Raw genomic sequence first — 91,947 nt, 5'->3', positions numbered from 1 at the left:
ATTACCAAGAAATCGTATCAGCCGCAATTGCCGGCTCTCCGTCGCCGGATGTGCATATTGGCACAAGCGCATGCTGTCATATGCCCCTATGGGATGGGGCGTCCGGCAGAGAGACGCGCGGATTCGTCAGCGCCTGCACCGTGCGTGCCTGATCCAGCCGCGCTCTCGCGTCGCCGGTGAAGGACTGCCATGCCGGCGAGGCCTCGATCACCCCGGCCAAGGTCGAGGCCGTGTAAGTCGTGCCGAAGGCCTGCCTCGCCCCATGAGCCACATAGGCCACGGTTTCCGGCCATTTCAGCCAGCGCGGGCTGGTATCGGCGAGGCGATTGACCCAGCCAGCCAGGCCGCGCAGGAAACCGGAGAGCCCTCCGAGCAGTCCCGGCCCTGTCGGCGGTTGGCGCAAGGCTTCCAACCCGTCGCTGAGCACCGGCGCCAGCGCGAGGGACATCTCGCGGTTGCGATCCGCGTCGTGGTTCGTCCAGCTGCCCATCTGTCCGGGGGTCTCCAGCCGCTCCAGCAGCACCGGATCAGGATCGACCTGCCGGATCGCGGCAATCAGCCCGCCGGTGGCGATGGCATGCACCGCTTCGGCCTCCCGAAGCCGTCTGGCGACCGTGTCCCACGTGACCGCGCTGAGGCGGCGCTCCTCCTCGTCGGCGAGACGGCGGGCTTCTGCGGCTCGCTCAGTCGCGATCTCTGCCGCCTTCTGCGCCTTCAGCCGTTCCTGTTCGGCCTTCCACGCCGCCCGGTCCAGACGGCGGCGGCGCGGCCCCGTACGGGCCTGCCCATGCTTCGCGCCGACCGCGGCGTGATAGCGGTCCTGCCAGCCGCGCATCGCCTGCTTGTAGCTGCGCGACGGCGAGCCGGACCAGCCATGATCCTTGTGCCGGTCCTGCTCGCGATGGCCCTCATGGCAGCGCTTGGCGTCCATGCGCATATTGTCATCTGCACATATGGGCACGGCCAGAACATGCACATGCGGGTGGGCTTCATCGCGATGCTCGACGATGCTCAGCACTTCGGCCCCGTTCCACGCGGCATCGGCCTTGGCGAAGGCGATCACGTCCCTGCGCCAGCGCAGATACTCAGCCTGGTCCATGTCCTCGACCGGATCGGGAAAGCTGAAAACGCTGCCGAGCATCACATGCGTGTCGCTGCGAATGGTCCGCAGATCGCCCTTCCGGTCCGGCTGCTCCTTGCGCAATCGGCGCAGCAGCTTGTTTTGTTCGGCGATACGCTGCTCGATGACCTCGACCACCTCCGAGGGCCGGATACCTTCGAGGATGGTGGGCGGCTGCGAGTTCCCGACATGCGGGCAGGCCCCGTCCAGCCGCTCGGCCTCATCCGCGACGTCACGGACCGACCGGCTCTTGCTGTTGCCCTTGCGCGAATAGGTCTGCTTGTGCGCCTCCAAATTCCTCTACAGCTTGCGCGACCCTTCCGGTCCTCTGGCCCTGCCGCGGGGCAAGTGCCGACCGGGGCTGCGCAAATCGCCCACCCTTGCCCTTGCCGCGAATCGGACGCATGGCTGGCGGAATGGAAAGGAATCGCGCATGAGCGAATGGACCAAGGGCTTCTGGGCAATGATCGCGGTCTGCGTGACCTGGGGCCTCTCGCCGATCTTCTACCGCGCCCTGGCCGGCGTCCCGACCGTCGAGGTGCTGGCGCATCGCACCATCTGGTCGCTGGCGCTGTTCCTGGTCGTGCTGGGCGCGCAGGGCCGGCTGGGCCAGCTGCGCGCGGCGCTGACCGGCGCTGTCGTCAGGCGGATCGCCCTTGCCGCGCTGACGATCTCGGCGAACTGGGGGCTGTTCATCTGGGCCGTGCAGGCCGGCCATGTGGTGCAAAGCTCTCTGGGCTACTACATCTTCCCGCTGGCCGCGGTGATGACCGGGGTGCTGGTCTTCGGCGAAAGCCTGACCCGGGTGCAGGCCATGGCCATCCTGCTGGCGGTGCTGGCGGTCGTGCTGCTGACCTGGGGGCTGGGGGTCGCGCCCTGGATCAGCCTGGGGATCGCCCTGACCTTCGTGCTCTACGGCGCGCTCAAGAAATCGCTGCCGCTGGGCCCGGTGCTGTCCGTCGCGGCCGAGGTCGCGCTGCTGGCGCCGCTGGCGCTTGGCTGGCTGATCGCCCAGGCGCTTGGCCTGATGCCGGCGCCGCTGGCCCAGCCGCTGGGCTTCGGCGCGAATCTGCCGGTAACGCTGCTGCTGATCGCCTCGGGCGCGATCACGGCGGTGCCGCTGATCCTGTTCAGCTATGCCGCGCGGCGGATCGAAATGGCCACGGTCGGGCTGATGTTCTATCTGAACCCGACGCTGCAATTCCTCTGCGCCGTGCTGCTGTTCGGCGAGACCTTCACCACCTGGCACATGATCGCCTTTGCGATGATCTGGGCGGCGCTGGCGGTCTATTCCGCCTCGGCCCTGCGCCAGTCCCGCCGCGCCCCGCCATTGGCAAACGGGTGAAACCCCGTATAGAACAGCGCGAAAGAACATCCGGGGGCGACATGGCCAATCAGAACGACAGCTTCATCGACGAGGTCACCGAGGATCTGCGCCGCGACCGGCTGTTCGCGCTGTTCCGCCGCTATGGCTGGATCGCGCTCCTGGTGATCCTGGGCATCGTCGGCGGGGCCGCCTGGCGGGAATATTCCAGCAGCCAGGCCGAAACACGGGCCCGGGCCTGGGGCGACGCCATCATGGCCGCCCGGCAGGGAGACGATCCGATCACCGCGCTTTCCGCCGTCGATCCCGCCGGCTCGGCCGGTCGCAAGGTGCTGTCCGAAATGCTGGCAGCCGGCGCCGAGGCCCAGGCCGGCCTGCCGCAAAAGGCGGCCGAGCGACTCAAGGCCGCCGCGGCCGGCCTGCAAAACGATCCGGTGCTGCACGACCTGGCGCTGCTGAAGGCCGTGATGGTCGCCGGCCCGGCGATGGATGCGGCCGAACGCGACCGGCTGCTGGCCGATCTCTCCAAGCCCGGCGCCCCCTTCGAGCTGCTGGCGCTGGAGCAGAAGGCCGTGGCGCTGATCGGCGCCGGCCGCACCGAGGATGCCGTGATGCTGATCGGCCAGATCCAGCAAAAGGACGGGTTGTCCGAGCCCTTGCGCCGCCGCCTGTCCGAGATGATGATCACGCTGGGCGTGGAACCCGAGCCCAGCGAAGGATCCCTGCCGCAGACCATGCCGGCCCCCGCCGCAAACTGAAGGCCGGCCCCGCCGGCAAACCGAACCAAAGCGCCCGTGGCCGAACCCGACCCAATACCGGCCCGGATAGAGGAGAAAGCGATGACGAGGCTGTCCCTGATCGCCGCTCTGGCTGGCCTGACCGCCCTTTCGGCCTGCACCCAACGCGAGGCGCCGCTGCCCGGAGAGCGGCTGGACCCGCGTGCCGTGCTGTCGCCCGACGGTCCTGCCACCGAAGGCGCCCAGGCGCCCACCACCGCCGCCCTGTCCCTGCCGCCTGTGCGCGCCAATGCCGACTGGCCGCAGCGCGCCGGCAACGCCGCCCATGCGCCGGGCAACGTCGCGCTTGGCGCCGGCACGCGCCGGCTCTGGGCGGTGCCCATCGGCACGGCCTCGGACAAGCGCCACCGCATCACCGCCGAACCCATCGTCGCGGCGGGGCTGGTCTTTGCCATGGACAGCCAGTCCACCGTCACCGCCACCACGGCCGGCGGCGGCCGGGTCTGGAGCGTCGATCTGCGCCCGGCCGGCGAAAGCGGCCGCAGCGTCTCGGGCGGCGGGCTGGCCTTCGAGGGCAACCGTATCTTCGTCACCACCGGCTATGGCGAGCTGGTGGCGCTGGATGCCCGCACGGGCGCCGTCGCCTGGCGGCAAAAGGTCGGCTCGACGATCGGCGGCGCGCCCACGGTCGTCAATGGCGTGGTCTATGTGCTGGACCGCGAACAGACCGGCTGGGCGGTGCGCGCCAATGACGGCAAGGTGATGTGGCGCAGCTTCGGCAACAAGGACATGGCCGGGGTGATGGGCGCCTCGGCCCCGGCAGTCTCGGGCAGCACGGTGGTCTTTCCATCGAACACCGGCGCGCTGGCGGGCGTGGATGCCCGCGACGGCAGCCAGCTCTGGGTCGCCAATGTCGGCGGAACCCGGGTCGGCCGCGCGGTCAGCTATTTCCGCGACATGACCGGCGATCCGGTCATCCTGGGCAACACGCTTTATGCCGGCACCAGCGCCGGCGGCGTCGGCGCCTACGACATGAGCAACGGCATGATGAAATGGCATGCCCGCGAAGGCGCGGCAAGCCCGGTCCTGGCCGCCGGCAATTCGGTCTTCCTGGTGAACGACCAGGCGCAGCTGATCCGGCTGGACGCGGCGAACGGCGCCCGGGTCTGGGCGCAGAAGCTGCCCTATTTCACCGAGTCCGTCATCCGCAAGCAGGACCGGGTCTGGAACCATCACGGGCCGGTGCTGGCGGGATCCAAGCTTTACCTTGCCTCGTCGGACGGCTATCTGCGCGTCTTCGATCCCGCCTCGGGCGCGCTGATCGGCACCGCCCAGATCCCGGGCGGCGCCGCGGCAGCCCCGGCCGTCGCGGGCCAGACCCTTTACGTCGTCACCCATGACGGCCAGTTGATCGCATACAGATGAGCTTTACCCTCGCCATTGTCGGGCGCCCCAATGTCGGCAAGTCCACGCTGTTCAACCGCCTTGTCGGCAAGCGGCTTGCCCTGGTCGACGACCAGCCCGGCGTGACCCGCGACCTGCGCGAGGGCGCGGGGCGTCTGGGCGACCTGCGCTTTATCGTCGTCGATTCGGCGGGCCTGGAGATCGCCGAGGACGACAGCCTGCAAGGCCGCATGCGCCGCCTGACCGAGCGTGCGGTGGACGAGGCCGACGTTTGCCTGTTCGTGATCGACGCCCGCGTGGGCGTGACGGCGGCCGACGAATATTTCGCCGACATCCTGCGCCGGCGGGCCAGGCATGTGATCCTGGCCGCCAACAAGGCCGAGGGCCGCGCCGGCGAGGCGGGCGCGATGGAGGCCTATGCGCTCGGCCTGGGCGAGCCCCTGCGCATCTCGGCCGAGCATGGCGAGGGCATGGACGACCTCTACCGCGCCCTCGTGCCGCTGGCCGAGGCGTTCGAGGCGCAGAACGTCCAGCAGGCGCCCGAGACCGACGTCGCCGTCGAGGATGGCGACGATGAGACCGAGGACTGGCGCCCGTCGGAAAGCAAGCCCTTGCAGATCGCGGTGATCGGCCGGCCCAATGCCGGGAAGTCGACGCTCATCAACAAGATCCTGGGCGAGGACCGGCTGCTGACCGGACCCGAGGCCGGCATCACCCGCGATTCGATCAGCGTCAGCACGAATTTCATGGGCACGCCGGTCCGCATCTTCGACACCGCCGGGATGCGCAAGAAGGCGCGCGTGACCGACAAGGTCGAAAAGCTTTCCGTCGCCGACGGCTTGCGCGCCGTGCGCTTTGCCGAGGTGGTGGTGGTGCTTCTGGACGTGGGCATCCCCTTCGAGCAGCAGGACCTGCGCATCGCCGATTTCGCCGAAACCGAGGGCCGCGCCGTGGTCGTCGCCGCGAACAAATGGGATCTGGAAGAGGACAAGCCCGAAAAGCTCAAGGAACTGCGCGAGGCGTTCGAGCGGCTCTTGCCGCAGTTGAAGGGCGCGCCCCTGGTCACCGTCTCGGCCCGCACGGGCAAGGGGCTGGACCGGCTGCACAACGCGATCCTCAAGGCGCATGAGGTCTGGAACCGCCGCATCCCCACCGCCCGGCTGAACCAGTGGCTTTCCACCATGACCGAGGCGCATCCGCCGCCCGCGCCCGGCGGCCGCCGCATCCGGCTGCGCTATATCACCCAGGTCAAGACCCGGCCGCCGGCCTTCGTGGTCATGGCGACCCATACCGACAAGCTGCCTGACAGCTATCAGCGCTATCTCGTCAACGGGCTGCGGCAGGATTTCGACATGCCCGGCACGCCGATCCGGCTGACCTTCCGCGACCAGGGGACCAAGAACCCCTACAAGGACAAGGCCAGCAAGATCAACCAGTCCGGCGCGCTGTCCAAGCACAAGCACCGGCAAAAGCCCAAGGGCAGCTAGGCCGGGCGCCTAGGTCGTCACCCGCACCAGCGCCACGGCAATGATGGCGATGGCGATGACCGTCATGGTGGCGATGGCCGCGTCGGTGGTGACGGTGCTGGCGGCAATGCCGATCAGCCCCCAGATCACCGCCACGCTGAAGCCGATCCGGCGCCCCAGCCGCAACTGCACGCTGACCGCGGCGACCGAGCCGATCAGCAAGGCGATCACCGCCGCGGCCTCTTGCGGCACGCCCAGCCGGTCGCGCAGCAGCCCGGTAAAGACGGCAAAGCTGACCAGCAGTCCCCAGCCCGCGACAAAGCCCAGCGAGGAACTGTGCTGCACCAGGCTGCCGGCGCGGATGCCGCGCAACGCCGCCGCCAGGAACCCCGCCAGCATCGCCGCCGACAGCAGGAAGGCGATGACCGGATGGCCGCGCAGGAACCAGGGCCAGATCGCTCCCGCCAGCAATCCCAGGATCAGCGGCGCATGTTCGCCCAGGCTGTCGTCCCGTTCGTGCAGCCGCAGCAGATGGCCCGGCGTCGGCGGGCCGGCGTTCTGCGGCGGCAATTCGCGCTCTTCCTCCAGGGCGGCGGCGCGGGCCAGGCGCATCCGGCGCCTCTCGAACCAGCGGCGGCCGGCGTGATAGGCCAGCGCCGCCCAGGTCATGCCCAGAAGCCCGGCCATGCCCAGGCCCTCGGGCCGCAGGAACAGGCCGGGCAGATCGACCGGCGGCGGCCGGGCGCCGGGGTATCCCTGCCAGGGCGACAGCGCAAGGCCCGGCTCTGCCAGCGGCAGCGCAGCGGGCTCGGATCGCAGCGCGTAAAGCAGCGTGCTGGCCGTGAAGACCAGCACCGCAAGGATCAGCAAGGATGCGCCCGCGCGAGACATGGGCAGGAAACGCCGCCCGTTCCCGGCCGGTTTCGCGTGCTCTATCTTTTGTTAAGTCAGGCCAGGACGCCGTCGGCGCCCAGCCGCGTCCTGCCGCCCAGATAGGGATGCAGCACCTCGGGCAGCTTGACCGACCCGTCCGCCTGCTGGCCGTTTTCCAGCACCGCGATCAGCGTGCGCCCCACCGCCAGGCCCGAGCCGTTCAGCGTATGGACGAATTCCGGCTTGCCGCCGCCCGCCGGGCGATAGCGCGCGTTCATGCGCCGGGCCTGGAAATCGCCGCAATAGCTGACCGAGGAGATCTCGCGATACTTGCCCTGCCCGGGCAGCCAGACCTCGAGGTCATGGGTGATGCGGGCGCCGAAGCCCATGTCGCCGCCGCACAGCACGATGGTGCGGTAAGGCAGGCCCAGCCGCTCCAGCACCGCCTCGGCGCAGCGGGTCATGCGGGCATGTTCCTCGACCCCCGATTCCGCATCGGTGATCGAGACCATCTCGACCTTTTCGAACTGGTGCTGGCGCAGCATCCCCGAAGTGTCGCGGCCGGCGCTGCCGGCTTCCGAACGGAAGCACTGGCTATGCGCCACCATGCGGCGCGGCAGGCTGGCATGGTCGACCAGATCGCCGTTCACGGTGTTGGTCAGCGTGACCTCGGATGTCGGGATCAGCCACCAGCCCTCGCGGGTCTGATAGCTGTCCTCGCCGAATTTCGGCAGCTGCCCGGTGCCCTCCATCATCTCGGACAGCACCAGGACAGGCGCCCAGGTCTCGGCCAGCCCATGCTCTTCTGTATGCAGGTCCAGCATGAACTGCGCCAGCGCGCGATGGACGCGGGCGACGCCGCCCTTCAGCACCACGAAGCGCGAGCCAGAGAGTTTCGCGGCGGTCTCGAAATCCATGCCGGGACGGACGCCCTCGATCTCGAAATGCTCGCGCGGGGCGAAGTCGAAGGCGCGAGGTTCGCCCCAGCGCCGGATCTCGACATTGTCGTCCTCGTCCTTGCCCGGCGGCACGCCGTCCAGGGGCAGGTTGGGGACGGCCAGCAGCAGCTCGCGCAGCTTGGCGTCCAGCGCCGTGGCCTCGGCCTGCAGCCGCGCGGTTTCGTCCTTCTTGGCGGTGACCAGGGCGCGCAGACGCTGGAATTCGGCCTCGTCGCCGCGACCCTTGGCGGCGCCGGCCTCCTTGCTGGCCTTGTTCTGCTCGGCCTGCGCGGCCTCGGCGGCCGCGATGCGGGAACGGCGGTCGGCATCCAGCGACAGGATCTCGGGCGAAACCGGCGGCAGGTTGCGCAAAGCAAGCGCAGCGTCGAAAGCGGCAGGGTTTTCGCGGATGGCGCGGATGTCGTGCATGGCTGACCCGTGTTAAGTAAGTACTTACTGTAAGCCCGGATAACCCAAAGCGGCGCAGGGCGAAAGCCTCAGCCCGCCATCTCAGCCCGCCGCCTCGGCCAGCATGTCGCGCAGCACGCCGAAGAACCGCTCGCGTCCCGGATAGCCCTCGACGCGCACCATCTCGATCCCGCCCCGCAGCAGGATGAAGGTCGGCGTCAGCCAGGGCTGCCGCGCCAGCGCCAGCCCGTCGGGCCAGGGTCCATCCAGATCGACCATCAGCAGCGGCGCCGCGCGCCCTTCGGGGTGCCGACCATAGACCGGCGCGATCTCGCGATCCCACTGCGCGCAATAGACGCAGCCCCTGCGCCGCACCATCAGCAATTGCAGCCCGGACGCGGCCGTCCCCGGCCCCGCCGCCATGGCCGCCATCCCGGCCAGTATCGCCCGCCTTGTCAGCATTGCCCGCTCCGTTGCTGCCCCAGACCTATCCCCCGCGCCCATCCGCCACAACCGCCCGGCGTTTACATGTCTTCCTTGTGGAAATATCCACGGGGTGCGGGGGCAGTCGGCGCTCGCGTCGCAACAAGGCAGCGGGATGGGCATGGACGAACTGACCGAACCCTTGACGCAGGGCAACCGCCGCGCGCTGTCCCGCGCGATCACGCTGATCGAAAGCACGCGCCCCGACCATCGCGCCCGCGCCTTGGCGCTGCTGGCCGAACTGCCCCAGCGGCAGGCGCTGCGCATCGGCCTGTCGGGGACGCCGGGGGTCGGCAAGTCCACCTTCATCGAGGCTTTCGGCAAGATGCTGACCGCGCAGGGCCTGAAGGTCGCGGTGCTGGCCGTCGATCCCAGCTCGGCACGCTCGGGCGGCTCGATCCTGGGCGACAAGACCCGGATGGAAACGCTGAGCCGCGATCCCAACGCCTTCATCCGCCCCTCGCCCTCGCGCGCCGAACTCGGCGGCGTGGCGCGCCGCACGCGCGAGACGGTGCGGCTGTGCGAGGCGGCGGGCTTCGACGTGGTGCTGATCGAGACGGTGGGCGTCGGGCAAAGCGAAACCCTGGTGGCCGAGATGTCGGACCTGTTCATCCTGCTGCTGGCCCCGGCCGGCGGCGACGAGCTGCAAGGCGTCAAGCGCGGCATCATGGAGATCGCCGACATTATCCTTGTCAACAAGGCCGACGGCGATCTGCGCGAGACCGCGATGCGCACGGTCGCCGATTACGCCGGCGCGCTGCGGCTGCTGCGCAAGCGCCCCTACGACCCCGAGGGCTTTCCCAAGGCGCTGCCGGTCTCGGCCTATACCGGCGAGGGGCTGGACAAGGCCTGGTCCAACATGACCTGGCTTGCCGACTGGCGGCGCGAGCACGGGCATTTCGACGGCCGCCGGGCCGAACAGGCGCGGCACTGGTTCCTTGCGGAACTGCGCGCCGGGCTGCTGGCGCGGCTGGACCGACCCGAAGTGCGCGCCCGGCTGCGCGAGATGGGCGATGCCGTGGCGCGGGGCGAGAGCGATCCCGATTCGGCTGCGGCGCATATGCTCGACTGGCTGGGGGCGGCGGAATGCGATTCGCTGACCGCCGGACGGCAGGCCCATGAACGCCGGGCCTGACCCGCAGGCCGATCCCGGCGCCGCGCTGACCGCACTGCTGGGCCAGCCGCCGCAGGGGCCGGCCGCGCTTGCCGCCGCATGGTTCGACACGCCGCTGGGCGCCATGATTGCGGTGGCGGATTCCGACCGGCTGCACCTGCTGGAATTCGTCGAACGCGAGGCGCTGCCGGCCGAGTTGCGCCGCCTCGCCAAAGGCGCCGGGGGCCGCATCGGCCCCGGCCGCACCGCCGTCACCGACCGGGCCGAAGCGCAGATCACCGCCTATTTCGCCAGCGGCTTGACGGCTTTCGACCTGCCGCTGGCCCTGCACGGCACGGATTTCCAGCAGCAGGTCTGGCGGGAATTGCAGCGCCTGCCCGCAGGCGCAACCATCAGCTATGCCGAGCTGGCGCGGCGCATCGGCCGGCCCTCGGCGATCCGCGCCGTGGCGCGGGCCAATGGCGCAAACCAGATCGCGGTGGTGATTCCCTGCCACCGGGTGATCGGCTCGGATGGCGGGCTGACCGGCTATGGCGGCGGTCTGTGGCGCAAGCGGGCGCTGCTCGACCATGAAACCCGGCATTTCCCGGCATGAGGCAGCGCGGCGCGGCAAGAGAACCCGGCAAAAAGGCTTGACGTGCCGCCCATCTCGCTTTATCCCGCGCAAACGGATTTCCGGGCGCTGCCACGCGGCGCCCTTTCATATTGCGGGCAGACGCCCGCGCAGGATCGAATCGAAGGAACAAGATCATGTCGCGCGTTTGCGAACTGACCGGCAAGGGCCCGATGAGCGGCAACAACGTCTCCCACGCCAACAACAAGACCCGCCGCCGGTTTCTGCCGAACCTGAACGAAGTGTCGCTGCTGTCGGAAAAGCTGGGCCGCAGCTACCAGCTGCGCATCTCGGCCGCGGCGCTGCGCTCGGTCGACCACCGCGGTGGTCTGGACGCCTTCCTGGCGAAAGCCAAGGACGCGGAACTGTCGGATCGCGCGCTGAAGATCAAGCGCGAGCTGGCGAAAGCCTGATCCTTTCTTTCCGTCTTTCTGGCCACGCCTGTCGATTCCAGGTCCGGCCACATGCGATGCGCCCTGCCGTCCGCGGCGGGGCCTTTTCATATCTGGACGGGCGGTAATCGAAACCCGCGCCGCACCGGCTCGCATTTCATGACGCCCCGGCGGCAGTTCATGCCAAATCGTCCCTGACGGCCCAGCGCCCGGCCACAGGCACAGCCCGGAAATCCCGGTGAAGTCGCGCCGCCGTCGTGCTATCATTGCAAGAGCCGGGGCGGAGGGCTGGGCATGATCGGCGAGGATATTCGCGGCGGCGTGGTGATCGGCATGCTGCTTGGCCTTGACGAAGGCCGGCCGCTGGTGGTCTTTCCCGGCAATCCCTCGGCCCAGGCGGTTCCGGCGCGCAGCCTGGTGCGGTTCGAGCCCGGCGATATCGGCGCCGAGCTTGCCATCCTGTTCGAGGATGGCGATGCGTGCCGGCCGCTGGTGGTCGGCCGCATCGTCTCGGCCATGCCCGCCGGGCCAGTGGCCGTCGCCGACGGCGAGCCGCTGCGCATCACCGCCCGGCAACGGATCGAACTGCGCTGCGGCAAGGCCTCGATCGTGCTGGAGGCGGACGGCCATATCACCATTCGCGGCACCTATCTGGTCAGCCACGCCTCGGCGGCGAACCGCATCCGCGGCGGCTCGATCAACCTGAACTGATGTATCCCCCCGCCCCCGTCCTGCCCGAGATCCTGCGCCAGCACGCCGAGCAGGCGGCGTTCCTGTGGACGCTCTACGACCGGGCGATGCTGTTCCCCGAGGAAAACCCCGAGATGGACGCCCTGCGCATCGCCCGCCTGCTGGAGCGGCTGGAGGCGCATATGGACGGGTTGCGCGTGGCCGGCACCGAGGGGCTGCGCATCGCCGAGGCGCGCTTTGCCGAATACCCCGAACCGGGCGAACTGTTCGTTCTGCGCATGCTGCAACCCGGCGCCGAGGGGCTGCGCGTGGCGGCGCTGGATCTGGACCGCGTCAGGGCCTATCTGGCCGAACGGCTGGATCAGCCGCCGTAATCCGCCATGTCGAGCCGGCGCAGGAAGATATTGCCGTCATAGCCCATCTCGAACCCCTCCCAGTTCTCGCCGTCGAAGATGAAGACCTCCTTCCAGCCCGAGATCACCAGCTTCTCGTCCGAGGCGTGCATGTAGAAGGCTTGGCCCAGCTCGCGCAGCGGCTCGACGACATTGCCTTTCTGCACGCTGATTCCATAATTCGCATCGGTCCAGTAGCGCCGGCCCTTGAAGCTGAGCACGCCCATATAGTCCCAGGGCTGCGATTGCAGTTCCGTCAACTCGTCATCGACTATCGCATAGGCCGCGCCCCTTGCGCCGCAGACATGGATCGCGCCATCGGGCATGACCTCGATCGCGTGGAAATTGCGCTGCACGGGCAGATCGACCGGAACCCAGCGCCGGCCTTCCAGCCGCGCGAGAACGCCGCGGTTCCCGCAGGCATGGATCATATCCGCACGCGGCCCGTGGATGCATCGGAACACTGCGTTGCCGTAGCCCTCTATCCGCTCCCACGCGCCACCTTCGCGGGCATAGGCCGTGCTGCGATCGCCGTAGACATACTGATGGCCGGCATCGAGATGCCACAATCGCCGCAGGACGCCGTCCTGAAGGGTCGTTACCGAATCACCCCCCGGCGTAAGGTCGTGCACATGCCGGCCCAGTTGCAGCACGACATGATGGTCTGGTGAAAGGCTGGCATGGGACAGGATGGATTTGTCGATCCGCATCCGCACCGAGTATGTCAGGGTCGCGCCGAAATCGACCATCAGCAGGAACGAGCGAACCACCTCGCTGTCCTCGTCGCTGAGCTCGAAACTCGCCGCATAGCGCGTGCCGCCCAGATGAAAGGCGTCGATGGCTTCGATGTCCACCTCCTCCGGCGCCAGGTCGTCTATGGTCCTGCCGGGATCGTCATATGCATTAGCCACTTTGTGACCTCACTCTTGTGCTGAGAAGTTCTTCGTGCGTCTGCGGCCTAAGCTTTCCGTCGGCCCCCTTCTTCTTGGGCGCCACGCTCTGCAGATAGGCCAGCAGGATCAGTTTCAGGCATTCGAGCGCGTGCTCCCTGGTTTTCTCGTCCTCATCTTGCAGGCATTCGTGGTGAGCGTCATAGGCCTGTTGCGTCTCGGCGATCGCATCGCCGAGAGTCGGACGGGGATTGTCGGCCAGATACTCCCTGATCGCCGTCGTCTTGAGATTGTGCGGCGTCTCCTTCTTGCTGCCCTTGCCCCTTTTGGGGGTATTGTTGTCGCCCAGATGGCGGGACTGCATGCAGACGCAGGGGGCCTTGTCGACATCATAGCTCCCCCATGGCTTGTAGTTCGGACCGCCGCGGGCCTGCTGAAACATCTGGTTCTCGAATGGATGCTCGGATTCCTTGCCGGTCTGCTCGGAGTTGCAGGGGCTGTCACCATGCTCGTGAACCTGCATTCCCAGGTCGTTCAGCAGCGTCACGCAATTGGTATCGCTGAAATTGGCCGCACAGATCTCGGCCCAGGGCGGCGTCTGCCCGCCGGGCGAGGCGTGATTATGCGTGGCAAGGTCGGAAAAGCGGATCACCGGCTCGCCGTCGAACTTCACGTCGTTCGACCAAGAGTTGAAATATTTCTTGCCGGTGTTCTTCGAGGTGATAATGCCCTTTTTCGCCGCGCATCCCGCCTCGGTCCCCGAGGTGCGGCTGACGTCGGACTTGTTCTTGATGTTCACCGTCTTGCCGCCGATGAACACCGTCCCGGTGCCGTTTTCCGTGTCCGAGGCGACGCCGAAGCTGGGATAGGGCACCGGCACGCCCGGCGGGGTCGCCGGGTTCTCGGGCGGGGTGAAGCAGGTGTCGGGAAAGGCGGCGATGGTCTGGGCGTTGACCGCCTTGCCGCTGATCTCCAGCCCGTTGGCGAAAACCCCGCTCATCGCACCGCCCCCGTGGCAAGGCGGTCCTCGGCCGAGACGCGCCGGGCCGGGCCGCGCGCCTCGTGCAGCACCGCCGCCCCGCAGGCACCATCGTCGCCCGAGGCCTCGACCAGCACCGGCGAGCCGGGGGCATAGCCCTTGCGCACCGCCGCCAGCGCCATGCCCAGCATCGCCGGCACCGCCGCCGCGCCGATATTGCCCAGGCTCTCGGCCGGGCTCCACAGATCCTGAAAGGCGGTCCGGCCGCGTTCCAGCCGCAAGGTCATCAGCGCGGCTTGGCGGAAGAAATGCTGCTCGCCCGGCAGGTCCGAGATGCGGTATTCGACATGGGCGAGATCGGTCTCGGCCTCTGCCAGCGCGGCGCGATAGGCGGCCGCCATGCCGTCGCCGCGCAGGGGCAGGTCCGCGCCGTCCTCGCCACGCGCATTGCCCAGAAAGGCCGCCTCGCGCGCCAGCCCCAGCCCGGTCAGCCGCAAGGCGCCCCCCGGCCCCAGCAGCACCGCCGCCGCCGCCTCGCCGGGGATGAAGCCGTCGGCATTGCCGTTCTGAAGCAGTCGCTCAAGGCCGGCGTAATGCGCCAGCGCCGGCCCGGTCAGATAGCTGTCGAGCCCCAGCAGGATCACCCGCCCCGCCTGTCCCGCCGCGATCATGCGCCGCGCCCGTTCCAGCCCGACGAAGCCCGAGGGCCGGCCATGCGCCACCACATGCGCCCGCCGCTCGGGCAGGCCCAGGATCTGGGACAGCATGCGCAGCAAGGCCGAGGGGTCTTGCACCGGGCGACCGGGGCGGCCCTCTTCGGCCAGGCACAGGATCAGCGCAGCCTCGGTGGCGGCGGGCTCCTGGCGCAGGATGTCGGCCACCGCGCCGGCGGCCAGATGCGCCATGCGCCGCTGGCCGATCCAGTTGCGGGGCAAGGGCACCGGCGCACCGATGCGCCAGCCGCCCGGGGCGATGAAGCGCGTCTCGGCGAACCCATCCAGCCGCGCCCGCATCGCCGCCGCCGAGGCGACCCAATCGAGCCCCACCGCCGTCACCATGCCCGCCGCCAGCACGCCGATCATGGGCCATCCCCCTCGCCCTCGCCCGGAACGGCCGCCAGGCGGATATAGCCGCGCCCCTCGCGCTCGGCCCGCAGCATGGCGGCAGTCGGCGATCCGATCCATGCGCGCGAGAATTCGGCGATGGTGCGGCGGATCGGCACCTGCACGCGCCAGCTCAGCATGAAAACCCGCGCCTCGGCATCGATGGCCAGCGTGTCGGGCAGCGCCGCGGTGTCGAGGCAGCATTCGCGCCCGCGCCAGACCCGGAACGGCAGCCGGGTGTCGGGCAGACGGAACGCCTCGCGCCCGCGCGGGGTCAGATGCACCAGCACCACCGGGGTAAAGGGCGCGGGCGGCGCGATCTGCTGGTCGGGCGGCGCCATCTGGTAGTAGCGCTCATCGAAATCCCGCGGCAGGAAGGGCGCGGTCTCGGCCACCCAGCGCTCGTCATAGGTGCCGCCATAGGGCAGGCGCAGCGGCCAGCCGCGCCCATAAGGCCCCAGCGCCATCGGCTGCCAGTCGCCATAGGGCGAGGTGATCTCCTGCCCCGGCGCCTCGGTATTGGGCAGCGCGAGCCCGGCCGGACTGCCGCCCGAGGCGGTGGCCCAGCCCAGCCCGACCGGATTGGCGGCATGGACCGGCACGTCGGGACCGGGTGGACGGCTGCGGTCGGGACCGCCGAAGGCCGTGTCATAGGAAAACGGCATCCGCGTGAAGGGATAGGGCCGGGTCGCGGCGATGGCCGGCCCCAGCACGCGCCATTCGCGCTGGCCGACCACGTCGAGCTGCTTGGACCAGTTGCCCACCGCCAGCCCGACGCGCAGCCGCTCGACCGGGCGGCCGTCCGGTGCATGGGCGGCGCCGTTCAGCACCACATCGCAGAAGGGCTTGCGAAAGGCGAAATCGCTTTCCCAAAGCGGCGCGGAAAAGCCCGGCGCGCCGGTATATTCGTCGGCCATGACCAGCGGACGCTGGTCCTTCAGCGGCAGGGGCGGGTCGGTTTCACGGTCGGGAAAGGCGAAGCTGCCCTTGACCACCAGCAGCATGTAGCCTTGCCCGGCCACGTCCATGCCGGTCCCCATCTGATGGGGAAAGCCGGTCTGGTCGAAAATCTGCACGGCGCGCCTCAGTCCAGCGCATAGCCGAAGCCGTCCGGCCCGCCGGTCACCGTCACCCTGCCGATGCCGCGCCCTTCCAGCCTGGCATCCAGCACCCGGCGGCTGAGTTCGGGCAGGATCGCGCCGGTCAGGATGGCGTCGATCATGCGGCCGCCCGATTCGACCTCGGTGCAGCGGGCGCGGATCTGCTCCATGACTCCCGCGCCGATCACCAGTTCGGCGCCATGCGCGGCGGCCAGCCTGCGGCCGATGCCGGCCAGCTTCTGCCCGGCGATGGCCTCGATCATCGCATCCGAAAGCGGCAGGTAGGGAATCGTCACCAGCCGCCCCAGCAGCGCCGGGGGAAACACCTTCAGCAAGGGCGGGCGCAGCGCGGCCGACAGGCTGTCGATCTCGACCCGGGTGCGGCCGGCATCGGTCAGCGCCATGATCTCGTCGGTGCCGACATTCGAGGTCATCAGGATCAGCGTGTTGCGAAAGTCGATCCGCCGCCCCTCGCTGTCGTCCATCATCCCCTTGTCGAAGACCTGGAAAAAGATCTCGTGCACGTCGGGATGGGCCTTTTCCACCTCGTCGAGCAGGATCACCGAATAGGGCCGGCGCCGCACCGCCTCGGTCAGCACGCCGCCCTTGCCATAGCCGACATAGCCCGGCGGCGCGCCCTTGAGGGTCGAGACGGTATGCGCCTCCTGGAACTCGCTCATGTTGATGGAAATCAGGTTCTGCTCGCCGCCGTAAAGCGCGTCGGCCAGCGCCAGCGCGGTCTCGGTCTTGCCGACGCCCGAGGGACCGCAGAGCATGAAGACGCCCATCGGCTTTTCCGGCGCGCCCAGCCCGGCCATGCCGGTCTGGATGCGGCTGGCGATGGTGGCCATGGCATGGTCCTGACCGACGACGCGCTGCGCGAGCAGGCCCGCAAGGCCCAGCGCGCGCTCGGTCTGGCTGGCCAGCATCCGGCCCAGCGGGATGCCGGTCCAGTCCTGCACCACCGCCCCCACCGCCAGCCGGTCCACCGAGGGCAGGATCAAGGGCCGCTCACCCTGCCTTTCGGCCAGTTCGGCCATCTTGGTGCGCAAAAGTGCCAGCCGCGCGGCGGTGTCGGGGGGGTCGGCCGCCTCGGTTTCCGCAGAGGCTGGGGGCAACCTATCAGCGCCGTCCGTATCCGCCCCCGCCTCGTTCGCCCCCGTCTCGTCCAGTGCCATGCCCTCGCCGCGCAACTCGGCCCGCAAGGTCAGGATGTCCGAGACCAGCGCCTTTTCCGCCTCCCAGCGTTCCAGCGCGGCCGCGCGCTCGGCCTCCGTCGCGGTGCGGGCGGCGTCGTTGGCGGCCTGGCGCTCGGTCGTGTCGATCCCGATGGCGGCCTCGCGGGCGATGATGCCCGCCTCGATCTCCAGCGCCTGCAGGCGACGCTCCAGATCCTCCAACTCGGCGGGCGTGGCGTGCTGGCTGACGGCGACGCGGGCGCAGGCGGTGTCGAGAAGGCTGATCGCCTTGTCCGGCAATTGCCGCGCCGGGATATAGCGATGCGACAGCGAAACCGCGGCCCCGATCGCCTCGTCCAGGATCTCGACCCGGTGGTGCTTTTCCAGCACGCCCGCCACGCCGCGCAGCATCTCGACGGCGGCCGCCTCCGATGGCTCCTCGACCTTCACCACCTGAAAGCGCCGGGTCAGCGCCGGATCCTTTTCGATATGCTGCTTGTATTCGGCCCAGGTGGTGGCGGCGACGGTGCGCAACTCGCCCCGCGCCAGCGCGGGTTTCAGCAGGTTCGCGGCATCGCCCGTTCCCGCCGCGCCGCCGGCACCGATCAGCGTATGCGCCTCGTCGATGAACAGGATCACCGATTTCACCGAAGCCTGCACCTCGTCGATCACCGATTTCAGCCGCTTTTCGAACTCGCCCTTGACGCTGGCGCCGGCCTGCATCAGCCCGATGTCCAGCAGCCACAGATCGACCGCGGCCAGTTGCGGCGGCACGTCGCCGCGCGCCAGCCGCAGGGCAAAGCCCTCGACCACGGCGGTCTTGCCCACCCCTGCCTCGCCGGTCAGGATCGGGTTGTTCTGCCGCCGCCGCATCAGGATGTCGATGATCTGGCGGATTTCCGGGTCGCGGCCGACCACCGGGTCGATCTTGCCGGCCCGCGCCCGCTCGGTCAGGTTGGTGGCGTATTTCGCCAGCGCCCCCTCGGGCGGTTTCGGCACGTTGGCCGGCGCCATCTCGGGCGGGGCCGTCCCCTCCGCCTCGGCCGAGCCGGCCAGGATGCCGGGCAGGTCCGGCGCCATGCGGTCGGGGTCGATGCGGCCGAACTCCGGGCTGATGCGCAGCAGCAACCCCTCCAGCACCGGGGTCTTGAGGCAGGCGACCAGGATGTCGCCCGAACGCACCCGATCGGTGCCGCCCTCCAGCGCGGCCAGGGTCCAGCCCTCCTGGATGGCGTGAAAGATGTGGTCGGAAAACTCCTCGACCGCGCTGGCGCCACGCGGCAGGGCGTCCAGCGCCCGGGCCAGGTCGCCCTCCAGCCGGGCGGCGTCGACCCCGGCCGCCGCGGCGATCAGCGACAGGTCCGAATCCGGCATCCCGGCCAGCGCGGCAATGAAATGCACCAGCTCGACATAAGGATTGCCGCGCGCCTTGGCGTTGCGCGCGCCGTCGGAAAACGCCCGCAGGCACAGCGGGTCCAGCCGGCCGACCAGCTCCTTGCGCTTGACCGTCTCTCTGGAACCTCTGGCGGGGGCGCGGGGCGTCACGGTCGTCATCCTGGCCATCCTTGCGAAGCTGGCAAAAGAACCGGAGCGATAAATCGGGCTTGCCACGGGCAAGCTCGGGGGGAAAATGACCCTAGGGAAGTGTATTGCAAAACCGCGACTTTCGGAAATCCTTTCGCAAGGAGCCGGCGATGGGCAACCTGCCGCAAAAGGAACTGCCGCGATGATCCCGGCCCTGCCGGGGGACATCTTCCACGAGGGCCAGGTGCTCAACAACACCTGGACCGTCGAGGGTGTGTTGGGGCGCGGCGGCACCGGCGAGGTCTATCGCGCGAAAAGCCTGGTCACCGGCCGGGTGGTGGCGATCAAGGCGCTTTCGGCCGGATTCTCGGGCGACGAGGGCTATCTGGAGCTGATGCGCCGCGAAGAGGCGATGCGCGACATCCTGCACGATGCCGTGGTGCGCTACAGCGACTGCTCGCGCACGCCCGAGGGCCATGTCTTCCTGGTGATGGACTTCATCGACGGCCCGGCCCTGTCCGAGGCGATGGCCGAGCGGCGGCTGGGGATGCGCGAATTGCTGATCGTGGCGCATCGCGTGGCCGAGGGGCTGGTGGCCGCCCATGCCCGCGGCGTGGTGCATCGCGACCTGTCGCCGGACAACGTGATCCTGCGCGACGGCCGGGTCGAGGGCGCGACGGTGATCGACTTCGGCATCGCCAAGGACACCGCCGCCGGCGCGCATACGGTCGTCGGCAACCAGTTCGCCGGCAAATACGAATATGCCGCGCCCGAACAGTTCGACGGCAAGGCCGAGCCGGCCAGCGACCTCTATGCGCTTGGCGCGTTGCTGCTGGCGGCGGCGCGGGGCGAGGTGCCCTTTGCCGGCGCGACGCCCGGCGAGATGATCCGGCGCAAGGCCGAGACCTTGGACGTGACCGGCCTGCCCGAGCCCCTTGCGGGGCTGATCCTGTGGCTTTCGGCGCCGCGCATCGCCGAGCGCGCGCCCTCGGCCGCGGCGGTGGTGGCACGGCTGGATGCGCTGCTGAAGGGGGCCGAGGCCGCGCCGGCCCGCAAGGGCGCCACCCCGCGGCCGCAGCAGCGTCGGGCAGGGGGTGGGCGCGGTCGGATAGGGATTATCCTGCTGGTGCTGGCCGTGGTGCTGGCGGGCGGATTCTTCGCGGCAAGGTCGCTGCTGGTCCCCGACCTGCCGCTGGTCCAGCCTTGGCGGCTGGAGGCGGCGGGCGGCGAGGCGCCCCGGCTGGCCGGGCCGGCACCGGATACCGCCAGCGCCGGACGAATCGCGGCCGCCTTCGCCGCCGCAAACGGAGGCGATCCGCCGCCGGACGCGCTGTCCCCGGCGCGCGGCATGCCGACACCGGGCTGGGCCGAGGCGGTGGAGCGGCTTTTCCCGGCACTGCAAGGGCTGCAGGACTGGACGGTTCTGGTCACCGACATGCGCGCCGAGGTCACCGGCACCGCCGCCACCCCGGCCGAGCGCGACGCAGCCGCCGCCCGGCTGGCCGAATGGGCGCAGGCGACCGGCATGGAACTGGTGGCGCGGCTGGCCGCCGCCCCCGCCCTGCTGATGCCGGCCGATCTGGACGCGCTGCTGGCCCATGCCGCCAGCTGCGGCCCGCTGGCCAGCGACCTGCCGCAAGGGGGCGCCCCGCCCGGCGCCGGCGTGACGATCCGCGGCGCCTTGCCCGATGCAGCCGCCGCCACGGCGCTGGCCGAGACGCTGCGCCCGGCGCTTGGCGACCGCACCCTGCGACTGGAGGTCGAGACGCTCAGCCCCTCGCTCTGCAGGATCCTCGCCGCGGCCTCGGACCTGCCCGAGGGCGGCATCGGCATCCGCCTGGCCGAGGCGAAGCGGCCCGAGCCCTCGCTGACCGGGATCTATCGGCCCGGCGACAATCCGGTGGCCGATGTGCTGATCCCCGCCGAATTGGCGGCCACGCCCGAGGCAGAGCTTTGGGTCGCGGTCGAGGAAACCGGCCAGGTCTTCAACGTGCTGCCCAATGCCGGCGACCAGGAAACCCGGCTGGACCGCATCGGCCGGCCCGAGGGCACGCTGCGCCGCGTGCGCGTGCTGTGGCCTGCCGACGATCCCGGCCTGGGCCAGGGGCGCATCGCCTTTCGCGTCAACGACCGCGATTTCGGCAAGGCGGGGATCTTCGCCTTCGTGACCCGCGGCCCGCTTTTCGACGAACGCCGCCCGGGCGACGAATCCGCCGCCGCCTTTGCCGAGGCGCTGGCGGCACGCCGCGCGGCCCGGCCGGACCTGATTCTGGCCGCCACCCATCGCATCCTAGACCTGCGACCCTGACGGCTCGTCTGTTCCCACGGTCAGGGCATATCGGCCGATCCGCAGGATTTCATTGCGCAAAGCCTCGGTCCGTGAGATGATTTTCCCATTCCGAGAAGAACATAATGTGGCCTTTGAGAAGGTTTCTCCTATGTTTCTCGCCCCGCTTTCCGTGCCGGATTCCGCCGGATCGGATCTTCGCAACGACATGAGATTTCTGGCTCTCGCGCGGGCGCTGGACGGGGCCTCTCGGGCGACCCGGGCCGAGCAGCTGGCCAAGGGCAATACCGGCGACGTGGCGCTGGACTGGGCGCATCTGCTGGACGAGGCCGAGGCGCTGGCCCAGACCGGCCGCGACCTGCGCCTGCTGGTCATCGTGGCACGGATCATGACCAACATGCGCGGCCCCGAGGGACTGGCCGAGGGGCTGGACCTGCTGGCCGGCACGCTGGAGACTTGGTGGGACCACCTGCACCCCGCCTTGCGGGAAGGCCAGCTTGTGCGCGAAGCCGCGCTGCGCCGCATCAACGCGCTTTACCAGATCGAGAATGCCGATGCGGGGATCCTGGGCGATCTGGAGTTCAATACCATGCTTGCCCCGCGCGGCCTGCCGGTGGTCTCGGGCGGGGATCTGGCGGCGGGCACGGTCACGCCCTCGGTCCTGGCCGCCGAGGGGCCGACCGGCCTTTCCGCCGCCGAACAGGCCGAGCGCGCGGCGCTTCATGACGCAAGGGTGACGCGGGTGCTGACCGCCTGCCGCGCCTCGCGCGACATGGAGCCCGAGGCGGTGGCGGGGCTGGAGGCAGGGCTTGCCGCCTCGCTGGAGGCGCTCGCCCGGCTGGAAACGGCCCTGGCCGCCCGCATCGGGGACGACCCGCCGACCCGCTTTCCGGCGCTGCGGCGGCTGCTGGAGCGGATGGCGGCGACGCTGGCCAGCCCGCAGGCCCAGTTCAGCCATGCCGCGCAGCCGGCGGCGCAGGCGGAAACCGACGCACCCGCGGCGCCCCCCGCCCCGATGCCCGCACCTGCGGCCGTTCCCTTCGCGTCCGTATCAGCGGGCCTGCCGGCAAGGCTGGCCACACGCGCCGAGGTCGAGACCTGTCTCGACCTCATCATCGATTTCTACGACCGCAACGAACCTGCCTCGCCGCTGCCGCATCTGGCGCGGCGGATGAAGAAGATGGTGCCGATGAACTTCCTGCAACTGATGGAGGAACTGGCGCCTGGAGGAATGAAGGAATTCCGCAATGTCGCCGGAGTGGCCGAGGACAAGGGACGCTGACGGCAGGGCGCAATCGGGGCCGGCGCCGGATGGCGCCGCGACAGGGAGTAACCCGCGATGAGCGAGAGCAAGGCCAAGGTAATCGAACGCAATCGCGCCCCAAGGGTGCAGATCGCCTATGACGTCGAGCATTACGGCAGCCCGACCACCATCGAACTGCCCTTCGTCATGGGGGTGATGGCGGATCTGGCGGGCAAGTCCACCTCGCGCGAGGCGCAGAAACCGCCCGCCGAACGATCCTTCGTCGAGGTGGATGCCGGCCGCTTTCCCGCCTTCATGGAGGCGCTTTCGCCCCGCGTCACCGCCCGCATCCCGAACCGCCTGCCCCGCAAGGAGGGCGAGGAGGCCGGCGAGGAAGAGATGTTCGTGGACCTGACCTTTCGCAACATGGGCGATTTCGCCCCCGACCGCATCGCCGAGCAGGTCCCCGAACTGGCCGAACTGATGAAGATGCGCCGCAAGCTTGAGGAACTGCTGAGCTATATGGACGGCAAGGCCAGCGCCGAAAAGCGCATCGCCCAGCTTCTGAACGACGAACCGCTGCTGGCCCGCGTCGCCGAGCAGGCGGTGACCCCCGGCAGCGACGAGACGGAGGGCTGAGCCATGGCCGAACAGGAACTCAAGGGCGCCGGGGCCGCACCCGAAGCCGAAGCCGTCGATCTGGACGAATTCGGCACGCTTCTGGAAAAGGATTTCCGCGTCAAGGAACAGGACGACAGCGCCAAGCTGCGCGAACTGGTCGCGAACCTGGCCCTTGCCGCCCGCGAAAAGGCCGGCAGCGCCACGATCTCGGGCAATGCCGTGCGCTCGATCAAGTCGCTGATCGCCGGCATCGACGAACTTCTGACCGCGCAGATGAACGAGGTGCTGCACGCCCCCGAGATCCGCCGCATGGAGGGAAGCTGGCGCGGGCTGCACTATCTGGTGAACAACACCGAAACCGACACCATGCTCAAGATCCGGGTGCTGAACATCACCAAGGACGAGCTTGCCGACCAGCTCGAGGATTTCGAGGGGCAGATGTGGGACCAGTCGCCCATGTTCCGCAAGCTCTATACCGAGGAATATTCCAGCTTCGGCGGCGCCCCCTTCGGCAGCATCGTCGGCGATTACGAATTCAGCCACCATCCGCGCGACGTGGGGCTGCTGCGCAACCTGTCGGGGATCTGCGCCTCGGCCCATGCGCCCTTCATCGCGGCGGCCTCGCCCCGGCTGTTCCGCATGGAAAGCTGGCAGGAACTGCCCAATCCGCAGGACCTGAAGATGGTCACCTCCTCGCCCGATTACGCGGCCTGGCAAAGCCTGCGCGAAAGCGAGGATGCGCGCTATATCGGCCTGACCCTGCCGCGCGTGCTGGCGCGGCTGCCCTATGGGCCGGACACCATCCCGGTCAAGGGCTTCGACTTCCGCGAGGAAATCGACGGCAGGCACGACCATTACGTCTGGATGAACGCGGCCTTTCCCATGGGGGTGAACATCAACCGCAGCCACAAGCTGTACGGCTGGGGCAGCCAGATCCGCGGCGTGGAATCGGGCGGCGCGGTCACCAACCTGCCGGTGCATACCTTCCCCAGCGACGACGGTTCGGTGGTGATGAAATGCCCGACCGAGATCGCCATCGACGACCGGCGCGAGCACGAGTTGGCCAAGCTGGGGCTGATGCCGATCCTGCATCGCAAGAACACCGATGTCGCGGCATTCCTGGGCGCGCAGACCTTGCAGGATTGCGAGGCCCGCGCCGGGCGGCTGGTCGATCCCGACGCCCAGGCCAACGAGCGGCTGTCAGCCAACCTGCCCTATCTGCTGCCGGTCTGCCGCTTCGCGCATTACCTCAAGGCCATCGCCCGCGACAAGATCGGCACCTTCAAGGAACGCGCCGACATGGAGGTCTGGCTGTCGGAATGGATCAACCGCTATGTGCTGGCAAACACCGCCATGGCCGACGACAAGGCCAAGGCCAAGCGCCCGCTGGCCAAGGCCGAGGTCCAGGTGGACAGCGTCGAGGGCCGGCCCGGCTATTACGCCGCCCGCTTCTACCTGCGCCCGCATTACCAGCTGGAAGGGATCAACGCCTCGCTGCGGCTGGTCTCGGAACTGCCCTCGGTCAAGGGGCCGTGACGCGCTTTGCCCGGGGGCCGCGCCGGCCCCTGCGGCACCGGGCCGGCGGGCGCCCATGACGCGCGCGGCCCCTGACGCGGCCCCGAGGGGCCCCGCCATGTCTGAAACCCGGCTTGCCGAACAGGCCGAACAGGGAGATACGAGATGGCTTTCACCGGATACCTCAAGATCGACGGCATCGACGGCGAATCGCGTCGGGCCGATCACGAAGGCGAAATCGACATCTGGGGCGCCGACCTGAAGGCCGAGCAGAAAAGCTCGGCCGCGACCGGGTCGGGCCGCGTGCGCGGGCGCGCCACCGTCAGCGACCTGACGCTTTACAAATGGTATGACGCCGCCTCGCCCTATCTGGCGCTGGCCTGCATGCAGGGCAAGGCCTTCGAGACCATGGTCTTCACCGTCCGCAAGGATTCGGGCGAGGCGCATCTGGACTATCTGACGATCACCATGACGAACTGCCTCGTCTCGTCCTATTCGATGAGCCAGAGCCAGCCCGCCCCGGAAATCGACACGATCGCCGAGCAGATCAGCCTCTCGTTCGAAAAGATCGCCATCAAGTATGTCGTGCAGGCCGACGACCATTCGAAAGGCGACGAGCACGAGGTCGAATACGACCTGATGGCGGCCAAGTGACCGCCGGGATGCGCGCAGGATCGCCATGGCCAGCCCCGCCCCCGACCGCCCCCGCACCTCCGTGCCCCTCCAGGCGCGGCGCGACGAGGTGCAGCCCAGCCTGTGGGACCGGCTGATCGACGACCTGCCCGCACTGTCGGCCGAGATCGCCCGGCGCGAGGCGGCCCTGACCGCCCGCCACGGCGCCGCGCGCTTGCAGGCGCTGCTGTCGGGCGAGGGGCGCGACGGGCTGGACGCCGACCAGGCGCGCGAACTCGCGGCGCTGGCGCAATTGCAGGCCCGCCACGCCGCCTTGCAGGAACGCGGCATCCTCGTCACCCCGGACGTGCTGCGCGAGGCGGTGCGCCGCGACATCGAGGATCTGTTCGGCATCGAGCGGCTGGAGGTGCGCTATCTGCTGACCCCGGCCGAGCGCCGCGCCGCGCCCCCCGGCATCGCCGGCGGCGCCGAGGATCCGGCCGAGATGCTGGCCGATTTTCCCCATGTCCGTGCCTCGGTCCTGAATTACGGCGTGCCCGCCTTTGCCGGGCGGCGCGCGGGCGATTTCGACCACGAGGCGCTGGCGCGCGAATTGCGCGAGGTGCTGGCGGTGTTCGAGCCGCGCCTGCGCCGCGACACCATCCGCATCGCGGTCGAGCCCGGCACCCGTGTCGGCCTGCGCGTGCACATCGAGGGGCTTTTGCTGATGGCCCCGGCGCCCGAGCGGCTGCGGCTGCTGACCACCATCGACCTGGACACGGGTGCCGCCGCAACGGTGCTGGAGGAGGGCTGATGGACCGCGCCTTCCTTGCCGCCTACGAGGCCGAACTGGACCATATCCGGGTGCTGGCCGGCGAATTCGCCGCCCTGCATCCCAACGTGGCGCGCAACCTGTCGCTGGACGCCGTGCCCTGCCCCGACCCCTATGTCGAGCGGCTGCTGGAGGGCGTGGCCTTCCTGGCCGCCCGCACGCGGATGAAGGTCGAGGCCGAGGGCCAGCGTCTCACCGCCGGGGTGATGGACGCGCTTTGGCCCGACCTGGCCGCGCCGGGGCCGGCCATGGGCATCGGCGTGCTGCAACCCGGCCCGCAGGTGCAGGCCATGGCGGGCGGGCATCCGGTGCCGCGCGGCAGCCGCTTCACCGCCGCCGTGCGCGAAGGGCTGGCCACCCGCGCCACCTATGCCACCGCGCAGGCGGTGACGCTCTGGCCGCTGGCGCTGGGGACGGCGGACTACCTGCCCGACCTTGGCGCGCTGGCCGCCGCGGGCCTTGCCGCGCCGGGGGCCGAGGCGGGCATCCGCATCGGCCTGCACGCGACGGGACCGACCGCGCTGTCGGCGCTGGCGCTGGACCGGCTCGACCTGTGCTTTGCCGGCAGCGCGCGGGCGGGGGCGCTGTTCGACGCGATCTTCGGCGGCGGCCTCGGGGCGCTGGCGCGGCCCGCCCGGCCGGGGGCGGTCGCGCTTCCCCTCGCCCGGCCCGACCTGGTGGGCACCGGCGACGACGAGGGGCTGACCCCGCGCCTGCGCCGCAGCTTCGAGGGCTTCCGGCTGCTGCGCGACTATTTCCTGATGCCGGAACGCTTTCACTACCTGCGGCTGGACGGGCTCGCGCCCGCCGCCCGGCAATGCGGCGAAGGCGTGACGCTGGAGCTTGCCCTGCCGCTTGCCCGCCCCCAGCCGCTGCTGGAGGGGCTGGGCCGGGACGATTTCCGGCTGTTCGCCACGCCGCTGGTCAACCTGTTCGAGAAAGAGTGCAATTTCGTCGAACTCGATCCGCGGGCCACGGCGCATCCGGTCCATCCCGACCGCGCCCGCACCCGCGATTTCGAGGTCTATCGCCTGATCCGCGTCGCCGATGCCGACCGCGAGGGGCAGGACGGGCTGCTCTGTCCCGCCCATGCCCCCGAGGCGCCGCGCCATGCCGGCCCGGTCTGGTGGACCGAGCGCCGCCCCCGCCGCCCGGCCACCGACGAGATCCGGCGCGGCCAGATGCGCAGCTCCCATGCCGGGCACGACCTGTGGATCTCGGTCTCGCGCGCGGACGGGCGGATGCCGCACCGGCTGGACATCCGCGCGCTTTGCACCAATCGCGACCTGCCGATCCTGGACGACACGCCGCGGTTGACCCCCGAGGGCGGCGAGCCGGTGATGCGGGTCGATCTGTTGGGCCCGATGCGCCGACCCCAGCCAGCACTGGCAGGCGCGCCGCCGCAGGCGGGCCAGGGCGGCACCGCGGGCCTGGACGACCTGACCTGGCGGTTGGTGGCGCAGCTTGCCTCGGGCCATCTGTCGCTGGCCGAGGCCGGGCGCGACGGCGCACCGCTTTGCGCGCTGCTGGCGCTTTACGCCGATCGCGGCGATCCGCGGCTTGCCCGCCACGCCCGCGCCGTCGCCGCAGTATCGAGCCGCCCGGTGATCGAGCGGCTGGAGCTGCCCGGCCCGCTGGCCCTCGGCCGCGGCACCGAGATCACGCTGGAGATCGACGAGGCCCCGCTGGCCGGGGCCAGCCGGCTGCTCTTGCCGGCGCTGCTCGACCGGCTGTTCGCCCGGCACGCCTCGGTCAACGCCTTCGTGCGCACCCGCACCCGCCTTGTCCAGAAACAGGAGGAGATGTCATGGCCGATGCGGCCCGGCCTGCGCGCCCGGATCTGACGGGGAACCCGCCCCCACCCGCCGGCATCGAGGCCTTCGCCCTGATGCGGCGGCTGGAATCGCCCGGCCGCCGCTTCGGCCATGCCGGCGGCCCCGAGCAGGAGCCCGCGCGGCTGGGGCAGGAAATCCGCCTGGGCCCCGCCGCCTGCGAGGTCGCGCGCTTCAGCCCCGCCGAAGGCGACGCCCCCGCCCGCATCGCGCTGGAGATCACCGGGCTTTTCGGCCCCGAAGGCCCGATGCCGCTGCATCTGAGCCGCCGCATGCTGGAACGCATGTCCGAACGCTGGTTCGCCGGCTCCGCCCTGCCGGAACCGGGGGCGGATCGCGCCTTCCTGGAGTTCTGCAACCTGCTCCAGCACCGGATGATGGCGCTTTACTATCGCGCCTTTGCCGAGGCCCAGCCCGCCATCGCCGCCGATCACGGGCGCGAGGGCAGGCTTTCGGCGATGATCGCGGCGCTGGCCGGCCTCGGCCTGCCCGGCACCGCCGAGGCGCTGGACGATCCCGCGCCTGCCCTGCGCCACGCCACCGGGCTGGCCAGCCAGATCCGCAGCCCCGAGACGCTGGCGGCGCTGCTGTCGGACCTGCTGGACGCGCCGGTGCGGGTGGCGGAATTCGTGCCGTATTGGCAAGAGATCCCCGCCACCCTGGCCAGCCGACTCGGCCGTACCCATGCCGGGCTGGGCCGGGGCGCGATGCTGGGTCCGCGGGCCTATCAGCCGCAGGCCCGGGCCGAGATCGTCGTCGGCCCGCTGACGCTTGCGCAATACCGCAGGCTGATCGAGGACGGGCCGGCAAGGGCGGCGCTGCGCCGCCTGCTGCGCTTTGTCATGGGCGAAGAGATCGGCTTCGACCTGCGGCTGGTGCTGGCCGCGCCCGAGGTGCCGGCGCCCACGCTGGGGTTGGGGCCGGCGTTGGGACAGACCGGCTGGCTGGGCGGGGGTGCGGGGCGGGACCGCGACGACCTGCGCCTGCCGCTGGATGAAAGGCAGGCCGCCTGATGACCCTGCGCCTCACCATCCTTGCAAGCCCCGTTCCCCAGCCCCAAACCGAATTGCGGCTGGACAGCGGCCGGGCGGAGCTGGGGCGCGAGCCGGGCTGCGACTGGCAGATCGACGACCCCGAGATGTTCGTCTCGCGCCGCCATTGCATCGTCGAGGCCACGGCCGAGGGCTGGACCGTCACCGATACCAGCACCGGCGGGCTGTTCCTCGACGGGGCGGCCGAGCCGCTGGGACCGGGCCGCAGCGCCGCGCTGCGCGACGGAATGCGGCTGCGGCTGGGCGACGTCACTCTGGGCGTGACCGTCGAGACCGGGGCGCAGGCAGCGGCGGCACCCGACCAAGGCATCGGGATCGACCCGTTCTTCGCGCCCCGCGATCCGGCACCGCCGCCGCCGCCGCGCCCGCTGGAACTGCCCGAACCCTTCGAGCGCACGACCGGCCGTTTCGCCCCGCAACCGCCGCCCGCGCCGCCGCCGGGCTTCGACGATCCCTTCATGCTGGACCCGCTGCCCGCCGCACCGCCTGCAACGCCGCCCCAGGCGGGCGACGATTGGAGCTGGGGACCGGCGGGCGCATCGCCGCCCCGGCCCGAACCCGTGCCTGTCATGTCAGCCGCTCTGCCGGATTCCCCTCCCCCTGCCGCCCCGCAACCGCAGCCGCCATCCGACGCGGCCGCCGCCTTCCTGCGCGGCGCCGGGCTGGACCCGGCAAGTGTCGAAGGTGTCGACATCGAGGCGCTTGGCCGCCGCTACCGGATGCTGGCCGAGGGGCTGGTCGCATTGCTGCGCGCGCGGGCCGAGGAAAAGGGCTCGTTGCGCGTCGCCCGCACCACGCTGGGCGCGGCACAGGTCAACCCGTTGAAATTCCTTGCCATGCCCGACGAACAGGTGGCCGCGCTGATCGCGCCGCGCGGGTCGGGCTATCTGGACCCCGACGACGCCATCGCCGAGGCGTTCCGCGACCTTGCCGACCACCGGATGCGCAGCTGGCACGGCTTGCAGGCCGCGCTGCGCCGCATGATCGACCGCTTCTCGCCCGAGGCGATCGAGGCGCAGCTGGCCGATGCCGGGCTGCTGCGGGCGCTGCTGGCGGGCGGGCGCTCGGCGCTGCTTTGGGACGCCTATGCCGCCCGCTGGGCCGAGATCGCCCGCGCCGCCGAGGACCGCTTCCTGGGCGAGGTCGGCGCCGAATTCCGCGATGCCTACGAAACCCCTGACAGGAGCGAGCCATGACAACGATCCTTCCCATCCTCACGCGCCGGGCCACGCTGGCCGGGCTTGGAACGCTGGCGCTGACCGCGGCCTGCGGCGGGCCGACCGGTCCCGGCTCGGTCAACCTGGCCATGTCGGCCTCGGCCGGGGTCAATCCCGGCCCCGACGGCAGCGACCGGCCGCTGACGCTGCACATCCTGCAATTGCGCGGCACCGCCGGCTTCGACGCCGCCGATCCGCTGGCGCTGCAAGATCCAGCAACCGCCCTGGGGGCCGATCTGGTCAAGGCCGAGACGGTGACCCTGGCGCCCGGCAGCAGCGCCGAAAAGGCGTTGGTGCTGGATCCGGCGACGACCGCGGTGGCGGTGGTCGCCGGCTATCGCAACCCGGCCGGCAAGACCACGCGCGCCAAGGCCGCCGTCTCGCCCACCGGCACCGCCAGCTTCACCGTCACCGCCGGGCCGGGCGGCGTCACGATGACACCAGCCTGAAGGGAAAGCGCATGACCGAAGGCAGCCGCGTCTTCTGGTCCGAGGGCCTGTTCCTGCGCCCGCAGCATTTCCAGCAGCAGGACCGCCATGCCGCGGCCCAGTTGCGCGCGCTGCTGCGGGCGCGGCCGCGGCAGGCATGGGGCTTTGTCGCGCTGCGGCTGGACCCCTCGGCGCTGGAGGCCGGGCAGGTCGCCATCGCCGAGGCCGAGGGGCTGTTCCCCGACGGCACCGCCTTTCGCATCCCGGCCGACAGCCCGGCGCCGCCGCCGGTCGCGGTCGGCCGCGCGACGCCCGCCGGCGCGGTCCTTCTGGGCGTGGCGCCGCGCCAGCCCGGCACGGCGGCGGTCGATCCCGCCCATGCCGAGCCGGGCGGCGCGCGCTGGCGCGGTGAATGGACCAGCCTGCGCGACGAGATCCGCGGCGGCACCGAGCCCGCCGAGGTCGAGATCGCCCGGCTTTCGACCCGGCTGTTCCTGCCCGGCGAGGCCACGCAGGGCGCCGTCACCCTGCCCTTGGCCGGGATCGAGGGGCTGGCCGCCGACGGCCGGGTCGCCTTGGCCGAGGGCTGGCTGCCCCCCGCGCTGACGCTGGCCGCCGTGCCCTGGTATGCCGGGCTGCTCAAGGAACTGGTCACCGGGCTGGACCGCATCATCGAGGCGCAGGGCGGCATGGTGCTGGGCGGCGGCGGCCGCTCGGTCGAGAACCTGCTGATCCTGGAGCTGGCCAACGCCGCCCGGCCAAGGCTGCAACACCTGCTCGCGCAGAACCTTGCGCACCCGTCCGAGCTTTTCGCCGACCTGGCCGAGCTGGCGGGGCGGATGGCGACCTATGGTTCCTCGACCCGGCGGCTGTCGCCGCTGCCCGATTACGATCATGCCGACCCGCAGCCGGGTTTCGCCGCGCTGGCGGATGCGCTGCGCTCGCTGATCCTGTCCCTGCGTCATGTCGAGCCGAAATCCCGCGCCCTGCCGGTCGCGCGTCACGCGCAGAACGTCTGGAAGGTGCGCATCGACAATCCCGAGATCCTGCAGAACAGCCGCATCGTGCTGCGCATCGGCTCGGACATGTCTGACGAGGGGCTGATGCAGCTTTTCACCCGCCAGGTCACCGTGGGCGCGGCCGAGGAGTTCGAGACGCTGTGGACCTCGCGCCTGCCGGGCATTCCCCTGCGGCCGCTGCATTCGCAGCCGCGCGAGATCCCCTATGACGGCGACCGGCTGTGCCTGGAGCTGGACCGTAAGTCCGAGCACTGGGCACGGCTGCAAGCCTCGCCGGGCTTCGTGCTGGGCGTGTCCGGCAAGCTGGACCGCGAACCCGAAATCGACTGCTACGCGGTCAGCAGATAGGGGCGGGGGATGGGCGGCGATCCGAACGATCCCTTCGGCCTCGGCGACCCCGGCCGCACCCGGATCCGCCCCTTGGGCGCGGGCCGGCCGCAATCCCAGCCCGATCCGCCCGGTCCGATGCTGCCGCGCCCCGCCTGGCAGGCGCCGCCCGATCCCGTCGCGCCCGAGGCCGCGCCCCATGCCCGGCGCGGGCGGGCGCATCCCAACCCGCTGGTCGCCGCCCATGCCACGCTGCTGGAACTGGCGCCCGAGCTTGAGCGCGCCAATCCCCCCGCCCGCCCCGATGCGCTGCGGGCGCGGCTGCAATCGGTGCTGGTCGAGGGGCGCGACGCCTCGGTCGCCGCCGGCACGCCGCTGAGCCGGGCCGACCAGGGCGCCTGGTTCGTCGCCGCCCTGCTGGACGACCTGGCACTGAACACGCCCTGGGGCGGGCAAAGCGACTGGCCCCGGCAGCCCTTGGTGACGCAGATGACCGGCGAGGTCGATGCCGGCACCCGCTTTTTCGACCGGCTGGACACGCTGATGCGCAACCCGGCGGGCGAGCGCGACCTGCTGGAACTGGCGTGGCTGTGCCTCTGCCTGGGCTTTCGCGGCAAGTATCGCGTGCAGGGCGGCGCCGGCGAAGGCGCGCTGGTGGCGCTGCGCGCGCAAATCGCCCGGCTGCTGCGCGACCCGGAACGCGAGGCCGCGCCGCTGGCCCCGCATGGCGCCGGAGTGGTCGCGCCGGATACGCCGCGCCGATTCGCGGTGCCGCTGTGGACGCTGTGGCTGGGGGCGCTTGGGCTGGTCCTGGCGATCCATACGGGCCTCTCGATGCATCTGTCGGGCAAGGCGGAAAGCCTGTTCACCCAGGCCGCCGGCCTGCCGCCGCCCGACCGCGCCGCGATCTTCCGCCCGGTCCGCCAGACCGTCGAGCCGGCCCCGGAACTGCCGGCAACCGTGATCGACCCGCTGCTGCCCGCATTCGAGGCCGCACTGCCCGCCGCCCTGCGCCCGGCCATGAAGGGGCGCGAGACCTCGGGCCTCGTGGTGCTGGTGGTGCGGGCCAGCGACCCCGAAGTGTTCCGCTCGGCCAAGGCCAGTCTCAACCCGGCCTATCAGCCGCTGGTCGAGGCGATCGGCAGGACCGTCGTCGCCAATGCCCATCGCATCGGCGCGGTCGCGGTCAGCGGCCATACCGACAACGTGCCGGTGCAGCGCAGCAATCCCTTCGCCTCGAACCAGGGGCTGTCCGAGGCGCGGGCCGAAACCGTCGCGCAGGCGCTGGCGGCGGCCGGCGTGCCCGCCGAACTCATCAGCGCCGAGGGCCGCGCCGACAGCCAGCCGGTGGGCGACAACGCCACCCGCGATGGCCGCGCTCAGAACCGCCGGATCGAGATCCGCATCGAGAAGAGGCAATAGATGCGTATCCTCAAGGCCATATTCCGGTTCTTCCTGTCTCGCGGCTTCTGGACCTTCGTCGGGCTGGCGCTGCTGGCGGCAGCGATCTGGTTCTATGGCCCGCTGGTTTCGGTCGGCGAGGCGGCACCGCTGGAAAGCGCCGAGGTCCGCGCGCTCTGCCTGGGCGCCATCCTGGTTCTGTGGCTGCTGATCCTGCTGGTCGGCCAGATCCGCGCCGCGCGGCGCAACCGCATGTTCGTCACCGAACTGGCCGCGCCACCGCCCCTGCCCGACACGCCCGATGCGGCGGCCGAGATCGGCGGCAAGTTCCAGGAGATCCTGGCGACACTGGCGCGCTCGCGCCTGGGCAAGCGGCGCTTTTTGCGCGAGATGCCCTGGTATGTCATCATCGGCCCACCCGGCACCGGCAAGACCACGGCGCTGCGCCAGTCGGGGCTGAACTTTCCCATCGCGCTGAACGACGACCTCAAGGGGGTTGGCGGCACGCGAAACTGCGACTGGTTCTTTACCGAAAACGCCGTGCTGGTCGACACCGCCGGCCGCTATACCGACCAGTCCAGCGAACCCGAGCGCGATGCGGCGGAATGGGCCGGCTTCCTCGACCTGCTGAAAAGGCATCGCGGCCGGCGGGCGCTGAACGGGGTAATCGTCGCCCTGTCGCTGGACGAGTTGCTGGGCCCCGAGGACGCGCTGCGCCGCCACGCGCGCGAGATCCGCAAGCGCCTGACCGAGATCGCCGAGCGGCTGGAGATGCAGCTGCCGGTCTATCTGATGCTGACCAAGGCCGACCGGCTGCCGGGCTTCGAGACGTTCTTCGGCGCGCTGACCTCGGCCGAGCGGGCGCAGGTCTGGGGCGCCACCCTGCCGGTCGACGCCCTGCCCGAGCCCGAGGCGATCACCCGCGAGTTTCGCAGCCTCGCCGCCGTGCTGGAGGGCCGGCTGGACGCACGGCTGGCCGAGGATGCCGACCTGCCGCAGCGCGCCGCGATCTTCCGCTTTCCGGCCGAGTTCGAGCGGCTGGAGGCGCCGCTCCGGCTGCTGATCGACACCGCCTTCGGCGAAAGCCGCTATGAGCAGACGCCCTGGCTGCGCGGCTTCTACCTGAGCTCGGCCACGCAGGAGGGCTCGCCGCTGGACCGGATGCTGGCGGGGATGGCGGCGGGCTTCGGCCTTGCGCCCGCGCCGGTGCCGCATCGCGCGATGGGCGAGCGGCGGTCGTTCTTCCTGCACGACCTGCTGGCCGGGGTGATCTTCGGCGAGGCGGGCTTGGGCCTGTTCGATCCGCGCGCCGAGGAGCGCCGGACATGGATCTGGCGCGGCTCGGCCGTGGCGGCGGCGCTGCTGGTGCTGCTGGCGGGCCTGGGCTTTCTGTTCAACACCATGCGCCAGTCCGGCGCGGTTGCGGACCAGCAGCGCCTGCTGGCCGACCTTGCGGGGCGGCTTGCCAACGCCGCCTCGCGACAGGCCCCGACCGAGCCCCTGGACCTGCCCGTCGCCCTTGACGCCATGACCGAGATCGAGGCGGCCCGGACGCCGGTGCCCGGCGGGCCGCTGGCGCTGATCGGCCCCTCGGCTGCGGCCGAGATCGAGGGCGCGGCCCGGCTGGCACGCGAACGCGGACTGCGCAACCTCCTGGAGCCGCGCATGGTCGCCTTTCTGGAGGCGACGATGTGGCGGCAGATCCGCGACCCGGATTTCCTGCTGGGCGCGCTGAAAGCCTATCAGATGCTGACCGGGCTTGGTCCCTATGACCGCGCCTGGCTCGCGGAATGGTGGCAGGAGGTGCTGCCCGCCTTTGCCGCCGAGACCCCCTTCCCGACCGAGGCCGCGCGCCTGTGGCAGCTTGCCGCGCTGGACCGGCTGGGCGGCGACGAAAGCCGCATCGAGGCCAATCCGCAGCTGGTCGAGGCCGCCTTGCAGGCGATCTGCACCGTGCCCTTGTCGCTGCGCACCTATCGCGCGCTGATGTCCGAACCCGAGATCGCCACCCTGCCCGACTGGATACCGGCGGAAAAGGCCGGGCCGCTGGCGGGGCAGGTGCTGACGCGGCTGTCGGGCCAGACCCTGCGCCAGGGCATTCCCGGCGCCTTTACCTGGCAGGGCTTTCACGGCACGGTGCTGCCGATGCTGCCCGGCATGGCCGAGGCGGCGCTGAACGACCGCAAGGTCTTTGCCGGCGGCTGCGCGGAAAGCGCCGATGCCTCGGCCGCCTCGCTGCAAGCCGACATGATGAAGCTTTACCAGGACGATTTCATCAATGCCTGGGAGGGGTTCCTGCGCGACGTGCGGCTGGCGCCGATCCCCGACCTGGCCACCGCCACCGCGAACCTGAAGGACCTTGCCAGCCCCGACAGCACGCTGAAGCGGCTGCTGAACGCCGTCGTCGCCGAAACCGACCTGGCGCGACCGCCCGAACAGGGCGACAGCCCCGAGATCAATCCCGGCGTGCTGAAGAAGGTGGCCGGCAAGCTGGGCCTTGGCGCCGCAGCCAGGATCGGCACCAAGGTCGCCGCCGCCGCCCGCCGTCCGGGAGAGCCCGAGCCGCCGCCGCCCGGGGCCGAGATCGCCCGGCATTTCGCCCCGCTCAAGGCCATCGTCGCCGAGGTGGACGGCAAGCCGCCGCTGATCGCGGATGCCGAGACGGCGCTGGGGGCGCTGTCCAAGGAGCTTCTGACCGTGCAGGCCAGCCCCGATCCGCAGGCGGCGCTGTTGTCGCGCGGCGGGCTGCCGCAATTGACGGGCGATCTGCGCAATGTCGCGGCCACCCTGCCCGACCCGGTCAACGCCTGGCTGGGCGCCATCGCCGGCGACACGATCAGCGTCACGCGCGAGGCGATCCTGGCCCAGCTCAACGCGCGCTGGCGGGCGGATGTGCTGCCCTTCTGCCGCGCGGCGACGGGGGGGCGCTATCCCTTCGTCGCGGATTCGGCCATCGACGTGACGGTCAGCGACTTCCAGCAGCTTTTCGGACCCGGCGGCCGCTTCGACGGCTTCACCAACGAGACGCTGGCGCCCTATGTCGATACCAGCGCGCGGCCCTGGCGCTGGCGGGCCGACCTGGGGCTGGACGCCCGCACGCTGGCCCCGTTCGAACAGGCCCGCGCCATCCGCGACGCACTGTTTCCGGGTGGTGCCGGGCCGGTCATGGCCTTTACGCTGGAGCCGAAGGACCTGACCCCCAATGCCGCGCGGGTGACGCTGAACGTGGACGGGCAGAGCCTGGTCTATTTCAACGCCGCCGCCCGGCCGATGCCGATGACCTGGCCGGGCAAGGACGGCACCAACCTGATCTCGCTGAGCTTCACCCCGGTGGATGGCACGGGCGAGGCGATCAGCACCGAAACCGGCGCCTGGGCCTGGCTGCGGCTGGTGCGCAAGGCCGGGCTGTCGCCCACCGCGCTGCCCGAGGTCTTTGGCCTGCGGCTGGGCATCGGCCCCTATGCCGCCCGGTTCGAACTGCGCGCGGCTTCGGTCGAGAATCCCTTCGATCTCAGCATGTTCGGTGCCTTCCGATGCCCGGAAGCGTTCTAGGCCCGCAGGCCGGCTTCTGGGGCAAGCTGCCCGCGCGCGGGGATTTCGTCGGCCGCGGGCTGCCCGAGGCGTTCCGCCGCCGCTGGGACCGCTGGGCCGCGACGCATCTGGCCGGGCGCGAAGGCTGGCCCGGCGACTGGCCCCACGACTGGCCCGATGGCGGGCTGCGGCTGCGCATCGCCTCGGGCGGGCGGGCGGCGGCGGGGCTGGTGCTGCCCTCGGCCGACGCGGTGGGGCGGCGCTTTCCGCTGGCGCTGTTCCTGCTGGACGACACGCTGCCCGGGCCCGAGGCGCTGGAGCCCTGGTGCGAGGCCGCGCTGCAAGCCGCCGCCGAACCCGACCCGGATGCGCTGTGGCAGGCGCTGGCGGCCCTGCCCACGCCCATAGGCAAGGCCGATGCGCCGCCGCTACTGCTGTGGCGGCGCGGACATCCGGCGCTGGAGGCCGATCCGGCGGCACCCGAACCGGCCCTGGCGGCGATCTTCAGTTCAGGTTGACCTTGGAGCCCTTGACCGAGGTTTCGCCCGACGCCTTCACGTCGATCTTGCCCGAGCCCTTGATCATGATGTCCTTGCCCTCGATGGTGATGGTGCCGTCCTTTTTCAGCACGATGGCGGCCGAGCCGCAGGTCAGCGAGATCGAATCCGCCGCCACGATGGCCAGCGCCGCGCCCACGTCCAGGGCCATCTTGCCGCCGACCTTGTGCAACTCGTCCGCGCCGACCGTGGTGCCTCGCTTGCCGGCGACGTCCAGCGTCGAATCGCCGCTGATCTTCTCGACCCGGTTGCCGCCCGCCTTGTGGCTGCGGTTGCCGGCGACCTCCACGGTTTCGTTCCCCGCCACGTTGGTCGAGCGGTTGCCGCCCACCTTCCAGCCGTCGTCCGAGGTGATCGCATGGTTCTGCCCGGCCAGCACCGTCACGGCGCGCGCGCCGACGATGGTATTGGTCTGCGCCGCGCCGACATTGCGCGTCTCGGTCGCGGCCACGCTGTCCACCCGCGCCGCCTTGACGGTGATGGTCTGCACGCCGCCGACGGTCTGGCTATGCGCACCGTCGATGGCCTCGGTGGAACTGGCGGCCACATGGATCGTCTCGGTGGCGCCCACGTCCAGGCTGCGATGGCCGCCGACCTTTTCCGTATCGTCCACCCCGATCGAGACCTGGCGGTTCGCGTCGATGGTGGTGAACTTGTCGTGGCCCACGCTTTCGCGGCGGTCGTTGCCGATGGATTGGGTGGCGTCGTTGCCGACATCCTCGATCCAGTCATGGCCGATGCGGCGGGTCTCGTCGTTCTTGATCAGCTCGTTATGGTCCTTCTGCGCCTGGAAATACACCTCCTCGGCGCCGGCCTTGTCCTCGAAGCGCAGCTCGTTCCAGCCGCCGCCGCCGGGCGAGCTGTTGGATTTCCAGCCCGATTGCGTGGCATTGCCGGGCAGGCCATAGGGCGGCACCTGCTCGGCATTGTAGACCCGGCCGGTGACGATGGGCCGGTCGGCATCGCCGTCCAGGAAATCGACGATCACCTCCTGCCCGATGCGGGGGATCTGGATGAAGCCCCAGCCCGCCCCGGCCCAGGTCTGGCTGACGCGGACGAAGCAACTGGAATGCGCGTCGCGCCGGCCCTTGCGGTCCCAGAAGAACTGCACCTTCACCCGCGCATGCTCGTCGGTATAGATCTCGGCCCCCGCCGGCCCCACCACCACGGCGGTCTGCGGCCCGCGCATCGGCCGGCGCGGCGTACGGCGCTCGGGGCGAAAGGGGATGCGGGCCGGGGCGCAGACCAGCCGGACGTGATAGCCCAGCGGATCGCGCCCCTCCTGCCCGGCGCGCTGGCCGGCGCGGACCTGATCGTCCCACATGCGATAGCGGGCGGACAGCACCAGATGGCGGTCGTTCTCGGCCTCGCGCGGGAAACCCGTCAGGGTGAAGCTGCGCCCCGGTCCCGGCGGACGGGCGGTGCCCTCGGCCGCGACGCGCTCGAAGGCGGCCTGCGCCTCTTCCAGCCGGATGCCGGCCAGACGGTCGCCGCGCCCCAGCTCCAGATGGCGGCCGGGATAAAGGTAAGCCTCGCGCCGGTCGCCGGCATGGCCCTCGGGCCGGCTCGCCGTCGCCATCAGGTCCGAGGATGGCTTGAGGAAATCGTAATCGGTCTGCGCAAAACCCCCGATCCGCACCGAGGCGCGCGGCACCCAGCCGGTCAGGTAGTCGCCTTCGCGCGGCGCGCTGGGGCTGTCGGGCTCATAGGCGATCTCTTCGGCGCCCGGCACGGGCTTCATCGCCGCATTGGCATCGGCCAGCACGGTGACATGGCCGTCCTCGCCATGCTCGAAGAAATAGAAGATCCCCTCCTCCTCCATCAGCCGCTGAAGGAAGTCGAGGTCGCTTTCCTCGAACTGGACGCAATAGTCGCGCGGCGGGTAGCTGCCCTCCAGCCGCTTGTCCAGCACCACGTCGGGATAGGCGCGCAGCACCTCCTCGATGATGTCGGGCACCGAAAGGTTCTGGAAGATGCGGTTGTCGGTCGCGAGGCTCGCGAACCACAGCGCCGGGCGCAGAAGCAGCCGGTAAAAGGCGAAGTCGTCGCGGATCTCGGCCAGGCCGAACTCGGCGACATGGCCGTCGAAATGCCGCGGCTCGCTGTCCTCGGCCCCCTTGACGGCAATGGTGGCGCGGGTGCCCAGCAGATCGGCCGGCTTGAGGTCCAGCGTCCTGGCCGAGAAGCGCAGCTCGAAGGCGAAGGGGGCCGAGACCTGTTCCTCGCCCTCCATGCGCTCGAAGGTGACGGGCTCGCCGATGGCGGGGATGGCGACGGTGATCTCGCGGGCGGATGACATGCTGGCCTCCTGCCTCCGGGGCCGGTCGACCGGCCGGATTGCCGGTTCCAGTATGGCGCAAGCCGGGCGGATTGGCGAATGATTACAGCACCTGCGGACAGGCCAGCCCCGCCAGCAGGCGCCGGGCCGACAGCGGGTTCAACGGCCGCTCGAACTCCATCTCCAGAAACAGCCGCGCGCCTTCGGTGCGCAGGTCGATCAGGAAGCGCCGGCCGCCGTCGCGTTCGCGCAGCCGCAGGGGCGCCAGCAGGCGCATCAGGCCCCAGGGGCCGGGCTGCTGCAACCGGGCCGCGCCCTCGGGCGTCGCAAAGCTGACCTCGACCCCGGCGGCGGGATCGGCGCCCGGCCAGTCCAGCGCCACCGCATCCCCCGCCGCGCCCACCGGCCCGCCATGGCCGCCGACCAGCAGCGTGGCCCGGCCGCGTTCGGCCAGAGCGGCGGCCGAGATGCGCAGCCCCGGCGCCAGCGCCGCCCCCGCCGTCAGCGCGCGTTGCAGAAAGGCGGCGCTGTCGGGGCTGAGCCCGGCAAAGCGCGCCTCGGGCTTCCAGCGCCAGGGATCGGCATCGCGGTCCAGCAGGGTGGCGGCGCGTGCGCCCAGGAAACGGTCCATCGCGCCGCCCGGCCCGATCAGGGCGGCGACCGCGGCCGGATCGGCATCGGGGCCTTGGGCAAAGGGGAAACGCCCGGCCAGCGCGGGGGCGCAAAGCGGCAACACCTCGGCCTGCCAGGCGCGGGTCAGCGGGTTGGTCAGGTCGCTGGCCTCGGCCGCGCCGCTTTCGGCCAGCGTGTCCTCGACCAGCCGGCCGATCAACGGCGGCGCGTCGCGCAGCGCCCTGACCGTGCGCGCCCGGGCCTGCACGCCAAGCAGCCGGCGCTGCGCATCCGCCGCATCCGCGTCCATGGCCCCCAGCGCCACGTTCAACTCGGCGAACAGCGCGGCGATCTGGGCGATGCGGCCGCTTTCGACATATTGGATCTCGGGGCCGAAGCGGACGGCGACGGCCAATTGCAGCTCATGCGGGCGGCTGCGGTCGGTGCCGCCCACCTGACGCCAGACCTCGGCGATCAGCGCCGCCAGGGGAGAATCCGGCCGCGACAGCGCCCCCGAGACCAGCACCGCCCGCCGCCGGTCGTCAAAGGAACGCAGCCGCAGGTCCGCAAGCCAGTCCTGCCAGTGCTGCAAGGTCGCGCCCTGCAGCAGCGCCATCACCCGGTCGGGACTGTCGTTCTGCTGGGCCGGCGCCTGGGCGAACAGCGTCGCGCCGGCCTGCCTTGCCGCCTCGACCGCCAGCCCCGCGCCGCGCGCCCGGGCCATGTCCCAGCCGGCGACGGTGTAAAGCCCCGGAATCGGCCGGCCCAGCGGCTGACCCGAGCGGCGCTCGGCGATATCCGCCAGCACCGGCAGCGCCTGCAAGGGGCGCCAGGGCGGCAGCGCCGCCGCCTCGGCCAAGCGGCGCAGTTCCAGAAAGGCGCGCTCGGGTTCGGGCGCCTCGGCCGCCAGGATGCGCGCTTGCGCCAGCAATTCGGCATCGGGCGGCACGACCGGGGTGTCGGGACGGCGCGGCAGGGCCAGCATATGCGGCGCAAGGCCGGCCAGCGCAGGATCGGCGCCGACGCGATCCTCGGCCCAGCCGGCCAGCCAGGCGGGTTGCCATTCCGCCGCACCCGACAGCACCGACCAGGCGCGCAGCGTGTCATAGGCGGCTGCGGGCTCGCCCTCGCCGGCCAGGGCGCCGTCGATGGCGCGGGCCAGCGCCGGCGGCAGGTGGCGGGCGCGCGCCTCGGCCAGCGCCGCCGCCGCGCGACGGGCGGCGTCGCGCCCGGTCAGCCAGCCCAGTGGCCGCACCCGGACCCGCGCCATGCCCGCCGCCACCTGAGCCTCGGCCCGCTGCAACCGATCAAGCCGCGCGCCCAGATCGGCGAAAGGCGCATCGCGATCCAGTCCCGCCGCCACCGCTTCGGCCTGAAACAGGCGGTCGAGCGCCCGGCTTTGCCCGGTTTCGACCCAGAACGCCCAGCCCAGCGCGGCAAGCAGCCATGCCCCGGCCAACACGGCCAGCATGGCGCCCCAGCCCGCCGGCCGGCTGCGGTCCAGCGCCTGGCGCCGCGCCTCGGTCCGGGCCAGGCAATCGGCAACCAGGTCGCGCACCGGGTCAAGCTCGGGCCCGCCGCGCCGCAGGGCCTCGGCCAGGCTGGCGCCGTCCATGGCGCCAAAGCCGCGCGCAGCGCCCTGCCAGCCCGGCAGCGCCGGATTGGCCGCGCCCGCATCCTGCAAAAGCAGCGCCAACCCGGCCCGCGCCGCCGCCACCGCCTGAGGCGGCAGGCCCGCGCGCAGCGCCTCGGTGCCGAAGCGGTCCAGCAGCACCCGCGCATGGCCGGCCAGCGCCGCCATGTCCTCGGCCACCCAGGGCAGGCGCTCGGCATAGGCCAGCACCGGCTGGGCCAGCCGCCCGGCGACGGCGGTCAGAGCTTCCCTTCGGCCTGCCATTTGCGCAGCGTCTCCTCGCCGACCTCGAAATGCATCGAATCCTCGCGGCTGTTATAGGCGGCGCCCCAGAACCAGCCCTCCTCGTTGAAATACTCGGCCAGGATCAGCAGCCCGAACTGCGTCGCGCCATCGGCAAAGGGGTCGAGCTGCCCCTCCAGCGTCAGGTCGATGGCCGTGCCCCAGGAGTGGTTCGAGATCGACCGGGTCGAGCCGCGGATCAGCCGCGCGCACAACCCCCCGGCCGTGCCCAGCTTGGCATGGATGTCGGGATCGCTTTCCCGCAGCCGCTCCAGCACCCGCGACAGGCTGTCGAGCGCGGGCTTCAGCATGGTCACGGTGATCGGCCCGACCTTGCGCGTCTCGATCAACCCCCGCAGCCGGGGATTGGTCACCGGCTGGCAATCGGTGTTGTAGCTGTCGCGCGGCTGCCCCAGGATCGCCAGCATCGTCGCGTTGCGCGGCTGGGTGATGCCCTTGTTGAAGCGCGACTTCGCCAGCCGCATCTGCTCGGTCAGCGCCTCGGTCGGCGGCGGGCTTTCGAAATCCTCGCCGCCCAGATCGGCCGGGGGCGCGACCTGGGGCGGCGGCGCGACCGGGGCGCGGTTCGCCACCAGGCTCAGGTCGTCGCGCAGCTGCGCCAGGTCGGCGCGCAGGCCCTGACGTTCCACCCGCGCCTCGGCCAGCGCCTCGCGCAGCACGGCCAGTTCGGCCTCTTGCCGGGACAGGCGCAGCTCGGTCGCCTGGTCGGCGCTGTCGAGAAACCAGGTCGTGACCGCAAAGGCGATGGCGCCGATCACCACGCCGATCGCCACGATGATCGGCGCGGCCAGCGTGCCCGCCGGCCGGGGCGCGCGGGACAGGCTGCGCCCCGGCGGCGCCTTGCGCGCGGGCGGGGCCGTCGGCGGGACGGGACGGCGGCCCATCTCAGCCCGGCCCGATGTCGACGACGATGACCGAAACATTGTCGGGCGCCCCCGCGGCCAGCGTCTGCTGCACCAGCCGGGCACAGGCGGCATCGGCGGGCGTGCCGGCACCCGGCGCGGCGCCGGGGCGGGTGTCCCGCAGCGCCGCGGCCAGCGCATCGTCGGGCAGCACATGCGTCAGCCCGTCCGAACACAGCAGCAGCCGGTCCCCCACGACCAGGTCCAGCGCGACGAATTCCGGCGCCGCCCCCGCCCCCACGGCGCGGGTAACGATATTGGCCTGCGGATGGCCGCGCGCCGCCTCGGGCGCCAGCCGGCCGGCATCCACCCATTCCTGCACCAGCGAATGGTCGCGGGTCAGCAGGGCCAGCCCGCCGTCGCGCAGCAGATAGGCCCGCGCGTCCCCCGCCCAGGCCAGCGTCAGCCGGCCGCGCCGGATGATCGCCGCAACGGCGGTGGCGCCGATCACCGCACCCTCGCGCCGGCCCCGCTCTGCGATCAGCACATCCGCCGCCGCAAAGCGCGCGGCCAGCGCCTCGGCGGGTTCTTCGCTGTCGGCGATGGTTTCCAGCGCGTCGATCACCCGGTCCGAGGCATAGCCGCCCAGCCGGTGTCCGCCCATGCCGTCCGCCACCGCCCAGACCCGGCCCGAGGGATCGACCAGGATCGCGTCCTCGTTCTGGTCGCGCACCGCGCCGCGATGGGTCAGCCCGGCGCCCCGAACCGACAGCCCGCGCCGGGTGGTGGGACCGTTCACCGGGTGATCCTTTGCAGGCAAGGCAACCTCATCCCGAACAATCGCGCAAGAATTGAAAACATCCTTAGTTTAGCGTAAAATATTATTTCAGGGATGCAGTTTTTTATGGTGATTCCCGTGCTGCGGACTGGTCTAGCCATATTGTGCGGCATTTGCCTTCTGGCCGGCTCTGCCCAGGGCCAGGACTTGACCGAAGAGCAGATCCTGCAACGCTTCGAGGCGCAGCGCGAGATGTATCGCGCCACCCTTCAGGGCCAGAAGACGCGCGGGCTGGACATGATCTCGGTCACGCAGGGCGGCGAACAGGGCGCGACCGAGGCGACGGAGCCGTCCGGCACCGTGGTCTTTGGCGAATTCGCGCCCGAGCTTCAGGTCAATATCGCGATCCGCTTCGCCTTCGATTCGGCCAGCATCGCGCCGGACCAGCGCCCGGCCCTGGAAAGGATGTGCTCGGCGATGCGGCAATCGGATGTCGGGCTGTTCCGCATCGTCGGCCATACCGACGCAAAAGGCAGCGACAGTTATAACGAAACCCTTTCGAAGCTGCGCGCCGAAGAGGTGCGCCGCTGGCTGGTCCAGGATTGCGGCATCACCGCCTCGCGGCTGGAGGCGCTTGGCATGGGCAAACGCTTCCTCGCCAATCCCGCCGATCCGGCGGCCGCCGAAAACCGCCGGGTCGAGTTTCAGGCATTGAGCTGACGAACGACCGCACCGCCGGAGGTTCCGGCGGGATACCGACGACGCAAAGACATTCGACGGCCTGACGAAACAAGGACGACGGCCATGTCGTCGCATTGATCGGGGGAGGCAGGAAAGTGACACTCGCAAGACGCGGCATCCGCCTGCCACGCCCAACCGCCCCCGCAGCCCTGATAACGGCGCTTGCCGCCCTGGCCCTGCTGGCCCTGCCCACCGGGCCGGCGCGGACCCAGACCGCAGGCCAGATCACCCAGGACAGCTATCAGCCGCCGATGCAGCGCCTGTCGGGTTCGGTCGTGTTCAGCGGCTCGCCGGGGCTGGCCGCACCCCCGGGCGCGGATCGGCTGTCGATCCGGCTGGCCGATGTCCGGGTCGAGGGCGCTCTGCCCGGCAGCGAGGCCGAGGTCGCAGCGCTGCGCCAGCGCCTGACCGGCAAGCGGATCGCGGTCTCCGAGATCTTCGCCGCCGCCTCGGACCTGGAGGCCGCCTATGTCCGCAACGGCTATGTGCTGTCGCGCGTGGTCATCCCCGCCCAGACGCTGGAGGATGGCGGCGCGCTGCGCCTGACCGTGGTCAGCGGCTTTGTCGAGAGGATCGATTCCAGCGCCGCGCCGCCCGGCCTGCGCGCCCGGCTGGACGCCATGACCGCGCCGCTGGTCGACCGCCCGACGCTGCGGCTGCCCGATATCGAGCGACGGCTGCTGCTGGCCGGCGACATGTTCGGCGTCGCGCTGGGATCGGCACTGTCCACCGGCGCCCGGCCCGGCGGGACGATCATCATCCTGAACCCGCAGTTCCGCTCGGTCACCGGCTTCGTCGGGCTGGACAACAGCTTCTCACGCGAATTGGGGCGGTGGAACCTCAGCGCCGGGGTCGAGCTGAACAACCAGCTCGGCCGGGGCGAGGTGTTCTATCTGCGCGCCTCGGGCCATCCCAGGCTGGGCGATGACGGCTATTTCAGCGACCGGCCGCAATTGCGCACCCTGGCCGGCGGCGCGGTGCTTCCGCTGGGCCATGACGGACTGACCTTCGGCATCGAGGCGGCCAGCTCCAGGACCGGACCGGACACGGGCGCGGTGGCCACGGCCTCGGATTTCGACCGGCTGTCCTTCAGGCTGTTCTATCCGGTGGTGCGCTCGGTCAAGCGCAACATCTCGGTCACGGCGGCGCTGGACCTGCAACGCGACCGGCAGGATCTGGAAACCGGCGCCGGCGATTTCGGGCTATACAAGGACCGCACCCGCGTCCTGCGCCTGACCGGCGAGGGCAACTGGCAGCTTTCCGACCAAAGCGCCCTGCGCATGGCGGCGGTGCTGTCGCTCGGGCTGGACGCCCTGGGCGCGCGCAGCGCTGCCGAAGCGACGCCGGCCCTGCCGCTGTCGCGCGACGGCGCAGACGCGGATTTCCGCAAGCTCGAGCTGTCCTTTCGCTATGACCGCGATTTTCGCCAGGACTGGAGCCTGGCGCTGTCGGGGCAGGCGCAAAGCGCGTTCGGCGACCCGCTTCTGTCCAGCGAGCAGTTCGGCATCGCCTCGACCGAGGGGCTGTCGGCCTTTGACCTGGGCAGCCTGTCGGGCGATTCCGGCTGGTTCCTGCGCGGCGAGGTGGCGCGACACTTTCCGACGCAGGGCTTCGGCCGCCCGCTGGTGGTCAGCCCCTATGTCTTTGCCGCGGTGGGCGCGGTCAATCTGGAAAACCCCTCGGCCGACGAGGCGGCCCGCATCAAGGCCACCTCCTTCGGCATCGGCGTCGATCTGCGGCTGATCCGCGACCCCAGCTATTCCTCGGCGCTCATCAGGTTCGAATACGGCAAAGGGAACAGGGACGATGGACAGGAAGATCCCTCGCGTTTCACGATCGTCAGTTCGTATCGCTTCTAGCCCCCGGCGCCGGCTGTGGGCGGCGCTGCTCATATGCAGCGCGCTGGTGCCGGGACCGCTGGCGGCGCAGACCCTGCCCAGCGGGCCGAACGTGGTCGGCGGCAGCGCCAGCGTCGGCACGCCGCGCACCGGCGCCATGCGCGTGGACCAGCGGAGCGACCGCGCCATCATCGACTGGAGCAGCTTCAGCATCGGGGCCGGCGGCTCCGTCCGGGTGCATCAGCCGGGACGTGACGCAGCGCTGCTGAACCGGGTGACCGGAGACCGCCCGACCCGCATCGACGGTTTTCTGGGCGCGAACGGCCAGGTCTTCGTCGTCAACCGCAACGGCATCCTGGTCGGGCGCGAGGGACGTATCGCCACGGCGGGTTTCGTCGGCTCGACGCTGGACATCTCGAACGAGGATTTCACCGCCGGCCGGCTGCGCTTTTCCGGCGACCGGCCCGGCACGGTCGAGAATCGCGGCCACATCGACATCATCCCCGGCGGCTATGCCGCGCTCTTGGGCGGACGGGTCGCCAACAGCGGCACGATCCGCGTGCCGCTGGGCACGGTGGGGCTGGGCGCGGGGCGGCGGGCGGTGCTGAACCTTTCGGGCGACAACTTCCTGTCGGTGGCCCTGCCGCCCGCCGAGGACGGCGAGGCCATGGCGCTGGTCCGGCAGCACGGCCGGATCTCGGCCGATGGCGGCGTGATCGAGATCGAGGCGGCGACGGCACGCCATGCCGCGCGCCATGCGATCAACCTCACCGGCGTGACCGAGGCGCGCACCGTCTCGGGCCGCTCGGGCCGGGTGGTGTTGGGCGGCGGCGACGGCGGCCGGGTGCGGGTCGCGGGCCGGGTCGATGTCAGCGGCGGCCGACGCGCGGCGGCACCAATCACCGCCGAACGGCCTGCGGTGCGGCCCCGGCGCGGCGGCAGCATCACCATCACCGGCGACCGCATCGCGCTGGAGGGCGCCGTTTTGGATGCCAGCGGCACCGGCGGCGGCGGGCTGATCCGCGTCGGCGGCGATTATCGCGGCACCGGCGACCTGCCCCGGGCGCGGCGCACCACGCTGGATGCCAGGGCGCAACTGCTGGCCGACGGGATCGGCCGTGCCGATGGCGGGCGGATCATCGTCTGGTCGGATGCCCATACCCGCTTTGCCGGCGGCGTCTCGGCCCGGGGCGGCACTCAGGGCGGCAACGGCGGCTTTGCCGAGATATCCAGCCGCGGCGAGTTGGCGATCCGCAGTTCCGACGTGCGGGTCTCGGCCCCCCGCGGCCGGCCGGGCACCGTGCTTTTCGACCCGCAGAACCTGCGCATCGTCGGCGAGGACAGCTATGACCCCGACGATCCGACGCATGTGCTGGTGACGGATATCTACAGCATGTTGCTGGATGCGGGGCATTACATCCTGTCGACCGAGGGAGAGGGCGACGATGCCGGCGACCTGGTGGTCGACACGCCGATGACCCTGACCTTCGCCGCCGGCGCGGCCAGCCATCTGGACCTGCGCGCCGACAACGACCTGCTGGTCAACGCCGCGATGAGCTGGAGCGGACCGGGCCAGTTGTCGCTGACCGCGGGCGCCGGCATCACCAGCATCGGCGCGCTGAGCTGGAGCGGCGCCACGGCGCTGAACATGACCGCAGGCGAAAGCATCGCGCTGAACGCGTCGGTGCAGGGACCGGCCGGGGCGCTGAACCTGCAAGCGCCGCTGATCACGGCGATGGCGGGCGTCGCAGTGGACAGCTTCCGCCTGAACGGCGCCTCGCAATGGCGGCAGGTCGCCGCCACGCTGCCCGGCTTTTCGGCGCGCGACTTCGCCATATCCGACACCGCGGGCTTCCTGCGTGCGACGGGCGGCGCCGGGACCGCCGCCAGCCGCTATGTCATCGCCGATGTCTACGGGCTCCAGGGCATCGGCTCGGCCGGCCATGCCGGAGCGCATTACGCCCTGGGCGCCGATATCGCGGCGGCGGGCACGGCCGCCTGGAACCTTGGCGCGGGGTTCCGGCCCATCGGCAGCCGGGGGACGCCGTTCTCGGGCAGCCTCGACGGCGCCGGGGCCGGCGGCGGCCATGCGATCACCGGGCTTGCGCAGGTCGTCTCCTCGGGGCCGGGCGGGCTGTTCGGCACCATCGCCGGCGCCACGATCCGCAACCTGCGCGTGCTGGACATCGACCTGAGCGCGCAGCAAGGCTTTGCCGCCGTCGCAGGCGGCCTGGTCGGAGAGACGCAGGCCGGCGAGGCGCCGAACGTGATCGCGAATGTGCTGGTCACCGGCCGGATCGAAGCCGAGATGGGCGAGGATTCGGTCAGCAGCGCCAGCTTTGGCGGGCTAGCCGGGGTTTTCGGCAACGGCCGCATCACCGGCGCGGAATCGCGCGTCACCCTGGCGCTTTCGGGCGAGGCGGACGGCTGGGGCGACGTGGTTCTTGCCGGCGGCCTTGTCGGGCAGTCGCTGGGCGGGACGACGATCACCGGCAGCCGCTATGCCGGCAGCATCGAATCCGGCTTCGACGGGTCCGAGGACAACAGCGAGGGCTTCGCCCCCGCCTCGCGCATCGGTGGGCTGGTCGGGATGACCGATGACGGCGACAGCATCGCGGATTCAACCGCCGCCGCCCAGATCACCCAGACCGGCAACGGAAACTGGGTCATCGGCGGGCTGGTGGGCGAGAATGCGGGGGCGCTGACCGGGGTCTCGGCAACCGGCGGCATCGCCCTGACGCAGGGAGGGACAGAGACCATCCGCCTGCTGGCCCTTGGCGGCCTGGCCGGGACGAACAGCGGCACCGTCTCGGATGCCTGGAGCGATGTGGCCATGGACCTCGACACCGCGGGCTATGTCCGGGCCGGCGGACTGATCGGCACAAACGAGGGCACGGTCGGCACCGCCTATGCCCTGGGCAGTCTGGGCCTTGCCCTGTCCGGCCTGCCCGAAAGCGGCAGCATCGCCGAGATCGGCGGGCTGATCGGCGCGAATGAAGGCACGATCGCCGATGTCTTTGCCGGCAATGCCGTCGACATCTCGGGTGATGCGGCCGTCGCGGCGGGCGGGCTGGTCGGCTGGAATCCGGGCGAAATCGCCCGAGCCCGCGCCTCGGGCCGCCTGGGGGTGGCGCTGGACGGCACGGGCGGCCCGGATGCGCCGCGCTCGGCCCTGGGCGGGCTGGCGGGCTGGAACGACGGCGGCATCGCCGACGCCTATTCGCTGGCGCCCGTGACCTATTCCGGCAACCTGCCGGCGACCATCGGCGGGTTGGTCGGCTCGAACGCCGGCAGCATCGAGCGCAGCTATGCCGCGGGCCGGATCGCGGCCACCGCAACGCCGGCCCTGCTGCGCACCGGCGGGCTGGTCGGGGCCGATGACGAAGGCGAAGGCACCGGCAGCGTCGCCGTGTCGTTCTGGGACCGCCAGACCAGCGGGCAGCAGCAATCCGCCGGCGGCACCGGGCTGACCACGGCGCAGTTGCGCGATACTGCGGGCTTCATGGGCCGCGCCACGGGCTGGAGCTTTACCACCACCTGGGCGCCGGGCGGCAATGGCGCCTATCCGCAGATCTACAGCATCGACCCCGTGCTCTGGACCCAGCCCACGCCGCTGACCGCGACCTATGGCGACGCCCTGCCCACGCCCGGCGGCACGGTGCATGGGCTGGGGCGCTATCTGTTCGGCGACCAGCCCTTGGTCGCGGGGATCTTCAGCCTGCCGGCGGGCACGCGCAATGCCGGGACTTATGCCATCCAGACGGCGGGCACGGTCACCTCGCCCGGCGGCACCAGCTATGACATCATCGCCTCGGCGGCGAGCCTGACCATCAACCGCGCGCTGCTGACCGTCTCGGCCGACGACCTGAGCAAGATCTATGGCGAGCGGCTGCTGTTCTCGACCGGCGATGCCACCGCGGCCGGGCTGCGCCATGACGACCGGCTGACCGCGGTCGATCTGGCCAGCGCGGGCGCCGAGGCCGGGGCCTGGGTCGCCGGCACGCCCTATGCCATCACCGCAGGCGGAGCCCGGATCGGCGGCGCGGACGGCGATGCGACCGGCAATTACATCATCAGCTATGCCGAGGGCGCGCTGGAGGTGGTGCCGCGCAGCATCATCATCGGCGCGCGCGACAGCCTGGCCCGGTTCGGCACCGCGCCGCTATTGGACTGGGCGCTGACCGGCGGAAGCCTGGCCGAGGGCGACACGATCACCGGCGTCCTGCTGGCCAGCGATGCCACGCCGGCCAGCCCGCCCGGCCTTTATGGCATCACCGCCTCGGATGCGCGGATGCTGGACGGGGCCGAGGCGAACTATGCCATCGCCTATGCGCCGGGAACCTTGCAGATCGTCAACCCGGCCGCGACCCGGGGGATCCCGATCCCGCAGAACACCTTGCCGGGAACGGCGCTGCCGAACCCGACGGACGGCCCGGTGCCCTTCCCGATCACGGTGGCCGGCACGGCTTCGGTGCTGCCGGGCGGGCCGCCGCCGGTCACCTCCGGCCCGCAGGACGACGGGCTGACCCGGCTGGCCGCATTGTCGGACGAGGTCTCGCAGATGATCGACGCCTGCAGCCAGCACGAGGGCCAGGCCGAGGACATGCTGGCCTGCCTGTCGCGGGCGCTGGACCGCTATTCCAGCGCGCTGGATGAGCTTTCGGCCGAACTGCCGCCCTCGATGCAGACGGTCTCGGCCATCCTGCGCCAAGCCAGCGCGGATATCGGCGCGGCGCGCAGCCGGGCGCTGGACCGGCTGGCCACGGCGGGCAGCGAGGCCGAGCGCCGCGCCATCCGCCGCGACGCCCTGCGCGAGGCCAGCCGGACGATGTCGAACGCCCGGGCCGAAATCGTCAAGCAGATCGAATTGCTGCGGGTCGAAGACCCCGAACTGGCCCGCACCCATGCCCGGCAGGAGGGGCTGATCCTTGCCACGGTCGAGAAAGCCGATGCCGTCCTGGTGCGCGCGGTCGGGCTTTAGGCCCGCCGCCATCCTGGCCGCCCTGATCGCGGCGCTGCTGCTGGCCGCACAGGCGGCAGCGGCACCCAAGGTGGCGCTGGTCATCGGCAACGCCGCCTATGACGGCGTGCCGGCGCTGGACAATCCCGCCAACGATGCCGAGGATATGACCGCCGCCCTGCGTGACCTCGGCTTCCAGGTGATCCTGGGCGTGGACAGCGACCAGGCGCAGATGCGGGCGCTGATCGGCCAGTTCGGCGCGGCGGCGCGGACCGCCGAGGTGGCGCTGTTCTATTATGCCGGCCATGCCTTTCAGGTCGCGGACCAAAACTATCTGCTGCCGCGGGATTTTCGGCTGGAGCGGCTCGACCAGGCCACCGCCCGCACCGTTGCGCTGGACGAGGCGATGGCGGCGATGGCGGCGGTGCCGGGGATCAAGATCGTGCTGCTGGACGCCTGCGGCGACAATCCGCTGCGGCTTCCCGACGGCGGCAGCGGATTGGCCCGCATCGGCAGCGCCGCCGATTTCCTGATCGCCTATGCCACCCAGCCCGGTGCCGTGGCCTTCGACGGCGCCGGCCGCAACGGCACCTTCACCGAGGCGCTGCTGAGCCATATCCACACCCCCGCGCAGGACATCGGCGAGATGATGATCGCGGTGCGCAAGGATGTGATGGCGCGCACGGGCGGGCAGCAGATTCCCTGGGACGCCTCGGCGCTGACCCGGCAGTTCCGCTTTGCCGACGGACCGCCCACGGCCTCGCCCGAGACGCTGTTCTACCAGGTCGCCGTCCGCGCCGCCGACCCGGCGCTGCTGCGCCTTTACCTTCAGCGCTATCCCAACGGCAGTCATGTCGGCGAGGTGCTGGCGCTGCTGGCGCAGGACCCCGCCCGCTCAGGCCAGGCGCGGCGCAGCCTGGGACCCGAGGCCGAGGGCGCGGCGGGCGAGCAGCTTTGGGATCTGGCGCGGCGCAGCCGGCTGAAGCCGCTGCTGGAAAGCTATGCCCGCAGCTATCCCAACGGGCCGCATATCGACGAGGCGCGGCGCATGCTGGCCGAACTGTCCGCCGAAACCGACCCCGGCCCGGCCCGGCGCTGCGAATTGCTGGCCACCCATCCGCGCGACGGGACCGAGACCACGCCCGGCATCTCCTACGAGCTTCTGGCGCAGAACGCCGTCGAGGCGATGCGGTCCTGCGAAGAGGCCAGCCGCCTCGACCCCCGGCAGGCGAAATACGTCGCGCTGCTGGCGCGGGCCACCGCGGCGGCCGGCCTGCGGGCCGAGGCGGTCGCGCTTTACGAAAACGCGGCCGGGCGCGGCGACCTGCGGGCCATGGTCAGCCTGGCGCTGCTGAAGGAAACCGGCGACGGCGTAGCGCCCGACCCTGCCGGGGCCCTGGCGCTTTACGAAAGGGCCGCCGCCGCCGGCAGCGCCGACGCGGCGATCAATCTGGCGGTGACGCTTCTGGACAGCCGGCGCCCCCAGGACCGGCAGCGGGGCATCGCGCTGATGCAGCAGGCTTCGCAGGCCGGATCGCCCATCGCCACCTTCAACCTGGGCGTTCTGGCGCAAGAGGGCCGCTTCGGCGATCCCGGCGACGCCCGGACACTGTTCGAACGCGCCGCGCGCGAGGGCGAGCCGCGCGGCCATCGCGCAGCAGCCGTGCTGCTGGACGAGGGGCGCGGCCTGCCCCGCGACCCCTCGCGCGCGGCGGTGCAACTGCTGCTGGGGGTCGCCTCGGACGATGGCAGCCTGCTGCGCGAGCTGGCCGAGCGGGACGGGAACTGGAACCCCGAGACGCTGAGCGCGCTGCAACGCCGCTTGGCGCGGGCGGGGCTTTATCAGGGCGAGGCAGACGGCGAACCCGGCCCGGCACTGGATCAGGCGTTGGAGCTGTGGCGCAACGGCGGCTTCGACACCGCCGCACTGTCAGGCTGAGCGATGCCCGGAGATTGCGCACCGCCCGCCGATCCGACAGAAGCGCACCCGTCGAACGCCGCGGTGCATCCCGCCGGGACAGGTCGGCCTGACGACCGGGCGGAATGCAGCAAAACTGGCCGGATCGGCAGATATCGGGGAGGCCGCCGATCCGGCCGATTCCTCCCCTCGCGACAACGAAAAGCCTGCGGCCTACCGGATGAAAGACAGCGCCGCAGCCGCAACAGAAGGCGCGGAATGCACCCCGGCCGTGCCAGCCCCTAGCAACTCCCGACCGGGCTGGCCTGCGTCTCGGAGGTCATGAGCACCAGGATCGACGCCAGGTTCCTGACCATCCGCTGCGATCCTTCGTCCGCCACGGTGCCCGCAATGGCCATGGCGATCTCGGCCGCGATCTGCAGGGCGTCATGCTGCCCGTTCAGATAGCCGGAATAATAGCAGCTCCGCTCTTTGTCCTTGCCGAAATGATATTCGACAAGCGCCTTCCATTCCCCGTCCGAGATGATCGAAGCCGCATGCTTCTCGGCCTTGAGCACCTGCAACTCTCTCACAGCACAGCTCACACCCGGTCTCCTTCGGATCGTCCATGAATAAGCTGGAGGTCGGCTGAGCGCACCCGGACGGATGCGCTCAGTCACATGTCAGAAAGCGAAGTTCACACCGACGCGGATGCTGTGATGCTCGGGCGTCGCCCGGGTCGTGTAACCGGCCGCATCGGTCAGGGTCGTCTTGCCGAACTGCCGGAACTCCCATTCCCCGAACAGCGACGCCCGCTCGTTCAGCCTCTTCTCGACGCCCAGCCCGACGGTCAGGGCGCTGTCGGTGAAATCGCCGTCGTAACGCATGCCGGCGCCGGTCACCGTGTAGTCGAACGAGCCGTGCGCAATGCCGACGGACCCGTAGAACAGCAGGTCCTCGGCTTCGTTCAGCACGCCGGTCTTCCAGCGCAGCGACAAGAGACCGTTCAGCTCGCTCGACGCGGATTCGCCCGCCCGCGAAAAGCTGTCATCCGCGCCGCCGGCCTCATAGGCCAGTTCGGGGCCGGTCACGATCTGCCGGCCGCGAACCTCGCGCTGCCATCGATAGCCCATCTGAAGGGAAAAGGTCGCGCCCCGGATATCGACCGAACCCGGCGTATAGGCCGCGCCGCCGCCCGGCTGCGAGATGCCGACCCGGTCATCCGAGCCGAAAGCGGATCCGAGGGCACCGCCCAGATACAGCCCCTCCCAGCTCCCGATGGCGGGCGCGACCTCTTGCGGCATGACGACCGGAGTCTCGACCACGGGAATGGTGAAGCCGCCGCCAAATGCCGGAACCGCGGCCAGCAGAACGCTCGTCGAAATAGCAATACTTTTAAACATATTATGACCTCTGGGTGTTATTGGGCAGCAATCAGCGGGCGGTTGTTCTGCAGATGGCGCATGCCCATCTTGCGGGCCTGGCGACCGGACGGCAGGTATCGGGCCGGGGTCGGAACATGGTCGGGATCGGCCAGTTGCGGGAAAAGCGTAAAGATTTCCTCGGCAGCCGCCTTGCCGACGGCCTTCAACGCCTCGGCGCCGGTATAAAGCGATTCCGTCTCGGCGCCGTTCGACAGCACCACCTCGTGCCGGTCGAACAGCATGTGGAAATATTCCACCTCTTGCAGGTCGTTCGCGATATCGAACCCTTCCAGCAGCACCAGTTGCTTGGCCGCCACCAGCACCTCGCGCGTCTTGAACATCTTCTGCGCGATGTTCGAGCGCACCAGGACCCGGTGCTGCGGCGAGACCAGAAGATCGGCGACCGGCAGGCCCTTGCCCAGGGCGCCCGCGGCAATGCGGATCGGCCGCAGGTTCGGCATGGCTTTCAGCTCTGCCGCGCTCAGCTTGCGCGAGCCGATCCAGCGGATCGGTTGCAGGCCGTTGTCCCGCGTCTGGACCAGATCGCCGGCCCGCAGGGTCTCGATCGCCACCTCGTCATCGGCCACCGCGATCCGCGTGCCCCTGGCAAAGCAGGGAACCCTGGTGTTTTCCTCGTTCAGCAGTTCCGCCGAAACGAAGGTGCCGCCATTCGTCACCGGGTCGTAGCTGCTGAAGATACGCAGCCCGCCGGCCGAGGCCAGCGCACCCTGCGATTGTTCATAGCGCAGCCAGTCAAGCGGGGTGTTGAACTGAAGGCCGGGGTTGGCGGCATTCCACGCCGCCAGCCTGGTCTGGTTGTAAAAGGCGGACAGGTCGACAAGGTCGTTGTTGCTGCTGTCCGCGTCGCCGATGCCCTCGGTCGCGTTGAAATCGGTGATCGTGTCCGCCGTGCCGTCCGCGATGAACACGTCCGCATCCAGGCCGCCGGTCAGCGTATCGGCGCCCGCACCACCGTCCAAGGTGTCCCTGCCCGCGCCGCCCAGCAGAGTATCGCTCCCGGCGCCGCCAAGCAGGGAATCGTGCCCCGCACCGCCGTCAACCAGATCGTTCCCGGCTTCGCCCAAAAGGAGATCGTCGCCGGTACCGCCATAGATCAGGTCATGGTCGGCACCGCCTGCAAGCGTATCGTTTCCGGCATCGCCGTGAAGCGTATCGTTTCCGGCATCGCCGTAGACCAAGTCGTTATCATCACCGCCATAGACGAGATCACCGCCACCCCCAGCCCAGATCCGGTCGTTTCCTTCGTCGCCGTAAATCGTGTCAGCATGACCGGCAGTGGCCCCGCCGCCATCCCCGACGATGCGATCATTTCCAGTACCGCCATATAGCAGGTCGGAGCCCATCATGCCTTGAATATAATCGTCGCCGGCGCCACCAAAGATGGTGTCATTGCCGTCAGGCGTGCTGTCTATTCTTGCACCGTAAAGGTAGTCGTCGCCATCGCCCCCGTCGATGGAATCACCGCCTATCGAGCCTGTGATGGTATCGCTGCCCCCTCCGCCATAGAGCGTGTCCGCCCCCATGTCGACGTCAGAGCCGTTCATCAGGTCGTTGCCGTCGTTGCCATAGACCAGATCAAAGCCATTGCCCCTGTGGAATTCGTCGTCCTGGGGTGTTCCGTTAAGGATGTCGTTGCCGTTCGTCCCTGGAATAATAGCCACTCGTTAATCCCCTCGATCGTATTGTGACAGCGCCTTTTGGCTGGTGCGCGAAACACGCATGCGGGGCTGGATGGGCCACTCGCACCGAACGACATACGCAGGCCCGCGCGCTAAACCGAGGCGCGAGTCCCGAGTGCCTCGCCATCTGTCACGAAAAGCATTTCATGCATCGTGAAATGCGTGGATGAGGGGGTGATCGGCCTTTCGCGGCCCGACGCCGCCGCAGGATGCAGTTGAAAGCGATTCTGTGGCAAAGCGCCGGCCCCTTGCCGGTCGGCTGCGCCAAAGGCGGGCAACATCAAAGCCATAACCGCAGAATCCCCATCGGATGCCGCCAATGGCAGTCCCGGCCATGCGGCCGGCAAACCGCGCGATGCTTGCCCGGCCCGTTGCCGAGACACGGCCCGGATCGCGCGGCCGTCAGTCGCCGCCAGGTTGTCGGCCCAGGTTGTCGGCACTGGGCCGTCCGAATGTCGCGAATTGCGAGGCTGCCGCCCCGGTTGCGCCCGGCCCGGCGCAGGCGTGTCACCCTATCGAAAGCCTGCGGTTCCAGCGTTCGATAAAATCCGACCGCCTGCCCCGCGCCACGGGCAACAAAGTATCGTCGTCAAGATAGACCAGCATATTGTCATTGGCGACGTTCACGCGTTCGATCCCGCTCCAGGACACCCAATGCGACCTGTGGATGCAATAGCCGAACTCATCCGGGATCTGTTCCAGAAAGTCGCGGATCCTGCCGCGCAGGAAATATTTCTCGCCCTTGAAGGTCGAAATCGAAATGTAATGTTCCTGCGAGGATACCGAGCGGATGCATTGCGCCAGAAACCTCTTGTCCGAAACGGTGATGACGCACATGTCGGATGCGGTTTCGCCCCCCTCGGGCACCAAAGGGTCCAGGGGCAGCACCTCTGCCAAGGCTTGCACCGGCGGCTGGAGGGCGAACACCTCGGCCGGTTCGGGCTGCGTCACATGCCGGATGACATCGGGAAGGACAAAGATTCCAAAAACGACTTCCAGCCCAAGGAAGATCGCGAAATGGAAAACCCACAGGAACGTGGTTTCACGAACGGGCAATCTTGGCCCATCGAACAGCGAAACGCTCCATTCGCCCAGAAACGTCGCGATGAACGATGTCAGCAGGACCATCCAGATCGTATGGACGCTGCGAATGCCAAGCCGGCCGCCGAATTTTCCCGAAAGCGATAGAAACAGGAAATACAGGGCAAAGACGACCACCCCCATGGAAAATATTATCGAAACGGACTGCCATTTATCCAGTTCGGCATGGGCCCGATAGGGGCGCATCAAGACGAACAGGACCATGCAGAAAATGGCAAAGATCTGGAACCTGCAATTCCTGACAATGGCGCGGATGAACAGGGGGCAAGGCGTTACGGACGAGCCGTTGCAAAACGTGACAACGGTTTTTGGGGATACCTCCATGTTCCTCTCCAATCATTAACAACTCACCGTCAACCTTGAACCTGGCAAGTTCTACCCAATACTATGTGGACACAGGATACTGTCTGGTTAACACCCTGCGCGATTCCATCGCACTCAACCCTTGCGGTCGACAGTCATGCCGGATCGCTTTTTTCAGGTGGCGGTCGGCGGCGGGGCCCTTGCCTGGCTCTCCAACCGTTTCCGCAACTGGCGATCCGTCCTTGCCGACAGTTCAGGCATGAACTGCATCTTCGGACAGTGCCGCGATACGCGTATTGTCCACATCGCGCACGCCTATAGGTATGTGCAATCTCCCAGCCGAGGCGTGAGTCTTGAGCGTCCCGTTTGTTGTCACGAATCGCCATTCATGTGTCATGAAATGCGATTCGCAGCAATACTGCGCGGCCCGGGATCGCGCGCAGGTGGAGGCCGGGCAAGACGCGCGGAAGGTTCCCCGCCCCCGGGGCCTGCCGCCTTGACCCGGCAACGGCGGTTGGCCCGGGCAGCCATCCCGGCTAAAACCCCCGCGCGACGGATTCGGAAAGGAAAGCGCGCATGTCCGCGACCGAGAAGATCGCCTTCGGCAGCATCGTCGTCGGCCTGATCGTGCTGGCGCTCAAGGCGCTGGCCTGGTGGCTGACCGGCTCGGTCGCGCTGCTTTCGGATGCGCTGGAAAGCACAGTGAACGTGGCCACCGCCGTCGCCGCGCTGATCGCCATCCGCGTCGCCGCCAAGCCCGCCGACAGGGACCATCCCTATGGCCATCACAAGGCGGAATTCTTCAGCGCCGTGCTGGAGGGGGTGATGATCATCGTCGCCGCACTGCTGATCCTGCGCGAAGCCTGGCACGGTTTCCAGAACCCGCGCATGCTGGACGCGCCGCTGGAGGGGCTGCTGGTCAACGGCCTGGCCAGCGTGCTGAACGGGCTGTGGTGCTGGGTGCTGATCACCCGCGGCCGCCGGCTGAGATCGCCGGCGCTGGTCGCGGATGGGCGTCACCTGCTGTCGGACGTGATCTCGTCCGTGGGCGTGGTGGCCGGCGTGACGCTGGCGGTCGTGACCGGCTGGGCGGTGCTGGACCCGGCGCTGGCGGCGCTGGTCGCGCTCAACATCCTGTGGTCGGGGTGGAAGGTGATGGCCAGCTCGCTGTCGGGGCTGATGGACGAGGCGGTGTCCGAGGACACGCTGGCCGATATCCGCGCCACCATCTCGGACGCCGCCGCCGGCGCCATCGAGGCGCATGACCTGCGCACCCGCCATGCCGGACCGCGCACCTTCATCGACTTCCACCTGGTGGTGGACGGCCAGACCACGGTCGATGCGGCCCACGACATCTGCGACCGGATCGAGCAGGCGCTGAAGCGCAAGCTGCCCGGCGCGCTGATCACCATCCATGTCGAGCCCGAGCACAAGGCCAAGCATTCGGGCGTGGTGGTGATCTAGCGCAGCCGCCGGCCCTCGGCGTCGAAGTGAAAGGCGCGGTTCGGCTCGAAGCCCAGTCCCACCACCTCGTCCACGGCATAGTCCTGCTCGCCGAACAGCCGCACGGTCAGAAGCCCGTGGTCGTCCGAGGAAAGATAGACCAGCGTCTCGCCGCCCAGCTTCTCGACATGGCTGACGCGGCCGCTGATCTGGCCGCCGCCGGGCACCAGATGCTCGGGGCGGATGCCCAGCCTGTCCGAGCGCAGGCCCAACTTGCCGGCATCGAGGAAATTCATCTGCGGGCTGCCGATGAAACCGGCGACGAAGGTGTTGTCCGGGTCGTTGTAGAGGTCCATCGGCCGGCCGACCTGCTCGACCACGCCGCCGCGCAGGACGACGATCTTGTCGGCAAGCGTCATCGCCTCGACCTGGTCGTGGGTGACGTAGATCATCGTCGCGCCCAATTCGCGATGCAGCCGGGCGATCTCGATGCGGGTCTGCACGCGCAGCGCGGCGTCAAGGTTCGACAGTGGCTCGTCGAACAGAAACAGCTTGGGCCGCCGCACGATGGCGCGGCCGATGGCGACGCGCTGGCGCTGGCCGCCCGACAGCTCGGCCGGGCGCCGCTCCAGCAGATGCGCCAGCGCCAGCATCTCGGCCGCCTTCTCGGTCGCCTGCAGGATCTGCGCCCGGGGCGTGCCGGCCTGCTTCAGCGCCAGCCCCATGTTGTCGCGCACGGTCAGGTGCGGGTAGAGCGCATAGCTCTGGAACACCATGGCGATCTCGCGCCGGGCCGGGGCCAGGTCGTTGACGCGCGCGCCGTCGATGGTCACGTCGCCCGAGGTCACGTCCTCGAGCCCGGCGATCATGCGCAGAAGCGTGGACTTGCCGCAACCCGAGGGGCCGACGAAGACGCAGAACTCGCCATCCTCGACATTCAGGTCGACGCCCTTGATGACCTGGGTGGTGCCGAAGGACTTGGTGACTTGGTTAAGGGTCAGGGCTCCCATCGGGATCACTCCTTGTTGGCGTTCATGTCGATGGCCGTCATTTCACCGCGCCGGCGGTGATGCCGCGGATGAGCTGGCGCGAGAAGATCAGGTAGAGCACCAGCACCGGCAGGATGGCGAGGCTCAGCGCCGCCAGCACAGCGTTCCAGTTGGTGACGAACTGGCCGATGAAGACCTGGCTGCCCAGCGTGATGGTCTTGGTTGCCTCGCTGGGCGCCAGGATCAGCGGAAACCACAGGTCGTTCCAGATCGGGATCATGGTAAAGACGGCAACGGTGGCCATGGCGGGGCGCACCAAGGGCAGGACCAGCCGGAAGAAGATGGTGTATTCCGAAAGCCCGTCGATGCGGCCGGCATTCTTCAGGTCGTCCGAGACGCCGCGCATGAATTCCGACAGGATGAACACCGCGAGCGGCAGCCCCTGCGCCGTATAGACCAGCACCAGCGCCGTCAGCGTGTTCACCAGCCCCGATGCCACCATCATCTGCAGGATGGCGACGGTGCCCAGCCGGATCGGGATCATGATCCCCAGCGCGAGATACAGCCCCATCAGCATGTTGCCGCGAAAGCGGTATTCCGACAGGGCGAATGCCGCCATGGCGCCGAACAGCAGCACGAAGAACAGGCTGGCCACGGTCACGATCAGCGAGTTCTGGAAATAAAGGACGAAATCCCCCTGCGCCAGCACCGTGCGATAGCCGACCAGGTCGAAGCTTTCGGCCGTCGGCACGGCCAGCGGATCGGCAAATATCGCGCGGCGGTTCTTGAAACTGTTGATGACCACGACGAAGACCGGGAACAGCGCGATCACCGTGTAAAGGATCAGCACGGCATGGGCGGCCAGGCTGCGTGCGGTGGAATGGCGGGCTTGGCTCATGGTCTCACCTCAGAACTGATAGCGGCGCAGCCGGCGCTGGATGGCGAACAGGTAGAAGCTGACACCCAGCAGGATGATGCCGAACATGGCGGTGGCGATGGTCGCGCCCATATGCGGATCGCCGATCTGCAACTGGAAGCCGAAGAAGGTGCGGTAAAGGAACGTCCCCAGGATGTCGGTCGAGAAATTCGGCCCCGCCAAGGCCCCCTGGGTGACGTAGATCAGGTCGAAGGCGTTGAAGTTGCCGACGAAGGTCAGGATCGAGATGATGCCGATCGAGGGCAGGATCAGCGGCAGCTTGATCTTCCAGAACTGCGACCAGCCGGTGACGCCGTCCATCTCGGCCGCCTCGATCACCTCGTCGGGGATCGACAGCAGCGCGGCATAGATCAGCATCATCGGGATGCCGACGAACTGCCAGACCGAGATCAGCGCCAGCGTGGTCAACGCCGTGCCTTCGCGGCCCAGCCAGGGCGCGAACAGCCCCTTCAGCCCGACGGCATCCAGCATCCCCGGCGCAATGCCCCAGATCGGCGACAGGATCAGCTTCCAGACGAAGCCGACGATGACGAAAGACAGGATGGTCGGGATGAAGATGGCGGTGCGATAAAACGCCGCCCCCCGCAGCCGCGGCGAGCTCAGCAGCGCCGCCAGCGCCACGCCGACCGGGTTCTGCACCAGCATGTGGACCAGGAAGAACCAGGCGTTGTTGCCCAGCGCGTTCCAGAAGCTCGCCGACCAGCGCGGATCGCCGAACAGCGTGGCAAAGTTTCGCAGGCCCACGAAGACCCGCCCTTCCTCGCCCGTATTGAACAGCGACAGGTTCAGCGTCCCGAACAGCGGAACGATCATGATGGCGGTATAGACCAGCACCGCAGGCGCAAGAAACACCGCGATATGCCAGCGAAACGCTTTCCGCTGCGCCATGACGCCCTCCTTTTTCCGTTTGAAAAATACCCTCGGGGGGTGCGGGGGGCGGAAAGCCCCCCGCCATCGCCGGGCCGTCAGGCCCGGCCAGGCGTCACTTCTGCTGCGGCGCGTGCCACGCGGCCAGGCCCTGTTGCAGCCTCTCGGCCGCGGCCTCGGGCGTCTCGGCGCCGGTGATCACGTTGGCCGAGGCGGTCCAGGTCTCGTTCTCCAGGTTCGGCGTGCCGCGCGACAGGATCTGGTAGGTCGAGCGGATGGTGGGCTCACAGGTCTCGCGCCAGCCGACGAATTCCCTGGCCAGCGGATCCTCCATCTCGACCGGGGCCGAGTTCAGCGAGAAGAAGCCCGGCAGCGCATTGGCGTAAAGCGAGGCGAATTCCGACGAGCCGACCCATTCCAGGAATTTTCGCGCCTCTTCCGGGTGCTTCGTCGCGGCATTCATGCCCAGCGCGATATCGGTATGGTCGCTGATATAGCAGGTGTCGCCCTCGGCCGGGACGGGCGGCGGGAAGGCACCCATCTCGAAGGCGCCGCCGATCTGCGGGCCGAAGACGCCGATCTCCCACGAGCCAGCCGGATAGATCGCGGCGCGACCCAGCGTGAACAGGTTCTGGCTGTCGGGATAGGTCTGCGCCTCGAACCCGTCGCCCAGGTAGTCCTTCCACTTCGCCAGTTGGCGGAAGGGCGCGACCCAGCCATCGTCGGTCAGGCTCGACGTGCCCTCGATCAATGCCTTGCGGCCCTCCTCGCCATGCCAGTAGTTCGGGCCGATGTTCTGATAGCCCATGGTCGCCGCTTCCCACTGGTCGGCCGTGCCCATGGCCATCGGGATATAGGTGCCGTCTTCCTTGATCTTGTCGAGCAGCGCAAAGAACTCCGCCTCGGTCCTGGGCGGGGTCAGGCCCAGTTCGTCGAAGGCGGTCTTGTTGTAGATGAAGCCATGGATCACCGAGGCCATCGGCACGCAGAAGGTCTGGGCGCCGTCATCGGTCTGCCAGGCCGATTTGGCCACGTCCGAGAAATTGGCCATCGCCGCCAGGTCGCTCAGATCGGCCAGCTTGCCCTTCTTGAACAGTTCCAGCGAGGCGTCGAAGGGCCGGCAGGTGATCAGGTCGCCGGCCGAGCCCGCATCCAGCTTGGAGTTCAGCACCGCGTTGTATTCCGGCGGCGCCGAGGGCGCGAAATTGATCTTGATGCCGGGATTGGCGGCCTCGAAGGCCGGGATGATCTTTTCCTGCCAGATGGCGAGGTCGTCGTTGCGCCAGCTCTCGATGGTCAGCGTGACGTCCTGGGCCCAGGCGGCGCCGGTCAGCAGGGTGCTGGTCAGCAGTGCCAGGCGGATGGTCTTGGTCATGGTCTTCTCCCTTCGGCATCGGGTCTCTCGCGGACCCTCTGGTTGAAATCAGATCAGCGGGGCCAGCAGGCCCCCGGTTTCGGCCAGCCGCGCCTCGGCCGTGTCAGACGCCATGCCGCGCGCGACCAGGATCGCGGGCTTGACCGCGCCGCCGGTGCGCGACAGCGCGACCTCGGCCTCGTCGCGGGTCACGCCCGCCACGGCGGCGACGATGCGGGCGGCGCGGTCCACCAGCTTGATGTTGTCGGCCACCAGGTTGACCATGTAGCCGTCATGGACATGGCCCAGCCGGATCGCGACCAGCACCGAGAGCATGTTCAGCGCCACCTTTTGCGCCGTGGCAGCCCCCATGCGGGTCGAGCCCGAGACGACCTCGGCCCCGGTCTCGATCAGCACCGGAATGTCGGCGCGTTCCAGCAGGGCCGAGCCCGCAACATTGGCAAAGCCGGCCACGGTCACGCCGCGCTCCTGCGCAGCCGTGGCAATCGCCAGCGCATAGGGCGTGCGCCCCGAGGCCGAGAGGCACAAGATCACATCCCCCGCCGCAAGCCCGGCCCGGTCCAGATCGGCCAGCGCCAGCGCCGGGTCATCCTCGACGCTGCCCTTCAGATGCAAAAGCGCCTCGGCCCCGCCGGCGAACATCATGGGCGTGCGTTCGGGCGCGATGCCGAAGGTGCCGGCCAGTTCCAGGCAATCCGCCAGTGCCATCAGCCCCGAGGAACCGGCCCCGGCATAGCCGAGCTTGCCGCCCCGGCGCAGCGCAGCGCCGGCGGCCTCGGCCGCGCGCTCAAGCGCCGGCAACGCGGCTTCCAGCGCGGCCAGCGCCGAGACCTGCGCCTGAAGCAGGATGCCCAGCACATCGCCGCCGGAGCGCGCGTGAAGCCCTGTCGATGCCGGATGCCTTGCCTCGGTGCCGGATGCGGTCATGTGATTCCCCCTGTTCCGTTGATAATGCCAAAACAATACCAATTGTAAAGACCCTTCTTAAAAATCTACATAGAACGGCGTTTTCTTGGGATAATCAAAATACCCCTTCCCTTTTGGTATTGTTTTGGTATCGTCATTCCAAAGGAGTCGCCATGTCATATTTCCTGGGCATAGACGGAGGGGGGACCGGCTGTCGCGCCGCCATCGCGGATGGCGAGGGCCGGATCATCGGCCAGGGCGCGGCAGGGCCGGCCAATATCTCGGTCGAGACCGAGGGGGCCTGCGCCAATATCCTCGCCGCCGCCCGCGCCGCGCTCCAGGACGCCGGGCACGGCCATCTGGACGAGCTGACCGCGGTGCTGGGCCTTGCCGGCGCCAATGTCACCGCCGCCGCCCGCAGCCTTCGGGCCATGCTGCCCTTTCGCCGCACGCGCATCGTCACCGATGCGGTGACCGCCGCCACCGGCGCGCTGGGGGGCGGGGACGGCATCGTCGCCGCCATGGGCACCGGCTCGGTCTTTGCCGTCCAGATCGGCGGCGAGATGCGGCAATATGGCGGGCGCGGCTTCGTCTTGGGCGACGAGGGCAGCGGCGCGGTGCTGGGCCGGGCGCTGCTGGCCGAGGCCCTGCGCGCCGAGGACGGCTTCGCGCCGATGAGCCCGCTCTTGCAGGCGGTGCTGGACGAGTTGGGCGGGATCGAAGGGGTGATCTCATTCGGCTTTCGCGCCCGGCCCGCCGAATTCGCCGGTTTCGCGCCGCGCATCGTCACCGGCGACGATCCGGCGGCCGAGCGCATCTTTGCCGGCGCCGTCGCCGAAATCCGCGGCATGATCGACACGCTGCAAGCCGGTCGCGACCTGCCGGTGGTGTTCCTGGGCGGGCTGGGCACGCATTACGCCGCCCGCCTGCAAGGGCTGTGGCGGGTCCGGCCGCCCAAGGGCTCGGGCCTCGACGGGGCGCTGCACCTGGCCCGGCAGGAGGCGTGATGGGCGAGCTTTTCACACCCGAGGCTTTCGAGGAAACCGGCGGCGGACCGCTTTACCTGCAACTGCACCGGCTGATCGCCGAGGCCATCGCCTCGGGGCGGCTGCAACCCGGCGACAGCCTGCCGTCCGAGCGCGAACTGGCGGCGATGACCGGCCTGTCGCGCGTCACCGTGCGCAAGGGGGTGGCGGAACTGGTCGCCTCGGGGCAGCTGGTGCAAAAGCGCGGCTCGGGCACCTTCGTCGCGCCCCGGGTCGAAAAGCTGGAACAGGCGCTGTCGCTGCTGACCTCGTTCACCGAGGACATGGCCCGGCGCGGCCGCAGTGTCGAAAGCCGCTGGATCGCCCGCGGCCTGCACGCCCCCGCCCCGGAAGAGGTGATGGCGCTGGGGCTGGGCGTCGGCGAAAAGGTGGCGCGGCTGGAACGGGTGCGCAGTTCGGACGGGGTGCCGTTGGCCATCGAGCGCGCCTCGCTGTCGCAGGCCATCCTGCCCGATCCCGATTGTGTCACCGATTCGCTTTATGCGGTGCTGCAAGACCGCGGGCTGCGGCCGGTGCGGGCGGTGCAGCGCATTTCGGCCGCGAACCTGAACGCCAAGGACGCCGAGCTTCTGGGCGTCCCCCCCGGCGTGGCCGGGCTGCGGATCGAACGCATCTCCTACCTGCCCTCGGGCAAGGTGGTCGAGTTCACCCGCTCGCTCTATCGCGGCGATGCCTACGACTTCGCCGTGGAACTGAAACTTGCCCCGGAAGGCGAAAGGAACCCGTGATGAGCCAGACGCATATGGCGCGCGAAGTGGCCGAGATCCCCGAAGCCGCCGCCCGCTTCCTCGAACGCTCGCGCGACGCGGTGCTGGATGCCGCGGCCGCCCTGCGCCGCAAGGACCCCGACCTTGTGGTCACCGTGGCGCGCGGGTCGTCGGACCATGCCGCGACCTATCTGAAATACGCCATCGAGCTCGAGGCCGGGGTGCCGGTCGCCTCGGTCGGCCCCTCCATCGCCTCGATCTATCGCCGGCCCTTGCGGCTGGGCAAGGCGGCCTGCATCGGCATCTCGCAATCCGGCCGCAGCCCGGACGGGGTCGAGATGATGCGCGCCTCGGGCCAGGGCGGCGCGCTGTCGATCGCCATCACCAATGTCGAGGACAGCCCGATGGCGCAGGTCTCGGCCCATTGCCTGCCCTTGCAGGCGGGCGAGGAGAAAAGCGTGGCCGCGACCAAGACCTTCGTCTGCTCGGTGCTGGCCGGCCTGTCGCTGCTGGCGGAATGGCGCGAGGACCACGCCCTGCAGGATGCCGTCGCCGCCCTGCCCGATGCGTTCGGACAGGCCGTGGGGCTGGACTGGTCGCCCCTTTCGGCGCGGCTGGCGCGGGCATCCTCGGCCTTCGTGCTCGGCCGCGGCCCCAGCTTTGCCATCGCCTGCGAATCGGCGCTGAAGTTCAAGGAAACCTCGGGCATCCATGCCGAGGCCTATTCGGCCGCCGAGGTGCTGCACGGCCCCGCCGCCATCGTGCAGGCCGGCTTTCCGGTGCTGGCGCTGGGTATCGAGGACGCCGCCCTGCCGCAACTCAAGGCCACGGCCGAGCGGCTGGCGGCGCAGGGTGCGGATGTGTTCATCACCGGCACGGAGGTCGGCGGCGCGGTCACCCTGCCCTCGGTCCCCGGCCTGCATCCGCTGGTGGCGCCGCTGGTCACCATCGCCGGCTTCTACGCCTTCATCGAAGGGCTGGCGCGGCGGCGCGGCTTCGATCCCGACACGCCGCCGCATCTGCGCAAGGTGACGGAGACGGTGTGATGGCCGAGGTTCTGACCGGCGCGCGGATCTTTGACGGCGCGCGTTTCCTCGACGGCCATGCGCTGGTGATCGAGGCGGGCGAGATCGCCGCGATCCTGCCCGAGGCCGAGGCCCCGGCCAAGGGGCGGCGGGCGGTGCCGGGCATCCTGGCCCCGGCCTTTCTGGACTTGCAGGTGAATGGCGGCGGAGGGCTGATGCTGGACGGCACGACCGATCTGGACGGTCTGCGCCGCATCTGCGCCGCGCATCGCGCGCTTGGCACGGCGGGCGTGCTGCCGACGCTGATCACCGACACGCCAAAAGCCACCGCCCATGTCATCGCACTGGGGATCGCGGCGGCCGAGGCGCAGGTGCCGGGCTTTCTGGGCCTGCACCTTGAGGGGCCGCATCTGGACCCGCGTCGCAAGGGCGCACATGACCCGGCGCTGATCCGGCCGATGACCGACGAGGATCTGGCCCGGCTTTGCGACGCCGCCCGCCGGCTGCCGGCGCTGATGGTAACGCTGGCGCCTGAAGCGGCGAGCCCGCAGCAGATCGCCGCCCTTGCCGGGGCGGGCGCCGTGGTCAGCCTGGGCCACAGCGATTGCAGCCATGACGAGGCGCAGGCCGCCTTTGCCGCCGGCGCCCGCTGCGCCACGCATCTTTTCAATGCCATGAGCCAGATCGGCAACCGCGCGCCGGGGCTGGCCGGGGCGGTGCTGGCCGGCAAGCCGAGCGCCGGGCTGATCGCCGACGGCATCCATGTGCATCCGGCGGTGATGCGGCTGGCGCTGGGCGCGCGGCCCGAGGGCATCTTCCTGGTCACCGATTGCATGGCCTTTGCCGGCACCGACCTGACCGAGATGGAACTGGGCGGCCGCAAGGTTCTGCGCCGCGACGGGCGGTTGACGCTGGCCGACGGCACCTTGGCCGGGGCCGACCTGACCCTGCCGCAGGCCATCGCCGTGCTGGTCCGTCAGGTCGGCATCGCGCCCGAACGCGCGCTGCGCATGGCCTCGGCCATCCCCGCGGCATTGCTGGGCTTGCAGGACCGATATGGCACGCTGGCCCCCGGCCGTCCCGCCGACCTGGTGCTGCTGGACGAGGACTTCGCCCTGCGCGGGCATCGGCTTTCGCCCTGAACGCCCGGAAATGCCGAGTGGAACGCACGGTCTTTTCCTTGCGCGCCGCTCGTGCCACACTCGGGCCGCGCGAAACCAAGGATGAGGCTCCGATGAACGCCCCCCTGCCCGAGGCGGTGAAGAAGTCCGTTCTGCTGAACGGACTGACCCCCGAGATGCGCGACAAGCTGCTGAAGGACGCCCAGCGGCGCAGCTATCGCGAGGGCGAGACCATCTTTTTGCAGGGCGATCCGGCGCGGGCGGTGTTTATCGTCCTGAACGGCTTCATCAAGCTGTCGCGGCTGACGCCGAACGGTTCCGAGGCGGTGGTGGCGATCCTGGGCCGCAACCGCAGCTTTGCCGAGGCGATGGTGCTGCGCGGCACGCCCTATCCGGTCTCGGCCGAGGCGATCTCGGACTGCACGGTCCTGCAGATCGACGGGGCGCGGCTGCGGCAGTTCCTGCTGGAGAACCAGGAATTCGCCATCGGGCTTCTGGCCTCGACCTTCGTGCATCTGCAAGGGCTGGTGGACCAGATCGAAAGGCTCAAGGCCCATACCGGAGTGCAGCGCGTGGCGCAGTTCCTGGCCGACCTCTCCGATGCCGTGGCCGGCCCGGCCGAGGTGCGCCTGCCCTATAACAAGCGGCTGATCGCAGGGCATCTGGGCATGCAGCCCGAAAGCTTGTCGCGCGCCTTTGCCCGGCTGCGCAAGCATGGGGTCGAGATCGAGGCCGACAAGGCCATGATCGCCGATATCGCCGAATTGCGCATGATGGCCATGGATTGATCCGGCCCTGCCGGGTGCATCTGAAAACAGCACCGGCAAGGCAGGTTCTCAACGACATTTCAGTCGATCCATGAACCACTGGTCGACCTGTCGCACGAGACGGTCCGAACCCAGCAAAAACCGCTGTTCGTCAAGACCGGGGTCCACAGCCGGACCCGGCTTGTCAGCCTGGCCTCCGGGCGGCGATCCGGCCCTCATATGACATGCAACCCCCAGATCAGCACCAGCCAGATCGTCAGCGGCACGACGAAGGCCGCCCACCAGCCTGATCCGCGCTCCAGATGCAGAAAGCCGCCCAGGATTGCGCGGGCCTTGAACAGCGCCACCGCCAGCAGCGCCGCCGCGGCGACAGGGCCGGGAACGAAGGCCAGCGCCGTGGTCGCGCCGGTCAGGCCCAGCAAGATCAGCCAGATGCGCGTCAGATCCATCCCCTACCCCAGCAGATAGACGGGCGGCAGGAGCAGCACCCAGACCAGATCGACCATGTGCCAGAAGGCCGCGCCCGCCTGCACCTCTTCGGTGCGCAGCCGGATCGCCACCAGTGCCAGCACGCCGATGCCGAACAGGACATGCGCGGCGTGAAAGCCGGTCAGCAGGTAGTAGAAGGTGAAGAACGGATGGCTCTCCATGCCCAGGCCGGCCCGCAGGTCGCCGGCATATTCGACCGCCTTCACCGCCAGGAAGCCCGCGCCCCCCAGCGCCGCCAGCGCCAGCCCGACGCGCGCCCCGCGCCGGTCGCCCCGGCGGCAGGCACGCTCGGCCCGGGCGGCAAAGAAGCCCGAGGTGACCAGGATCGCGGTGTTCAGCGCCGCCATCCAGCCATGCAACTGCGCCTGCGCCGCGGCAAAGCCCGCCGGGTCGGTCAGCCGCACCCCGGCCATGGCGGTGATGCCCGCGGCAAAGACCAGCAGTTCCGAGGCGATGAGCACCCACATGATCGGCTCGCCCGGCAGATCCTGGAGACGCATCACGCCACCAGTTGCCGATAGATCACCGGCAGCGCCGCCAGCAGCCGGTCGGGATGCGGGATCAGCGAAAAGCCGCCCTGGCCAAAGATGCGGGGAAACCAGCTTTTCGCGTCGCGATCCACGGTGATGCCATGCACGGCATGGCCGGCCCGTCGCGCCTCGCGCACCGCCATGGCGCTGTCCTCGATGCCGTGGCGGCCCTCGTAATGGTCCAGGTCGTTGGGCTTGCCGTCGGTGATGACCAGAAGCAGCCGCCGGCTGCTGGCCTGCGCCGAAAGCCCGGCCGAGGCATGGCGGATACCCGCGCCAAGCCGGGTATAGAAGCGCGGCCTCAGCCCGGCGATGCGCCGTTCGATCGCGGCGCCCATCGGCTCGTCGAAATCCTTGCAGGCGCTGAGGAACACCCGGTCGCGTTTCAGCGAGGAAAAGGCGTTGATCGCGAAACGGTCCCCGCAGGCGTCCAGCCCCCAGGCCAGCGCCGCCAGCGCCTCGCGCTCGATCTCGATCACCGCCCGCCCCGTCACCGCGCTTTCGGTCGAGCGCGACACGTCGAGCAGGATCGACACTGCAAGGTTGCGCGCCAAGGGCCGGGACTGGCGCCAGATGCGGTCGCTGCCCTGGCCGGTGGCGCGCAGGTCGGCGGCGGCGCGGACGGTCAGTTCGGCATCCAGCTCGTCCCCGTCGCGGTGGCCGGTGGTGATGAGGCGGCCGGGGCGCAGCGCCTCGAACTGGCGGCGCACGGCGCGAATGCGGGTTTGCGCGCGGGGATCCGGGGTCAGCGCCTCGTCATGTTCGGGCGCACGGTTTTCCAGCACGCGCACATGATGGGCAAGATAGCGGCCGCGCCGCGCATCCCATTCGGGATAGGTGCGAATGCCGGCGACCGCCTCAAGATCCGCATCCTCGGGCGCAAGATCGAGATGCAGGCGCAGGCGCGTCGCCGGTGCCTTGGACACCTGGCCAAGGCCCAGTTCTTCCTGGTCCTCGGCCGCCTTCTTCGCATCGTCCTGATCGTCATCGTCGACATGCCGGTTGAGGTTCATCAGGTCGGCCCAGCTCAGCAGGGCCTCGAACTTGTGCAGGATCAGGCTGTCGCGGCGCTGCGGCTGGTCGCTTTGGCGGCGGCGGGCGCGGAACATGCGGGCGTTGGCCGGATCGGCCGCAATGCCGTCGGGCGCATCGCCCGGCGCGGCGGCCAGCGTCGTTTCGGGCAGCGCCAGGTCGGGCCAAAGCGGCACCGGCCGCATCGGGCGATAGTCGCGGGGTGCCTTTACCTGCGGGTCGTCCAGCATCGCCAGCCAGTCGCGGGCCAGGGGCGGCAACGGCGCCGGATCGCCCAGCAGATGACGGGCCAGCGCCTCGACCACGGCCTCGGCCGGGGGCAGAGGGGCGACGGGACGCAAGGACAGCACCAGCTCGGCAAGGTCGTCGTAAAGCCCGGTCAGGCCCGGCGCATCCTGCAACGTGGCCTCGACGGCCCGCTGTGCCGCGCCCAGCCGTACCAGGTCGCGGCACAGCGGGTCGCCCTGCGCCGGCGCCAGACTGCCATGCGCGGCGCAAGCCGCAAGCCACAGGAAAAGCGCCCCGTTCGCCTGCCGCGAGGGCAGCACCGACAGCCGTTCCGGCAGGCGCAGGATCTCGCCGTCGAAACTGGCATGCGGCACCGTCTCGGCCGGGGTGCCCAACCGGCGCAGCCAGCCGATGCGATGGTGCGACGCCTGGACGGCGGCGGGCCGGATCTCGACCGCCGCGCCGCCGCCCAGGGCCCGGAACAGCACCGCGAGCCGTCCCGAGACCTCGGAAAGCGCCACCGCCTGATCCTCGAACGCCTGCGGCGCGCCGAAGCTGCTGGCCCAGACGTGCCAGATCTTGCCGACGGTTTCCTCGGGCTCCCAGGGTTCCAGGTCCAGACCCATGGCGCTTCCCCTCAGCCGAAGATCGCGGCGGCAAGGTCGCGCAGACCGCGCTTGACCTCGGCATCGTCGGTCAGGGGCTCGATCATCGCCGCCTCGATGGCGCGGTCCAAGTTCATGCCGCGCCGGGTCAGGCTTGCGGCATAGACCACCAGCCGGGTCGAGACGCCCTCTTCCAGATCCTGGCCCTTGAGGCCGCGGATCTTGCCCGCCAGCCGCACCAGCCCCAGGGTACGGTCGCGGTCGAGCCCGCTTTCGCGGGCCACGATCTCGACCTCGCGCGCGGGTTCGGGAAAGTCGAACTCCATGGCCACGAAACGCTGCCGGGTCGAGGGTTTCAGCGTCTTGAGGATGTTCTGATAGCCGGGGTTGTAGGATGCCACCAGCATGAAGCCCGGCGCCGCCTCGATTTCCTCGCCGGTGCGGTCGATGGGCAGGATGCGGCGGTCGTCGGTCAGCGGGTGCAGCACCACGGTCACGTCCTTGCGCGCCTCGACCACCTCGTCGAGATAGCAGATCGCGCCCTCGCGCACCGCACGGGTCAGGGGGCCGTCGGTCCAGACCGTCTCGCCGCCCTTGAGCAGATAGCGCCCGATCAGGTCGGCGGCCGACAGGTCGTCGTGGCAGGCCACGGTATAAAGCGGCCGGCCCAGCCGCGCCGCCATATGGGCGACGAAGCGGGTCTTGCCGCAGCCGGTCGGGCCTTTCAGCAGCACCGGCAGGTCGTTCGCGGCGGCGGCCTCGAAGACGGCGACCTCGTCGCCCTGCGGCAGGTAGAAGGGGGCGTCGACCGCCCCGTTCCCTTGGGTTTTCACATGCGCGTTCATGGCTTACTCCGCAGCCTCCAGATGACCGTCCTTGTGCGCCTGCACCGGACCGGCCTTGACCACCTCGCGGCGTGGGAACAGCACGGCATAGATGAACAGCAGCGCCCCCAGCACGACGGCCACGCCCGAACCGAAGCGCATCCAGTAGAACAGCGCCAGCCCGTCCTGCACGTCCATGAAGAACCCGCCCTCGACGCGTTGCAGATGGGTCTGCACCGTGCCGGCGAAGGTCAGCGTCACCGTCATGAACACCATGCCCGAGGACATCAGCCAGAACGAGGCCATGTTCAGCACCTGGTTGTAGGGGTCGCGGTTCTTCATCAGCGGCATGCAATAGGTCACCAGCGCCAGCACCAGGCAGACATAGGCGCCATAGAAGGCCAGGTGGCCGTGCGCGGCGGTGATCTGCGTGCCGTGGGTGTAGTAGTTCACCCCGTGCAGCGTGTGCAGGAAGCCCCAGACCCCAGCGCCGAAGAAGGCCAGCACGGTGCAGCCCAGGCTCCAGACCAGCGCGGCCTTGTTCGGATGGTCGCGCCGGCCCTTCCAGACCATGACGAAGGCGAATGACATCATGGCGAAGAAGGGCACGATCTCGAAGCTCGAGAAGATCGAGCCGATCCACTGCCAGTAAGCCGGCAGGCCGATCCAGTAGTAATGGTGCCCGGTGCCCAGGATGCCCGAGAACAGCGCCGTGGCGACGATGACGTAAAGCCATTTCTCGACCACCTCGCGGTCCACGCCGGTCAGCTTGAGCATCAGGAAGGCAAGGATGGCTGCCATGATCAGCTCCCACACGCCCTCGACCCACAGATGGATGACCCACCACCAGTATTGCTTGTCGAGAACCAGGTTCGCCGGGTTGTAGAAGGCAAAGAGCCACAGCAGCACTAGGCCCCAAAGGCCCATCAGCAGCACGTTGGTCACCGCCGTCCGCCGCCCCTTCAGCGCGGTCATGCTGACGTTGTACATGAAGATCACCGCGGCGACGGCGATGCCGAGCTTGACCCATTTCGGCTGTTCCAGGAACTCGCGCCCCTCCTTGCCCAGCAGCCAGTGGCCGTGGAACAGGTCGAACAGATAGGTCACGACCACGCCCGCCGTGCCAAGCACGAAGATGCCCAGCTGGATCCAGGCCAGCAGCGGCGAATGGATCTCGCGCTCGGCCTCTTCGGGCAGGATGTAATAGGTCGCGCCGAAAAAGCCCAGGAGCAGCCAGACGACCAGGCTGTTGGTGTGCAGCATCCGGGCGATGTTGAAGGGCAGGAGTTCGGACAGGAAGTTCGGGCTGACATAGATCCAGCCCATGATCAGGCCGATCGTGACCTGCACGGCGAAAAGCACCATGGCCACAAGGAAATAGGCATAGGCGATGCGTTGCGAATGATATCTCATTGTCGTGTCCCCCTCAGCCCGCGTCGTTCGGTGGCCAGTTCTGGGTGTTGATCGTTCCCGTCCACAGCAGGAAGTCGCTCAGCGCCCGGAACTCCTCGTCCGTCAGATCGAAGCGGGGCATCTGCCGGCGGCCCTCGATCCCGGTGGGCATGGATTCCATCCAGCCCTTCAGCGTCTCGAAGGCCGAGTCGGGATCGTCCTGCACGCCCCAGCGTTTCATGACATTGCCGAGCTCGGGCGCGAAATAGGCGCCTTCGCCCAGAAGCGTGTGGCAGTCGATGCAGGCGTTGCGTTCCCAGATATGCTTGCCCTCGACGACCGAGGGGGTGAGCTGGCTTTCATCCACGGCCTTGGTGCGGGCGTAGATATGGCTGTGCACGGTCAATGCGCCAAAGATCAGAATGAAGAATATGGACCCGCCATAGAAGACGTTCCGGGCCATGTTCTTGGTCATGATTTCGCTCATGACGCGGGTCCCCTATCTGTTATTTCCGATAAGACCTCACTGTCCGGCAAGCGTGAGTCGCTCATTGATGAAAGTCAAGTGAAGCAAAAGCTGGACATTTTGTCCGGAAATTCCGCGTCCTGCGCGGCGATCGCCAGCTCGATACGGCAGCCCGGCAGACGTGCCATCGCGGCGCAGGCGGCCTTGGGCGGCATCAGGCAAAGCGCGGTCGAAAGCCCGTCCGCCAGCGCCGCGCTGTCCGCACTGACCGAGATCGTGTCCCAAAGCGGCACCCCGCCACCCGGTGCGACGATATGCGGCAGGCCATGCGGCCCGATCAGCGTGCCGCCGGGCGAAGATGTCGCCACCGCACGGTCGCGCAACCGGATGCGGCGGTGCTCGCGCCCCGCGGCATCGGCCAGCCCCACGCGCCAGTCCCGCACGCCCAGCGCCCGGATCTCGCCCGCGTCGATCAGAAGCTCGGCCAGGTCATGGCGCGCGGCCGCCTCGGCCAGCCGGTCGGCGGCCCAGCCCTGCGCGAGGCCGTTGAAGGTCAGCGCCATGCCGGGACGGGTCAGCCGGACCTCGGCCTGCGACCAGTCGACCGCCTGCCAGCCTGCCAGGGCGCGGGCCGTGGCCTCGTCCTCGCCCCGCGCCCGCGCCAGCCACAGCGGCTGCACGGTCGGGTCGAATGCGCCGCCGGTGGCGCGGTGCAGCCGGTCGGACAGGGCCAGCAGCTCGACCATGCCGGCGGCGGGAAAACGCAGCCGCCCGTCGCGGTTCAGCCGCACGAGGTCCGAATCGCGATGCAGCGAGAACAGGTTCTCGACATGGGCCAGCAGCCGCGCCGCCTCGGCAAAGAAGCCGCGCGCCTGCACCGGGCTCGCGCCATGCAGCCGCAACGTGACATCGGCCCCCATGGCGCGGCCCTGCCATTCCTCGGTCGCGGCCCGTGCCGTGCCGGGCAGCGCGGCACAGGCGGTCAGCAGCAGGAAGCGGCGGCGGTTCATGGCGCATCTCCGGTCGGGGCGGCGCTGCGGGCGCGGCGCTTCAGCACCGGGCAGGTGCCGGGGTCGTTCATCACCACCTGGCAGCGCAGGCACAGCACGCATTCGTTGGGATTGATCCGGCCCAGGGGGTCGATGGCGCCGACAGTGCATTTCGTCTCGCACAGCCGGCATTCGCGGCCGCATTGCGGGCGGCGGCGCAGCCAGTCGAAGATCTTCAGCTTGGCCGGGATCGCCAGCCCCGCCCCCAGAGGGCACAGGTAGCGGCAATAGAACCGCTCGATGAACAATCCGCCCGCCAGCACCGCCAAGGCGAACAGCACGAAGGGCCAGGCGCGCAGGAAGCGCATCGAGATCACCGTCTTGAACGGCTCGACCTCGGCCAGGATCAGCGCCTGCTCCATGCTGTAGAAGCTGAGCGCGACGATGGCGACGAAAAGCGTGTACTTGATCACCCAGAGCCGTTCGTGCAGGGCCTGCGGCACGGCGATCTGCCGCACCCCCAGCCGCTGCGCAGCGGCATTGGCCAGCTCTTGCAGCGCGCCAAAGGGGCACAGCCAGCCGCAGAACACGCCGCGGCCCCAGAACAGCAGGCCCAAGGCGACGGCGGACCAGATCAGGAAGATGATCGGCTCGATCAGGAACGTCTCCCAGCGAAAGCCGGACAACAGCGCGTTCAGGAAGGCCACCACCTGCACCACCGAAAGCTGGCCGTTCAGCCCCCAGCCCAGCACCACCAGCGTCGTGGCCAGAAAGCCCAGCCGCACCCGCCGCCACAGCATCGGCCGGCGCACCAGCGCCTCTTGCCCGAACAGGATCAGCGCCAGCACGAACAGCATGGCCGCGACCACGGCGATGCCGGGGATCTTCTTCAGCCAGAACTCCTGCCACAGCGGAACGGCGGGGGCCTCGGCGACGGCATAGGCTTCGGGCAGGCGGATGGTGGCGCGGATGGGCAGCGCGGCCTCGTCCCCCGCGGCAAGCGGCCGGGTCGCGGTCACCACCAGGTCGAAGGGCCGGCGCGGGTCGATGCCGCCGGCCAGGGGGTCGATGTTCAGCCGAAACAGGCTGATTTCCTTGAAGGCCGGCGCATCGGGCAGGGCAAGCTTCTCGACCATGACGAAATCGCCGTCGTCCGGTTCGATCCGCAACGCGCCCTGTTCAAAGGCGATGCGCTCGAACCGGCCCGAGCGGCGCCATTCCGTGCCGCGCGGGCTGTAAAGGCCGCGCGACAGCACCGCGACCAGCGCCTGACCGGGTTGCAGCGCGCCTGCCGCGGCGGTGAAGTCCTGCGCGCCCAACAGGTTGCGGCCGACGGTCGGCGGGTCGATCAGCCCGGCGTAAAGGTCCAGGAACGGCGCGTCCGAAGGCTCGACCGGCACCTTGGCACCCGCGAAGGCGCGCGCCGCATCGGCCATCGAGACCAGCGCATGGCCGAATGCCCCCTCGGCCAGCAGATCGGCCCATGTCGCGGGGCGATAGCCGACCCGGTCGATGCCGCCGCCACCCAGCCCCTGCGCCTGCGCCAGCACCCGGGCGCTGCGCAGGATGCCGTCGCGGATCACCCCGGTCGAAACCGTGGCGCGCGAGATCACGTCGGGCAGCGCCCGTCCCTGCCCTTCGCCCTGCGACAGATCGACGCCGCGAAACCCGTCCACATAGGCGGCGATATGCGCTTCGGAAATGCCAAGGCTCAGCACCGGCTCGGTCTGGCGCACCAGTCTGGCGCCGGCGATCACGCCCTGCGGCGTGACCGCGACCAGCACGTCCAGCGGCTTGCCGGAATAGCCGGTGGTCGCCGCGATCTCCCAGGTCGAGCCGATCACGCCCAGCATCCGGCCGTCGCGGCTGACCCCCCAGCCCGGCACCGGCGTTTCGCGGCGGTCCAGCACCACCGGCCCGTCCGCGCCGAACAGCGCCTGCGCCAGTGCCGCATCGGGGGCGGCAAGCGGCTCGGGCCGCGCCGGCAGGGCCAGCAGGATCAGTGTCAGCAGCGCCAGCAGCAGGCGGCTAGGCGCATGAGAGGATTTTCCGGGCATTGCCATCCGCGTCCCAGGGTTCGTCCCGCTGATCGCGCAAATGCCGCACCTCGGCCTTAACAAAGGTCAAAGCCCCGCGCGCGGATTGCGCCCAGGAACGGCGTGAACGCGCGCCAGCAAATAGGAAAGCCAGATGAGACAAAGGACCCCATTCGCCAGACCCGGCCTACTGGCCTCGGCAGCCCTGGCCCTTGTCCTTGGGCCGCTTGCGGTCGCCGCACAGGAACAGGCCGCCCCGCCAAAGGATCCTGCCGCCGCACTCGAGGATCACAAGACCAAGACGGACAACCGCTATGAGCCCTCGCTGGACAACCTTGCACAGCAGGACGTAGCGGCGCTAGGCGCCCCCGAGGGCATCCCGGCCCTGTCCGACGCCCAATACAACGAAGCCAACAAGATCTATTTCGAACGCTGCGCCGGTTGCCACGGCGTCCTGCGCAAGGGCGCGACCGGCAAGGCGCTGACCCCCGACCTGACCCGCGACCTGGGCTTCGACTACCTGCAAAGCTTCATCACCTACGGCTCGCCGGCGGGGATGCCGAACTGGGGCACCTCGGGCGAGCTGACCGCCGAGCAGGTCGACCTGATGGCGAACTACCTGCTTCTGGACCCGGCCGCGCCACCCGAATTCGGCATGAAGGAGATGCGCGAATCCTGGCAGGTCCATGTGGCGCCGGAAGACCGGCCGACCCAGCAGGAAAACGACTGGGATCTGGAAAACCTGTTCAGCGTCACGCTGCGCGACGCCGGCCAGATCGCGCTGATCGACGGCACCACCTATGAGATCAAGTCGGTTCTCGACACCGGCTATGCGGTGCATATCAGCCGCATGTCCGCCTCGGGCCGCTACCTGTTCGTCATCGGCCGCGACGGCAAGGTCAATATGATCGACCTTTGGATGAAGGAACCCGCCACCGTGGCCGAGATCAAGATCGGCTCGGAAGCGCGTTCCATCGAGACCTCGAAGATGGAGGGCTGGGAGGACAAATACGCCATTGCCGGCGCCTATTGGCCGCCGCAATACGTCATCATGGACGGCGAGACGCTGGAGCCGATGAAGATCCAGTCCACGCGCGGCATGATCTACGACGAGCAGGAATACCACCCCGAGCCGCGCGTGGCGGCGATCCTGGCCAGCCATTACCGGCCCGAGTTCATCGTGAACGTCAAGGAAACGGGCAAGATCCTGCTGGTCGACTACACCGACCTCAAGAACCTCAAGACCACCGAGATCGAGGCAGAACGCTTCCTGCACGACGGCGGCCTGGACGGCTCGCACCGCTACTTCATCACCGCCGCCAACGCCCGCAACAAGCTGGTGGTGATCGACACCAAGGAAGGCAAGCTGGTCGCGATCGAGGATACCGGCGGCCAGACCCCGCATCCGGGCCGCGGCGCGAACTTCGTCCACCCGACCTTCGGGCCGGTCTGGGCGACCTCGCACATGGGCGACGATTCGGTGGCGCTGATCGGCACCGATCCCGAGGGCCATCCCGACAATGCCTGGAAGATCCTGGACAGCTTCCCGGCGCTGGGCGGTGGCTCGCTCTTCATCAAGACGCATCCGAATTCGCAATATCTCTATGTCGACGCCACGCTGAACCCCGAGGCCGAGATCTCGGGCTCGGTCGCGGTCTTCGATACCAAGGCGATGACGGGCGACGGTTCGGACCCGGAGTTCAAGACGCTGCCGATCGCCGAATGGGCCGGCATCGCCGAGGGCCAGCCCCGCGTCGTGCAGGGCGAGTTCAACAAGGACGGCACCGAGGTCTGGTTCAGCGTCTGGAACGGCAAGGACCAGGAATCGGCGCTGGTCGTGGTGGACGACAAGACCCTCGAACTGAAGCACGTCATCAAGGACGAGCGGCTGGTGACCCCCACCGGCAAGTTCAACGTCTACAACACTATGACCGACACCTATTGAGTCGAGCGGTTGCAACCCAGGTGGGGGCGTTCGCGCCCCCGCCCCGGCAGTATTTCAATGGGGGTTCGGACATGGCCGGCAAGACGGTGACGAACGGGGCCGCGCAAGGAAAGGCCGCGCGCAGCGGCGCGGACGGTGCGGTGCGGGGCAAGGCGGGGATGGGCCGGGTCGATCTGATCGGCGCAGGCCCGGGCGACCCGGAATTGCTGACGCTGCGGGCTTTGCGGCTTTTGCAGCAGGCGGATGTGGTGGTGCATGACCGGCTGGTCTCGGACGAGGTGATGGCCTGCATCCCTGCCCATGTCCGGCGCATCCCGGTGGGCAAGGCGGCGGGCTTCCATCCGGTGCCGCAGGAACAGATCAACGCCCTGCTGGTCGAGCTGGGCCTTTCCGGCCTGACCGTGGCGCGGCTCAAGGGCGGCGACCCGACGATCTTCGGCCGCGGCGGCGAGGAGTTCGAGGCCGTGACCCGAGCCGGCATCCCCTGCGACTATGTGCCCGGCATCACCGCGGCGCAGGGGGCGGCGGTCTCGGCCCGCTTTCCGCTGACGCATCGCGGGCTCGCGACCGGGCTGCGCCACGTCACCGGCCATCGGGCGCGGGACGCGGCGCTGGATCTGGACTGGGCCTCGCTCGCCGATCCGCAGACCACGCTGGCCATCTATATGGGCGCGGCGAACATGGCCGAGATCGCGCGCGAGCTGATCCGCCACGGCATGCCGGCCGACCTGCCGGTGCTGGCCGTGTCGCAGGCCAGCACCCCGCAAGAGCAGCGGCTGCACGCGACGCTTCAGGACATCGCCGCCGCCCTTGCGCGCAAGCCCCTGCCGGCGCCGGTGCTGTTCATCGTGGGCCATGTCGCGGCGATGGCCGAGGATTGCGCCCTGCCCCAAGAGCTTTACCGCCCGGAATGGCGGCTGGTGGCGCATGGCTAGGCTGGCGCTCCTGCTGGTGCTTCTGGCGGGGACCGCGGTTGCGGGACCGCCCGATGCCGCGCGGCAGGACGAATTGCGCCATCTGGTGCGCCAGGATTGCGGCTCCTGCCACGGCTTGCGGATGACCGGCGGGCTGGGCCGCCCGATCACGGCGGCGGCACTGGCCGGGCGCGACGTCGAGGACCTGAGCGACGTGATCCTGGACGGCATGCCCGGCACCGCCATGCCCGGCTGGCGCCCGCTGCTGACCGAGGACGATGCGCGCTGGATCGCCGATTACCTTCTGAAGACGGAGACGGAATGATGTTCAAGGCAACTCTCGCCGCCCTCCTGCTGATCGCCGCCCCGGCGCTGGCCGACGAATTGCGCGGCACCGGCGACCTGGGCCTGATCGTCGAGCGCGAGGCGGGCTCGCTGCTGGTCGTGGACCGCAGCGAACGCGCAGCCCTCGGCCGGATCGAGGGCCTGGGCGATCTGTCCCATGCCAGCCTCGTCTATTCCCCCGACGAACGCTTCGCCTATGTCTTCGGCCGCGACGGCGGCTTGACCAAGGTGGACATCCTGACCCGTCAGGTGGTCCACCGCGTGGTGCAGGCCGGCAACTCCATCGGCGGCGCCATCTCGGACGACGGCCGGCTGGTCGCGGTCGCGAATTACGAGCCGGGCGGCGTCAAGGTCTTCGACGCCGAGACGCTGGAGCCAGTGGCGGACGTGCCGATGGGCTCGAAAACCGTGGGCATCGCCGATGCGCCGGGCTCGCGCTTCGTCGTCGCCACCTGGGACACGGGCGAGGTCTGGATCCTCGACCATTCCGCCGATCCCGCGCAGCCGGCGATCACCAGGCTGGAGGGCATCGGCGCCAATCCCTATGACGCGCTGCTGACCGGCGACGGGCGGCACTATATCGTCGGGCTTTTCGGCGAAAAGGGGCTGACGCAGGTCGATCTGTGGCAGGATCCGCCCAAGGTCACGCGCTTCCTGCCCGATTACGGCAAGGACCAGCCCGACCTGCCGGTCTACAAGATGCCGCATCTGCAGGGCTGGACGCTGGCCGACGGGGTCTTTGCCCTGCCCGCCGTGGGGCTGCACCAACTGCTTTGGGTCGATGCCGACGGGCTGGCCGAGATCGCCCGCACCGACCTGGCCGGCCAGCCGGTCTTTGCGCTGGCCCGTCCCGACAAGCGTGAGGTCTGGGTGAATTTCGCCCCGCCCGACAACGACAAGCTGCAGGTGGTCGATGTGCTGACCCATGAGGTCCTGGACACGCTGACCCCCGGCAAGGGCGTGCTGCACATGGAATTCGCCCCGCGCGGCCGCGAGGTCTGGCTGTCGGTCCGCGACGAGAACCGGATCGAGATCCGCGACACCCGCACCCGCGAGGTCCTGGGCGAGATCGAGGCGCGCGCGCCCTCGGGGATATTCTTCACCGACCGCGCGCATCGGACGGGGCTATGACGATGGACGACCTGGACCTGCGCCTGCTCGACGGCTTCCAGCGCGACCTGCCGCTGGAGCCCCGGCCCTTTGCCGCCATGGCCACGCGCCTTGGCACCGGCGAAGCCGAGGTGATCGCCCGTCTCGTGCGCCTGCGCGACGAGGGTATCGTTTCGCGCATCGGCGCCACCTGCCGGCCGAACACCGCCGGCGCCTCGACGCTGGCCGCGCTGCGGGTGCCCGCCCCGCGCGTGGACGAGATCGCAGCACTGGTCGGGGCCGAGCCGGGCGTCAACCACTCCTATCTGCGCGAGGGCGACTGGAACCTGTGGTTCGTCGCCACCGCCCCCGATACGGCGGCGCTGGCCGAAAGCCTTGTCCGGATCGAGGCGGCGACGGGGCTTGCCGTGCTGTCCCTGCCGCTTGTGCGCGCCTTCAACATCGACCTGGGCTTTCCGCTGATCGGCCCGCGCCGCGCCATGGCACTGGACCGGCCCGCCGACCTGGATGCCCTGCGCCCACGCGACAAGGCGCTGATGCAGGCGCTTTCCTCCGGGCTGGCGCTGGTCCCGCGCCCCTTCGTCGCGCTGGGACAGGCGCTGCACCGCAGCGAGGCCGAGGTGATCTCGCGCATCCGCGCGCTGGCCGAGGCGCGCATCCTGACCCGCGTCGGCGTGATCGTGAAGCACCGCGCGCTTGGCTGGACCCAGAACGCCATGGTGGTCTGGCGCCTGCCCGAAGCGGCCGTCGAGGCGGCCGGCACCGCGCTGGCCGGAGTTCCCGGCGTGACGCTGTGCTATCAGCGTCGCTGCGTGCCCGGGTTGTGGGACTGGCCGCTGTTCTGCATGATCCACGCCCGCTCGCACGCCGAGGCGATGGAGGTGCTGGCCGAGGCCCGCGCCCTGCCGGAGTTGCAGGAGGTCCCGCATCGCATCCTGTTTTCGACGCGCTGCTTTCGCCAGCGCGGCGCCACCATCGCCGAGGTAGCCGCATGAGACGCCAGACCCTGCCGCCCGAGGCGCTGGACGACACCGACCGCGCCATCCTGAACAACCTGCAAGAGGGGTTTCCGCTGACCCCCCGCCCCTTCGACGACGCCGGCGCGGCGCTCGGCCTGACCGGAACCGCACTGATCGGGCGGCTGGAACGGCTGCGCGAGATCGGCGCCATCACCCGCTTCGGCCCCTTCTACGACGCCGCGGCGATGGGCGGGGCCTTCTGCCTTTGCGCGCTCTCCGCGCCCGAGGCGGATTTCGACCGCATCGCCGATCTGGTCAACGCCCATCCCGAGGTCGCGCACAACTATGCCCGCGACCATGCACTGAACATGTGGTTCGTGCTCGCCACCGCCACGCCCGAAGGCATTGCCGAAATCGCCGAGCGGATCGAGGCCGAGACCGGGCTGACCGTCTGGCGCTTTCCCAAACTGCGGGAATTCTTCATCGGCTTTAGGGTGGCGGCATGACGGCGCCGGACGATACCGACCGCCGGCTGATCGCCGCGACGCAAGCCGGGTTGCCGCTGGTCGAGGCGCCCTATGCCCGCATCGCCGCCGATCTGGGCGTGTCCGAAACGCAGGTCATCGCCCGGCTGTCGGCCCTGAATGCGCAGGGCGTGATCCGCCGCATCGCCATCGCGCCCAATCATTACGCGCTGGGAATGACCGCGAATGGCATGAGCGTCTGGGACGTGGACGACGCGCAGGCGGAAGCCCTGGGCGAAAAGGTCGGCGCGCTGGATTTCGTGACGCATTGCTATCTGCGCCCGCGCGCGCCGGTCTGGCGCTACAACCTGTTCGCCATGCTGCACGGCCAAAGCCGGGCCGAGGTCGAGGAAAAGCGCGCGCAGGTCCGCGCCCTGCTCGGCCCCGCCTGCCGGGCCGACGACATCCTCTATTCCACCCGGATTCTGAAAAAGACCGGCCTGCGCCTGAAGGACGGCTAAGAAAGGCAAAGCCATGTTCCGCCTGACCCAATATATGCAGCAGCTTCTGGACCCCTCGCCGCCGCGCCGCCGGACACGGCCGGGTACGGTCCGCCCGGTGGTGATCTGGAACCTGACGCGCAGCTGCAACCTGAAATGCCGCCATTGCTATACCGTCTCGGCCGACCGGCCGTTTCCGGGCGAGCTGACGCATGAGCAGGCCATGGCCGTGCTGCGCGACCTGTCGGATTTCCGTATCCCGGCCCTGATCCTGTCGGGGGGCGAGCCGATGTCGCGCTTCGACTTCTGGGAACTGGCCGAGGAGGCGCGGAGGCTCGATTTCCGCCACCTGTCGCTGTCCACCAACGGCACCAGGATCAATGCCCAGAACGTGGACCGGCTGGCCGGGCTGGGCTTCGACTATGTCGGCATCTCGCTGGATGGGATCGACGCGGTGAACGACTGGTTCCGCGGCGTCGAGGGTGCCTTCGACCAGGCGCTGGCCGGCGTGCGGGCCTGCAAGGCGCAAGGCGTCAAGGTCGGCCTGCGCTTTACCATCACCGAGGGCAACGCCCATCACCTGCCCGCCATGCTGGACCTGTGCCGCGACGAGGGCGTGGACAAGTTCTATCTGTCGCATCTGGTCTATGCCGGCCGCGGCGACAAGCACCGGGGCGAGGATACCGAACATGCCCGCACCCGCCGCGCCATGGAGCTGCTGATCGCCCGCGCCTGGGAGGCGGTGGAGCGGGCCGAACCGCTGGAGGTCGTGACCGGCAACAACGATGCCGATGCGGTCTATTTCCTGCGCTGGGCCGAGACGCGCTTTCCGCCGGCAGCCGTCGCCCATCTGCGCGCGCATCTGGAGGCGTGGGGCGGCAACTCCTCGGGCCTGGGCGTCGGCAATATCGACCCGCAGGGCAAGGTCCATCCCGACACCTACTGGTCGGACTACACGCTGGGCTCGGTCAAGGAGCGGCCGTTCTCGGCGATCTGGACCGGGGACGACCCGATCCTGGCCACGCTGCGCACCCGGCCGCGGCCGCTGAAGGGGCGCTGCGGCGCCTGCGCCTATCAGGCGGTCTGCGGCGGCAATACCCGCATCCGGGCGCTGCAACTGACCGGCGATCCATGGGCCGAGGATCCGGCCTGCTATCTCTCGGGCTCCGAGATCGGCGCAGAAGGTGCTGACCTGGACCGCCTTGCCGTCACGCCTTTCCGGGGAAAAAGCCATGATCCGGCCCACCGCTTTCTTTAGCCTGCTGCTCGCCCTGCCGCTGACGGCCCATGCCGACCCGGCCGCCGACTATGCCGAGCATTGCGCCGCCTGCCATGGCGAGGACCGCTTGGGCGGCACCGGCCCGGCGCTGATCCCCGAAACGCTGGGCCGGGTGCGAGGCATCGACACGGTGATCGCCCAAGGCCGGGTCTCGACCCAGATGGAGGGCTTTGCCGACCGGCTTTCGCCGGAATCCATCACCGCGCTGGTGGACTACGTCACCGCACCGTTGGACCACCGCCCGGACTGGAGCGCCGAACAGATCGCCGCCAGCCGCGAGATGAATCCCGACTACCAGCCGGCGGAAAAGCCGGTCTTTGCCGCCGATCCGCTGAACATCACGCTGGTGGTGGAGACCGGCGACCATCACGTCAGCGTGCTGGACGGCGACACGTTCGAGGTGCTGGCCCGCTTCGCCACCCCCTTTGCTGTGCATGGCGGGCCGAAATTCAGCCCCGACGGGCGCTTCGTCTACATCATGTCGCGCGACGGCTGGGTGCAGAAATACGATATCTGGTCGCTGGCAGAAGTCGGCCGCATCCGCGCCGCGCTGAACAGCCGCAACATCGCCATCAGCCCGGACGGCCAGCGCATCGCGGTGGCGAACTATCTGCCGGAAAGCCTGACCATCCTCGATTCGGACCTGAACCCGCTGCGACTGATCGCCACGCAGGTCGACGGCACCCCCAGCCGGGTCAGCGCCGTCTATCAGGCGCCGCAGCGCCACAGCTTCGTGCTGGCGCTGAAGGACGCGCCCGAAATCTGGGAGGTCGCGACGACCGACCTGTCCATCCGCCGCATCCCCATCGACGAGCCGCTGGACGATTTCTTCTTCTCGCCCGACTATCGGCAGTTGATCGGCGCCAACCGCGACGGCGACAAGGGCGTGGCAATCGACCTGGACGACGGGCACAAGGTGGCGGAACTGCCCCTGCCCGGCATGCCGCATCTGGGCTCGGGCATCACCTGGGAACGGGACGGCCGCCGCGTCATGGCCACCCCGCATCTGGGCGAGGGCGTGCTTTCGGTCATCGACATGCAGGACTGGAGCCTGGTCAAGCAGATCAAGACGAGCGGCCCTGGCTTTTTCCTGCGCGGCCATGCCACCAGCCCCTATGTCTGGGCGGATGTGTTCTTTGGCCCGCACAAGGACGAGATGCACGTCATCGACAAGCAGACGCTCGAGATCGTCAAGACGCTCGCGCCCTTTCCCGGCCAGACATTCGCCCATAGCGAATTCACCCGCGACGGCAGCCATGTGCTGGTTTCGCTTTGGGAGGACGAGGGCGCTGTCGTGATCTATGATGCGAAAACGCTGGACGAGGTGAAGCGGCTGCCGATGCGCAAGCCTTCGGGGAAATACAATGTCTGGAACAAGATCACCTTCGAGGACGGAACCAGCCACTGACGGCTGGCCGGTCTGGAAACTGGCGCTGCTGTTCTATCCCTTCGCGGCGGCGGCGGTCTGGATCAACCTGTTCATGCTGTCGCTGCTGGCCAGCTGGATCGGCCTGCCGGTGCTGGCGCCCATCCGGGCGGCCGGTGCCGCGCTGGTGCTGGGCGTGCCGGCGGCCTGGGCCTCGGGCCGCTGGATCCGCGGCCTGATGGACCGCGCCCGGCCGCGCAACTGACCTCTTTCGCCGACCCAAAAGGCCCGTGCATTCCACCGGCACAAGGGCTGCGGACAGGTCGCCTCATATCATAATTAGAAATTATCATTCAAATTAAAATTTATAAATTACAATAATTCAGAAAGCTGTTAGAACCTGTCGCAAGAGGATATGCAGATTCGCAGGGGCCACACGCTGCGGTTGCATGACAGCCACATTCCGCACCCGGTATCTGCGTCGCCCCCGGTGACGCGACCCAGCAAAAGGAGAGCTATCATGGACGGAAACGATATCAGGAGCACCGGCAAATGCCCGGTGATGCATGGCGGTAACACCGCGATGGGCAGCTCGGTCACGGCCTGGTGGCCCAATGCGCTGAACCTCGACATCCTGCACCAGCACGACAGCAAGACCAATCCGCTGGGCCAGGACTTCAACTATAGCGAAGAGCTGAAAAAGCTGGACGTCGAGGCGCTGAAGGCCGACCTGCGCGCGCTGATGACCGACAGCCAGGACTGGTGGCCGGCCGACTGGGGCAGCTATGTCGGCATGTTCGCCCGCACCGCCTGGCACATGGCCGGTTCCTACCGGACCAGCGACGGCCGTGGCGGCGCCAATACCGGCAACCAGCGCTTTGCGCCGCTGAACAGCTGGCCGGACAACGTCAACACCGACAAGGGCCGCCGCCTGCTGTGGCCGATCAAGAAGAAATACGGCAACAAGATCTCCTGGGCCGACCTGATCGTGCTGGCCGGCACCGTCGCCTACGAGGCCGCGGGCCTCAAGACCTATGGCTTCGCCTTCGGCCGCGAGGATATCTGGCACCCCGAAAAGGACACCTACTGGGGCGAGGAAAAGGAATGGCTGGCCCCCAGCGACAGCCGCTATGGCGACGTGACCAAGGCCGAAACGCTGGCCAACCCGCTGGCCGCCGTGCAGATGGGCCTGATCTACGTCAACCCCGAGGGGGTGAACGGCAAGTCCGACCCGCAGGCCACCGCCTACCAGATGCGCGAGACCTTTGCCCGCATGGGCATGAACGATGAGGAAACCGTGGCGCTGACCGCCGGCGGCCACACCGTCGGCAAGTGCCACGGCAACGGCAATGTCACCGACCTCAGCCCCGATCCCGAGGCCGCCGGGCCGGAGTTCCAGGGCCTGGGCTGGATGAACACCAAGGGCCGCGGCATCGGGCGCAACACCATGGTCTCGGGCCTGGAAGGCGCCTGGACGACCCACCCGACGCAATGGGACAACGGCTTCTTCGAAATGCTGTTCAAGCATGAATGGACGCTGACCCACAGCCCGGCGGGCGCCTCGCAATGGGAACCGATCACCATTGCCGAAGAGGACAAGCCGGCCGATGTCGAGGATCCCTCGATCCGCCACATGCCGATGATGACCGATGCCGACATGGCGCTGAAGGTGGACCCGATCTATCGCGAGATCTCGCTGCGCTTCATGAACGACTTCGAGGCGTTCAGCGACGCCTTCGCCCGCGCCTGGTTCAAGCTGACCCATCGCGACATGGGGCCGAAGGCGCGCTACCTGGGCCCGGACGTCCCGGCCGAGGACCTGGTCTGGCAAGACCCGATCCCCGCCGGCCGCAGCGACTACGACGTGGCGGCGGTCAAGGCCCGGATCGCGGCTTCGGGGCTCAGCGCCTCGGATCTGGTCGCCACCGCCTGGGACAGCGCGCGGACCTATCGCGGCTCGGACCATCGCGGCGGCGCCAACGGCGCGCGCATCCGCCTGGCCCCGCAGAAGGACTGGGAAGGCAACGAGCCCCAGCGCCTGGCCCGCGTGCTGTCGGTGCTTGAACCCATCGCGGCCGAGACCGGCGCAAGCCTTGCCGACGTCATCGTGCTGGGCGGCAACCTGGGCGTGGAGCAGGCCGCGAAAGCCGCCGGCTTCGACATCGAGGTGCCCTTCGCACCGGGTCGCGGCGATTCAACGGCCGAGCAGACCGATGCCGCGTCCTTCGACGTGCTCGAACCGCTGGCCGACGGTTTCCGCAACTGGCAGAAGCAGGACTATGTCGTCAGCCCCGAGGAAATGCTGCTGGACCGCGCCCAGCTCATGGGTCTGACCGCCCCCGAGATGACCACGCTGATCGGCGGGCTGCGGGTGATCGGCACCAACCATGGCGGCACCAAGCATGGCGTGTTCACCCAGCGCAAGGGTGCGCTGACGAACGACTTCTTCGTGACGCTGACCGACATGGCCAACAACTGGGTGCCGGTGGGCAACAACCTCTATGAGATCCGCGACCGCAAGACCGGGGCGACCAGATACACCGCGACCCGCGTGGACCTGGTGTTCGGCTCGAACTCGATCCTGCGCGCCTATGCCGAGGTCTATGCCCAGGACGACAATGCCGGGAAATTCGTGCGCGATTTCGTGGCAGCCTGGACCAAGGTGATGAACGCCGACCGCTTCGACCTGGCGGCCTGATCAGGTTTCCTGTCCCCGTGGGCGAGGGATCGCCCCGGGGAGACCAGTTGTGGTAACGATTGCTGCCCGTGGACCGGAAACGGTTCACGGGCGTTTTGCCGTCGGATGGCCCGCCTGCCGCGGGGCCGGCCGGGATCAGAGAAAGCTTTGCGGATCGATATCCACCGCCAGCCGCAGGTTGCTGGGCGGTTTGGGTGCCGACGCCAGCCACTCGGCGATCGCGCCCTGCACCGGCGCCTGGCGCGGCGCACGGATCAGCATCCGCACCCGATAGCGCGCGCGGATGCGGGCGATGGGTGCGGGGGCCGGGCCGAACAGCTCGGCACCGATGGCGCGCAGGGGCTCGGCGCGGCGAGCCAGTTCGCGGGCGTAATCCTCGACCACCGGCTGGTCGGGATGCGACAGGATGATCCCCGCCAGCCGGCCAAAGGGCGGCATGCCCGCCGCCTGGCGCGCCACGGCCTCGGCATCCCAGAACGCCTCGTCCTCGCCCGACAGGATGGCGCGGATCACCGGATGGTCGGGCTGATGGGTCTGGAGCAGCGCCAGCCCCCGCGCATCGCCGCCCTCGCGCCCGGCCCGTCCCGCCACCTGCCGCATCAGCTGGAAGCTGCGCTCGGCCGCGCGCAGGTCGGCGCCCTGCAGGCCAAGGTCGGCGTCGATCACGCCCACCAGCGTCAGGCGGGGGAAATTGTGCCCCTTGGCGACGATCTGCGTGCCGATGATGATGTCGGTGCTGCCCGCCCCGATCTCGGCGATCGCCTCTTTCAGCGCGCGGGCCGAATGGAACAGGTCCGAGGACAGGACCGTCGCCTTCGCCTCGGGGAACCGCTCGGCCACCTCCTCGGCCAGCCGTTCCACCCCCGGCCCGATGGCGGTCATCTTGCCCTCGACCCCGCAGCTTGGGCAGGCGTTCGGGATCGGCTTGGTCGCGCCGCATTGATGGCAGACCAGGCGGTTCTGGAAGCGATGCTCGACCATGCGAGCGTCGCAATGGTCGCAGCCGATCTGCTGGCCGCAGGCCCGGCAGGCAGTGATCGGCGCATAGCCGCGCCGGTTCAGGAACAACAGCGACTGCTCCCCGCGTTCCTTGCGCGCGCGGATCTCGGCGGCAAGGCGGGGGCTGATCCAGCGGCCCCTCTCCATCTCCTGCTGGCGCAGGTCGATGGTGCCCATCTCGGGCAGGTCGGCCGTGCCATAGCGCGCCCTCAGGTCGAGGCGGCGGTATTTCCCCGATCCCGCATTCACCCAGCTTTCGACCGAGGGCGTGGCCGAGGCCAGCACCACCTGCGCAGCTTCGACGCTGGCGCGCAGCACCGCCATGTCGCGGGCGCTGTAATAGACCGCATCCTCCTGCTTGTAGCTGGAATCGTGCTCTTCATCGACGACGATCAGGCCCAGGTCGGCAAAGGGCAGGAACAGCGCCGAACGCGCGCCCACCACCAGCCCGACATGGTTTTGCGCCGCCATGGTCCACAGCCGCCGGCGTTCCGTGCGGGTGATGCCCGAATGCCATTCGCCGGGCCGGGCACCGAAGCGCGCCTCGACCCGGTCGAGGAACTCGGCCGACAGCGCGATCTCGGGCAGCAGCACCAGCGCCTGCCGACCCTGGCGCAGGCATTCCGCGACGGCCTCAAGATAAACCTCGGTCTTGCCCGAGCCGGTAACGCCGCGCAGCAACGTAGTGCCATAGGCGTGGCTCTTCAGCGCATCGCGCAGGGTCTCCGCCGCCTCGGCCTGATCCTCGGCCAGCGGCTTGCCCGGCAGGCCGGGGTCCAGTCGCGGATAGGGCACATCGCGCGGCGCCAGCACCTCGGCCAGCGTGCCGGCCTTGACCAGCCCCTGCACCACCGATGCGCTGACCCCGGCCAGCTGCGCCAGCTCGCCCGGCGCGAAACCGGCGCCGCCGTGATCCTCGATTACCCGCAGCACGGCGGCGCGGGCATCGGTCATGCGCGCGGGCGGCGGCCCCGCGCGATGGATGATGCGCCGGGCCGAGGGCGGCTGGTCCAGGTCCGGTGCCCGCGTCGCCATGCGCAAAAGCAAGGGCAGCGGCGTCAGCGTGTATTCGCCCATGCGGATCAGGAACTCGATCATCCCCGGCGTCAGCGGCGGCGCGTCGATCAGCCGCGCCACCGGCCGCAGCCTCGCCGCATCGAAATCGCCGATCCCCGGCCCCCAGACCGCGCCCATCACCCGGCGCGGACCCAGCGGCACGACGACAAGCTGGCCCAGCCGCACGCCCCCCTCGGGCGCAAGATAGTCGAGCACCCCGACCACCTCTTGCGTCAGCACCGCGATGCGCGCGCCATGGGGATAGAAAAGCGGCGGGGACATCTCAGAGCGGCAGCGAAGCCCAGCCGATCAGCAGCAGCAGCGGCCAGTTGCCGACCAGGAACGGACCGGCGGCCAGGGCCGGCAGCAGGGCGACGAGATCGGGCTGAAAGGCTTCCAAGGCATTTCTCCTGCAACGATGGCGGATAAACGTGCCCCCAGGGGCCCGCCACTAGTGGCATGGCGGCGCACCGCCCCGCAAGTCGGCGCCGCCATGCCGCGCGGCCCGGACTTCACGCGCCGGCTGTTATGCGCTAAACCCACGGCAAAACCGCAAGAAGGGCTTCCCCGCATGAAATTCTTTGTTGATACCGCCGACGTCGCCGCCATCCGCGAGCTGAACGACCTTGGCATGGTGGACGGCGTCACCACCAACCCGTCGCTGATCCTGAAATCGGGCCGCGACATCCTTGAGGTCACCAAGGAAATCTGCGACATCGTCGAGGGCCCGGTCAGCGCCGAAGTCGTCGCAAGCAAGGCCGGGGACATGATCCGCGAGGGCGAGCATCTGGTGAAGATCGCCCCGAACATCACCGTCAAGGTGCCGCTGACCTGGGACGGGCTCAGGGCCTGCAAGGTGCTGTCGTCGCAGGGACACAAGGTCAACGTGACGCTGTGCTTCTCGGCCGCGCAGGCGATCCTGGCCG

76 protein-coding genes (1 of these 76 only partly in view) are annotated in these 91,947 nt (G+C 69.5%); 45 read left to right on the top strand and 31 right to left on the bottom strand.

Features of this window, described 5'->3' with window-relative positions; translation table 11 throughout:
• Positions 1 to 76 precede the first annotated feature (76 nt).
• Positions 77 to 1,414 (bottom strand): plasmid recombination protein, encoded by a 1,338-nt coding sequence (locus BLT64_RS08190; RefSeq protein ID WP_011748703.1) that lies wholly within the window; start codon positions 1,412 to 1,414, stop codon positions 77 to 79.
• 139 nt (positions 1,415 to 1,553) lie between these two features.
• On the opposite strand from BLT64_RS08190, the gene rarD reads away from it, so the two are divergent.
• The 4 genes from rarD (at position 1,554) to der (ending at position 6,072) form a co-directional block, all read left to right on the top strand.
• Positions 1,554 to 2,465: an EamA family transporter RarD gene (rarD, locus tag BLT64_RS08185; RefSeq protein WP_011748704.1), complete on the top strand. Its 912-nt coding sequence runs from the start codon at positions 1,554 to 1,556 to the stop codon at positions 2,463 to 2,465.
• 41 nt (positions 2,466 to 2,506) lie between these two features.
• On the top strand, positions 2,507 to 3,202 hold the full coding sequence (locus BLT64_RS08180; protein ID WP_041529968.1) for a tetratricopeptide repeat protein: 696 nt from the start codon (positions 2,507 to 2,509) through the stop codon (positions 3,200 to 3,202).
• 81 nt (positions 3,203 to 3,283) lie between these two features.
• Positions 3,284 to 4,606 carry a PQQ-binding-like beta-propeller repeat protein gene (locus BLT64_RS08175; RefSeq protein ID WP_011748706.1) on the top strand — a complete coding sequence of 441 codons (1,323 nt, stop codon included), beginning with the start codon at positions 3,284 to 3,286 and terminating at the stop codon, positions 4,604 to 4,606.
• Positions 4,603 to 6,072: a ribosome biogenesis GTPase Der gene (der, locus tag BLT64_RS08170; protein WP_011748707.1), complete on the top strand. Its 1,470-nt coding sequence runs from the start codon at positions 4,603 to 4,605 to the stop codon at positions 6,070 to 6,072. Before BLT64_RS08175 ends, der begins: the two co-directional genes overlap by 4 nt.
• 9 nt (positions 6,073 to 6,081) lie before the next feature.
• On the opposite strand, the gene BLT64_RS08165 is transcribed toward der, so the two are convergent.
• The 3 genes from BLT64_RS08165 to BLT64_RS08155 form a co-directional block, all read right to left on the bottom strand.
• Positions 6,082 to 6,921, bottom strand: coding sequence for a hypothetical protein (locus tag BLT64_RS08165; protein WP_232290467.1), 840 nt, complete (start codon positions 6,919 to 6,921; stop codon positions 6,082 to 6,084).
• Between the two features lie 77 nt (positions 6,922 to 6,998).
• The gene (gene serS / locus BLT64_RS08160) at positions 6,999 to 8,291 is read right to left on the bottom strand and encodes a serine--tRNA ligase (protein ID WP_011748709.1); all 1,293 of its coding nucleotides are present in this window, start codon (positions 8,289 to 8,291) and stop codon (positions 6,999 to 7,001) included.
• Positions 8,292 to 8,372: 81 nt separating this feature from the next.
• Positions 8,373 to 8,732, bottom strand: a complete 360-nt coding sequence (locus tag BLT64_RS08155; protein WP_011748710.1) for a thioredoxin domain-containing protein — start codon at positions 8,730 to 8,732, stop codon at positions 8,373 to 8,375.
• Between the two features lie 142 nt (positions 8,733 to 8,874).
• On the opposite strand from BLT64_RS08155, the gene meaB reads away from it, so the two are divergent.
• The 5 genes from meaB (at position 8,875) to BLT64_RS08130 (ending at position 11,936) form a co-directional block, all read left to right on the top strand.
• On the top strand, positions 8,875 to 9,888 hold the full coding sequence (gene meaB / locus BLT64_RS08150) for a methylmalonyl Co-A mutase-associated GTPase MeaB (RefSeq protein WP_011748711.1): 1,014 nt from the start codon (positions 8,875 to 8,877) through the stop codon (positions 9,886 to 9,888).
• Entirely contained in the window at positions 9,872 to 10,462 is a 591-nt protein-coding gene (locus BLT64_RS27605) for a methylated-DNA--[protein]-cysteine S-methyltransferase (protein WP_011748712.1), read from the top strand. Before meaB ends, BLT64_RS27605 begins: the two co-directional genes overlap by 17 nt.
• Positions 10,463 to 10,617: 155 nt before the next feature.
• Positions 10,618 to 10,893 carry a 50S ribosomal protein L28 gene (rpmB, locus tag BLT64_RS08140; protein ID WP_011748713.1) on the top strand — a complete coding sequence of 92 codons (276 nt, stop codon included), beginning with the start codon at positions 10,618 to 10,620 and terminating at the stop codon, positions 10,891 to 10,893.
• Positions 10,894 to 11,166: 273 nt separating this feature from the next.
• A complete protein-coding gene (locus BLT64_RS08135) occupies positions 11,167 to 11,583 on the top strand; it encodes a DUF6484 domain-containing protein (protein WP_011748714.1) in 417 nt (138 codons plus the stop codon).
• Positions 11,583 to 11,936, top strand: a complete 354-nt coding sequence (locus BLT64_RS08130; RefSeq protein WP_011748715.1) for a hypothetical protein — start codon at positions 11,583 to 11,585, stop codon at positions 11,934 to 11,936. The genes BLT64_RS08135 and BLT64_RS08130 overlap by 1 nt, the downstream gene beginning before the upstream one ends.
• Here BLT64_RS08130 and BLT64_RS08125 read toward each other — a convergent pair.
• Genes BLT64_RS08125 through tssH form a run of 5 tightly spaced genes read right to left on the bottom strand, consistent with a single transcriptional unit; the run spans position 11,924 to position 18,758 of the window.
• Positions 11,924 to 12,865: a hypothetical protein gene (locus tag BLT64_RS08125; protein ID WP_011748716.1), complete on the bottom strand. Its 942-nt coding sequence runs from the start codon at positions 12,863 to 12,865 to the stop codon at positions 11,924 to 11,926. The two genes, BLT64_RS08130 and BLT64_RS08125, sit on opposite strands and share 13 nt — an antisense overlap.
• On the bottom strand, positions 12,858 to 13,844 hold the full coding sequence (locus tag BLT64_RS08120) for a DUF4150 domain-containing protein (RefSeq protein WP_011748717.1): 987 nt from the start codon (positions 13,842 to 13,844) through the stop codon (positions 12,858 to 12,860). Before BLT64_RS08120 ends, BLT64_RS08125 begins: the two co-directional genes overlap by 8 nt.
• Positions 13,841 to 14,905: a 3-oxoacyl-ACP synthase gene (locus BLT64_RS08115; protein WP_011748718.1), complete on the bottom strand. Its 1,065-nt coding sequence runs from the start codon at positions 14,903 to 14,905 to the stop codon at positions 13,841 to 13,843. Before BLT64_RS08115 ends, BLT64_RS08120 begins: the two co-directional genes overlap by 4 nt.
• Positions 14,902 to 16,002, bottom strand: coding sequence for a DUF2169 family type VI secretion system accessory protein (locus BLT64_RS08110; RefSeq protein WP_011748719.1), 1,101 nt, complete (start codon positions 16,000 to 16,002; stop codon positions 14,902 to 14,904). Before BLT64_RS08110 ends, BLT64_RS08115 begins: the two co-directional genes overlap by 4 nt.
• 8 nt (positions 16,003 to 16,010) lie before the next feature.
• The gene (gene tssH / locus BLT64_RS08105) at positions 16,011 to 18,758 is read right to left on the bottom strand and encodes a type VI secretion system ATPase TssH (RefSeq protein ID WP_011748720.1); all 2,748 of its coding nucleotides are present in this window, start codon (positions 18,756 to 18,758) and stop codon (positions 16,011 to 16,013) included.
• A gap of 172 nt (positions 18,759 to 18,930) precedes the next feature.
• Between tssH and BLT64_RS08100 the strand changes: the two genes are divergently transcribed.
• The 14 genes from BLT64_RS08100 (at position 18,931) to tagF (ending at position 37,163) form a co-directional block, all read left to right on the top strand.
• Positions 18,931 to 21,036, top strand: a complete 2,106-nt coding sequence (locus BLT64_RS08100) for a serine/threonine-protein kinase (protein WP_011748721.1) — start codon at positions 18,931 to 18,933, stop codon at positions 21,034 to 21,036.
• A 76-nt stretch (positions 21,037 to 21,112) separates the two neighbouring features.
• The gene (locus BLT64_RS08095; RefSeq protein WP_049792333.1) at positions 21,113 to 22,297 is read left to right on the top strand and encodes a type VI secretion system protein TssA; all 1,185 of its coding nucleotides are present in this window, start codon (positions 21,113 to 21,115) and stop codon (positions 22,295 to 22,297) included.
• 57 nt (positions 22,298 to 22,354) lie between these two features.
• Positions 22,355 to 22,897, top strand: coding sequence for a type VI secretion system contractile sheath small subunit (gene tssB, locus BLT64_RS08090; protein ID WP_011748723.1), 543 nt, complete (start codon positions 22,355 to 22,357; stop codon positions 22,895 to 22,897).
• A gap of 3 nt (positions 22,898 to 22,900) precedes the next feature.
• Positions 22,901 to 24,415 carry a type VI secretion system contractile sheath large subunit gene (gene tssC, locus BLT64_RS08085; protein ID WP_011748724.1) on the top strand — a complete coding sequence of 505 codons (1,515 nt, stop codon included), beginning with the start codon at positions 22,901 to 22,903 and terminating at the stop codon, positions 24,413 to 24,415.
• A gap of 144 nt (positions 24,416 to 24,559) precedes the next feature.
• The gene (locus tag BLT64_RS08080) at positions 24,560 to 25,048 is read left to right on the top strand and encodes an Hcp family type VI secretion system effector (RefSeq protein ID WP_011748725.1); all 489 of its coding nucleotides are present in this window, start codon (positions 24,560 to 24,562) and stop codon (positions 25,046 to 25,048) included.
• A 25-nt stretch (positions 25,049 to 25,073) separates the two neighbouring features.
• Positions 25,074 to 25,820, top strand: coding sequence for a type VI secretion system baseplate subunit TssE (locus BLT64_RS08075; protein WP_011748726.1), 747 nt, complete (start codon positions 25,074 to 25,076; stop codon positions 25,818 to 25,820).
• On the top strand, positions 25,820 to 27,682 hold the full coding sequence (tssF, locus tag BLT64_RS08070; RefSeq protein ID WP_011748727.1) for a type VI secretion system baseplate subunit TssF: 1,863 nt from the start codon (positions 25,820 to 25,822) through the stop codon (positions 27,680 to 27,682). Before BLT64_RS08075 ends, tssF begins: the two co-directional genes overlap by 1 nt.
• The gene (tssG, locus tag BLT64_RS08065; protein WP_011748728.1) at positions 27,646 to 28,683 is read left to right on the top strand and encodes a type VI secretion system baseplate subunit TssG; all 1,038 of its coding nucleotides are present in this window, start codon (positions 27,646 to 27,648) and stop codon (positions 28,681 to 28,683) included. Before tssF ends, tssG begins: the two co-directional genes overlap by 37 nt.
• On the top strand, positions 28,683 to 29,918 hold the full coding sequence (tagH, locus tag BLT64_RS08060; protein WP_011748729.1) for a type VI secretion system-associated FHA domain protein TagH: 1,236 nt from the start codon (positions 28,683 to 28,685) through the stop codon (positions 29,916 to 29,918). The genes tssG and tagH overlap by 1 nt, the downstream gene beginning before the upstream one ends.
• Positions 29,915 to 30,388 (top strand): type VI secretion system lipoprotein TssJ, encoded by a 474-nt coding sequence (gene tssJ / locus BLT64_RS08055; RefSeq protein ID WP_011748730.1) that lies wholly within the window; start codon positions 29,915 to 29,917, stop codon positions 30,386 to 30,388. Before tagH ends, tssJ begins: the two co-directional genes overlap by 4 nt.
• Positions 30,389 to 30,399: 11 nt before the next feature.
• Positions 30,400 to 31,734 carry a type VI secretion system baseplate subunit TssK gene (tssK, locus tag BLT64_RS08050; RefSeq protein WP_011748731.1) on the top strand — a complete coding sequence of 445 codons (1,335 nt, stop codon included), beginning with the start codon at positions 30,400 to 30,402 and terminating at the stop codon, positions 31,732 to 31,734.
• A 9-nt stretch (positions 31,735 to 31,743) separates the two neighbouring features.
• Positions 31,744 to 33,135 carry a type IVB secretion system protein IcmH/DotU gene (icmH, locus tag BLT64_RS08045; RefSeq protein WP_011748732.1) on the top strand — a complete coding sequence of 464 codons (1,392 nt, stop codon included), beginning with the start codon at positions 31,744 to 31,746 and terminating at the stop codon, positions 33,133 to 33,135.
• A complete protein-coding gene (tssM, locus tag BLT64_RS08040; RefSeq protein ID WP_011748733.1) occupies positions 33,136 to 36,666 on the top strand; it encodes a type VI secretion system membrane subunit TssM in 3,531 nt (1,176 codons plus the stop codon).
• The gene (gene tagF / locus BLT64_RS08035) at positions 36,648 to 37,163 is read left to right on the top strand and encodes a type VI secretion system-associated protein TagF (RefSeq protein ID WP_011748734.1); all 516 of its coding nucleotides are present in this window, start codon (positions 36,648 to 36,650) and stop codon (positions 37,161 to 37,163) included. The genes tssM and tagF overlap by 19 nt, the downstream gene beginning before the upstream one ends.
• On the opposite strand, the gene BLT64_RS08030 is transcribed toward tagF, so the two are convergent.
• The 4 genes from BLT64_RS08030 to BLT64_RS08015 all read right to left on the bottom strand — a co-directional run bounded on the left by BLT64_RS08030 (position 37,150) and on the right by BLT64_RS08015 (position 43,669).
• Entirely contained in the window at positions 37,150 to 39,501 is a 2,352-nt protein-coding gene (locus BLT64_RS08030) for a type VI secretion system Vgr family protein (RefSeq protein ID WP_011748735.1), read from the bottom strand. The genes tagF and BLT64_RS08030 overlap by 14 nt on opposite strands.
• An 82-nt stretch (positions 39,502 to 39,583) precedes the next feature.
• Positions 39,584 to 41,989: an ImcF-related family protein gene (locus BLT64_RS08025; RefSeq protein ID WP_011748736.1), complete on the bottom strand. Its 2,406-nt coding sequence runs from the start codon at positions 41,987 to 41,989 to the stop codon at positions 39,584 to 39,586.
• Positions 41,965 to 42,912 carry a M15 family metallopeptidase gene (locus BLT64_RS08020; RefSeq protein WP_011748737.1) on the bottom strand — a complete coding sequence of 316 codons (948 nt, stop codon included), beginning with the start codon at positions 42,910 to 42,912 and terminating at the stop codon, positions 41,965 to 41,967. The genes BLT64_RS08025 and BLT64_RS08020 overlap by 25 nt, the downstream gene beginning before the upstream one ends.
• A gap of 1 nt (position 42,913) precedes the next feature.
• Positions 42,914 to 43,669 (bottom strand): PP2C family protein-serine/threonine phosphatase, encoded by a 756-nt coding sequence (locus BLT64_RS08015; protein ID WP_041529969.1) that lies wholly within the window; start codon positions 43,667 to 43,669, stop codon positions 42,914 to 42,916.
• 186 nt (positions 43,670 to 43,855) lie between these two features.
• Here BLT64_RS08015 and BLT64_RS08010 point away from each other — a divergent pair, with 186 nt between their 5' ends.
• The 4 genes from BLT64_RS08010 to BLT64_RS07995 all read left to right on the top strand — a co-directional run bounded on the left by BLT64_RS08010 (position 43,856) and on the right by BLT64_RS07995 (position 53,126).
• Positions 43,856 to 44,368: an OmpA family protein gene (locus BLT64_RS08010; RefSeq protein ID WP_232290469.1), complete on the top strand. Its 513-nt coding sequence runs from the start codon at positions 43,856 to 43,858 to the stop codon at positions 44,366 to 44,368.
• A gap of 116 nt (positions 44,369 to 44,484) precedes the next feature.
• The gene (locus BLT64_RS08005; RefSeq protein WP_011748740.1) at positions 44,485 to 46,248 is read left to right on the top strand and encodes a ShlB/FhaC/HecB family hemolysin secretion/activation protein; all 1,764 of its coding nucleotides are present in this window, start codon (positions 44,485 to 44,487) and stop codon (positions 46,246 to 46,248) included.
• A 46-nt stretch (positions 46,249 to 46,294) separates the two neighbouring features.
• Positions 46,295 to 51,208, top strand: a complete 4,914-nt coding sequence (locus BLT64_RS08000) for a two-partner secretion domain-containing protein (protein ID WP_011748741.1) — start codon at positions 46,295 to 46,297, stop codon at positions 51,206 to 51,208.
• A complete protein-coding gene (locus BLT64_RS07995) occupies positions 51,177 to 53,126 on the top strand; it encodes a caspase family protein (protein WP_011748742.1) in 1,950 nt (649 codons plus the stop codon). The genes BLT64_RS08000 and BLT64_RS07995 overlap by 32 nt, the downstream gene beginning before the upstream one ends.
• Before the next feature lie 260 nt (positions 53,127 to 53,386).
• Here the strand turns inward: BLT64_RS07995 and BLT64_RS07990 are convergent, their stop codons facing one another.
• The 4 genes from BLT64_RS07990 to BLT64_RS07960 form a co-directional block, all read right to left on the bottom strand.
• Positions 53,387 to 53,689, bottom strand: coding sequence for a hypothetical protein (locus BLT64_RS07990; RefSeq protein WP_128492955.1), 303 nt, complete (start codon positions 53,687 to 53,689; stop codon positions 53,387 to 53,389).
• A gap of 78 nt (positions 53,690 to 53,767) precedes the next feature.
• Positions 53,768 to 54,487, bottom strand: a complete 720-nt coding sequence (locus BLT64_RS07985) for an outer membrane protein (RefSeq protein WP_011748744.1) — start codon at positions 54,485 to 54,487, stop codon at positions 53,768 to 53,770.
• Positions 54,488 to 54,504: 17 nt separating this feature from the next.
• On the bottom strand, positions 54,505 to 56,190 hold the full coding sequence (locus BLT64_RS26280) for a Hint domain-containing protein (RefSeq protein WP_011748745.1): 1,686 nt from the start codon (positions 56,188 to 56,190) through the stop codon (positions 54,505 to 54,507).
• Between the two features lie 525 nt (positions 56,191 to 56,715).
• Positions 56,716 to 57,495 carry a LytTR family DNA-binding domain-containing protein gene (locus tag BLT64_RS07960; protein WP_175474403.1) on the bottom strand — a complete coding sequence of 260 codons (780 nt, stop codon included), beginning with the start codon at positions 57,493 to 57,495 and terminating at the stop codon, positions 56,716 to 56,718.
• Positions 57,496 to 58,188: 693 nt separating this feature from the next.
• On the opposite strand from BLT64_RS07960, the gene BLT64_RS07955 reads away from it, so the two are divergent.
• Positions 58,189 to 59,076 carry a cation diffusion facilitator family transporter gene (locus BLT64_RS07955; RefSeq protein ID WP_011748748.1) on the top strand — a complete coding sequence of 296 codons (888 nt, stop codon included), beginning with the start codon at positions 58,189 to 58,191 and terminating at the stop codon, positions 59,074 to 59,076.
• On the opposite strand, the gene BLT64_RS07950 is transcribed toward BLT64_RS07955, so the two are convergent.
• The 5 genes from BLT64_RS07950 to BLT64_RS07930 form a co-directional block, all read right to left on the bottom strand.
• Positions 59,073 to 60,065 (bottom strand): ABC transporter ATP-binding protein, encoded by a 993-nt coding sequence (locus tag BLT64_RS07950; RefSeq protein WP_011748749.1) that lies wholly within the window; start codon positions 60,063 to 60,065, stop codon positions 59,073 to 59,075. The two genes, BLT64_RS07955 and BLT64_RS07950, sit on opposite strands and share 4 nt — an antisense overlap.
• A gap of 37 nt (positions 60,066 to 60,102) precedes the next feature.
• Positions 60,103 to 60,942: a carbohydrate ABC transporter permease gene (locus BLT64_RS07945; protein WP_011748750.1), complete on the bottom strand. Its 840-nt coding sequence runs from the start codon at positions 60,940 to 60,942 to the stop codon at positions 60,103 to 60,105.
• 9 nt (positions 60,943 to 60,951) lie between these two features.
• Positions 60,952 to 61,869: a carbohydrate ABC transporter permease gene (locus BLT64_RS07940; protein ID WP_011748751.1), complete on the bottom strand. Its 918-nt coding sequence runs from the start codon at positions 61,867 to 61,869 to the stop codon at positions 60,952 to 60,954.
• 94 nt (positions 61,870 to 61,963) lie between these two features.
• Positions 61,964 to 63,223: an ABC transporter substrate-binding protein gene (locus tag BLT64_RS07935; protein WP_011748752.1), complete on the bottom strand. Its 1,260-nt coding sequence runs from the start codon at positions 63,221 to 63,223 to the stop codon at positions 61,964 to 61,966.
• Between the two features lie 48 nt (positions 63,224 to 63,271).
• Positions 63,272 to 64,150, bottom strand: a complete 879-nt coding sequence (locus tag BLT64_RS07930) for an N-acetylmuramic acid 6-phosphate etherase (RefSeq protein WP_011748753.1) — start codon at positions 64,148 to 64,150, stop codon at positions 63,272 to 63,274.
• 152 nt (positions 64,151 to 64,302) lie between these two features.
• Here BLT64_RS07930 and BLT64_RS07925 point away from each other — a divergent pair, with 152 nt between their 5' ends.
• The 5 genes from BLT64_RS07925 to BLT64_RS07905 all read left to right on the top strand — a co-directional run bounded on the left by BLT64_RS07925 (position 64,303) and on the right by BLT64_RS07905 (position 68,816).
• Positions 64,303 to 65,136 (top strand): glucosamine kinase nucleotide-binding domain-containing protein, encoded by an 834-nt coding sequence (locus tag BLT64_RS07925; RefSeq protein ID WP_011748754.1) that lies wholly within the window; start codon positions 64,303 to 64,305, stop codon positions 65,134 to 65,136.
• Positions 65,136 to 65,903 (top strand): GntR family transcriptional regulator, encoded by a 768-nt coding sequence (locus tag BLT64_RS07920; RefSeq protein WP_011748755.1) that lies wholly within the window; start codon positions 65,136 to 65,138, stop codon positions 65,901 to 65,903. Before BLT64_RS07925 ends, BLT64_RS07920 begins: the two co-directional genes overlap by 1 nt.
• Positions 65,903 to 66,928 carry an SIS domain-containing protein gene (locus tag BLT64_RS07915; RefSeq protein ID WP_011748756.1) on the top strand — a complete coding sequence of 342 codons (1,026 nt, stop codon included), beginning with the start codon at positions 65,903 to 65,905 and terminating at the stop codon, positions 66,926 to 66,928. The genes BLT64_RS07920 and BLT64_RS07915 overlap by 1 nt, the downstream gene beginning before the upstream one ends.
• On the top strand, positions 66,928 to 68,049 hold the full coding sequence (nagA, locus tag BLT64_RS07910; RefSeq protein WP_011748757.1) for an N-acetylglucosamine-6-phosphate deacetylase: 1,122 nt from the start codon (positions 66,928 to 66,930) through the stop codon (positions 68,047 to 68,049). The genes BLT64_RS07915 and nagA overlap by 1 nt, the downstream gene beginning before the upstream one ends.
• 92 nt (positions 68,050 to 68,141) lie before the next feature.
• Entirely contained in the window at positions 68,142 to 68,816 is a 675-nt protein-coding gene (locus BLT64_RS07905; protein ID WP_041530276.1) for a Crp/Fnr family transcriptional regulator, read from the top strand.
• Between the two features lie 194 nt (positions 68,817 to 69,010).
• Here BLT64_RS07905 and BLT64_RS07900 read toward each other — a convergent pair whose 3' ends face one another.
• The 8 genes from BLT64_RS07900 to BLT64_RS07865 form a co-directional block, all read right to left on the bottom strand.
• Positions 69,011 to 69,244: a cytochrome C oxidase subunit IV family protein gene (locus BLT64_RS07900; protein ID WP_011748759.1), complete on the bottom strand. Its 234-nt coding sequence runs from the start codon at positions 69,242 to 69,244 to the stop codon at positions 69,011 to 69,013.
• A 3-nt stretch (positions 69,245 to 69,247) separates the two neighbouring features.
• Complete coding sequence (locus tag BLT64_RS07895) at positions 69,248 to 69,784, bottom strand: cytochrome c oxidase subunit 3 (RefSeq protein WP_011748760.1); 537 nt, start codon at positions 69,782 to 69,784, stop codon at positions 69,248 to 69,250.
• Positions 69,784 to 71,700: a nitric oxide reductase activation protein NorD gene (locus BLT64_RS07890; protein ID WP_011748761.1), complete on the bottom strand. Its 1,917-nt coding sequence runs from the start codon at positions 71,698 to 71,700 to the stop codon at positions 69,784 to 69,786. The genes BLT64_RS07895 and BLT64_RS07890 overlap by 1 nt, the downstream gene beginning before the upstream one ends.
• Positions 71,701 to 71,711: 11 nt before the next feature.
• Positions 71,712 to 72,524 carry a CbbQ/NirQ/NorQ/GpvN family protein gene (locus BLT64_RS07885; RefSeq protein ID WP_011748762.1) on the bottom strand — a complete coding sequence of 271 codons (813 nt, stop codon included), beginning with the start codon at positions 72,522 to 72,524 and terminating at the stop codon, positions 71,712 to 71,714.
• A 3-nt stretch (positions 72,525 to 72,527) separates the two neighbouring features.
• Positions 72,528 to 73,916 (bottom strand): cbb3-type cytochrome c oxidase subunit I, encoded by a 1,389-nt coding sequence (locus BLT64_RS07880; protein ID WP_011748763.1) that lies wholly within the window; start codon positions 73,914 to 73,916, stop codon positions 72,528 to 72,530.
• A gap of 13 nt (positions 73,917 to 73,929) precedes the next feature.
• Complete coding sequence (locus tag BLT64_RS07875; protein WP_011748764.1) at positions 73,930 to 74,382, bottom strand: c-type cytochrome; 453 nt, start codon at positions 74,380 to 74,382, stop codon at positions 73,930 to 73,932.
• A gap of 74 nt (positions 74,383 to 74,456) precedes the next feature.
• Positions 74,457 to 75,371 carry an FAD:protein FMN transferase gene (locus BLT64_RS07870; RefSeq protein WP_011748765.1) on the bottom strand — a complete coding sequence of 305 codons (915 nt, stop codon included), beginning with the start codon at positions 75,369 to 75,371 and terminating at the stop codon, positions 74,457 to 74,459.
• Positions 75,368 to 77,413: a NosR/NirI family protein gene (locus tag BLT64_RS07865; protein ID WP_011748766.1), complete on the bottom strand. Its 2,046-nt coding sequence runs from the start codon at positions 77,411 to 77,413 to the stop codon at positions 75,368 to 75,370. Before BLT64_RS07865 ends, BLT64_RS07870 begins: the two co-directional genes overlap by 4 nt.
• Before the next feature lie 127 nt (positions 77,414 to 77,540).
• Here BLT64_RS07865 and BLT64_RS07860 point away from each other — a divergent pair, with 127 nt between their 5' ends.
• The 11 genes from BLT64_RS07860 to katG all read left to right on the top strand — a co-directional run bounded on the left by BLT64_RS07860 (position 77,541) and on the right by katG (position 88,966).
• Positions 77,541 to 79,331 carry a nitrite reductase gene (locus tag BLT64_RS07860; RefSeq protein WP_011748767.1) on the top strand — a complete coding sequence of 597 codons (1,791 nt, stop codon included), beginning with the start codon at positions 77,541 to 77,543 and terminating at the stop codon, positions 79,329 to 79,331.
• Positions 79,332 to 79,402: 71 nt separating this feature from the next.
• Positions 79,403 to 80,266 (top strand): uroporphyrinogen-III C-methyltransferase, encoded by an 864-nt coding sequence (gene cobA, locus BLT64_RS07855; protein ID WP_011748768.1) that lies wholly within the window; start codon positions 79,403 to 79,405, stop codon positions 80,264 to 80,266.
• Positions 80,259 to 80,570, top strand: a complete 312-nt coding sequence (locus tag BLT64_RS07850) for a c-type cytochrome (RefSeq protein WP_011748769.1) — start codon at positions 80,259 to 80,261, stop codon at positions 80,568 to 80,570. Before cobA ends, BLT64_RS07850 begins: the two co-directional genes overlap by 8 nt.
• A complete protein-coding gene (locus BLT64_RS07845; protein WP_011748770.1) occupies positions 80,567 to 81,721 on the top strand; it encodes a cytochrome D1 domain-containing protein in 1,155 nt (384 codons plus the stop codon). The genes BLT64_RS07850 and BLT64_RS07845 overlap by 4 nt, the downstream gene beginning before the upstream one ends.
• Positions 81,722 to 81,723: 2 nt before the next feature.
• Positions 81,724 to 82,695, top strand: coding sequence for a siroheme decarboxylase subunit beta (ahbB, locus tag BLT64_RS07840; protein ID WP_011748771.1), 972 nt, complete (start codon positions 81,724 to 81,726; stop codon positions 82,693 to 82,695).
• Positions 82,692 to 83,165, top strand: a complete 474-nt coding sequence (locus tag BLT64_RS07835; RefSeq protein WP_011748772.1) for an Lrp/AsnC family transcriptional regulator — start codon at positions 82,692 to 82,694, stop codon at positions 83,163 to 83,165. Before ahbB (BLT64_RS07840) ends, BLT64_RS07835 begins: the two co-directional genes overlap by 4 nt.
• Positions 83,162 to 83,644 (top strand): siroheme decarboxylase subunit beta, encoded by a 483-nt coding sequence (gene ahbB / locus BLT64_RS07830; protein ID WP_011748773.1) that lies wholly within the window; start codon positions 83,162 to 83,164, stop codon positions 83,642 to 83,644. The genes BLT64_RS07835 and ahbB (BLT64_RS07830) overlap by 4 nt, the downstream gene beginning before the upstream one ends.
• 13 nt (positions 83,645 to 83,657) lie before the next feature.
• A complete protein-coding gene (nirJ, locus tag BLT64_RS07825) occupies positions 83,658 to 84,881 on the top strand; it encodes a heme d1 biosynthesis radical SAM protein NirJ (protein WP_011748774.1) in 1,224 nt (407 codons plus the stop codon).
• Complete coding sequence (locus BLT64_RS07820) at positions 84,856 to 86,310, top strand: nitrite reductase (RefSeq protein ID WP_011748775.1); 1,455 nt, start codon at positions 84,856 to 84,858, stop codon at positions 86,308 to 86,310. Before nirJ ends, BLT64_RS07820 begins: the two co-directional genes overlap by 26 nt.
• The gene (locus tag BLT64_RS07815; protein ID WP_011748776.1) at positions 86,267 to 86,533 is read left to right on the top strand and encodes a hypothetical protein; all 267 of its coding nucleotides are present in this window, start codon (positions 86,267 to 86,269) and stop codon (positions 86,531 to 86,533) included. Before BLT64_RS07820 ends, BLT64_RS07815 begins: the two co-directional genes overlap by 44 nt.
• A gap of 255 nt (positions 86,534 to 86,788) precedes the next feature.
• A complete protein-coding gene (katG, locus tag BLT64_RS07810; RefSeq protein ID WP_011748777.1) occupies positions 86,789 to 88,966 on the top strand; it encodes a catalase/peroxidase HPI in 2,178 nt (725 codons plus the stop codon).
• Positions 88,967 to 89,101: 135 nt separating this feature from the next.
• Here katG and BLT64_RS07805 read toward each other — a convergent pair whose 3' ends face one another.
• Positions 89,102 to 91,303 carry a primosomal protein N' gene (locus tag BLT64_RS07805; RefSeq protein ID WP_011748778.1) on the bottom strand — a complete coding sequence of 734 codons (2,202 nt, stop codon included), beginning with the start codon at positions 91,301 to 91,303 and terminating at the stop codon, positions 89,102 to 89,104.
• A gap of 289 nt (positions 91,304 to 91,592) precedes the next feature.
• On the opposite strand from BLT64_RS07805, the gene fsa reads away from it, so the two are divergent.
• Positions 91,593 to 91,947 carry the 5' portion of a fructose-6-phosphate aldolase gene (fsa, locus tag BLT64_RS07800; RefSeq protein ID WP_011748779.1) on the top strand. The gene runs 299 nt beyond the window's last position, so the window shows 355 of its 654 coding nt (coding positions 1–355); it begins with the start codon at positions 91,593 to 91,595; its stop codon lies beyond the right edge, outside the window.

The sequence above is a fragment of the Paracoccus denitrificans genome (assembly GCF_900100045.1).
Classification (GTDB): domain Bacteria; phylum Pseudomonadota; class Alphaproteobacteria; order Rhodobacterales; family Rhodobacteraceae; genus Paracoccus; species Paracoccus denitrificans.
Note: the sequence above shows the minus strand (reverse complement) of the source record. Positions and strands in the feature narration are given on the sequence as shown.

Coding starts and splice junctions, on each gene's coding strand:
- rarD (WP_011748704.1), top strand. CDS start 1,554: ATGAGCGAATGGACCAAGGGCTTCTGGGCAATGATCGCGGTCTGCGTG.
- BLT64_RS08180 (WP_041529968.1), top strand. CDS start 2,507: ATGGCCAATCAGAACGACAGCTTCATCGACGAGGTCACCGAGGATCTG.
- BLT64_RS08175 (WP_011748706.1), top strand. CDS start 3,284: ATGACGAGGCTGTCCCTGATCGCCGCTCTGGCTGGCCTGACCGCCCTT.
- der (WP_011748707.1), top strand. CDS start 4,603: ATGAGCTTTACCCTCGCCATTGTCGGGCGCCCCAATGTCGGCAAGTCC.
- serS (WP_011748709.1), bottom strand. CDS start 8,291: ATGCACGACATCCGCGCCATCCGCGAAAACCCTGCCGCTTTCGACGCT.
- BLT64_RS08155 (WP_011748710.1), bottom strand. CDS start 8,732: ATGCTGACAAGGCGGGCGATACTGGCCGGGATGGCGGCCATGGCGGCG.
- meaB (WP_011748711.1), top strand. CDS start 8,875: ATGGACGAACTGACCGAACCCTTGACGCAGGGCAACCGCCGCGCGCTG.
- BLT64_RS27605 (WP_011748712.1), top strand. CDS start 9,872: ATGAACGCCGGGCCTGACCCGCAGGCCGATCCCGGCGCCGCGCTGACC.
- rpmB (WP_011748713.1), top strand. CDS start 10,618: ATGTCGCGCGTTTGCGAACTGACCGGCAAGGGCCCGATGAGCGGCAAC.
- BLT64_RS08135 (WP_011748714.1), top strand. CDS start 11,167: ATGATCGGCGAGGATATTCGCGGCGGCGTGGTGATCGGCATGCTGCTT.
- BLT64_RS08130 (WP_011748715.1), top strand. CDS start 11,583: ATGTATCCCCCCGCCCCCGTCCTGCCCGAGATCCTGCGCCAGCACGCC.
- BLT64_RS08120 (WP_011748717.1), bottom strand. CDS start 13,844: ATGAGCGGGGTTTTCGCCAACGGGCTGGAGATCAGCGGCAAGGCGGTC.
- BLT64_RS08115 (WP_011748718.1), bottom strand. CDS start 14,905: ATGATCGGCGTGCTGGCGGCGGGCATGGTGACGGCGGTGGGGCTCGAT.
- tssH (WP_011748720.1), bottom strand. CDS start 18,758: ATGACGACCGTGACGCCCCGCGCCCCCGCCAGAGGTTCCAGAGAGACG.
- BLT64_RS08100 (WP_011748721.1), top strand. CDS start 18,931: ATGATCCCGGCCCTGCCGGGGGACATCTTCCACGAGGGCCAGGTGCTC.
- BLT64_RS08095 (WP_049792333.1), top strand. CDS start 21,113: ATGATTTTCCCATTCCGAGAAGAACATAATGTGGCCTTTGAGAAGGTT.
- tssB (WP_011748723.1), top strand. CDS start 22,355: ATGAGCGAGAGCAAGGCCAAGGTAATCGAACGCAATCGCGCCCCAAGG.
- tssC (WP_011748724.1), top strand. CDS start 22,901: ATGGCCGAACAGGAACTCAAGGGCGCCGGGGCCGCACCCGAAGCCGAA.
- BLT64_RS08080 (WP_011748725.1), top strand. CDS start 24,560: ATGGCTTTCACCGGATACCTCAAGATCGACGGCATCGACGGCGAATCG.
- BLT64_RS08075 (WP_011748726.1), top strand. CDS start 25,074: ATGGCCAGCCCCGCCCCCGACCGCCCCCGCACCTCCGTGCCCCTCCAG.
- tssF (WP_011748727.1), top strand. CDS start 25,820: ATGGACCGCGCCTTCCTTGCCGCCTACGAGGCCGAACTGGACCATATC.
- tssG (WP_011748728.1), top strand. CDS start 27,646: ATGGCCGATGCGGCCCGGCCTGCGCGCCCGGATCTGACGGGGAACCCG.
- tagH (WP_011748729.1), top strand. CDS start 28,683: ATGACCCTGCGCCTCACCATCCTTGCAAGCCCCGTTCCCCAGCCCCAA.
- tssJ (WP_011748730.1), top strand. CDS start 29,915: ATGACAACGATCCTTCCCATCCTCACGCGCCGGGCCACGCTGGCCGGG.
- tssK (WP_011748731.1), top strand. CDS start 30,400: ATGACCGAAGGCAGCCGCGTCTTCTGGTCCGAGGGCCTGTTCCTGCGC.
- icmH (WP_011748732.1), top strand. CDS start 31,744: ATGGGCGGCGATCCGAACGATCCCTTCGGCCTCGGCGACCCCGGCCGC.
- tssM (WP_011748733.1), top strand. CDS start 33,136: ATGCGTATCCTCAAGGCCATATTCCGGTTCTTCCTGTCTCGCGGCTTC.
- tagF (WP_011748734.1), top strand. CDS start 36,648: ATGCCCGGAAGCGTTCTAGGCCCGCAGGCCGGCTTCTGGGGCAAGCTG.
- BLT64_RS08030 (WP_011748735.1), bottom strand. CDS start 39,501: ATGTCATCCGCCCGCGAGATCACCGTCGCCATCCCCGCCATCGGCGAG.
- BLT64_RS08025 (WP_011748736.1), bottom strand. CDS start 41,989: ATGGCAGGCCGAAGGGAAGCTCTGACCGCCGTCGCCGGGCGGCTGGCC.
- BLT64_RS08020 (WP_011748737.1), bottom strand. CDS start 42,912: ATGGGCCGCCGTCCCGTCCCGCCGACGGCCCCGCCCGCGCGCAAGGCG.
- BLT64_RS07995 (WP_011748742.1), top strand. CDS start 51,177: ATGCCGTCCTGGTGCGCGCGGTCGGGCTTTAGGCCCGCCGCCATCCTG.
- BLT64_RS07985 (WP_011748744.1), bottom strand. CDS start 54,487: ATGTTTAAAAGTATTGCTATTTCGACGAGCGTTCTGCTGGCCGCGGTT.
- BLT64_RS07960 (WP_175474403.1), bottom strand. CDS start 57,495: ATGCGCCCCTATCGGGCCCATGCCGAACTGGATAAATGGCAGTCCGTT.
- BLT64_RS07955 (WP_011748748.1), top strand. CDS start 58,189: ATGTCCGCGACCGAGAAGATCGCCTTCGGCAGCATCGTCGTCGGCCTG.
- BLT64_RS07950 (WP_011748749.1), bottom strand. CDS start 60,065: ATGGGAGCCCTGACCCTTAACCAAGTCACCAAGTCCTTCGGCACCACC.
- BLT64_RS07945 (WP_011748750.1), bottom strand. CDS start 60,942: ATGAGCCAAGCCCGCCATTCCACCGCACGCAGCCTGGCCGCCCATGCC.
- BLT64_RS07940 (WP_011748751.1), bottom strand. CDS start 61,869: ATGGCGCAGCGGAAAGCGTTTCGCTGGCATATCGCGGTGTTTCTTGCG.
- BLT64_RS07935 (WP_011748752.1), bottom strand. CDS start 63,223: ATGACCAAGACCATCCGCCTGGCACTGCTGACCAGCACCCTGCTGACC.
- BLT64_RS07930 (WP_011748753.1), bottom strand. CDS start 64,150: ATGACCGCATCCGGCACCGAGGCAAGGCATCCGGCATCGACAGGGCTT.
- BLT64_RS07925 (WP_011748754.1), top strand. CDS start 64,303: ATGTCATATTTCCTGGGCATAGACGGAGGGGGGACCGGCTGTCGCGCC.
- BLT64_RS07920 (WP_011748755.1), top strand. CDS start 65,136: ATGGGCGAGCTTTTCACACCCGAGGCTTTCGAGGAAACCGGCGGCGGA.
- BLT64_RS07915 (WP_011748756.1), top strand. CDS start 65,903: ATGAGCCAGACGCATATGGCGCGCGAAGTGGCCGAGATCCCCGAAGCC.
- nagA (WP_011748757.1), top strand. CDS start 66,928: ATGGCCGAGGTTCTGACCGGCGCGCGGATCTTTGACGGCGCGCGTTTC.
- BLT64_RS07905 (WP_041530276.1), top strand. CDS start 68,142: ATGAACGCCCCCCTGCCCGAGGCGGTGAAGAAGTCCGTTCTGCTGAAC.
- BLT64_RS07900 (WP_011748759.1), bottom strand. CDS start 69,244: ATGGATCTGACGCGCATCTGGCTGATCTTGCTGGGCCTGACCGGCGCG.
- BLT64_RS07895 (WP_011748760.1), bottom strand. CDS start 69,784: ATGCGTCTCCAGGATCTGCCGGGCGAGCCGATCATGTGGGTGCTCATC.
- BLT64_RS07890 (WP_011748761.1), bottom strand. CDS start 71,700: ATGGGTCTGGACCTGGAACCCTGGGAGCCCGAGGAAACCGTCGGCAAG.
- BLT64_RS07885 (WP_011748762.1), bottom strand. CDS start 72,524: ATGAACGCGCATGTGAAAACCCAAGGGAACGGGGCGGTCGACGCCCCC.
- BLT64_RS07880 (WP_011748763.1), bottom strand. CDS start 73,916: ATGAGATATCATTCGCAACGCATCGCCTATGCCTATTTCCTTGTGGCC.
- BLT64_RS07875 (WP_011748764.1), bottom strand. CDS start 74,382: ATGAGCGAAATCATGACCAAGAACATGGCCCGGAACGTCTTCTATGGC.
- BLT64_RS07870 (WP_011748765.1), bottom strand. CDS start 75,371: ATGAACCGCCGCCGCTTCCTGCTGCTGACCGCCTGTGCCGCGCTGCCC.
- BLT64_RS07865 (WP_011748766.1), bottom strand. CDS start 77,413: ATGGCAATGCCCGGAAAATCCTCTCATGCGCCTAGCCGCCTGCTGCTG.
- BLT64_RS07860 (WP_011748767.1), top strand. CDS start 77,541: ATGAGACAAAGGACCCCATTCGCCAGACCCGGCCTACTGGCCTCGGCA.
- cobA (WP_011748768.1), top strand. CDS start 79,403: ATGGCCGGCAAGACGGTGACGAACGGGGCCGCGCAAGGAAAGGCCGCG.
- BLT64_RS07850 (WP_011748769.1), top strand. CDS start 80,259: ATGGCTAGGCTGGCGCTCCTGCTGGTGCTTCTGGCGGGGACCGCGGTT.
- BLT64_RS07845 (WP_011748770.1), top strand. CDS start 80,567: ATGATGTTCAAGGCAACTCTCGCCGCCCTCCTGCTGATCGCCGCCCCG.
- ahbB (WP_011748771.1), top strand. CDS start 81,724: ATGGACGACCTGGACCTGCGCCTGCTCGACGGCTTCCAGCGCGACCTG.
- BLT64_RS07835 (WP_011748772.1), top strand. CDS start 82,692: ATGAGACGCCAGACCCTGCCGCCCGAGGCGCTGGACGACACCGACCGC.
- ahbB (WP_011748773.1), top strand. CDS start 83,162: ATGACGGCGCCGGACGATACCGACCGCCGGCTGATCGCCGCGACGCAA.
- nirJ (WP_011748774.1), top strand. CDS start 83,658: ATGTTCCGCCTGACCCAATATATGCAGCAGCTTCTGGACCCCTCGCCG.
- BLT64_RS07820 (WP_011748775.1), top strand. CDS start 84,856: ATGATCCGGCCCACCGCTTTCTTTAGCCTGCTGCTCGCCCTGCCGCTG.
- BLT64_RS07815 (WP_011748776.1), top strand. CDS start 86,267: ATGTCTGGAACAAGATCACCTTCGAGGACGGAACCAGCCACTGACGGC.
- katG (WP_011748777.1), top strand. CDS start 86,789: ATGGACGGAAACGATATCAGGAGCACCGGCAAATGCCCGGTGATGCAT.
- BLT64_RS07805 (WP_011748778.1), bottom strand. CDS start 91,303: ATGTCCCCGCCGCTTTTCTATCCCCATGGCGCGCGCATCGCGGTGCTG.